This window comes from Pseudomonas cichorii, from assembly GCF_015471405.1.
Lineage (GTDB): Bacteria > Pseudomonadota > Gammaproteobacteria > Pseudomonadales > Pseudomonadaceae > Aquipseudomonas > Aquipseudomonas serbiensis.
Genome location: NZ_BLVZ01000009.1, coordinates 1 through 115,343, shown reverse-complemented (window position 1 = coordinate 115,343; position 115,343 = coordinate 1). Strand labels below are relative to the sequence as shown.

Annotated in this window: 99 protein-coding genes, 1 tRNA gene and 2 pseudogenes (1 of these 102 running past the window's edge); 37 read left to right on the top strand and 65 right to left on the bottom strand. The window is 57.6% G+C overall.

Features of this window, described 5'->3' with window-relative positions; genetic code table 11:
* From JL015_RS15800 to JL015_RS15775, 6 genes are all read right to left on the bottom strand, one after another.
* Window positions 1-2,745: the 5' portion of a toll/interleukin-1 receptor domain-containing protein gene (locus tag JL015_RS15800; protein WP_201019102.1), read on the bottom strand. The gene continues 309 nt to the left of window position 1, outside the view; 2,745 of the gene's 3,054 nt are visible here — the first part of the coding sequence; its start codon is at window positions 2,743-2,745; its stop codon lies off the left edge, out of view.
* A gap of 315 nt (window positions 2,746-3,060) precedes the next feature.
* Window positions 3,061-3,603 (bottom strand): 3'-5' exonuclease, encoded by a 543-nt coding sequence (locus JL015_RS15795; RefSeq protein WP_201019101.1) that lies wholly within the window; start codon window positions 3,601-3,603, stop codon window positions 3,061-3,063.
* Complete coding sequence (locus tag JL015_RS15790) at window positions 3,600-4,763, bottom strand: hypothetical protein (protein WP_201019100.1); 1,164 nt, start codon at window positions 4,761-4,763, stop codon at window positions 3,600-3,602. The genes JL015_RS15795 and JL015_RS15790 overlap by 4 nt, the downstream gene beginning before the upstream one ends.
* The gene (locus tag JL015_RS15785; RefSeq protein WP_201019099.1) at window positions 4,763-5,659 is read right to left on the bottom strand and encodes an AAA family ATPase; all 897 of its coding nucleotides are present in this window, start codon (window positions 5,657-5,659) and stop codon (window positions 4,763-4,765) included. The genes JL015_RS15790 and JL015_RS15785 overlap by 1 nt, the downstream gene beginning before the upstream one ends.
* Window positions 5,656-6,147, bottom strand: coding sequence for an HORMA-1 domain-containing protein (locus tag JL015_RS15780; RefSeq protein WP_201019098.1), 492 nt, complete (start codon window positions 6,145-6,147; stop codon window positions 5,656-5,658). Before JL015_RS15780 ends, JL015_RS15785 begins: the two co-directional genes overlap by 4 nt.
* Window positions 6,144-7,094, bottom strand: a complete 951-nt coding sequence (locus JL015_RS15775; RefSeq protein WP_201019097.1) for a CBASS oligonucleotide cyclase — start codon at window positions 7,092-7,094, stop codon at window positions 6,144-6,146. Before JL015_RS15775 ends, JL015_RS15780 begins: the two co-directional genes overlap by 4 nt.
* A gap of 168 nt (window positions 7,095-7,262) precedes the next feature.
* On the opposite strand from JL015_RS15775, the gene JL015_RS15770 reads away from it, so the two are divergent.
* From JL015_RS15770 to JL015_RS15760, 3 genes are all read left to right on the top strand, one after another.
* Window positions 7,263-8,165: a helix-turn-helix transcriptional regulator gene (locus JL015_RS15770; protein WP_236250222.1), complete on the top strand. Its 903-nt coding sequence runs from the start codon at window positions 7,263-7,265 to the stop codon at window positions 8,163-8,165.
* Between the two features lie 1,199 nt (window positions 8,166-9,364).
* Window positions 9,365-13,948, top strand: coding sequence for a DUF4062 domain-containing protein (locus JL015_RS15765; RefSeq protein ID WP_201019095.1), 4,584 nt, complete (start codon window positions 9,365-9,367; stop codon window positions 13,946-13,948).
* A 988-nt stretch (window positions 13,949-14,936) separates the two neighbouring features.
* Window positions 14,937-15,089, top strand: coding sequence for a hypothetical protein (locus tag JL015_RS15760; protein ID WP_201019094.1), 153 nt, complete (start codon window positions 14,937-14,939; stop codon window positions 15,087-15,089).
* A 100-nt stretch (window positions 15,090-15,189) separates the two neighbouring features.
* Here the strand turns inward: JL015_RS15760 and JL015_RS15755 are convergent, their stop codons facing one another.
* Window positions 15,190-16,242: a hypothetical protein gene (locus JL015_RS15755; RefSeq protein WP_201019093.1), complete on the bottom strand. Its 1,053-nt coding sequence runs from the start codon at window positions 16,240-16,242 to the stop codon at window positions 15,190-15,192.
* Window positions 16,243-16,498: 256 nt separating this feature from the next.
* On the opposite strand from JL015_RS15755, the pseudogene JL015_RS27715 reads away from it, so the two are divergent.
* Window positions 16,499-16,636 (top strand): annotated as a pseudogene (locus JL015_RS27715) (integrase); the annotation flags it as partial.
* 25 nt (window positions 16,637-16,661) lie between these two features.
* Here the strand turns inward: JL015_RS27715 and JL015_RS15750 are convergent.
* Window positions 16,662-20,054, bottom strand: a complete 3,393-nt coding sequence (locus tag JL015_RS15750) for a TM0106 family RecB-like putative nuclease (RefSeq protein ID WP_201019092.1) — start codon at window positions 20,052-20,054, stop codon at window positions 16,662-16,664.
* Window positions 20,055-20,268: 214 nt separating this feature from the next.
* Between JL015_RS15750 and JL015_RS15745 the strand changes: the two genes are divergently transcribed.
* Complete coding sequence (locus tag JL015_RS15745) at window positions 20,269-21,174, top strand: hypothetical protein (protein ID WP_201019091.1); 906 nt, start codon at window positions 20,269-20,271, stop codon at window positions 21,172-21,174.
* Window positions 21,175-21,430: 256 nt separating this feature from the next.
* On the opposite strand, the gene JL015_RS15740 is transcribed toward JL015_RS15745, so the two are convergent.
* The 9 genes from JL015_RS15740 to thrS all read right to left on the bottom strand — a co-directional run bounded on the left by JL015_RS15740 (window position 21,431) and on the right by thrS (window position 28,886).
* Window positions 21,431-21,507, bottom strand: a tRNA-Pro gene (locus tag JL015_RS15740).
* Between the two features lie 87 nt (window positions 21,508-21,594).
* The gene (locus JL015_RS15735) at window positions 21,595-21,951 is read right to left on the bottom strand and encodes a MerR family transcriptional regulator (protein ID WP_025260457.1); all 357 of its coding nucleotides are present in this window, start codon (window positions 21,949-21,951) and stop codon (window positions 21,595-21,597) included.
* Window positions 21,932-22,234, bottom strand: coding sequence for an integration host factor subunit alpha (gene ihfA / locus JL015_RS15730; protein ID WP_002553164.1), 303 nt, complete (start codon window positions 22,232-22,234; stop codon window positions 21,932-21,934). Before ihfA ends, JL015_RS15735 begins: the two co-directional genes overlap by 20 nt.
* 3 nt (window positions 22,235-22,237) lie before the next feature.
* Window positions 22,238-24,616 carry a phenylalanine--tRNA ligase subunit beta gene (gene pheT / locus JL015_RS15725; protein ID WP_201006943.1) on the bottom strand — a complete coding sequence of 793 codons (2,379 nt, stop codon included), beginning with the start codon at window positions 24,614-24,616 and terminating at the stop codon, window positions 22,238-22,240.
* Between the two features lie 36 nt (window positions 24,617-24,652).
* Complete coding sequence (gene pheS / locus JL015_RS15720) at window positions 24,653-25,669, bottom strand: phenylalanine--tRNA ligase subunit alpha (protein WP_024685429.1); 1,017 nt, start codon at window positions 25,667-25,669, stop codon at window positions 24,653-24,655.
* A gap of 103 nt (window positions 25,670-25,772) precedes the next feature.
* Complete coding sequence (gene rplT / locus JL015_RS15715; RefSeq protein ID WP_016963673.1) at window positions 25,773-26,129, bottom strand: 50S ribosomal protein L20; 357 nt, start codon at window positions 26,127-26,129, stop codon at window positions 25,773-25,775.
* A 28-nt stretch (window positions 26,130-26,157) separates the two neighbouring features.
* Complete coding sequence (rpmI, locus tag JL015_RS15710; RefSeq protein WP_002553160.1) at window positions 26,158-26,352, bottom strand: 50S ribosomal protein L35; 195 nt, start codon at window positions 26,350-26,352, stop codon at window positions 26,158-26,160.
* A gap of 60 nt (window positions 26,353-26,412) precedes the next feature.
* Window positions 26,413-26,964: a translation initiation factor IF-3 gene (gene infC, locus JL015_RS15705; RefSeq protein WP_170929410.1), complete on the bottom strand. Its 552-nt coding sequence runs from the start codon at window positions 26,962-26,964 to the stop codon at window positions 26,413-26,415.
* On the bottom strand, window positions 26,964-28,886 hold the full coding sequence (thrS, locus tag JL015_RS15700; protein ID WP_201006940.1) for a threonine--tRNA ligase: 1,923 nt from the start codon (window positions 28,884-28,886) through the stop codon (window positions 26,964-26,966). Before thrS ends, infC begins: the two co-directional genes overlap by 1 nt.
* A 357-nt stretch (window positions 28,887-29,243) precedes the next feature.
* Between thrS and JL015_RS15695 the strand changes: the two genes are divergently transcribed.
* Window positions 29,244-29,552: a hypothetical protein gene (locus JL015_RS15695; RefSeq protein WP_201006938.1), complete on the top strand. Its 309-nt coding sequence runs from the start codon at window positions 29,244-29,246 to the stop codon at window positions 29,550-29,552.
* A 295-nt stretch (window positions 29,553-29,847) separates the two neighbouring features.
* Complete coding sequence (locus tag JL015_RS15690) at window positions 29,848-30,060, top strand: cold-shock protein (RefSeq protein WP_024685433.1); 213 nt, start codon at window positions 29,848-29,850, stop codon at window positions 30,058-30,060.
* Window positions 30,061-30,127: 67 nt separating this feature from the next.
* Here JL015_RS15690 and JL015_RS15685 read toward each other — a convergent pair whose 3' ends face one another.
* The gene (locus tag JL015_RS15685) at window positions 30,128-30,451 is read right to left on the bottom strand and encodes an I78 family peptidase inhibitor (protein WP_201019090.1); all 324 of its coding nucleotides are present in this window, start codon (window positions 30,449-30,451) and stop codon (window positions 30,128-30,130) included.
* A 283-nt stretch (window positions 30,452-30,734) separates the two neighbouring features.
* Here JL015_RS15685 and JL015_RS15680 point away from each other — a divergent pair, with 283 nt between their 5' ends.
* Window positions 30,735-30,929, top strand: a complete 195-nt coding sequence (locus JL015_RS15680) for a hypothetical protein (protein WP_025260463.1) — start codon at window positions 30,735-30,737, stop codon at window positions 30,927-30,929.
* Between the two features lie 11 nt (window positions 30,930-30,940).
* Here the strand turns inward: JL015_RS15680 and JL015_RS15675 are convergent, their stop codons facing one another.
* Genes JL015_RS15675 through JL015_RS15645 form a run of 7 tightly spaced genes read right to left on the bottom strand, consistent with a single transcriptional unit; the run spans window position 30,941 to window position 37,905 of the window.
* Window positions 30,941-31,966: a nucleoside hydrolase gene (locus JL015_RS15675; protein ID WP_201019089.1), complete on the bottom strand. Its 1,026-nt coding sequence runs from the start codon at window positions 31,964-31,966 to the stop codon at window positions 30,941-30,943.
* Between the two features lie 25 nt (window positions 31,967-31,991).
* Window positions 31,992-32,396 carry a D-ribose pyranase gene (rbsD, locus tag JL015_RS15670; RefSeq protein ID WP_201006935.1) on the bottom strand — a complete coding sequence of 135 codons (405 nt, stop codon included), beginning with the start codon at window positions 32,394-32,396 and terminating at the stop codon, window positions 31,992-31,994.
* Window positions 32,393-33,313 carry a ribokinase gene (gene rbsK, locus JL015_RS15665; RefSeq protein ID WP_201019088.1) on the bottom strand — a complete coding sequence of 307 codons (921 nt, stop codon included), beginning with the start codon at window positions 33,311-33,313 and terminating at the stop codon, window positions 32,393-32,395. The genes rbsD and rbsK overlap by 4 nt, the downstream gene beginning before the upstream one ends.
* Before the next feature lie 24 nt (window positions 33,314-33,337).
* A complete protein-coding gene (locus tag JL015_RS15660; RefSeq protein WP_201019087.1) occupies window positions 33,338-34,360 on the bottom strand; it encodes a LacI family DNA-binding transcriptional regulator in 1,023 nt (340 codons plus the stop codon).
* A 1-nt stretch (window position 34,361) separates the two neighbouring features.
* Window positions 34,362-35,345, bottom strand: a complete 984-nt coding sequence (locus JL015_RS15655; protein WP_201019086.1) for an ABC transporter permease — start codon at window positions 35,343-35,345, stop codon at window positions 34,362-34,364.
* Window positions 35,342-36,895, bottom strand: a complete 1,554-nt coding sequence (locus JL015_RS15650; RefSeq protein ID WP_201019085.1) for a sugar ABC transporter ATP-binding protein — start codon at window positions 36,893-36,895, stop codon at window positions 35,342-35,344. The genes JL015_RS15655 and JL015_RS15650 overlap by 4 nt, the downstream gene beginning before the upstream one ends.
* Window positions 36,896-36,948: 53 nt before the next feature.
* Window positions 36,949-37,905 (bottom strand): sugar ABC transporter substrate-binding protein, encoded by a 957-nt coding sequence (locus JL015_RS15645; protein WP_201019084.1) that lies wholly within the window; start codon window positions 37,903-37,905, stop codon window positions 36,949-36,951.
* A 305-nt stretch (window positions 37,906-38,210) separates the two neighbouring features.
* Between JL015_RS15645 and JL015_RS15640 the strand changes: the two genes are divergently transcribed.
* The 3 genes from JL015_RS15640 (at window position 38,211) to JL015_RS15630 (ending at window position 39,774) form a co-directional block, all read left to right on the top strand.
* A complete protein-coding gene (locus JL015_RS15640; RefSeq protein WP_201006928.1) occupies window positions 38,211-38,465 on the top strand; it encodes a DUF1654 domain-containing protein in 255 nt (84 codons plus the stop codon).
* 4 nt (window positions 38,466-38,469) lie between these two features.
* Complete coding sequence (locus tag JL015_RS15635) at window positions 38,470-39,171, top strand: endonuclease (RefSeq protein WP_201019083.1); 702 nt, start codon at window positions 38,470-38,472, stop codon at window positions 39,169-39,171.
* A 354-nt stretch (window positions 39,172-39,525) separates the two neighbouring features.
* Window positions 39,526-39,774, top strand: coding sequence for a DUF6555 family protein (locus JL015_RS15630; RefSeq protein ID WP_201019082.1), 249 nt, complete (start codon window positions 39,526-39,528; stop codon window positions 39,772-39,774).
* A 38-nt stretch (window positions 39,775-39,812) separates the two neighbouring features.
* Here the strand turns inward: JL015_RS15630 and map are convergent, their stop codons facing one another.
* From map to JL015_RS15610, 4 genes are all read right to left on the bottom strand, one after another.
* Window positions 39,813-40,604, bottom strand: coding sequence for a type I methionyl aminopeptidase (gene map / locus JL015_RS15625; RefSeq protein WP_201006922.1), 792 nt, complete (start codon window positions 40,602-40,604; stop codon window positions 39,813-39,815).
* Window positions 40,601-40,843 (bottom strand): ParD-like family protein, encoded by a 243-nt coding sequence (locus JL015_RS15620; RefSeq protein ID WP_201006920.1) that lies wholly within the window; start codon window positions 40,841-40,843, stop codon window positions 40,601-40,603. Before JL015_RS15620 ends, map begins: the two co-directional genes overlap by 4 nt.
* Before the next feature lie 64 nt (window positions 40,844-40,907).
* Window positions 40,908-41,102 (bottom strand): hypothetical protein, encoded by a 195-nt coding sequence (locus JL015_RS15615; protein ID WP_201019081.1) that lies wholly within the window; start codon window positions 41,100-41,102, stop codon window positions 40,908-40,910.
* Window positions 41,103-41,203: 101 nt separating this feature from the next.
* Entirely contained in the window at window positions 41,204-42,235 is a 1,032-nt protein-coding gene (locus JL015_RS15610) for an Ldh family oxidoreductase (protein ID WP_201019080.1), read from the bottom strand.
* Window positions 42,236-42,452: 217 nt separating this feature from the next.
* On the opposite strand from JL015_RS15610, the gene JL015_RS15605 reads away from it, so the two are divergent.
* Window positions 42,453-43,478 (top strand): FecR family protein, encoded by a 1,026-nt coding sequence (locus JL015_RS15605; protein ID WP_201019079.1) that lies wholly within the window; start codon window positions 42,453-42,455, stop codon window positions 43,476-43,478.
* 266 nt (window positions 43,479-43,744) lie between these two features.
* Window positions 43,745-44,137: a Fe2+/Zn2+ uptake regulation protein gene (locus tag JL015_RS15600; RefSeq protein WP_201019078.1), complete on the top strand. Its 393-nt coding sequence runs from the start codon at window positions 43,745-43,747 to the stop codon at window positions 44,135-44,137.
* A gap of 25 nt (window positions 44,138-44,162) precedes the next feature.
* Here JL015_RS15600 and JL015_RS15595 read toward each other — a convergent pair whose 3' ends face one another.
* On the bottom strand, window positions 44,163-44,351 hold the full coding sequence (locus JL015_RS15595; protein WP_201019077.1) for a hypothetical protein: 189 nt from the start codon (window positions 44,349-44,351) through the stop codon (window positions 44,163-44,165).
* A 217-nt stretch (window positions 44,352-44,568) separates the two neighbouring features.
* Between JL015_RS15595 and JL015_RS15590 the strand changes: the two genes are divergently transcribed.
* Window positions 44,569-46,383 (top strand): monovalent cation:proton antiporter-2 (CPA2) family protein, encoded by a 1,815-nt coding sequence (locus JL015_RS15590; protein WP_201006911.1) that lies wholly within the window; start codon window positions 44,569-44,571, stop codon window positions 46,381-46,383.
* A gap of 75 nt (window positions 46,384-46,458) precedes the next feature.
* Here JL015_RS15590 and JL015_RS15585 read toward each other — a convergent pair whose 3' ends face one another.
* From JL015_RS15585 to moaB, 3 genes are all read right to left on the bottom strand, one after another.
* Complete coding sequence (locus tag JL015_RS15585; RefSeq protein ID WP_201006910.1) at window positions 46,459-47,388, bottom strand: glycosyltransferase; 930 nt, start codon at window positions 47,386-47,388, stop codon at window positions 46,459-46,461.
* Between the two features lie 89 nt (window positions 47,389-47,477).
* Window positions 47,478-48,686, bottom strand: coding sequence for a molybdopterin molybdotransferase MoeA (locus JL015_RS15580; protein ID WP_201019076.1), 1,209 nt, complete (start codon window positions 48,684-48,686; stop codon window positions 47,478-47,480).
* Window positions 48,687-48,692: 6 nt separating this feature from the next.
* Entirely contained in the window at window positions 48,693-49,232 is a 540-nt protein-coding gene (gene moaB, locus JL015_RS15575; RefSeq protein ID WP_201006908.1) for a molybdenum cofactor biosynthesis protein B, read from the bottom strand.
* Between the two features lie 76 nt (window positions 49,233-49,308).
* On the opposite strand from moaB, the gene mobA reads away from it, so the two are divergent.
* On the top strand, window positions 49,309-49,911 hold the full coding sequence (mobA, locus tag JL015_RS15570) for a molybdenum cofactor guanylyltransferase MobA (RefSeq protein ID WP_201019075.1): 603 nt from the start codon (window positions 49,309-49,311) through the stop codon (window positions 49,909-49,911).
* Between the two features lie 92 nt (window positions 49,912-50,003).
* Window positions 50,004-50,228 (top strand): YgdI/YgdR family lipoprotein, encoded by a 225-nt coding sequence (locus JL015_RS15565; RefSeq protein WP_201006906.1) that lies wholly within the window; start codon window positions 50,004-50,006, stop codon window positions 50,226-50,228.
* A gap of 176 nt (window positions 50,229-50,404) precedes the next feature.
* Here JL015_RS15565 and JL015_RS15560 read toward each other — a convergent pair whose 3' ends face one another.
* Complete coding sequence (locus JL015_RS15560) at window positions 50,405-51,295, bottom strand: pseudouridine synthase (RefSeq protein ID WP_201006905.1); 891 nt, start codon at window positions 51,293-51,295, stop codon at window positions 50,405-50,407.
* 205 nt (window positions 51,296-51,500) lie between these two features.
* On the opposite strand from JL015_RS15560, the gene JL015_RS15555 reads away from it, so the two are divergent.
* Window positions 51,501-52,355 (top strand): shikimate dehydrogenase, encoded by an 855-nt coding sequence (locus JL015_RS15555; RefSeq protein ID WP_374063431.1) that lies wholly within the window; start codon window positions 51,501-51,503, stop codon window positions 52,353-52,355.
* A 3-nt stretch (window positions 52,356-52,358) separates the two neighbouring features.
* On the opposite strand, the gene JL015_RS15550 is transcribed toward JL015_RS15555, so the two are convergent.
* Window positions 52,359-53,030, bottom strand: coding sequence for a TetR family transcriptional regulator (locus tag JL015_RS15550; protein WP_201006904.1), 672 nt, complete (start codon window positions 53,028-53,030; stop codon window positions 52,359-52,361).
* A 100-nt stretch (window positions 53,031-53,130) separates the two neighbouring features.
* A complete protein-coding gene (gene quiC, locus JL015_RS15545) occupies window positions 53,131-55,038 on the bottom strand; it encodes a 3-dehydroshikimate dehydratase QuiC (RefSeq protein WP_201019074.1) in 1,908 nt (635 codons plus the stop codon).
* Window positions 55,039-55,649: 611 nt separating this feature from the next.
* On the opposite strand from quiC, the gene JL015_RS15540 reads away from it, so the two are divergent.
* Window positions 55,650-56,981: an MFS transporter gene (locus JL015_RS15540; protein ID WP_201019073.1), complete on the top strand. Its 1,332-nt coding sequence runs from the start codon at window positions 55,650-55,652 to the stop codon at window positions 56,979-56,981.
* Between the two features lie 140 nt (window positions 56,982-57,121).
* On the opposite strand, the gene JL015_RS15535 is transcribed toward JL015_RS15540, so the two are convergent.
* Entirely contained in the window at window positions 57,122-58,006 is an 885-nt protein-coding gene (locus tag JL015_RS15535) for a DMT family transporter (RefSeq protein WP_201019072.1), read from the bottom strand.
* A 240-nt stretch (window positions 58,007-58,246) separates the two neighbouring features.
* Between JL015_RS15535 and JL015_RS15530 the strand changes: the two genes are divergently transcribed.
* Window positions 58,247-59,503 (top strand): OprD family porin, encoded by a 1,257-nt coding sequence (locus JL015_RS15530; RefSeq protein ID WP_201006898.1) that lies wholly within the window; start codon window positions 58,247-58,249, stop codon window positions 59,501-59,503.
* Window positions 59,504-59,554: 51 nt separating this feature from the next.
* On the opposite strand, the gene pcaC is transcribed toward JL015_RS15530, so the two are convergent.
* The 9 genes from pcaC to JL015_RS15485 all read right to left on the bottom strand — a co-directional run bounded on the left by pcaC (window position 59,555) and on the right by JL015_RS15485 (window position 67,270).
* On the bottom strand, window positions 59,555-59,953 hold the full coding sequence (pcaC, locus tag JL015_RS15525; protein WP_201019071.1) for a 4-carboxymuconolactone decarboxylase: 399 nt from the start codon (window positions 59,951-59,953) through the stop codon (window positions 59,555-59,557).
* Complete coding sequence (locus tag JL015_RS15520; protein ID WP_201019070.1) at window positions 59,950-61,311, bottom strand: 3-carboxy-cis,cis-muconate cycloisomerase; 1,362 nt, start codon at window positions 61,309-61,311, stop codon at window positions 59,950-59,952. The genes pcaC and JL015_RS15520 overlap by 4 nt, the downstream gene beginning before the upstream one ends.
* 21 nt (window positions 61,312-61,332) lie before the next feature.
* Complete coding sequence (locus JL015_RS15515; protein WP_201019069.1) at window positions 61,333-62,682, bottom strand: MFS transporter; 1,350 nt, start codon at window positions 62,680-62,682, stop codon at window positions 61,333-61,335.
* A gap of 73 nt (window positions 62,683-62,755) precedes the next feature.
* Window positions 62,756-63,358 carry a protocatechuate 3,4-dioxygenase subunit alpha gene (pcaG, locus tag JL015_RS15510; protein ID WP_201019068.1) on the bottom strand — a complete coding sequence of 201 codons (603 nt, stop codon included), beginning with the start codon at window positions 63,356-63,358 and terminating at the stop codon, window positions 62,756-62,758.
* 12 nt (window positions 63,359-63,370) lie between these two features.
* A complete protein-coding gene (pcaH, locus tag JL015_RS15505) occupies window positions 63,371-64,090 on the bottom strand; it encodes a protocatechuate 3,4-dioxygenase subunit beta (RefSeq protein ID WP_025260530.1) in 720 nt (239 codons plus the stop codon).
* Between the two features lie 128 nt (window positions 64,091-64,218).
* The gene (gene pcaQ / locus JL015_RS15500; protein ID WP_201019067.1) at window positions 64,219-65,148 is read right to left on the bottom strand and encodes a pca operon transcription factor PcaQ; all 930 of its coding nucleotides are present in this window, start codon (window positions 65,146-65,148) and stop codon (window positions 64,219-64,221) included.
* Window positions 65,149-65,185: 37 nt separating this feature from the next.
* A complete protein-coding gene (locus tag JL015_RS15495; RefSeq protein WP_201019066.1) occupies window positions 65,186-65,425 on the bottom strand; it encodes a glutaredoxin family protein in 240 nt (79 codons plus the stop codon).
* Window positions 65,426-65,484: 59 nt separating this feature from the next.
* The gene (locus JL015_RS15490; protein ID WP_201019065.1) at window positions 65,485-66,108 is read right to left on the bottom strand and encodes a hypothetical protein; all 624 of its coding nucleotides are present in this window, start codon (window positions 66,106-66,108) and stop codon (window positions 65,485-65,487) included.
* Window positions 66,109-66,187: 79 nt separating this feature from the next.
* The gene (locus JL015_RS15485; protein WP_201019064.1) at window positions 66,188-67,270 is read right to left on the bottom strand and encodes an acyltransferase family protein; all 1,083 of its coding nucleotides are present in this window, start codon (window positions 67,268-67,270) and stop codon (window positions 66,188-66,190) included.
* Between the two features lie 385 nt (window positions 67,271-67,655).
* On the opposite strand from JL015_RS15485, the gene JL015_RS15480 reads away from it, so the two are divergent.
* From JL015_RS15480 to JL015_RS15440, 9 genes are all read left to right on the top strand, one after another.
* The gene (locus tag JL015_RS15480; protein ID WP_201019063.1) at window positions 67,656-67,970 is read left to right on the top strand and encodes a DUF883 family protein; all 315 of its coding nucleotides are present in this window, start codon (window positions 67,656-67,658) and stop codon (window positions 67,968-67,970) included.
* A gap of 4 nt (window positions 67,971-67,974) precedes the next feature.
* Window positions 67,975-68,367 carry a phage holin family protein gene (locus JL015_RS15475; RefSeq protein WP_117165662.1) on the top strand — a complete coding sequence of 131 codons (393 nt, stop codon included), beginning with the start codon at window positions 67,975-67,977 and terminating at the stop codon, window positions 68,365-68,367.
* On the top strand, window positions 68,364-68,705 hold the full coding sequence (locus JL015_RS15470) for a hypothetical protein (protein WP_201019062.1): 342 nt from the start codon (window positions 68,364-68,366) through the stop codon (window positions 68,703-68,705). The genes JL015_RS15475 and JL015_RS15470 overlap by 4 nt, the downstream gene beginning before the upstream one ends.
* Before the next feature lie 97 nt (window positions 68,706-68,802).
* Complete coding sequence (locus JL015_RS15465; RefSeq protein ID WP_201019061.1) at window positions 68,803-69,963, top strand: EAL domain-containing protein; 1,161 nt, start codon at window positions 68,803-68,805, stop codon at window positions 69,961-69,963.
* 67 nt (window positions 69,964-70,030) lie between these two features.
* Window positions 70,031-71,362: a deoxyguanosinetriphosphate triphosphohydrolase gene (locus tag JL015_RS15460; protein WP_201006883.1), complete on the top strand. Its 1,332-nt coding sequence runs from the start codon at window positions 70,031-70,033 to the stop codon at window positions 71,360-71,362.
* 195 nt (window positions 71,363-71,557) lie between these two features.
* Window positions 71,558-71,953 carry a response regulator gene (locus JL015_RS15455; protein ID WP_201019060.1) on the top strand — a complete coding sequence of 132 codons (396 nt, stop codon included), beginning with the start codon at window positions 71,558-71,560 and terminating at the stop codon, window positions 71,951-71,953.
* A gap of 328 nt (window positions 71,954-72,281) precedes the next feature.
* Complete coding sequence (locus JL015_RS15450; RefSeq protein ID WP_201006881.1) at window positions 72,282-72,908, top strand: response regulator transcription factor; 627 nt, start codon at window positions 72,282-72,284, stop codon at window positions 72,906-72,908.
* A gap of 8 nt (window positions 72,909-72,916) precedes the next feature.
* The gene (locus JL015_RS15445; RefSeq protein ID WP_201019059.1) at window positions 72,917-76,555 is read left to right on the top strand and encodes a transporter substrate-binding domain-containing protein; all 3,639 of its coding nucleotides are present in this window, start codon (window positions 72,917-72,919) and stop codon (window positions 76,553-76,555) included.
* A 95-nt stretch (window positions 76,556-76,650) separates the two neighbouring features.
* Window positions 76,651-76,995: a YggL family protein gene (locus JL015_RS15440; RefSeq protein WP_201006879.1), complete on the top strand. Its 345-nt coding sequence runs from the start codon at window positions 76,651-76,653 to the stop codon at window positions 76,993-76,995.
* 90 nt (window positions 76,996-77,085) lie between these two features.
* On the opposite strand, the gene JL015_RS15435 is transcribed toward JL015_RS15440, so the two are convergent.
* Entirely contained in the window at window positions 77,086-78,213 is a 1,128-nt protein-coding gene (locus tag JL015_RS15435) for an alkene reductase (RefSeq protein WP_201019058.1), read from the bottom strand.
* 171 nt (window positions 78,214-78,384) lie between these two features.
* The gene (locus JL015_RS15430) at window positions 78,385-78,978 is read right to left on the bottom strand and encodes a TetR/AcrR family transcriptional regulator (RefSeq protein WP_201019057.1); all 594 of its coding nucleotides are present in this window, start codon (window positions 78,976-78,978) and stop codon (window positions 78,385-78,387) included.
* Between the two features lie 184 nt (window positions 78,979-79,162).
* Between JL015_RS15430 and JL015_RS15425 the strand changes: the two genes are divergently transcribed.
* Together JL015_RS15425 and dacB are read left to right on the top strand one after the other, a co-directional pair.
* Complete coding sequence (locus JL015_RS15425) at window positions 79,163-80,131, top strand: GlxA family transcriptional regulator (protein WP_201019056.1); 969 nt, start codon at window positions 79,163-79,165, stop codon at window positions 80,129-80,131.
* Between the two features lie 250 nt (window positions 80,132-80,381).
* On the top strand, window positions 80,382-81,851 hold the full coding sequence (dacB, locus tag JL015_RS15420) for a D-alanyl-D-alanine carboxypeptidase/D-alanyl-D-alanine endopeptidase (RefSeq protein ID WP_201019055.1): 1,470 nt from the start codon (window positions 80,382-80,384) through the stop codon (window positions 81,849-81,851).
* Window positions 81,852-81,927: 76 nt separating this feature from the next.
* On the opposite strand, the gene JL015_RS15415 is transcribed toward dacB, so the two are convergent.
* A complete protein-coding gene (locus tag JL015_RS15415) occupies window positions 81,928-84,324 on the bottom strand; it encodes a sensor domain-containing diguanylate cyclase (RefSeq protein WP_201019054.1) in 2,397 nt (798 codons plus the stop codon).
* A gap of 76 nt (window positions 84,325-84,400) precedes the next feature.
* Window positions 84,401-86,665: a bifunctional 23S rRNA (guanine(2069)-N(7))-methyltransferase RlmK/23S rRNA (guanine(2445)-N(2))-methyltransferase RlmL gene (gene rlmKL / locus JL015_RS15410; RefSeq protein ID WP_201019053.1), complete on the bottom strand. Its 2,265-nt coding sequence runs from the start codon at window positions 86,663-86,665 to the stop codon at window positions 84,401-84,403.
* A 549-nt stretch (window positions 86,666-87,214) separates the two neighbouring features.
* Between rlmKL and rmf the strand changes: the two genes are divergently transcribed.
* Window positions 87,215-87,430: a ribosome modulation factor gene (gene rmf / locus JL015_RS15405; protein ID WP_074569014.1), complete on the top strand. Its 216-nt coding sequence runs from the start codon at window positions 87,215-87,217 to the stop codon at window positions 87,428-87,430.
* A 125-nt stretch (window positions 87,431-87,555) separates the two neighbouring features.
* On the opposite strand, the gene JL015_RS15400 is transcribed toward rmf, so the two are convergent.
* Complete coding sequence (locus JL015_RS15400; RefSeq protein WP_201019052.1) at window positions 87,556-88,581, bottom strand: quinone-dependent dihydroorotate dehydrogenase; 1,026 nt, start codon at window positions 88,579-88,581, stop codon at window positions 87,556-87,558.
* Window positions 88,582-88,959: 378 nt separating this feature from the next.
* On the opposite strand from JL015_RS15400, the pseudogene JL015_RS15395 reads away from it, so the two are divergent.
* Window positions 88,960-90,174: pseudogene (locus tag JL015_RS15395) on the top strand (NAD(P)/FAD-dependent oxidoreductase); the annotation flags it as partial.
* An 11-nt stretch (window positions 90,175-90,185) separates the two neighbouring features.
* On the top strand, window positions 90,186-92,900 hold the full coding sequence (locus JL015_RS15390; protein ID WP_374063429.1) for a nitrate reductase: 2,715 nt from the start codon (window positions 90,186-90,188) through the stop codon (window positions 92,898-92,900).
* A 70-nt stretch (window positions 92,901-92,970) separates the two neighbouring features.
* On the opposite strand, the gene JL015_RS15385 is transcribed toward JL015_RS15390, so the two are convergent.
* From JL015_RS15385 to ppsA, 8 genes are all read right to left on the bottom strand, one after another.
* A complete protein-coding gene (locus JL015_RS15385) occupies window positions 92,971-94,008 on the bottom strand; it encodes an OmpA family protein (RefSeq protein ID WP_201019049.1) in 1,038 nt (345 codons plus the stop codon).
* A gap of 106 nt (window positions 94,009-94,114) precedes the next feature.
* On the bottom strand, window positions 94,115-94,705 hold the full coding sequence (gene sigX, locus JL015_RS15380) for an RNA polymerase sigma factor SigX (protein WP_122317373.1): 591 nt from the start codon (window positions 94,703-94,705) through the stop codon (window positions 94,115-94,117).
* Between the two features lie 86 nt (window positions 94,706-94,791).
* A complete protein-coding gene (locus tag JL015_RS15375) occupies window positions 94,792-95,616 on the bottom strand; it encodes a mechanosensitive ion channel family protein (protein ID WP_201019048.1) in 825 nt (274 codons plus the stop codon).
* Window positions 95,617-95,618: 2 nt separating this feature from the next.
* Window positions 95,619-95,867 (bottom strand): CrfX protein, encoded by a 249-nt coding sequence (locus JL015_RS15370; protein ID WP_201006865.1) that lies wholly within the window; start codon window positions 95,865-95,867, stop codon window positions 95,619-95,621.
* A gap of 76 nt (window positions 95,868-95,943) precedes the next feature.
* Complete coding sequence (locus JL015_RS15365; RefSeq protein WP_201019047.1) at window positions 95,944-96,939, bottom strand: zinc transporter ZntB; 996 nt, start codon at window positions 96,937-96,939, stop codon at window positions 95,944-95,946.
* A gap of 11 nt (window positions 96,940-96,950) precedes the next feature.
* Window positions 96,951-97,439 carry a ribonuclease E activity regulator RraA gene (gene rraA / locus JL015_RS15360; RefSeq protein ID WP_201019046.1) on the bottom strand — a complete coding sequence of 163 codons (489 nt, stop codon included), beginning with the start codon at window positions 97,437-97,439 and terminating at the stop codon, window positions 96,951-96,953.
* A gap of 96 nt (window positions 97,440-97,535) precedes the next feature.
* The gene (locus JL015_RS15355; RefSeq protein WP_201019045.1) at window positions 97,536-98,525 is read right to left on the bottom strand and encodes an alpha/beta fold hydrolase; all 990 of its coding nucleotides are present in this window, start codon (window positions 98,523-98,525) and stop codon (window positions 97,536-97,538) included.
* Window positions 98,526-98,694: 169 nt separating this feature from the next.
* On the bottom strand, window positions 98,695-101,070 hold the full coding sequence (gene ppsA / locus JL015_RS15350) for a phosphoenolpyruvate synthase (RefSeq protein ID WP_201006859.1): 2,376 nt from the start codon (window positions 101,068-101,070) through the stop codon (window positions 98,695-98,697).
* A 205-nt stretch (window positions 101,071-101,275) separates the two neighbouring features.
* Here ppsA and ppsR point away from each other — a divergent pair, with 205 nt between their 5' ends.
* A complete protein-coding gene (gene ppsR, locus JL015_RS15345) occupies window positions 101,276-102,094 on the top strand; it encodes a posphoenolpyruvate synthetase regulatory kinase/phosphorylase PpsR (RefSeq protein WP_201019044.1) in 819 nt (272 codons plus the stop codon).
* Between the two features lie 148 nt (window positions 102,095-102,242).
* On the opposite strand, the gene prpF is transcribed toward ppsR, so the two are convergent.
* The 5 genes from prpF to JL015_RS15320 form a co-directional block, all read right to left on the bottom strand.
* The gene (prpF, locus tag JL015_RS15340) at window positions 102,243-103,433 is read right to left on the bottom strand and encodes a 2-methylaconitate cis-trans isomerase PrpF (protein WP_201019043.1); all 1,191 of its coding nucleotides are present in this window, start codon (window positions 103,431-103,433) and stop codon (window positions 102,243-102,245) included.
* Window positions 103,434-103,613: 180 nt separating this feature from the next.
* The gene (gene acnD, locus JL015_RS15335; protein ID WP_201019042.1) at window positions 103,614-106,196 is read right to left on the bottom strand and encodes a Fe/S-dependent 2-methylisocitrate dehydratase AcnD; all 2,583 of its coding nucleotides are present in this window, start codon (window positions 106,194-106,196) and stop codon (window positions 103,614-103,616) included.
* A gap of 69 nt (window positions 106,197-106,265) precedes the next feature.
* A complete protein-coding gene (prpC, locus tag JL015_RS15330) occupies window positions 106,266-107,393 on the bottom strand; it encodes a bifunctional 2-methylcitrate synthase/citrate synthase (protein ID WP_201019041.1) in 1,128 nt (375 codons plus the stop codon).
* 184 nt (window positions 107,394-107,577) lie between these two features.
* A complete protein-coding gene (prpB, locus tag JL015_RS15325) occupies window positions 107,578-108,471 on the bottom strand; it encodes a methylisocitrate lyase (protein WP_201019040.1) in 894 nt (297 codons plus the stop codon).
* Window positions 108,468-109,175: a GntR family transcriptional regulator gene (locus tag JL015_RS15320; protein ID WP_201019039.1), complete on the bottom strand. Its 708-nt coding sequence runs from the start codon at window positions 109,173-109,175 to the stop codon at window positions 108,468-108,470. Before JL015_RS15320 ends, prpB begins: the two co-directional genes overlap by 4 nt.
* Window positions 109,176-109,607: 432 nt before the next feature.
* Between JL015_RS15320 and rloA the strand changes: the two genes are divergently transcribed.
* From rloA to JL015_RS15305, 3 genes are read left to right on the top strand one after another with little or no spacing between them, the layout of a single operon-like run.
* A complete protein-coding gene (rloA, locus tag JL015_RS15315; RefSeq protein ID WP_201006848.1) occupies window positions 109,608-110,144 on the top strand; it encodes a retropepsin-like aspartic peptidase RloA in 537 nt (178 codons plus the stop codon).
* A gap of 4 nt (window positions 110,145-110,148) precedes the next feature.
* Window positions 110,149-111,687: an osmotic stress tolerance membrane protein RloB gene (rloB, locus tag JL015_RS15310; protein ID WP_201006847.1), complete on the top strand. Its 1,539-nt coding sequence runs from the start codon at window positions 110,149-110,151 to the stop codon at window positions 111,685-111,687.
* Window positions 111,687-112,685 (top strand): alpha-L-glutamate ligase-like protein, encoded by a 999-nt coding sequence (locus JL015_RS15305; protein WP_201006945.1) that lies wholly within the window; start codon window positions 111,687-111,689, stop codon window positions 112,683-112,685. The genes rloB and JL015_RS15305 overlap by 1 nt, the downstream gene beginning before the upstream one ends.
* 78 nt (window positions 112,686-112,763) lie before the next feature.
* On the opposite strand, the gene JL015_RS15300 is transcribed toward JL015_RS15305, so the two are convergent.
* On the bottom strand, window positions 112,764-115,343 hold a 2,580-nt coding region (locus JL015_RS15300; protein ID WP_307726269.1), incomplete at its 5' end, for an RHS repeat domain-containing protein.

The following is a 115,343-nucleotide window of genomic DNA, read 5'->3' as shown; positions in this document are numbered from 1 at the left end:
CAAAAGCGTATTGCCGTCGGTAGACATCCGCACCAAGCGATCATCGCGGGTTGTCATTAGCCAGCCTTGTGCCTGGAAAACCGCCGATTTTATTGCAAGGTCCCGAGTGGCCGGACTAACAGCCGGTTGCAATTGATGAGCGTCGATAATCGCCCATCGGCCGTCAGTGTTGAACACCAGCGTGTCGTGACCATCGGCCGAAAATACAAGACCGGATTGGCCGCGAAGACTGTGCCAAGGCGACTCACCCAGGCCCACGGAAAAATAGGCCGAGCTGCCTTCGATCTCCGTAGCGTTTTGGGCCTGCGGCGGCAGATAGGTCAACGAGTCCCCGTCCAGCGAACTTCGGGTCCACACCTCGCCAGTTGATTCGTTGACTGAATGACTGCCAGCGGGCGCAGGCAGTACCTGCAATTGGTTGGATTTTATATTGATGCGAGTCAGCACATTGAACGACTCACCGTAGATGTCGCCATTCCAGGCATGGTCGAGGATGGGCGAGTGCCAAAAAATGCCGTGTTCGCGAAAACTCTGAGCCAGCATGCGACTCATTCCATCACGGTTCGATGGCGAGTGCTGATTGAACGATTCGCGGCTGAGAATCGCGTCAATCGTTATCTCATCAATCACCGGATTGAGTTCCTTCAAAACTTCACCGTGCTGATTTGATAGCTGATAAGTCTTGCCTCTAAAGGAGCGCACCCAATGCGCTTCGGGCACGATGTCACTACCTGCCGCGATCGCGCGTATGCCATCGGTCGTAGCGAAGAACATTGAAGTCTTCCCAGACGCCCCATATTTCCCTTTCAACGATTCTCCAAAAAACCGGCCTTGAGGCCAGACTTTCAGCAGCTTTTCGTTGTGGACGGCATACCCCTCGCCCTTGGGTGTGATGGCAGCACGCGAATAAGGCAGCTGCGCAACCCGCTCGAAACCATCATCGGTGACCCTGACCCATTCACTGCCATTCGACTGCGTGAGAACCAATTGCCGCCACACAGGCACGTAATCGAACCATGTTGCAGCACTGGGATAGATGCCCACGACATGACAGTCCTGCTCGTCGCGGCGGTATAGCCACAGCATGGCGGGCGACTCGGTTTGCACCAGCAACTGATCAGCAGCGATAGGGTCGGCCTGAAGGACCTTCCCCGACACGATATGACAGCGCCACAGGGGCTTGAGTTTTTCAGTCTCAAGCATGATCACTGACGTGCCCGCTGTTGAAATGTCGATAACGCTCAACAAACCGTTTCGAGTTCCCAGGACAAAATCTCGATTCACATTGATGGGCAGACGCCCCTGCAGTTGAGCATCTCGATAGCGCTCAATGGCCCGCCCCTGATCATTCAGGTAAACGTCGCCGGTGTGATCGTCCCAATCAGAGACGCTACGACCCCTAATCACTTTCCAGCCGCCACCGGGAAGCCGAAAGGCAACGGAATTGGATTCTTGACCGAACTCGACAATCAACTGCGCACCGACCCAGTACAGGTGAAAGTCCGTTCGTTGATTCAGTGGAATACTCGAAAAGTCACGTTCCTGAACGAGGTCCAGCGAGTCCTGGAGTTTCCCGCTATCCATATTGAAGGTAAACAGCTGATTCTTGATCAGCAGGTACAACTTGCGGCCCTGCGTGTCGGCTTCGACTCTTTGTCCCTGCAGCGCCGTTTGCAGGTCCGTGGCGCTCATACCTTGCTGAAGGAAATGCTCGAGAACCGGTGCCATGTCGATGTAACTCAGCACACTCGGATCAGCATTATTGATCAGCGCGACACGTGCACCTTCTAACAGCACCAAAAATACGGAGCCTTGGGCCAGGCTCTGTAAATCGTACTTTGTCGTCACCTCGCTGAATGGCATGCTGACCCGCTTGTCCAGCAGTGTCCGGTAGATCAGTCCCAACTGTTCCGAGGACGGCGCCTGTCCCAGTCCCTGGCGTAACTTGATCGACGATTGCAGAAAGTCACTTCCGTCGTCGTAGTCAAGACGGCGAAAGCGCGCATCCGCAATGGACAGCAGCTCAAGCGACTGACGTTCGATCCCGGCCCTCCTGGCTTGATCTTTCGAATAAAGACTCCAGACCAGTAACATCAACCCGGCAAAAATCAGTACCGAGCAGGCGATCCACCAGTTTCGCTTACGGTTACGTTCGCGCCGTTTTAGCTGGTCAAAATCCACCCCCAAAATGCCGGCGATAACCTTGAGCAATACGTCCCGACGACTAATGCCGGAGCGTTCACGCATATCGATTGCAAGAGGCTCCTCACGCAGACTCACTTCAAGCTCGTCGTCTTGACCTAACGGATGGCGCAACGCCGGACAAAAGTACTCGTCACTCGGCGACGCATGATTCGTGCGCTTTGGGGCGCTATCGACCATGACGGTGATGATCTTCTCGCCTCGTCTGGTGCGCTTGAAATGCAGAACCTCTTCATTCACCCATCCGGACTCGGCCGATTTGGGTGAGCAAAGCACGATCAAGGCATCGGAATTGTCCAGTGCTTGCTTGAGCGCCTGCCGAAGACTGGGCGAACTTGACAACTCTCCGTGGTCGATAAAGACAGGAAAAAGACGAAGCAAATCCCCCCGTTGCTTGCGCACCAGCGCCCGTATGTCTGATGGCAGCTTCCATGTCTCAAGGGCGTTGTGTAACCATTTTGCGGCCTCGCCATCGTCGTGAGAATAGCTGATGAATGCCCGATACTTTTGAACATTAGTACAGGTGCTTCGTACTTCTTCCATGGCTTACTCAGATAGTTAATACTTGCATCTAACACGTCACCGAAGCTGTACTCCCTACTGGCTGCCGCGAGAAAATCCAGTACTGAGTTGGCTACAAACAACAATCTTTCCGCTCAAGGCAGTGACTTGACGATGCTATAGCAGTACCTAGCCATAGTTCGAGAGTACATGCACGAGGTTGCCGCGATATTCCAAAACAACGACGGCGCGAGTATTAAAATCATGGATAGAACCACCCAAATCAAGCGCAGGTGTTAACTATCGGGGCGTGTGGCTGCCCCGTGACTCTAAATAGTGGAACAAGCATTACTCGTCTTACATCAGCTTACGAGTAAGACGAAAAAGCTCGGCCTGGTAAAGGGCATCGTGTAGCGCGTCATGATCACCTTCTCGCTTCGGATTAAGTGCCTCTGCGATTCTACTGGAGCGAGTATCCGCCCATTTGCATCCTGTCGCGCCCATATACATAGACTTAATATCCAGCGCAGCGAAACCAAAAGGATTTTCTCCCAGATACCGATGGAAGTAATAGTTCACGAATGACCAATCAAACGGTGCGTTGAACCCCACAAAAACCGGTATTGAGTCTTCTCCTGTCATCTGCGCCACCCACTCCTTAAAAGCTCGCATACCTTGCTCTGGATCAAGCCCCTCCTTGGCAAGGCGCTCAAGCGAAAGCCCTGTGATTTCCAACGCCTTTGGGTCGGCATTGAGCGTCGTCGGTTTCAACTCGCAGGCAAAGGTCTGGTTCGGATCGTCGACGCCGCAGGCTCCGATGGTCAACAAGCTGTATTCACCCGGGATCGGACCTGCGGTCTCAACGTCAATTGAAATGAAAACTTCGCGTTTGCTGCTCATGGGATAAGAGGCTCTGTGGGAACAAGGGGGGGGCGCGTTTTAATGGCGTTCCAGTGGGTACGAAACTCGCGTTTGCGCTCCTCGCTACCGCCTGTGGTTTTCCAGTGATGTCCTGACAGCGAGTAGATGTCAAACGGATGCTCGGTACCTAACTTGGCCAACACCATGGTTGGCAAACCTCGACCTAGCGCGTAACCCAGTTCCAGAAAACAGTTAGGACGAAGCCCGGTTATGTCAGCGAGCACTACACTGCTGCGATGAAGTTTGGTGAAAATCTCCTGATCGATACGGGCGAAGTCATACGCTTGCTTGCCGTCGACGACTTCGAGTTTGTAACCAAGCTCACCCTCCATGACGGGTTGCACCACGTTGTCAAAAAAGGCTTGTACATCCTCGTACTCAGGATGGGAGCTGTTGAGCAACCGGACGACAAAGGCCTTGGGCGGGATAAGCGCCTCCAGCAGTTCCAGAATGTCACGCGCACCGTCCTGGACCGATTTGCGCGCCGGCATTTCGATCCGATTCAGCCAGCTCTGCGAAGATGTGCTGCTGTCCGCATGAAAAAGGCGCCGGGCGTGGTTGCCTGAAGTGCCTAACTCGAACAGCCTCAGTGCCCCGGTATTCGGCGCCACCAGTTTGAGGTTTATCGGAATGACCGGCTTTCCGGCATCGTGATAGAGATTGGCCAGGTACAAGACTCCCTCGCCGCCTCCCAGAGCGATCAGAATATCGCCGTGGCGAGCTTGGGTCTCCATCCGTTTGCTGTTCATGTTCCAGTGCGCCGCACTTTCGATCTGAACCAGCGAAGATCCTCTTAGCGCTTCCCAGAGTTCGATAAACTCGTCGGGGATCTGATCTTCGTTCTTGTGATGCTTAACCGCGACGATCAACGGGCTCGGGGCGTCGGAGGGCCTTAGGTGGATATTTTGGTGAATCGTTTCCCAGATGAGCCAATCAAAACAAATGGGTAAGCCGTCCGATCGCTTCTTTTCCGCGTCGACCGGGATGACGAATGTCGCTCCCTTGCGCATCAACTCCTTGACCAGCGCCACCACCGTCTCGCGGGCACGAGTGACTTCAGTTACCGAAGCTATCGCGGGATCATCGACAATACTGCCCGCCAAATGAATGCGTCGACCAAACAATGATGATAGCGCCATTACTTGTCCTCCAAAATCGGGGACGGTCGCAACAAGCTTGCCGCCTCCTGAAGGAGCTCATACGTCAGCGGCTTATCGGGAAAAGCCTTAGCCAACGCTGCTGGGTACAGGCGAGTGCGAATGTCAGAAAATGTCCAGCCGGGCTGCTTGTCGCGGGGACCTGTCGCTGCCACAAGCCCTTCGATTTGTCGAGCATTGAGGCTAAGACCATCCAAATCCATCTTGAGCAGGGCCCGTCGCTCATCGTCATCAGGTCGCAGAAACTCTTCCACCACTGCTGCACGACGCTGTAAGGCCGCGTCCAGTACCGACAGGCGATTGGTGCACAGGAATACGACGATCCGACCGCCATGGTTACGCAGGTCATCGATACACTGAATCAGTGTATTCACCGCCACTTTGTCCTCGTGATGACTGTGCTCTTGAGAGCGAGAAGCGGCCAGTGAGTCCCCCTCATCGATCACCAGAATCGCCCTCCGGGTCTTACCCGCCGACGCAATGACCTCAGCAAACGCCTGGGTCACTAGGGTCCCCATTTCTCCAACCTTACCGCTGCCACGGACGCGATTGCTAAGCTTGAACAGCAACGAGTCTTCTGTACGTGACTCCCGGGCCAACCGATTGGCAATGCATTCAGCCGTCGCGGTTTTGCCAGTGCCGACGTCTCCGTGGAAAATGACTAGTGGGTATTGCTCAGCCACAAGGTTGCACAGGGCAAGCGCAGTGCGGTGATGTTTCTGACTCCAAGTTGCCAGCTTATCGAGGTGCAATAACAAGCGCAGTTGTTCGTTGATTTTCTGATAACGCGCGTCGAATCCGAGCAGATTCTTTTCTCGAGCCTGCAGCGTGTCATCAGGCAGTGGTGTTTTACTGTCAAAAATATTGGGGTGGCTCATCGACTGAAGTCCTTTCTTTGCATGCCATATCCATTGCTAACGTAATCACGGCCGCTACCAGAAGTCAGGGTTGAGTGACTGGTATCCGCGCTAGTGGGGGTCCAGCCGATCAACAGTTTGCCACTCATCTTCTCCTTCGCCGCCGCATCGTAGGCTGCGGTATAGAAGAGAACGATACGCAGGTCTGGATTCGGCAGCCTCGGCCACAGCGCACCAGGCCGACTCATGGTGAGATCGCCTGACTCGGTATTGACCTTGAACTGAATAGCCTTGTGCTCCACGTTATTGCTGAACAAAGTAAGGTCGACCATCTTTAAATAACCATTCTTGGCCAACAGTTCGACGTCGTGAGCCCATTCCTTGGCCTTGTCCTCAGACACCGCACCGGTGCTGCTGGCAATCATGATCAGATCTGCTTTGACCCGGCGAGCTACCAGTTCCACGTCGACAACGGAATACGTTTCGGTTGAAGTGTAGGTCTGACTCATGCTGGCTCCTTGACTTTAAATCGCGGCCCGAAAAGCTCTTTCCAAAGCTCGAGGTCGTCTTCTGTTGATGCGAAATGAGCGGTTTGCCAGGCATTAAGAGCGGCTTCCACAATTTCCTTGCGCTCGCCCTCGGAAATCCGGCTGGCTACGTTGTTGGTGTTGCACACTGGATCAAGTATCACTACCGGATCGCTAAAGACCGAGGTCACGGTGCCGTTTTCCGGGAAGGTGATGACCTCCTTGAGTTCGGACTGGGCGATGTACTGCAGAAAGTCACGGAAGCGTTTTTCGATCGAACCTTCCTTGCCGTTGGTGGCAAGTACGTGAGCCATGATCAGTTCGATAACAAACGATTTTAAGGGCTTGAGTTCTATGCGATTGCGCCACTTTTTACCAAGCCGCACCAAGGTGCGAAAATCAGGGTCAATGTTCTTGCGATCACGCACGAACTTGATCTGGCAAGGTGCGCAAGTCTGTACCCGGGTTCCGTCATGGATATCGAACTGCCAGCCGTAATTGGCGTTTTGGGGATCTTCGATGACCGGGACGATGTCCACGCTCAACCCCGAACCGACAAAGGTCACGGTCGCCGCCTTACGCTGGATCTCGAAGTCTTCAACCGACTTGTTTGGGTACAAGGTGATCAATGCGTCGAAGATGAGCTGATTCAGGCTCGATAGCGTTTCGTGATCGACATTACGACCAGAGATGTAAAACACAACGTCGACATCCACCGGATCTTCAGTGGTTTGACGCAGGATGGTGAACTTGGCGAATGACCCAGCCTTCACGACCTTCGTGATGGTGATTTTGTTCTGATCCTTAAGTTTTTTGCTCAACTCAGAGATCAGTCGATCAACTTGCTGGTGATACGCCGTGCGCTTCTCAGCGGGAAGGCGCAACACGTTACCGTCGTAATAACGTATTTCGGTGTTGTTCAAAGACATGGGGAATACCCGTCATAGAGAGTTAAAACCCTGACCATCCGCTGGTTTGGGTACCCGTGAATGGCGAGTGCCCGTGACGATTTGCGCTCCAGCAGCCGATCGCGTAGCTTTACTATACGAATATTTTTTATACGCGTCTAGTTTTTAGACTGAAAGGAAATGGCCACCATGACAAATGACGTTGAGACAACGCCCAACACTCCCCCCCGGGCTGGCGCGCGTTGGGGTCAGGAACGACGGCTCGAATTCATCGACTATCGATTGCACTGGGACGGCCACCTCAACCGAAGCGACCTGACCAGCTTTTTTGGCATATCTGTCCCACAGTCTTCTCTGGATCTGGCCGAATACATCAAACGGGCACCCGGCAACCTGACGTACGACACGAGCACCAAGGTCTATCGAGCACCCTCTTCCTTTCGGGCGCTTTTTGCGTCCAGCTCACTTGAGCGTTACCTAGAGGATTTACTACGAGCGACCGTAAGCCCCGAAGGCTTACATGGCAGTTTTCTCGGATGGTATCCTCCCGTGGCCACTGTCCCTCGCCCTTGGCGGCGCCTGGACGTCACGGCGGTCATTGCCGTGGTCAAAGCCATCCGCCAGCACGAAGCTTTGACCATTCGATATCAGTCGTTTTCCTCAGCGACGCCCTCCGTACGAGTGGTGACCCCGCATGCACTAGTCAACAATGGTTTTCGTTGGCACATGCGTGCGTACTGTCATACCAATGATGATTTTCGAGACTTTTTGCTCTCGCGAGTGCTGGAAATCGAGAAAAGTAAAATCGACCAAGAACGCGCCAGCGCTGATCGTGCTTGGCACAATATGGTCCGCCTAGTACTCGCCCCACATCCGGAGCTGGAATCCGGGCATCGGAAGGTGATCGAACTCGACTTTGGCATGACCGAGGGAGAGTGCAGTTTTGAGTGCCGACAGGCGCTGTTGTTTTACGCCCTACAACAGCTAGGGCTGGACCAGGCCGATTCGGGCAAGTCCGCGAAGGCCCAGCAAATCATTTTGAACAACAGGGATGAACTCGCCGAATTCTTGCCCAAAACCAGCTACCGATAACGTGCTGAACATCAGGGACGATGTCACTGCTGGCAGATTTGCGCATAACTATTTCTGAGCCTAGGCGCAGCGCATCAAGCAGAAGATGACCCAATGATCATCCCAATAGCAGCGCCACTCTACATGCTCTGGCTCATCGCGACCGGCAGCTATCGGCTGAAGCGGACATTCACAAGCGGCCACTACCGGCCGAGGCTGTGTAAAAACGTTTTTTAGCGCGATTGGAGCCCAGTGTTGGACTGAAAATCGCGTTTTCTACGCAAAATCCAGTTCGGCTGACGTGCCGATAAATTTCAGATTTAACACAGATGCGCATACTTCAATTTTGTGAAGCGTTTTTACACACTCTGGGCCAAAAGCGGTCGGTCAGGCTTTCTTGGGCTACGTCAGCAAAAGACTGATTCAGGCCTGTTGGCAAATGCATGGCCAGCGGCCGGTTCACTCAGTATTCTGCCGCTCAGCCTTGAATTGGTCAGGTGGATCTTGCCGAACCATCAGCGACCTCCGCTGCCGTGAGCACGTCGCCACAAGGCAGCCGCTCGCGCGAGCCGAGCGGACAGTTGCAAAGCGACCCGAAGGTGGGCCCGCATCGTTGGGCTTACACTGGCAGCAGCACTCCGAGAGATAGAGTCGCAGCGCGCCATTTGAGACTACCCTCGGGAGCGTCACGTGCAAGCCATCGGCCGTCAGCCCCAGATGGGCGCCGGAGATGGCGTTTGCCGCTCTGTCTCACTACAGGTCAATGCCAGAAGCTTGTTACACTACCTCGACCCACAAGGTAACGCGCCAACTACTTCCAGGAGTTGGCGCACTAGGCGATTGATTGCGGGCCAATAACGCATCGCGGTCTAAGTGAGGCGCAGCTTTATTCGGCGGTGCTGTTGATGCGCCGCTTTGCGCGCTGCGGCCTCCGCGGCGAAGATCTCAGCGAGTAGCGCCTGCTGTTGGGAGAAATGGCCGAACGCCTAAGCGGTCGCCACGGGCAGGCGACACCTCCATTACGCTGTCATCGCTATGTGGCGCTCAAAGCAGTCGTTGCGCAAGTAAATATGCATGGTACGACCCGGCGTCGAACGCGGCGTGCTGCTCGAGCGACAGCCCACAAATTCTCCTTGAGGTCCTGGTTTACAAATCACCCAGCCAGATCGAAGATGCGGTTCTTGGATCTGCCTAATTGCAGTCGTTAGCGGTTGAAGACGATGAACAACTGTACGTCCGCTCCCTCAGCTCAAAGCCGATGGAAGACCGTTCGCGTCTTCATCTCGTCCACCTTTCGCGATATGCACGCGGAGCGCGACCTTCTAGTCAAGGTTACCTTCCCGCGCCTGCGCCAATGGTGCGAAGACCGGCGCCTGCATCTGATCGACGTGGACCTGCGCTGGGGCATTCCGCGCGAGGAGGCAGAGGATGGCAAGGTGCTTGAAGTCTGCCTGCAACACATTGACAGCTGCCGCCCGTTCTTCGTTTGCCTGCTCGGCGCGCAGTACGGCTCGCTTGCGCAGGATGCGTCCGCGGCGCTCGCGGGTGTGGAATCACAAGGACCGTACTCAGTGACTCATCTGGAAATCGAAACCGCCGCGCTGCGTCCGCAAGAGCAGGGGGCCGCGCCGGAGGCGTTTTTCTACATCCGTGACTCGACTTCGTTGCCGCCTCCAAGCGATCTCGATTGCGGTGAGGACGAGCGCGAGGCCTATGCGTCCACGTTCTTTCAATCTGCGCCCGCGTCCGGCCAAGTCGACTTGCAGCAGCGACTGGAAGCGTTGAAACAGCGCATTCGTGACGTCTTCGCACCACTGGACCGCGTGCGCACATACACCGGACGGTGGGACAGCCATACTATCGACCCCGCAACGCCTGGCGTGCCTGGGCGGCTTGTCTCGCTCGACGACTTTAGCGAGCAGTTTGAAGCAGATTTGAAGCGAGCCATCGAAGTGCGCTATGCCGATCACATAGCCCAGCAAGAGCGTCCGATGCATGCGGTCGCCGCGGAAGTCGACCGGCAGGACGCGTTCGTCGCGAGCCGGGTTGAGTTGCACGTTCCAGATCTTGAATTGCAAGAGAGAATCGATGACTACATCGCCGGCGATACACCCACAGCATGTTTCGTCTGGGGCACGGCGGGCAGTGGTAAGAGCGCGGCACTGTGCTATTGGTTTGCACGGCGCGACGATGCGCAAGCGCTTGTGGTGTTTCGCGCGGCAGGTGCCAGCCCATCGAGCACGCGCGTGCTCGACCTGCTCGCGAGCATGTGGTTCGAGTTGATCTCAAAGCTCGGTTCGGACGCAAGCGCCGCATTGCCGCCGGTGCCGCGCGACGCCGCAGACATCATGAAGGCGTGGCCCGCGTTCTTGCAGCAGGTCGCAGTGGCGGCGCAGCGTAGCGTCGTGGTGGTGGTCGACGGCATCGACCAACTTGAACGCACCGCATCGCCCGCGAACTGGATCCCACTGAAGCTGCCGCCTGGCGTGCGCATACTCGTCAGCACCGCGAGCGACGCAGTCGAACTGTTAACGGCGCTGCGCCAGCGCCACGCGCTCGAAATTGCCGTTCCGCTGATGGACGAAGCTCGTTGCCGTGCTCTAATTCGCTCGTTGCCCAACTTGTACGCGAAGTCGCTCGACGAGAGCCAGGTGGCGGTGCTGCTCGCTAACCCGGCCAGCCGCAACCCGCTGTTCCTGACGCTGGCGCTGCGCGAGCTGAAGCTGTTCGGCTCCTTCGACAAGCTGGACGACGCGATCGCTCGCTTGCCCAGGCCTGCGCAAGGCGAGTCGTCGCACGACGCGCTGCATCGCATGTTCGACGCGATACTGGCGAGGTTGGAGGCCGATGAGCCGTACGCCACTCGCGAGGTCGTTCGCACTACGTTCGCTGCAATCGGAGCTTCTCGACGCGGATTGAGCGAAACGGGCTTGTCGGAGTTCATTGCGCAGGCACACCCGGACATAGCCGCCGCCGCACGCAACGCGACGCTGCAAGTTGTGCTGCGGCAAATGCGGCCGTATCTGCAACGCCGCCAAGCGCCGGACGGGGCGCTCATCGGTTTTTTTCACCGCTCGCTTGCCGAGCAGGTCACCACACGCTACCTGCCCGATGCTGCCACGCGTGCCGCGCGCCGGAAGACGCTGGCGATATTCTTCGAGCACCGCGCGTGGTTTTTGGAAGATGGCCAACCCGATCTGGGCAAGGCCACTGAACTGCCTTTCCTGCGCGGATCCATCGCGGCCGACGAACCAACACTCGAGGCAAAATATGCGCTCGCGTCGCTGATGCTCGAGTGGGAGCTGTGGCACGCGAGGCATCGCGCCGGCATGCTCTACGAACTGGCCGGCGACCTCCAAGATGCGGGCGGCCTGTTCGGCAAGGACGACCCGTTGGGCTGGCAGCTTCGGCTGGCCGAGGAAGCCTTGCGTCGCGACATTGATTTCATCGACGCTCACCGCGACGACTATCCTCAAGCGCTGTTGCAATGCATGTGGAACAGCTGCTGGTGGTACGACCATCGCATTGCTGGCGCGCATTACGCAGATGGAGGCAGGCACCTACCGCGGGACAGCACCATGGCACGCTGGGCCGAGGCGGGCAGGCAGGTTGCGGAGCGCTTGTACCCCGGTGGTTTTTGGTTGCGTGAATTGCGCCCACCGCTGTTGCGTCTCGGCTCAACCGTCGACCGGCGCATCACCGGCTTCTCTCACGCCGTGGTCGATATTGCGTGGTCGCCCGATGGGCGCTTCTTTGTCGCGGTGTCGATAAATCCTGCCGTGCGCGTGTTCGACACTGCGAGCGGGCAGGAATGTTTGCGGCTGCACCGCATCGGCCACAAAATCTTATCAGTAACGATTTCGCCCGATTCGCAGCGGTTCGCCCTGGGGATGGCGCCCACCGTGACACAACAGACCATCATGGAATTCTCGCTGCTCACGGGCGAGCACATCGCTACGCACAAGGGGCACCGCTCAGGCGTTCACAAGCTGCAATACAGTAGTGACGGAAAGCTGCTCGTCGCATGCTCCGGGGATGGTTCGATCACCATCTGGTCCATACCGCAGGGTGAACTGTTGGACCGAATTGGTGACCCCGTGTCACAAGCTCACGCAACCTCCTCGAACGCGTACTTCGACTTCATTCCGGGTACGTCGCATTTCGCATGGTGCTCAAGGAGCGACGCCATCAACGTGTGGGATTGCGAGTCGAGGCGCGCAGTCAGGCAATTGCGCGTCAGCGCGCATGCAGTCGGCAGGTTGTTCGTTTCGCCAGATGGACTGTTGGTTGCCTTCCATTGCGGCTACGACAAAGGCCGCGGGCTGTGGATCTACCGATTGCTAGACGGAAACCCCGTGGCGTGGCTGGACAAGAACAACGGCTACGGCGGCCCCCTCGCGTGGTCGCCCGACAGTGAGTTGCTTGCGATGGCGGACAGCAACGCATTGAATGTGCGAATTTGGCACGCCACGAGTGGCCGGCACGTTGGCGACGTACGGGCACAGCTGAGCAAGATCAACACGATGGCGTTCTCGCCGGACGGATCGTTACTCGCGACTGCGTCGGGCAACGACCTCGGACTCGACAGCGAGCACGGCGAGAACCAGTTTGAAGTGCACTTCATTCGCGTTGACGAAGCACGCACAGAGGCTAGCCCCGTAGACCACGAGAACATGATTTCCGCGCTTGCCTACTCCGATGACGGAACGGTGCTGGTGTCGACGGCTAAGACGCCGACGATGTCGTACAAGAACGAGCCATGCGCGGTGCGCATTTGGGACGCGCACACGATGGTCTTGCGGGCAACACGCCAGATCACCGAGTCGATCGATCGGCTGATCCGTGTGCCTGAGCGGCCGCTTGCCATCACTTGGGGCGGATGTAACCTCGCCAACGAGCAGGATGCGACCGGCTTGCGCCTCTGGCATTGGCCGTGCATGCGTACCGTAGCAACGTACAGGTTCGCTGGCTGGGCTGGGGTGGACGTTGCGGCAGACAGCTGCAGCTTCTGGCTGCGGCATAACAGCAAATCGCAACTGTTCGGTCGCTACGAGCACGCCCTTCCCTCGGGTAAGCGGATGCGCGATGTTCCCGGCGAACCCCTGGCCTTCTCCCGCGACGGTCGAGTCGCAGTCGTATCGGACGGTAGTGGCAAGCTGTGTGTGTTGAACGCACAGACGCTCACTATGCTCGGAGAAACCGCATCGATTCATGAAAAGGGCCGATTTGAGCATGCGTGTTTTTCAGCGACAGGTGACGTACTGGTCCACAGTGACAACTCCGTCATCATGGTTCGCGACAGTGCGTCGTTGAAGGAACTGCGACGTCTTGGCGGCGACAAGCACGTTCGGTTCCTCGGTATCTCCGACGACGGGCAGTGGCTGACTTCGGCACACCGTGACGTCCTCCGTGTGTGGAATATTCAGACCGGCGAGTGCGTGCATGAATATCCCCGCATGACGGATCCTTCCGCTTTCGCGCGTAACCCGATGGCTATCGCGATGTTCGCCGTGGAAGTCAACGGGGAACTTAACATTCTGCACAGTCCCGGCGGCGCGTGCGTTGCGCGATTGCCGGGCAATTGGCGACACGTGTGCGCGCATCCGGACGGTAGGACTTGGTCAGCCGCGATTAACACGCATCTGACCGCGTGGCGACTGGAACGATTTGGAGACGAGCTTGTAGTGGACGAGCCGTCGTTCGGCGTACAGGTTGAGGAGTGCAGCGAACCGTTGGTCCCGTCAGGGCTGGTGACGACTCTGCTCGAATTAGCCCGGCGAAAGTTGCGGCGATGGTTCGGCTAACATGCGCCCGCCGAAGCGTTCTATATCGCCAAGTGTGGCGCACGATTCCGCGTACTTCCAGTGTCGCTAGGTTGAAACGTCTGCGCGGCCCGTCTTGCGCCACGAGGACGATGGGGTCTTCGACCTGAGGATCTGGTGTAGCAGTAGCGCCTCATCGCCTACCAGCACATGTTCCGCGGCGCCTTCACACAAATGTCGGCTCGCCCGTGCAAAGTGGCCAAGAAGGCGCGGCGTGCAACGCTGCGGCGGTTGCCCTGCACCACAACGGGGTTGCGCCCGCCGTGAAGCGCGCATCGCATTTCGCTCCTCAATGTGGTCTCCTTCGGGTAACAGCCTTACGGTTACCGAAGCGAGATTGGCAGAGAACCTTGCCTGCAAGCTGCCCTTCTCCAACGACCGTTGATGGCCAGGCCTCGAGCGCCATCTGAATCAAATTCTCCCAGCAGGAACGGCAGGTGAACTCAGTAAGCCGCCGCTCAGACCCCCTCCGTTTAAGCCGCGCCAGTGACTGCTCCCGCTGCATTGCTGACCTTGCGGCGAAAAATCTGAATGTCTCTTAGGGGGCGTCTACTGCCGGTCGCTACTGGCAGCAATTGGCCGGTTTCAGTCCTTCGCGACAGGCAGAAAACGGCCCAGAGTGTGTAAAAACGCTTCACAAAATTGAAGTATGCGCATCTGTGTTAAATCTGAAATTTATCGGCACGTCAGCAGATGTGGATTTCGCGTAGAAACGCGATTTCCAGTCCGATTTTGAGTACCTGTCGCGTTCAAAAACGTTTTTACACAGCCTCGGCCATAAGCGGCCCCTCCCTGGAACTGCGCGCAGCCTTCCGCAGATTGCGCTAGGTACAGATTAGGATTGGCCTGCCCGTTGTTCTGATGGGCAGGCTCCCCCTCCAATATCGATTTAGTAGAACCACAGTGTGCACGGACCACGCCTTATATTGATAAACGCAACACCGATGGATAAAAGGACGTCGAGAGCATCATGTCCACAGGGCGTGACTACGGGGCGGGCGACATCAAACAGGCCATTTATGACTTCCACGGCAGTGACAGCGCCTTGATGCAGGCCATCCTCAAGTCACTTCCACAACTCGGCACCTTGACGGCGCGGGTGCGGGAGTTGATCGAGTCGTGACTCTCTGGTGAAGTCGTCTGTGGCACTGCCGTGATATTGGCCGGCGCGTAGTTCATCAAACTAATTCCGGTCCTGAGCAATCAGGACCGGCGCTGGCAGTTCAGTCCAATCGGATGTCCAACCCAAGCCCCGGCAGGCACCATTCCTGCCAACTTTCGTCTACGGCCGCACGCTCTTCAGCGTTGGCACAAAAATCCTTGGACAACTCGAACAACGCCGCCACCCGCTGCCGGCGCTGCTCCATGGTCATCTCGTCTCTGATCCCAACGGTTTGTACAGTCTGGAGAATTTTCGTGTATTGGGCCTCATCCAATCCCTCAGGAAAGATGGAAAAGCATGTTTTCTGACTGACGTGCAGCTGTGGTGGCAGTACCCGCAGGATCAATCGGTGCAGTGCTTTATCGCCCGTGACTACCGCAGGTGTGCCAATAAATGAATAACCCTGCTGGCGTAGCGTCGGCAGTATCAACCATAGGTTCAAATCCCCCGCCCGGTTACGCAGGTACGGCACTGTGATGTGGCTGCCCTCAACCTTTTGTCCCGACTGGAAAGCCAGGAAGGAATCCAGATACGAGTAGGCAGGCTTCGTATCCCCGTCGAGTTTGAGCGCCTGCTTACTTTTCAGCACAACCCCTAAGGCAGTCAACATAAGGCTGGAAGTGAAGCGCGGAATATCAGCCTGGCCAATTCGATCAAGCTCAGCCAGCGCTGTCTCCACCGGCGTCTTCCTCGACAGCAATGATTTCATGATCACCACATAGGGAAAAATGAGGCTGAACTGCGTCTTCAGTGCCGCTTCATTCCTGCGTAAAAGGGCCACTTGTTGCTCGGCGAAATTCGCTCGAAAGTTAAAGCCCAAATCGCACAAGGTTTGGGTCATCGCGTCTATTCGGGTAATCGGGTCAGCGCGAAACTCTGGATTGGAAAACCACTGTTCCATCAGCGCCGGCAACGGATTCAGAATGGACTGGTGCCGGACGTGCTGTGGCAGCTGGCGCGCCCAATCCACTTTACTCAGGGCATTGGTGTCCAGAAATAGCTCATAGGGGCCATCGCCTTTCTTTGCATTCAGAAACGGCCACACCACTGCGTAACCACTTGGTGTGAGCACGCATCGTTCGCCATAAGGCACAGCGATATTAAGTTGCTGCATTGGAACACGAACCTCATCGCATTATAGTTTTTGAAGCCCTAAATCTTATAGGTGACAGGCTACCCTTGCATGGCATCGTTCAAACGCATCCGCTGATTGATGATTGCGTCTCACAACTGTATTCCGGCCGGCGTATTCATCCGCCCTGCACCGGCGGGGATACTGCCCCACTGGCGCCTTTCGGATAAACGCTCATGACGAAGTCTGATTTCGCCGCCTGGTCCTGGACCGCAGGGGCAGGCATCGACGCAGAGATCTGGCTCTCTTCGATCTGGCCATTGATAGCAAGCTTCGAGCCTGCGACTTAATGAAGCCCAAGGTCCGTGCGCGCGATGTCGCTCCTGGCGAGTACGTATCATCACGAGCCATGGTGATGCGGCAGAAAACGCAGCGGACGTCAGGATTACTAACTCCTTTTTCTATATTTTCGTCGCAAGTTCATCGTAACGGCAGAAAGCATTGGCAAGTTGCATCTGGCGGGGTGTTCGGCATTGAGCCTCAAACAAAGTAGGTGACGCAACGAGTACACAAACACATTTTGCACGTGATGTAGCGACATTCAGTCGGTTTAGGCTGTAGAGAAACTCCATTCCACGCGGTGCATCGACGTAGCTTGATGTTGTCATCGAGTAAATGACGATCGGCGCTTCCTGTCCTTGGAATTTGTCGACAGTTCCGATCCGAGCGCCCGAAATGCGGTCCTGCAACTCGAACACCTGCGCATTATAGGGAGCAATGATTAATATATCTTGAAGCAATATCAGTCGCTCAACACCATGCCTGTCGATCCAGGTAGTGCCTGACGCAAGGACTTCCTCCACGAGCGTTCGAACGCAATCAGCCTCTTCCGGCGATGAACTCTGATTGCCTTCAGAAACGACTGCCACATAGCGGAGGCCCGAACCATTGAGGCGTCCGGGTGAGCGAATTGCTTGAGCCTCCAATCCTGGGCGAGGATGAAGACGCCCCTCGTAGAATAGTTCGGACGTATAGGAGCAGATGTCCGGATGAAGACGCCATGTCTCCGCAAGAAAAAGTCCTCGGTCAGACGCAATCGTCTGCTCTTCACCAAGAATATGATGCAGAGCTGAAACATCAGTGCCTTCTGGATGACTACCCTGCATCGGCTGATCGAGTTGTTGCGGATCGCCTAGCAACACAACGCTATTCGCCGCTTGTGATACCGCAATTACATTCGCAAGCGCCATTTGCGCCGCTTCATCAATAAACAGCACATCTACGGAGTGCGCTGCATCAGGCAACGCCCACAGCCAAGCAGTCCCTCCTGCCACATTTGCTCTGCTGCCGATGGCGTTTAGCAAATCAGCATTACTTTTTACAAATCGCAATCGCTGCTGATCTGGTTCCATCTCCGAAGGTTTTTGAAAGCAGCAAACATCAATTCCCATTTCTTCAGAAGCCTTCACAACTCCATCGAGAAGGTTGCGGATGACCTTGTGACTATTGGCAGTTACTCCAACAGTCTTCCCGGTTTGTACGAGAGAACAGATCATGCGTGAGCCTGTGTGCGTCTTGCCGGCACCTGGCGGCCCTTGGATTGGAAGCAGTCCACTTTCGATATGTGCCGCAACACGGAGTGCGGCATCTAGGGCAGGCTCACCATCATGCTGGATCGGTTGATTGCCTATCCGAGGGGGCAGACGCATCAGAAGATCACGAGCGGCCTGAAAGGGTCCGTCCCCCTCCATTCCATGAGCAACGACATGTTCGCCGATGCGAACAAGCGCATTCGCAAGGACAGTAGTATTAATAACTGTGTGGGAAAAAACTGCCTCAGGATGAATATTTGCACTGTCCCCTCGTTTCTTAATATCGACCCAACGTTCATCCAGAGAAATTGCGTCGACGCTGCCTAGTTTCCTGCCTCCTAAAGTGTGCAAATCTTCACTGCCGCGCATCTCCGTTTCTTGAGGAGGGAAGCTGTAGCGATGAATGGGTGCCTTAGCTGTTCCCCCATTCACGCCCACAAATGTTAGACCTGAAAGTCCAGCTCGCTCGTCGAGCAAATCTTCTGCCATAAGGTCGGAAAGGCGGAAATACTCCCACCAAAGCGCCTTCTGTTCTCGCCGGTGCCAGTCGAGCGAATGCGCGAGAATCCATCGAGCATGCTCCTCGGCCGTGCGCTCCGCCGCATCAGTAGGAACCCCGTCCGTCAACCGTTCGATAAGCCCATTGATCTTCTCTTGCCATTCACCAAGTGCCTCGCTTGGCACGCTCTCAGGTACTTCCGGTCGAGGAATGATATTGCCAACATTGATCAAGTTGGTGCGCCGTATTTCTAACCAGTCCCGAAGGCGCCATGTAGATACGCAGTCATCTCGGTTGTATCCAGTCACAACATAACGATCAGCATCATTGATGAATGCTAAATCTCCCAGCTCAAGACATGCTTGAACCTTAGCAAGCGCCATGTTTGCTTCTGAAAGATCTGTATCTCGGATGAAATCGTATAAGGGCTCAAGCTTTTTGATCGAGTAACTTTCCACGCTCGCTCGCAGACCATTTCGTATCACGCTGTAAAGGTCAACAAAGCGTTTGGAGCGCAGAAGAGCATCAATCTCCTCTTCACGACTTGCATGCCGCCCCATCAACCGTTTTAGAGCAGCCGGCTCATAGGGTGCGAAATGGTAAATGTGCAGATCCGGGTATTGCTCCTGTCGAGCGACGACGAAATCGATGAAACGCTCGAAATTCAGTTTTTCCTCCTCACGAGATAGCGCCCAGTCAGCTGTGTAAGCGATGCCATTGCTACCATCAATAAAAGTATAACCAAACAAGTACTCAAGGCCGCCTTCCCCAGCAAATGGATCGCCCTCCAGATCGAAGAAGATATCCCCGACTGAGGGTTCGGGTAGGCTCGCTAAACCGAATCCTTCCGTCACAGGTAAAAGTTCGTGAAGCACGCTCCCAGCTTCGCGTCCCTCGATCTGAATGCGCGCCTGCTCTCGTACCCGCTCGTACGAATGTACTGCCCCGCGCGAGGGTCTCCATGCAAGCGGAACCGGCATTGCTGCTAGATCCGTCATGGTTTCTATGCCGTGCCGTCTTAACTCATCGATATGGACTTTGGTGATCCCGGCCACAAGCGAGAGATGGTCATCCTCTCGACGTTTCCGGTCGCAACGACTCTGCCAACGACAGATGTCGCAATGCTCCTTCGGTTCAGGATAGATCACCTCCCCCGCGTGCTCGATAGCAGCTACAAGGCTGCTTTTGACTCGTCGGAAGTACGCTGCGTAATCGTCCATTCGATACATCTGTGGCTCATACCCAGACCATGGGGCAACTACATAGCTATGCGTCGGGCAACCCCCTTGGATGGTGCCGACTAGATCCGCATACAAGCAAAGCTGCAAGACAGTTCCACCTTTGGTCTCACGAGCGAGCTTGGTATCGATCACCTCATAAGACCATGCTCCGAGATCGCTCTCGACCTCTATTCGCCTGAGGACATCCGTGCGACCCACCCAACCATTCGCGCGAAACGCGCCTTGTACTATGATCTCGTCCCCAGCGACCATGGCGCTCCTTGTGCGCTCGACCGATTCGTCATCAACTCCGACACCGTCAATGATTGTGACGGATAGACCTTGGGATCGTAGGTGCTCGACAAAGCCTTGTTCATGTCGCGCGCCACGCTCCCAAAGAATCTGCAGCAATGGGTCCCAGATAGCGGGGCGTTCTAGCTCGCCATTCGCCACCGCTAAGTCAAGGCTCGTTAAGTGCCGGCAGTTAAGATGTCCAACCAAGTCAGAAGCACTAAGAAAAATCGAATCGCCTAGCCTTTGCATTTGATTCCGACCTCATCAAAAGTCCATTCAGATGCTCTGTCGTCCAAATGCCAGCTCTAGTGACTTTTAGGATTAGCCAAAGCGAATGCCCGCTCGTCGAGTGTAGTCAATAGTGAAAGATCCACTGTGGATCGAAAAACAGGCACTCAAACATACCCCGTCGAGCTCTACCTTAGAGCTTCATCCTCATCACGACGCGACTAGGAACCATGGAATGAATCGCAAGCAGTTTCTCGAGCAACCGGACGTGCTCGGCCTTATCGAGTGGCTAATCGAAAACCTCCCCACTCTGCCAGTGCATCTGAAGGTCGCGCGCAGCAGGTTTGTGCGCAAAGCGATCGACTGCAAGGTTCAAGGTATCGAAGCGGTTCAGGCGGAATACCAGTGGGGCGGGAACTGGGAGACGGTTAAGGCGGAGCTGCGCCGGCTGCGTATTCGCTTGCGCCTGGCGGTTCGCGCCCGCGATGAGTTCGCCACGCATGGAGCCTGCGAAGCGATCCTAGCGTGGGGAAATGTCGATGGCGCCGTCGGATTCCTCAAGGAGCAAATGCACGATAAGAACTTGGTGAATTACCTAAAGCAGTGCCAGGCGCTTCTCGCGCTAGACCGCAAGCAGCAGCTCAACCACCTCACCAAGCAGAAGATCCTAAGATTCGACTCGGGCATGACTAAGATCCATGCCCTGCTTGACACCACAGGCTCTCCCATCTATGACGGCCGGGTCGGTGCCGCCATCGCGCTGCTCTACCACCTGTACCGCCAAGGCACCGGCACCACTGCGTCGCAGGCACTGGACTTCGCCTGGGGGCCAGGGATTGGCGACCAGATTCGAAACCCACAAGACTTAAAGCTTGGCTACAACGGTACACCGCGACTCTCCACCACCAGTCGCCACCTTTGGGCACGGCGCCAGCTCCAATTAGGTTGGATCATTCGCGCGGTGCTAGAAGGGTCCGAACTATTCGCCAAGCAGCCTCACCTGGTAGACCGCTGCCACGCCTTTGAAGCTGGATTGTTCATGATGGGCTACGACCTACGCAGTTTAGTCCCCGACGGCTATACGATCCCGGTGCCGCCCAAGCCTAACTACCGAGTACGCAGGATGACCCGAGCGACCTGAGATAAACAAGCTGCTGGTTGACCTGTATGTAGTTCTCAATAAGCAAGAAAATAGTCTAAAACACTCAAAAACATCAGGACCTGAAGAGAAAGACCAAACAACATTGGTAAAGAGACCACGCGTGAGCGCCAAAGACTGCGTCCGCCCACGCGGAAGCCGCGAGAATTCCACCCAGAGCCAGTGGTTTTGTGGGGGTAAAAACGACAAAAAATAAAAAAGGGTCGCGAGATAAAATCTCGCAACCCCTTGAATTATATGGTCGGGACGGAGTGATTCGAACACTCGACCCCTAGCACCCCATGCTAGTGCGCTACCGGACTGCGCTACGCCCCGACTAGGCGTGAAACTGTTTCGCAACTTGCTAAAGCGGTGAGGAATATACCCTAAGCTTTTGAATTATGGAAGTATCTTGCTCATTCATCATGCACGGAGAATGACCAGTACATCTTCCAGCTCGGCAATCATCTGCCGGATCATCTGCTTGTTGGGTTGGGTATCGTCCTTCGCTTCGCCACTGGAAAGACGCAACCGGGCTCCACCAATGGTGAAGCCCTGGTCGTAGAGCAAGGCGCGGATCTGACGGATCATCAGCACGTCCAGTCGCTGATAATACCGACGGTTCCCGCGTCGCTTGACGGGGTTGAGTTGAGGAAACTCCTGCTCCCAATAGCGCAGAACGTGCGGTTTGACCGCGCAGAGCTCGCTGACTTCACCAATGGTGAAGTAGCGTTTGCCTGGGATAGGCGGTAGCTCGTCGTTATGACTTGGTTCCAGCATAAGCCTCAACTCGGGCCTTCAACTTCTGCCCTGGACGAAAGGTGACCACACGGCGAGCAGTGATCGGAATCTCCTCGCCGGTCTTTGGATTTCTACCAGGCCGCTGGCGTTTGTCTCGCAGGTCGAAATTGCCGAATCCGGACAATTTCACCTGTTCGTTGTCTTCCAGAGCGTGCCTGATTTCCTCAAAGAACAGCTCAACCAATTCCTTGGCTTCTCGTTTATTCAGGCCCAGCTCTTCGTACAGACGTTCGGCCATCTCAGCTTTCGTCAGAGCCCCCATACGCTACTTCCTTAACGTGACGTTTAACCGTTCCTCAAGTGAATTGAGGATAGCAAGTGTCGTTGCGTTTACCTCATCGTCATTAAGAGTGCGCGATGGATGCTGCCAGGTCAAGCCAACTGCAAGGCTTTTTCTATGCGGATCAATGCCTTTACCCTGATAAACGTCAAATAGCCTGAGGTCCGTGAGCCATTCGCCTGCATTTTCACGAATAACGTCAAGAACTGCACTTGCATTGACGTCCCGATCAGCCAGCAGAGCCAGGTCGCGACGCACTTCCGGGAAGCGGGAAAGCTCGTGGAATTTCGGCAGACGGCCTGTGGAAACTTCGCCCAGAACCAGCTCGAACACGAACACCGGGCGATCAAGACCCAGCGTTTTTGCCAGTTCCGGATGAATGGCGCCCAGGAAACCGACTTCACGACCATCGCGCTCGATGCGAGCGGTCTGGCCAGGATGCAAGGCTGGGTGCTGACCCGCAGAGAAGGTGAACTCACCCAATGCGCCGGCAAAACCAAGCACTGCTTCCACGTCCGCTTTCACGTCGAAGAAGTCGACGGCATCACGGCCTTGTGCCCAGCCTTCAGGCAGACGGCTGCCGCAGACCACACCAGCCAGCATCGGCTCTTGCTTGAGACCATCAAGCTGGCCGACGAAACGCAGCCCGCTTTCGAACATGCGAACCCGGTCCTGCTGACGGTTGAGGTTATGTTGCAGAGCCTTGACCAGGCCCGGCCACAGGGAAGAACGCATGGCAGCCATGTCGTTGGAGATCGGGTTGGCCAGCAACAGCGGCTCGACGCCCGGATTGAACAGCTCGAAAGCCTTCGGATCGATGAAGCTGTAAGTGATGGCTTCCTGATAACCGCGAGCAACCAGCAGGCGACGCAGCTCTGGCAGGTCACCACGCGCTTCGGCCTTGGCCTGAGGTGCCAGACGGGCTTGCGGGTAGCGAACAGGCAGATGGTTGTAACCGTACAGACGCGCCAGCTCTTCGATCAGGTCGACTTCCAGACTGATGTCGAAGCGATGACTTGGTACTTCAACGCGCCACTGGCCAGCAGCCTCGTTGCTCAGCTTCAAGCCCAGAGCCGTCAGAAGGCGTTCGATTTCGGCGTTTTCAATGACCAGACCGAGCATTTGCTCGACGCGGCTTGCACGCAGGGTAACCGAAGCAATCGAAGGCAGGTGCTGTTCGCTGACCGCCTCAATGATCGGGCCGGCTTCGCCACCAGTGATTTCCAGCAGCAGGCCAGTGGCACGCTCCATGGCTTCACGGGCAAGCTGCCAGTCCACGCCACGCTCGTAACGGTGCGAGGCATCGGTGTGCAGGCCGTAGGAACGGGCCTTGCCAGCCACCGAGATGGTGTCGAAGAAAGCGCTTTCCAGGAAAATATCCCGGGTCTTGGTGGTCACGCCACTGTGCTCGCCACCCATGATGCCAGCGATAGCCAGAGCGCGCTGGTGGTCGGCAATGACCAGGGTGTCGGCACGCAGGCTGACTTCCTGACCATCGAGCAGGACAAGCTTCTCGCCCTCCTCGGCCATGCGCACGCGAATCCCGCCATTGATTTCGGCCAGATCGAATGCATGCAGCGGCTGACCCAGCTCCAGCATGACGTAGTTGGTGATATCCACGGCTGCATCGATGCTGCGCACGTCCGAACGACGCAGGCGCTCCACCATCCACAGCGGTGTAGGACGCGACAGATCGACGTTACGGATCACTCGACCCAGGTAGCGTGGGCAGGCAGCAGGTGCCAGCAATTCGACAGGACGGACTTCGTCATGCACGGCAGCAACAGGCGCTACTTGCGGACGAGTGACCTCGGCGGCATAGAGCGCGCCGACTTCACGAGCCAGACCGGCAACCGACAGGCAATCGCCACGGTTCGGCGTCAGGTCGACTTCGATGCTGGCATCGTCCAGCTCCAGGTAAACACGAATGTCCTGACCCACAGGCGCATCGGCAGCCAGCTCCATCAGGCCATCGTTGCCCTCGCCCAGTTGCAGCTCGGCAGCGGAGCACAGCATGCCGTTGGACTCGACGCCACGCAGCTTGGCTTTCTTGATCTTGAAGTCGCCCGGAAGCTCGGCGCCGATCATTGCGAAAGGAATCTTCAGACCCGGACGCACGTTTGGCGCGCCACATACAACTTGCAGAGTCTCGGTACCGTTGCTGACCTGACAAACGCGCAGCTTGTCAGCATCAGGGTGTTGCTCGGTGCTCAGGACTTCGCCTACGACTACACCCGTGAAGATGCCGGCGGCCAGCGTGACGCTGTCAACCTCAAGACCGGCCATCGACAGACGAGCAACCAGCTCGTCACGGGAAACTTGCGGGCTTACCCAGCCACGCAACCATTGTTCACTGAATTTCATCCTGCTCTCCTAATAGATTCGTTACGGGCATGCGTTCTAGCGAAATTGCGCCAGGAACCGCAGGTCGTTGTCGAAGAACAGGCGCAAATCATTGACGCCGTAACGCAGCATTGCCAGACGCTCGACACCCATGCCGAAAGCAAAGCCCTGGAACTCTTCAGGGTCGATGCCGGACATGCGCAGCACGTTCGGGTGGACCATTCCGCAACCCATGACTTCCAGCCAGCCGGTCTGCTTGCAGACGCGGCAGCCCTTGCCGCTGCACATCACGCATTCCATGTCGACTTCAGCGGAAGGCTCGGTGAACGGGAAGAACGAAGGCCGGAAACGCACGGCCAGTTCCTTCTCGAAGAACACTCGCAGGAACTCTTCGATGGTGCCCTTGAGGTCCGCGAAATTGATGTCGCGGTCGACCAGCAGGCCTTCGATCTGGTGGAACATCGGCGAGTGGGTGATATCCGAGTCACAGCGGTATACACGACCCGGACATACGATACGGATCGGCGGCTGTTGCGACTCCATGGTCCGCACCTGCACCGGCGAGGTGTGGGTACGAAGCAGCATGTTCGCATTGAAATAGAAGGTGTCATGCATCGCCCGCGCCGGGTGGTGGCCAGGGATGTTGAGCGCCTCGAAGTTATGGTAATCGTCTTCGACCTCAGGGCCTTCGGCAATGCCGTAACCGATGTGGGTGAAGAATTGTTCGATACGTTCCAGAGTTCGGGTGATCGGGTGCAGACCACCAGAGGTCTGACCGCGTCCCGGCAAGGTCACGTCAATGCACTCGGCCGCGAGCCTGGCAGTCAGTTCTGCCTGCTCAAACGACGCCTTGCGGGCATTGAGAACCTCTGTGACACGCTCCTTGGCAACGTTGATCAGCGCGCCGACTTGCGGACGCTCTTCAGCAGGCAGGTTCCCCAGGGTCTTCATCACCTGAGTCAACTCGCCTTTCTTGCCGAGGTAGTGAACCCGGATTTGCTCCAGGGCATTGATATCTTCGGCGCTTTGCACAGCCTCAAGAGCTTGCGAGACCAGCGCGTCCAGGTTTTCCATGTACAGACTCCAGATACGAAATAGGGGAAGAGCCAAAGGCTCTTCCCCTATTTATGACGTTCAAAACCGATTCCGGAACCCGGAACCGGTGATTGTCGGGGACTTAGGCCAAAGTGGCTTTAGCTTTCTCGACAATCGCAGCAAACGCCGCTTTTTCGTTCACTGCCAGATCAGCCAGAACCTTACGGTCGATCTCGATGGACGCCTTTTTCAGACCGGCGATCAAACGGCTGTAAGACAGACCGTTGGTACGAGCACCAGCATTGATACGAGCGATCCACAGAGCGCGGAACTGACGTTTTTTCTGACGACGGTCACGGTAGGCGTATTGGCCTGCCTTGATTACCGCTTGCTTGGCAACACGGAATACGCGCGAACGCGCGCCGTAGTAGCCTTTAGCAAGTTTCAGAATTTTTTTGTGACGCTTACGGGCAATGACGCCACGCTTTACACGAGCCATGAGTTACTTCCTCTATTCTTGATCAAAATTAACGAAGGCGCAGCATGCGCTCGACTTTTGCCACGTCAGACGGATGCAGCAAGCTGCTACCGCGCAGTTGACGCTTACGCTTGGTCGACATTTTGGTCAGGATGTGGCTCTTGAAAGCGTGTTTGTGCTTGATGCCGTTAGCAGTTTTCAAAAACCGCTTAGCTGCACCACTTTTAGTCTTCATCTTTGGCATGTTCGGATACTCCGCATTCAGTTGATAAACATAACCGCAAGGCCTGCCGTGCCCTGGTGGTTATTTCTTCTTTTTCGGGGCGATGACCATGATCAGCTGGCGTCCTTCCATCTTAGGATGCTGTTCGACGGAACCGTATTCGAGCAGGTCAGCTTCAACCCGCTTCAACAATTCCATACCCAGCTCCTGGTGGGCCATCTCACGACCGCGGAATCTCAACGATACCTTGGCCCTGTCCCCGTCACTCAGGAAACGTACCAGGTTGCGTAGTTTTACCTGGTAATCCCCTTCCTCCGTCCCTGGACGAAACTTGATTTCTTTAACCTGGATCTGCTTCTGGTTTTTCTTCGCCGCAGCAATCTGCTTCTTCTTCTCGAAGATCGATTTGCCGTAGTCCATGACACGGCAGACCGGAGGTACTGCGTCGGCAGAAATCTCTACCAGATCCAGCTTCGCCTCTTCGGCTATACGAAGCGCTTCATCAATCGAGACGATGCCAATCTGCTCGCCGTCAGCGCCAATTAACCGAACCTCGCGGGCCGAGATATTCTCATTGATCGGGGCCTTGGGTGCAGCTCGTTTATCTTGTCTCATTTCACGCTTAATAATAATTACTCCGAATCTTGGCGACCACGCCGGGAAACCGCTTGTGCGAGGAATTCAGCGAATTGGGCGACCGGCATTGAACCGAGGTCAGCGCCTTCGCGTGTACGCACAGCGACAGTTTGCGTTTCAACTTCCCGATCTCCGATTACGAGGAGATAAGGGACCTTGAGCAAAGTATGCTCGCGGATTTTAAAGCCGATCTTTTCATTTCTCAAGTCAGACTTGGCACGAAATCCGCTTTGAGCCAGAGTTTTTTCGACTTCGAGAGCAAAATCTGCCTGTTTATCAGTGATATTCATGATCACTGCCTGCGTCGGAGCAAGCCAGGCCGGGAATGCACCTTCGTAATGTTCGATCAGAATACCGATGAAACGCTCGAAGGACCCGAGGATGGCACGGTGCAACATGACCGGATGCTTGCGACCGTTGTCTTCCGAGACGTACTCGGCGCTCAGACGGATAGGCAGGTTGAAATCGAGCTGCAGGGTACCACACTGCCAGACGCGACCGAGGCAATCCTTCAGGGAAAACTCGATTTTCGGACCATAGAATGCGCCCTCGCCCGGCTGCAGATCGTATGGCAGGCCAGCGCTGTCCAGCGCAGAAGCCAGTGCCGATTCGGCGCGATCCCACAATTCGTCGGAACCGACACGCTTTTCAGGACGGGTCGACAGCTTGAGCTCGATGTCCTTGAAGCCGAAATCGGCATACACATCCAGGGTCAGCTTGATGAAAGCGGCCGACTCGGACTGCATCTGCTCTTCAGTGCAGAAAATGTGTGCATCGTCCTGAGTGAAGCCACGCACGCGCATGATGCCGTGCAGCGCACCCGACGGCTCGTTACGGTGGCAGGCACCGAACTCGGCCAGACGCAATGGCAACTCGCGGTAGCTCTTCAGGCCCTGATTGAACACCTGCACGTGGCATGGGCAGTTCATCGGTTTGATCGCGTAGTCGCGGCTCTCGGACTCAGTGGTGAACATGTTGTCGGCGTAGTTGGCCCAGTGCCCGGATTTCTCCCAGAGCGAGCGATCAACCACCTGTGGAGTCTTGATCTCCAGATAGCCGTTCTCGCGCTGCACTTTGCGCATGTACTGCTCAAGCACCTGATACAGGGTCCAGCCCTGCGGATGCCAGAACACCATGCCCGGCGCTTCTTCCTGGGTATGGAACAACCCGAGGCGCTTGCCGATCTTGCGATGGTCACGCTTTTCGGCTTCTTCGATGCGCTGGATATAAGCAGCCAGTTGTTTCTTGTCCGCCCAGGCCGTGCCGTAGACGCGCTGCAACTGCTCGTTCTTGGCATCGCCGCGCCAGTAGGCACCGGACAGCTTGGTCAGCTTGAAAGACTTGAGGAAACGGGTGTTCGGCACGTGCGGACCGCGGCACATGTCGACGTATTCTTCGTGGTAGTACAAGCCCATGGTCTGCTGATCGGGCATGTCCTCGACCAGGCGCAGCTTGTAGTCTTCGTTGCGGGCAGTGAACACTTCGATCACTTGCGCGCGCGGCGTCACCTTCTTGATGACGTCGTAGTCCTTTTCGATCAGTTGCTGCATGCGCTGTTCAATGGCCGCCATGTCATCTGGCGTAAACGGGCGCTCGTAGGCAATATCGTAATAGAAGCCATCATCGATCACCGGACCGATAACCATCTTCGCCGTCGGATACAACTGCTTGACGGCATGGCCTACCAGGTGAGCGCAGGAGTGACGGATGATTTCCAGTCCTTCCTGATCCTTGGGGGTGATGATCTGCAGGCTGGCATCGCCTTCGATGAGATCGCTGGCATCGACCAGCTTGCCGTCGACTTTACCGGCTACGGTGGCCTTGGCCAGACCTGCACCAATGGAAAGCGCGACATCGGCTACGGAAACCGGATGATCGAAGGAACGTTGACTGCCGTCGGGAAGAGTAATAGTGGGCATGGCGCCTCCTCTCCTAGTGGTGACCCCTACCAAAGGTCACGTGGGTTGGGATGAGCCAGTACGTGATTCGGTGGTATGCCTGCCTCACAGTGGCAGGAGCCTTCAGGCCAACCTTGAACCGAACCAGATGACTGGATTGTGCGAAAAAACCTGTATGTGCCACACCGATAACCATTCAGTCACGGGGCCGGAAATCTACAGGACGCGCATCCTAGCACAGCTGCATCGATTCACACGCACAACCTGCCCGATGAGTATGGAAATAGAGCGTTTTTGCATATTGCCTGAACTGGAGCCCTTCAAGACCGTCTGAATAAGTCGAGTTCCTGTATGACTCTTCCAGTAAAGGAGAACACCATGAAGCGCTTACACCTTATGCCTGCCCTGCTTGCCTGTGCCGCCCTGGCCGGACCGCTGACCGCTCAAGCGGCGATGGACAGCGCGACTCGCTCAGCCTTCACTCAAGAATGTGTCAACGCCGCGAAACAGCACAAGCTGGACGACAAGACAGCCAAGGCCCATTGCGATTGCGGCGCCAAGCAGGTCGACAGCCATTTCTCGGACAAGGAAATCGCCAGCCTCAGCACCGACGCCGCTCAAAACCCGGCCCTGGCCTCGAAACTGCAAAAACTGGTCGCCGAAAACTGCAGCGCGGCAAAAAAATAATTTCCCGCGACACCTGAAGCAACTCACCAGCAATGGCTGTTGAAGCTCCCGGAAAATATGCCCGAAAGCCGCGTAAAACGTGGCTTTCGGCGTAACAGAATCGACCCTCGATCTTCGCAAACTGTCACACCGAATTCACACAACGGTAATATGACGCCCTGCATCTTCTCGACTTTGATTCAAAGTTCCTACCTAAATGACTCTCTTTTCTTACATTTCGACTATTATGGCTCGGTGTGCCCAGTTGGCCTGAGCAGCACGTTCTACTGAAAAATTATGTTCTTGGAGATACACCATGTCTAATCGCCAAACCGGCACCGTAAAATGGTTCAACGATGAAAAAGGCTTCGGCTTTATCACTCCACAAGGTGGCGGTGACGATCTGTTCGTCCACTTCAAAGCAATCCAGAGCGACGGTTTCAAAAGCCTGAAAGAAGGCCAGACCGTTTCTTTCGTTGCTGCTAAAGGCCAGAAAGGCATGCAAGCAGAAGAAGTCACTGTGGTCTGATCCACCTGACTTGAAAAAAACCCGTCTCATCGACGGGTTTTTTTATCGAAAAGGGAAAATGCAGTCATCAACCGCAGTTGACGCGAGTCACCTTACCGCTGGCATCTGTGTTGATATTCACGCGATCGGATCGATACTCCAGCGTGACCATATCGTTAGGGCTGAGAACACGCGCTTCATTCGACCCGGACTGAGTGCGCACCTGAGCCAGCAATGCGGCTGACGCCTGCTGCCCCAGCACGGACTGAGCCTGCGCAGCATCGCAGCGACCATGTCCGGCATGAGACGCTGGAGCCTGAGCGGTTTCGGGGGCTGACCCTGATGTGGCACTGCACCCTGCCAACAACGCCGTTAAAACGAAAAAACCTGATGCTGCAAATTTCCGGGGCATACACCCTCCTCTTCCAATGAACATGATCAGACCTTGTGCGACCGCACCCGGGCGCATTGGTTGCAGGCACAAGCTCACACGCTGCAAAAGTCTGCCCCAGAGGGGCAGTGCATGCGCAACCAAAAATCGTCACAAAACGTTTATTCGCATAGGCTATTAATAAACCGGGATGATGCCTAAGTAGAAGTGTCACCATGGACCTGTAATGATCTACTACAGGCGACGCTCAGGCATTGGGCAACGCTCAGGACGATGCGTTGCTTTCACACAAGACGAGACAGACATGACAATCATATCCATCGATGCGGACATCAAGGCCAAATGGCCTCAGGGACATTGCTCGCACAGCCCCGGCACTGCCGAAGAGCTTACGATCATTGCCGTCGACCTGCTGGTCAAGGAACTGGGCACCGAGGGTGCCCGAACCTTTCTCAGTCAGGTGCTAAGCAGATACTCGCCAGCCGAACTGCCCGCCTGACACGCGACGACTCATTTCAAGCGCGCCAGCCGGCTGGTCAACAGGTCGAAAAAGCCCTGAGCGTCACCATTCTCGACCCAGAACACATTCTGCGGCTGCTTCAGCGTGCCGTACCAGTCTGCGACGGTCTGACCAAAACCGATGCCGTCACGACTATCGATGGCAAGGTTGATCTGCCGACCTGAAAACAGCTCAGGCTGGAGCAACCAGGCAATCACGCTGGCATCATGGACAGGCCCGCCAGGCAGTCCGTAATGTTCCATATCCAGCTTGACGTATTCATCGAGAATTCCGCCAACCAGCTTGCCCGCCTGATTACCCAATGCGGCGATCTTCTGGAGACGCTGCTCGCTGGTCAGAATCTTGTGGGTCACGTCCAGTGGCACGTAGGTCAGCTTGACGCCACTGGCCAGTACGATCTGCGCGGCATGGGGATCGGCGAACAGGTTGAATTCGGCAGTCGGCGTGATATTGCCGCCATTGAAGTGCGCACCACCCATGACCACGACTTCCTTGATCCCCTGAGTGATTTCGGGAGCCTGTACCAGTGCCAGCGCCAGATTGGTCTGCGGGCCAAGCATCGCGATGGTGATGCTGTGCGGCTCGGCTTTTTTCAGGGTATCGATCAGGTAATTGACTGCATTACCTTCGGCCAGGCCTTTTGCCGGCTCATGGATCGGCACACCCGGCAGACCTTCCTGACCATGCACGTTTTCGGCATAGATCGGCGTACGTACCAGAGGCTTTGGAGCACCGGCATAGACTGGCACCTCTTCACGCCCTGCCCACTCACGGGCAAGCCTGGCATTGCGCGAAGTCTTGTCCAGACGCACATTGCCGGCAACCGTGGTAATCGCCAGTACGTTCAGTTCTTCCGGAGAGGCCAGCGCCAGCAGCAGTGCGACCACATCGTCGGCCCCCGGATCGGTATCGATGATCAGGTTGCGCTTTTCAGCCGCCTGAGCGGCACTCATACCGAGAATGGACAAAAGCGATAGGCTCCACAGTAGTTGTCTGGAAAGTTTAAATAATTGCATGGTTTACTCCCTGTTCAAGTTGTCCTTAAAAAACCACACCAGCCACCAATGCAACATTGCTATACGGCTGGCATTCCCCGCTACGCACGATAGCCTTTGCGCTACGGCTCAAGACTTTCAATTCTTCATGACTCACCCAGCGCTGCTGGCCCAATTGCTCATCAAGCGCCAAGGCTTCGATCACCCGCAGCCCCGGTGGCTGTACGTTCACCATCTCGCTGGCCAGCACGTGGCTTTCGACCTGCATTTCCGTCAGCACGACATCCAGCACACTGGCGAAATCCGGCACACCATGGGTCAACGCCAGATCGATCAGTTCGACACCCGCAGGCACGGGCATGCCAGCATCGACAATCATGAGGATATCGCCGTGCCCCAGTGAGGCAATCACGCGGGACAAGGCAATATTGAGAAGAGGTGTCTTTTTCATGAGGCTTTGAATTCCTGCACTTCATCGAACGTCGGTATCGAAGGTTGCGCACCGGCACGGGTGACAGACAGTGCCGCCGCAACCTGAGCAAAGCGGATCGCTTCGGTCTCACTCTTGCCTTGCGAAAGAGCCGAAGCGAAACCACCGACAAAGGTATCACCTGCCGCTGTCGTATCAACCGCCTTCACTCTCAGCGCAGGCACATGTTCAAAACCCTGGGCATTGGCCAGCAGGCTGCCCTGCTCTCCCAGCGTGATGATGACATTCCGCGCCCCGGCAGCCAGCAGCGCTGTCGCCGCCTGTTGCGCCGCAGCGGGCGAGTCCACCACGACTCCCGTAAGAGCCTGCGCCTCGCTTTCATTGGGGATCAGATAATCAATCAACCCATACCACTCCTGCGGCAAGGGGTCGGCAGCCGGTGCCGGGTTGAGAATGACGGTCTTGCCCAGCTCACGGGCTCGGGACAAGGTGTGACGGACCGTTTCCAGTGGCACTTCGAGCTGGCAGATGACAACGTCGGCAGCAACCAGCAGCGTATCGAACACCCCGATCAGAGACGGCGTCAGTTGAGCATTGCCTCCGGCGACGACAATGATCGCGTTTTGACTGTTGTCATCCACCACAATCGACGCAATGCCGGTGGACACCCCGGCCACCGAAGTGACCGCCCGGCAATCGATGCCCTCAGCCAGCAACGCCTCACGCAACTGCTCGCCATAGGCATCTTCGCCCACACAACCGATCATCGCCACGCTGCCACCCAGACGCGCAGCCGCCACAGCCTGATTGGCCCCCTTGCCGCCGGGCACCGTCATGAAGGTGTTTCCCGAAAGCGTCTCACCGGGCCGCGGCAAGCGCTGGGCGCGAATCACCAGGTCCATGTTCAGGCTGCCTACTATCACTATTTTTGCTTGCATGGCTCATTCGCTCGGCACTGTGTTTCAGCGCAATTCATTGAAAGCATTGTTCGGCGGCGCAGTGGATTCACGAACCACAACGCTGGGGGTTACAAGACGCTTGCGGGTCGTCTCGGTCGAGGGCTCGACAATCCTGGAGAGCAGCATTTCAGCCGCCGTCTCACCCAACTGCATGATCGACTGCCCGACAGTGGTCAACGCGGGATAGACATAGCGACTCATCTGGATATCGTCGAAACCGATCACCGAAAGGTCACGGGGCACCCGGATATTGCGCTCGGCCGCCGCTCGCAGCACACCAATGGCAATCACGTCGTTACCGGCAAAAATGGCGGTCGGCCGATGATGGCCCAACAGACTGACCGCGGCCTCATGACCGGCAGAACTGGTGAAGTCACTGTGGACTGCCCACTCTGGCACGACCTCGATACCCGCTTCCTGCAGGGCGCGCCGATAACCGACAAAACGCATCTCGGCCACCGCGGTATCGGCCGGCCCGCCGATACAGGCAATATCGCGGTGCCCAAGGTCGAGCAAGTGGCGGGTCGCCAGATACGCACCGTGCTCGTGATCGATGCGCACCATATCGGCATCAATCCCCTCAAGCTCACGGTCGACGATCACCATGGGCGTGCGAACCTCGGCCAGACCGCCCGCGATACTCACATCGCCACCGACCGAGGAGACGATCAGACCGTCGACACGCTTCTCCAGCAGGACGCGCAGGTAATTGCGCTGTTTTTCCGGATTGTCGTCGGAGTTGCAAAGGATCACACAAAAGCCATTACGCTCGCAGTGATCCTCGATCCCTCGCGCCAGTTCGGCGAAATAGGGGTTGATGCCGTTGGGGATCAACAATCCGATAGTGGATGTAGTCTTGGCCTTGAGCGAACGGGCGACTGCACTGGGCACATAATCGAGCTGCGCAATCGCCGCCTCGACCTTGATCCGGACCGGCTCGCTCACGGGCCGGGTCTTGTTCAGCACATGGGACACCGTGGTGTAGGAAATCCCTGCCAGCGCCGCGACGTCTTTGATGGTTGCCATATCAGACCTGCCGCCGTGCCCGGTGGCTACGATAGGTGTCCAGTACCACCGCAATCACGATCACGGCACCGGTGATGATGCGTTTGGTGGGCTCCGACGCACCGATCTGCGCCAGACCTGCGGCCAGAACGGAAATGATCAACACCCCAAAGAAGGTGCTGATGATCGAACCACGTCCGCCCATCAGGCTGGTGCCGCCGATCACCACCGCCGCGATGACCTGCAACTCCATGCCCGCACCGGCATTGGGATCAGCCGCTTCCAGGCGCGATATCTGGAACAAGGCCGCCACACCGGCCAGCAGGCCCATCAGCGAAAACACCAGAATCTTGTAAGGCTTGGGATTGATCCCTGCCAGACGCACAGCCTCTTCGTTGGTGCCGATACCGATCAGGTAACGACCGAAGACCGTGCGCGTCAGCACTGCCTGGGCAATGAAGATCACCAGCAGCGCGATAAGGAACGAGGGCGAAATCCCAAAGGCAATGGGATTGGAAAGCCAGGCAAAGGAGTCACCGATGTAGGCCGTGCGCGAATCCGTCATCTGATACGCCACACCTCGCGCCATTTCCAGCACACCCAACGACACGATAAAGGACGGGATACGCCACGCGACAGTGATCGAGCCGGTAATGGTGCCTGCCAGAGTCGCGCAGCCGATGCCCAGCAAAGCGGCGGGAAACACGCTCCAGCCCCAGCCCAGAATCGCCACACTTACCGCCGAAGCAGCCAATGCCAGAACCGAACCCACCGACAGATCAATGCCGCCGATGATCAGCACCAGGGTCATGCCCACGGCCAGCACCATCAGGTCCGGGATCTGATTGGCCAGGGTGCTGAAGGTCTGATACGACAGGAAGTGATCGCTCAATAACGAGAACAGCACAATCATCGCCAGCAAGGCGCCTGCCAGCCCAAGGTAAGTGCCAAGGCCAAAATAGTTCCGGGCAGCTGAAGGCTGCGTCTGGGAAACAGGGTTTTTCATGAGTCATTCCTGGGCGCTGCTTCGCTAAGCAACGCATCACGTTTTTGATAGCCGGCAAAAGCAGCGGCGAGCAGTTGATCCTGAGTCCAGCTGTCGCGCTCGAAGGTATCGATCAGACGACCCGCCGACAGCACACCGATGCGATCACAAATCAGCATGAGTTCCCGAAGGTCACTGGATACCACGACCAGCGCCCGCCCCTGCCGGGTCAGCTCGCCCAATAGCGCGTAGATATCGAACTTGGCCCCCACATCGATACCCCGCGTGGGCTCATCGAACAGCATCACCGGGCAGTCACGCTCCAGCCAGCGACCGATCACCACCTTCTGCTGATTGCCGCCGGAAAGCTCCGAGACCAGTTGTGCCGGGCTGGAGCTGCGGATACGCATGGCCGCGACCTGCCGCTGCGCCAAGGCCAGCTCATCGCGGGCACTGACCACACCGCCGCGAGAGATGGCCGGCATATTGCCCAGCGCGACGTTGGCACTGATCGACTGCGACATCAGCAGGCCCTCGCCCTTGCGGTCTTCGGTGATCAGCGCAATGCCATGCTCTACGGCATCGGCTGGTGAGCGAATGATCGCCTCGCGTAATGGCTGACCCACTTCGATGCTGCCGCTATCGGCCTTGTCTGCGCCGTAGATCAAACGCAAAAGCTCTGTTCGCCCCGCACCGATCAGGCCGGAAATACCGAAGATCTCGCCACGGCGCACCTGAAACGAAACGTCCTTTACCTTATCCGAGCGTCCCAGTCCCTTGACCGACAGCGCGACCTCACCAATCTGTCGAGCACCCATGTCCATATGTTCGCCAAGCTCGCGCCCGACCATCAACGTAACCAGTTGCTCGCTGTCATAACGGGCAATCGGCTCGACACAGACCAGCTTGCCGTCACGCAGTACGGCAATGCGCTGGGAAACCCTGGCCAGTTCTTCCAGGCGATGGGAGATGTAAATGATCGAGACGCCACGCGCCTGCAAGCGGCTGACCTGCTCGAACAGCATTTCGACCTCTCGCGATGTCAGCATCGCGGTAGGTTCATCGAGAATCAGCACATGGCAATCGCCGGTCAGGTTACGGGCGATTTCAACCATCTGCTGATGACCGATCCCCAGATCGCCGACCAAGGTGTCAGGGTCGATGGCCTCAAGGCCCACCTGGGCCATGGCCTTGATGGCGTTTTCACGCAGGCGCTTGCGGTCGATCCAGCCCATGCGGCGCGGCATGTCATCCAGAAACAGGTTTTCGGCCACCGTCAGGGTCGGCAGCAGATTCAACTCCTGCATGACCATGCGTACGCCCAGCTTTTCAGCTTGCGTACGGTTGGCTGGCTGATAAGGCTGCCCCTGAAAATGCATCACACCGGCATCAGGCACAACCAGCCCGCCAATGATCTTCGACAAGGTGCTTTTGCCTGCGCCGTTTTCGCCGGTCAAGGCCAGCACTTCGCCGCGCATCAGCGTCAGCTCGATATCGCCAAGAACCGGTTGTGCGTAGGTCTTGCCGATTCCGCTGATGGACAGAACAGCATCCTGGACAGGTGCTGACATAAGCTTCTCCCGGTGCCTGCCCGGTTAGGGCAGGCACCATTACCAGACAGATATCAAGGTTTGGTGACGAGTTCGACAGGGGTTTCGATCACGCCATTGACGCTATCGACCGGCTGCTTCTTGACCAGCTTCAAGGCTGCCTCGATCCCGAAAACCGCCTGTTTGGCAGCGAACTGGTCAGCAGTGGCCAGCACTCGACCATCCTTGAGCATCGGCTTGATGGCGTTGATATTGTCGTAACCGACCACCGCCACCTTACCCGCCTTGCCTGCGGCACGAACCGCCGACACCGCGCCCAGCGCCATACTGTCGTTGCCCGCCAGCAGCGCCTTGAGGTTCGGGTACTCATTGAGCATGGCCGAGGCAACGGCGTTGCCCTTGTCGATTTCCCAGTTACCGGACTGCACGGAAACAACCTTCAATTGCGCAGTACCCATGGCGTCCTTGAAACCGGCGGTACGTTGCTGGGCATTGGTGGTGGTTGGCACGCCTTCAATGATGCCGACTTCATCACCCGCCTTCAGCCCTTTGGCCAGGTACTCACCAACCAGACGAGCGCCCTTGCGGTTATCCGGGCCTACAAAAGGCACTTCGATGTTTTTGCTTTTCAGCACGGTGGCATCCAGCTGGTTATCAATGTTGACGACCTGGATACCGGCGTCCATCGCCTTCTTGATCACCGGCACCAGCGCCTTGGAATCGGCAGGCGCGATGACCAGAGCATCGACTCTGGAGACGATCATCTGCTCTACGATACGGATCTGACTGGCTGTGTCGGACTCATCCTTGATGCCGTTGGAAATCAGGTCGAAGTCGTTGGAATGCTCTTTCTGATAGGCCTTGGCACCATCTTCCATGGTCCGGAAGAACTCGTTGGCCAGTGATTTCATGACCAGAGCGACCTTGGGCTTTTCAGCATCCTGAGCGTGGGCGAGCGAGAGGGGAGTGACTGCCGTTACGGCAGAGAAAATAGCGGCAGCGAGAAGACGTCCAGCGAATGGCAGCTTCATGAGTTCATCTCCGATGTTGTGATTATTTTTCGGGCGAACGACGCAGGGTCGAACATGGGCTCGACACGCAAACGTTTGCGAGTGAGAACTATGAGAAAGCTTGCGGGTTTTGTCAATCAACAGAAAGCCGTCTACTGCCCTCCCCGACAAAGAGAAAATGCCATCGAAAAGACGGAAACCAGACGGGTAAATCAATAAGCAGCGATATGCTCCTGAATACAGGCGCTTGATCCTACATAAAAGTTGCGAAAGATCCGACAGTGAAATACTGTATGCCCGTACAGCAAAATCAAGGGACCTTTTTCGTGGCAAAACAAAGCGCAGCAGCAACCCCCTCCCTTCCCGGCTCTTATGAACGCCTTGGCATACGGGTGCAAAAAATCATCAACTCGCCTACCGCCCAGAAAGCCAAAGCCGCTTTGATATTCCGCCTGCCTGACGAGACGGAAGACGACTGGGCTCAGTTGCTGGAAGAAATAGCCGAGAACGATAACGTCACCCTCGCCTGGCGCGATGACGGCGGCGTACAGATTTTCTGGACATTGCCTAAGGAAGACTGACGGCATGACGGTTAGATTTTCTGCCCTGCTCTGCACCACCCTGCTCCTCATTGCTCCACTGACCGTACAAGCCGATGCTCCCCGCACCTTCAGCGAAGCGAAAAAAGTCGCCTGGCGACTGTATGCGACGCAAGCGACCGAGTTCTATTGCGGCTGCAAATACACCGGCAATCAGGTTGACCTTGCTGCATGCGGCTACGTACCACGCAAGAACGCCAACCGCGCCAAACGCATCGAATGGGAACATATCGTGCCCGCCTGGCAGATTGGCCATCAACGCCAGTGCTGGCAGGATGGCGGACGAAAGAACTGCTCAAAAAATGACGACGTCTACAAACGTGCCGAGGCCGACCTGCACAACCTGGTGCCAAGCATCGGTGAGGTAAACGGCGACCGCAGCAACTTCAGTTTTGGCTGGTTGCCCGAGCAGAAAGGCCAATACGGCTCCTGCCTGACTCAAGTGGATTTCAAGGCGAAAAAAGTCATGCCGCGCCCTTCGATACGCGGCATGATCGCGCGCACTTATTTCTACATGAGCAAGCAGTACAACTTGCGCCTGTCACGTCAGGACCAACAACTTTATCAGGCCTGGAACAAGACTTACCCGGTTCAGGACTGGGAACGCCAGCGCAATCAGCGGGTCGCCTGCGTGATGGGCCGAGGTAACGAGTTCGTCGGGCCGGTCAATCTCAAATCCTGTTCCTGACTAACTGGATTCACCCATTTGAACAGTTTCCGACGCCCGCTTCATGCGTCTGGATAAAGCCTTTCGCCACTCGTCGGACAACTGTTCAGTTGGATCCAAAACGATGTAATTTCCCTGTTCGCGTCCTGTTTGAATAATGGCTGCACCTGCCTGAGCACGCTGTAAAAGCGGGCAGCACCTTGAGCAGGACGCTAGAGACCGCAGTCCGATCAGAACCGCCTGAATTAATTGCAGCCCTGTATCGATCTCGAAATGAAGTAGCAATGCCACGTGCATGACGCACGCCCAGCTACCCGTACTCGTATGTACTCATTTTCAGATGGCGTAACCCTTACGCCCAACAGGCAGGCATGAATGACTATTCAAACGGAATTTGAAATCCACTATCAATTCAAGGGCGAAGCTCGCCACTTTCTGCATCAGGCCCTGCTCCTCAGCCAAAGCGACGCCCTGCATATGGCTACGCTGCATGCCGGAGTAGGAACCGTCAGTGACAATGTATCCGCAGGCCCCATACGCTTGGCAATTTTGCAGGCGCAGGGGTTTGGCGTGACGCAGGTGCATTGGAAGAAGTGCTCTGCAAACGTCCAGCTACCTGAATAATGAAACCGGCCCATCAGGGCCGGTCTTCATCAAGGCTGTCAGATCGGGGCATATTCGCCCGTGCCCTCAGGCCAGGGTGTCAGCAACTCGAACCCCGTCTGAGTCACGGCAACCATATGCTCCCACTGAGCAGACAAGGACAGGTCCCGTGTCAGTACTGTCCAGCCGTCCGCCAGCGCCTTGGTCTCCGGCCTGCCGGCGTTGATCATCGGCTCGATGGTAAACACCATTCCAGGCTTGAGCTTGAGGCCCTTGCCAGCAGTGCCGTAGTGCAGAACCTGTGGCTCTTCGTGGTAAGTACGGCCAATGCCATGCCCGCAATACTCGCGCACGACGCTGAAGCCTTCACGGTGAGCAACCGTCTGGATGGCATGGCCGATATCACCCAGCGTGGCCCCCGGACGCACGGCATGGATACCGGCGCGGGTGGCTTCATAGGTGGTTTCCACCAGCCGTTTGGCCAGCGGGCTGACTTCACCGACCAGATACATGCGACTGGTGTCGCCGTACCAGCCATCCTTGATCACCGCCACATCGATATTGACGATATCGCCGTCCTTGAGGATGTCGGTCGGCGAAGGAATGCCATGACAGACCACGGCATTGGGTGAAATGCAGGTGGTCTTGGTGAAACCGTGATAGCCCACGTTCGCCGGGATGACTTTCAGCTCCTTGACGATGTATTCGTTGCAGATGTCATCGAGGGCTTCGGTGCTGACACCGGCTTTCACATGGGGGGCGATCATTGCCAGTACATCGGCAGCCAGCCTGCCCGCAATGCGCAACTGGACAAGATCCTGTTCGGTCTTGAGCGTAATACCGCGACTCATGAGGCCACCTTGGTAACCGAAGAAGTACCGAAAGCCTGAGTAGTCAGTACGGTGCCACCTGCATCCTCGGCACGAATCAGCATCTGACAGATCTCGCTGTAGTTGAGTGTCGGATGGAGTTCGGCAAGCATGCCAATCCGCATCCAGTGCTCAGCCTGAGCGTTGATTGAGCGACTCAATGCCACGCTGGCCGAGCGCAGATTGGCATGCATGTGTTCAGAAATCTTTACCAGCCCCATGGCTCACCTCATATGGAATATACGAAGCATATATGTTTCGTATATCCACAGGCAAGAGACTGCTTCAGGCTACAGCGGCTACGCAACGCTCCTCGCCATAGGGAGCGTCGGTGACAGGCATCGAGCCTTGTGGCTCATCGAAGTTGAACTGGCGCAACGCAGTTGCCAAGGCAAGGAAGTCTTCGCGCTGCATCTCGTTGACCAGAACAGCGCAAAAGGATGGGTGAGTGATAGAACCTTGCAATGCATTCAGGGACATGACAACCTCTTACTGGATACTGTTGTTATATACAGTATTCATGTAACCGATCCGGCACAAGCCTGCTTGCGACGAATGGTCATTCTCTGTCCCCGGCAGAATCAAAGCCCGGCCAGTACTCGCAGGCGCTCCCAGTCACTACGGTCGATAGCGATGCCGTCAACCAGCGATCGGGCTCGCTGGACATAGCGGCGGTCACCGGGAATACGCTCCTGTCCTACTCCCTGCATCTGACGGACAAGCTCCTCGCTACGCTGCGCGAACTGCTGGCCACTGCCTCTGTCCGGATCGATGACAATCAGCAACTGCCCTGTCCAGGGTGTCTGCGCGCCGGGGTGTTTCGACCAGTCGAACCCGAACGAAAAATTCCCGCCTGTCAGCCCTGCCGCCAGCAGTTCCACCATCATGGACAGTGCTGAGCCCTTGTAGCCGCCAAACGGCAACAGCGCTCCACCATCGAGAATGGCCTTGGGGTCTTCGGTTGGCTGCCCGTTGCGATCCACGCCCATGCCCGGTGGCAGCATCCGCCCTTCCCGCGCAGCAATCTGGACATCGCCGTGGGCAATGGCGCTGGTGGCGAGATCGAACACTATGGGCTCGCCATCCACACGGGGAGCCGCGAAGGCAATCGGATTGGTGCCAAACAGTGGTTTTTGCGCGCCATGGGGTACAACGCAGGTCATGCTGTTGACCACACTCAGCGCGACAAGGCCTTGCTGGGCAAAAGGCTCGACATCCGGCCATAGCGCCGCAAAATGATGGGAGTTGCGGATGGCCAGAATCGCAATCCCCGCACTCCTGACCTTTTCAATCAGCAATGAACGGGCAGCCTCCAGGGCGGGCTGGGCAAAACCATTGGCGGCATCGACTCTTACGAAGGCAGCCGCGACATCTTCGACAACAGGCACGGCCTGACCATCGACCCAGCCACTGGCCAGCGACGACAAGTAGCCCGGAATACGAAAGATGCCATGGCTGTGAGAACCGTCACGCTGCGCACTGGCACAGTTTTCGGACAACACATGAGCGACCTGCGGCGAAGTGCCGTGAGCCAGAAATATCTGGAAAAGCAGGTCGGCCAACTGCGAATACGAAACCGCCTGAACCTGATCATTGTCACGAATTGCGGGCATCTGAAACTCCGGCGTCGGTTGAAAGAACAAGTATCAGTGCATGTAAAAATACTGCCTGGCGCCACGCGAAAAAACTTTCAACAGCATTTTTACATCAATGAGAGCCGATCACATTCACGATGAAATAATCCTCCGCCTGATACTCAATAGCCATACATTGTTCTCTCCAATGGAGATCAAGAGGTAGAATGCGTCAACGGTACAGACCGGAGAGCCAATGAGCGCCCCCATCCTCAGCGAAGCAGAATATGACGCAATAACCGATGCCGCCGCGCATTGGTGTATGCGCCTGCATGCTGACGACTGCACGGATGCCGAGCGAAAGGTTTTCAACCAGTGGTTCAATGCCCATCCACAGCATGCGATCGAATACGAAGCGATGCTGGAGATATGGGATATCTCCGAGCAGGTCACGCCTGCCAATCCGGCCCCGGTGGTCGAGCTGAAACCTCAAGCGCCCAGGGCAACGCCTTATCGCAATCGCTTTCGCCGCCATTACGCTGCTGCCGCCACCATCGCGGCCCTGGCAATTCCTCTGGCGGGCATTACCGGCTGGAATCAAGGCTGGCTCCCAAACGCTTACGACACCTATGAAGCACAGGATGCTACTCGGGTCGTCACCATGGCCGATGGCAGCCGCGTCGAGCTGAACCTGGGTACGCAACTGACTTACGCCAACTACAAGGACCGTCGCAGTGTCACCCTGCAAAAGGGCGAGGCGTTCTTCGAAGTCAGCCATGACAGCACTCACCCCTTCGTGGTCAGCGCCGGGCAAGGCAGCGTCAAGGTGACGGGGACCCGCTTCAATGTCTGGATGTATCAGGAGCAGGTGCGGGTCACTCTGGTGGATGGTTCGGTACAGGTCAGCAGTGACCGTTCGCAACCGGGCACCGGTTACCGTCTGGACCCCGGCATGCAGGCCAGTTACAAACCGGGTGATTTCCAGCCAAAAGTCAGCGACACCCTTGCAGGCGATACCAGCCTTGCGTGGCGCAATGGCAAGCTGATCTTCAATGACATGCCGTTGAGCCAGGCCTTGCCGTTGATAAACCGCTACCTTCCTACGCCAATCCTGCTGGCCGATAACGCCACTGGCGCAATTCGCCTGGGTGGCAGCTACAACACTCATGACATGTCGAGCCTGCTGGCATCACTGCCCAAGGTACTGCCGGTATTCATCACCCAGAATCAGGAAGGCAACCCGGTCCTCAACAAGCGCTCGCCGGTAACACCGAAGAGCTGATCTTCATATCCCCGCAAAATTTCCTACGCAACAGATGTAAATGCGAAGCATTTTCACGTATTTTTGAATAATACCCCGGTATGATTTCGGTCCGATCAGGATGTGCAGGCTGTTTTTTCGACGGCCCCTACCCTGTCCAAATGACGTTTTTATGTTTTTTTTGCATTCAAAGATGAGTTTTTCAGGCGCTCGTTCGTCTTAGTAAATGAGTTTCGTTTACACAACCCAATGAGCCGCACTGAAAAAGCCTGAAAAGGAGTTTGCGCATGTTCAATCGTCAAGGAATTACAACCCGCACGATGCTCCGGCAGACGGCCCTCTCTGCCCAGTCAGAGTCACCCGCCGCAGAAACCGATCGCCCGGGCAACGAACATATAAGGCTGCTGCTGAAAAGTTTTGGCCTGCGCACAAGCCTGGTCAGGCTGAAGGTTCTGGACGCACTGCTGGCCGCCAATGACGAAGGTCAGCCGCTGGGTGTGCGGGGTGTGCACAGCCAGCTGCTGCGGCTCGATGTGCCGTTGTCCTTTCTCAGTGTGCGCGAAGTGCTCAAGCGCCTGTGCGATGAAGGCGTGATCAATCTAAATGCGGACAAGACCTACAGCCTTCATCCTCGCGCCTGGGAATGGCTCAACGAATCGAACAAGAATTGCACCCCGTAATGTGTAGATGCGAGGGCAGCGAGTCTCAGTTCCTGACCTTGCGCCGCATGATGCCGTTCAGAATGACCACCACGACAGCCACGCTTATTGCAATGTATTGAAAGGCCTTCTCGCTGAGCACCCCACTGTTCTGCAGATGCGACAGGCCCAGCATGATCGCCAGCACGGACAGGGCAATCAGAATGGAGTAAATCAAACGCTGCTTGTTGGTCATAACGGCTTCCTGAGTTCTCTGAATAGCATTGGCTCTGCGCAAATGCCCGCATATGGTACGCCGATGTGCCGTTTCTGGCACGGCTCCCCCCGCCTCATCACCGCCTCTTTGACAGTCACAGAGCACAATTGAACATTGCCGTGTGAATCACGCATGGTTTAATGCCGCCCTTCAATGTCGTTTATCGACTGTTCATGACTTGCCAAGGAGTTTCAACATGCCCCATGAAGGCAGCCTGCTACAGGCCGCAGTCGTGTTCCTGCTCGCCGCTGTATTGACTGTTCCGCTGGCCAAGCGCCTGCAACTGGGCGCCGTGCTGGGCTATTTATTCGCGGGCGTCATCATCGGCCCTTCGGTGCTCAAACTGATCGGCAATCCGGAAAGCGTCAGCCACATTTCCGAACTCGGGGTGGTGTTGCTGCTGTTCATCATCGGCCTGGAACTGTCGCCCAAACGTTTATGGGTGATGCGCAAGGCAGTCTTCGGGGTCGGCATGGCACAAGTTCTGCTGACCGGCCTGGTGATTGGCTGCGTTGCCCTGCTGGCTTTCGAGCAACCCATCAATACGGCTGTGGTGCTGGGTCTGGGGCTTGCGTTGTCCTCGACCGCCTTTGGCCTGCAAAGCCTGGCCGAGCGCAAGGAACTGAACAGTCCCCATGGGCGACTGGCGTTTGCCATTCTGCTGTTTCAGGACATCGCTGCCATCCCGTTGATTGCCATGGTCCCACTGCTGGCCGGTACCAGCCATGAGCACGACTTGAGCCCCCATGAAAGCCTGCGTCACAGCCTGCAAGTCCTGGGCAGCATCGCAATTGTGGTGGTCGGCGGACGTTATCTGCTGCGCCCGGTGTTTCGCATCGTGGCCAAGACCAAAATCCAGGAAGTATCGACTGCCACTGCCTTGCTGGTGGTGATTGGCACTGCCTGGCTGATGGAGCTGGTAGGCGTGTCCATGGCGCTGGGCGCATTCCTGGCCGGCCTGCTGCTGGCCGACTCCGAATACCGGCACGAACTGGAAGCTCAGATCGAGCCTTTCAAAGGCCTGTTGCTGGGGCTGTTTTTCATCAGTGTCGGGATGGGCGCCAATATCAGCCTGTTGTTCAGTTCACCCGTGACGGTACTGGGGCTGACATTTCTGCTGATTGCCCTGAAATTTCCGCTGCTGTTTTTCATCGGGCGTCTGGCAGGCGGGCTGAGCAAGCAGAATGCTCTGAGCCTGGGGCTGGTGCTGGCCGCAGGTGGCGAGTTCGCTTTCGTCGTCTTCAAGATCGGCAACCAGCAAGGCCTGTTCGAACCCGCGCTGTACGACATTCTGATCCTGGCCATTACTCTCTCCATGGCCATGACGCCGCTGCTGTTCATGGCCATGGCTCGCTGGATCAAGCCCAAGGCAAAACCTGTGGAAGTGCCGGACGAGTATCGCGATATCAATACCGACAGCCCTCGCGTGGTGATTGCCGGCATGGGCCGTATGGGCCAGATCGTGGCGCGTATTCTGCGTGCGCAGAATATCCCTTTCGTGGCGCTGGATACTGCCGTGGAATCCATTGAGTTTTCGCGCAGCTTCGGCAATGTGCCGGTGTTCTACGGTGACCCGCTGAAACCGGAAATCCTGCGTGCGGCCAAGGTGCATGAAGCAGAGTTCTTTATCATCGCCACCGACGATCCCGACACCAACATCAAGACCGCCGAGCTGATCCGCAAGCTGTACCCGGACATGAAGATCATTGCCCGCGCCCGTAACCGTCAGCACGTTCATCGCCTGATCGACGTGGGCGCACAGGCGGTACGTGAAACCTTCTACTCCAGCCTGGAAATGAGCCGTCAGACCCTGCTCGGCCTTGGTTTGAGCCAGGCTCAGGCCGATGCACGGATCAGCCGCTTCAAGCGCCACGACGAACAGGTGCTGGCTGCGCAACATCTGGTGTATGACGACGAAGCCAAACTTCTGCAAACCGCACGGGAAGCCCGGAAGGAACTGGCGCAGTTGTTTGAAGCGGATCGTCAGGAAGAAGAGTCGGGCAAGTCCTGATTCGCGACTGAAGTCGCTCCTACGCAATTGTGTGGGAGCGAATCGGGCGGCGCTCCGCTCAGTCGCGAAAACCTCCTACTCGGCATACGGGCTGTCCCAATACCGCTTGTGCATGCCGAGCTTTTTCTTCAAGCCCCTGGGCAAACGCTTTTCCTGTTTGCTCAATTTATAGGCCAGCAGCTTGAGGGCGTTGCGCACGAAAGACAGTGGCCAGAGTAGAAAACGGCGCTTGCCCAGAAAGGCAAGCTCCGACTTCACGTAGCGCATCCCCTCGCCCGCAACGCCACCAAAGGTTTCATAGATCCAGGACTCGCGGGACTGGAACACGCCAATATCGAAGTAACGGCAAAACTCCTCGCGCAAGCTGTAGTTGTGCGAATGCCTGCACACCGCCGAACCTTCGTAGGCGATTTTCCAGCCGTCGAGCAGCATCTTGGCCGTGACGTACATGTCTTCGGACAGGATCACATGCCGTGGGAAACCACCAATCGCCAGCAACGCCTCACGACGATATGCCGCGAATGAGTTCGACATGAACGGTGTCTTGATGCCCAGGGTTCCGGCATCTTCGAGGGTCTTGATCCGGGAAGTCGCAGGGTAATTGAATAATCGTGCATGCTGCGCCAGCAGGTTGGCATCCTTGTGGGGCAATTGCCGCCCGCACACTGCGCCTACCCTGGGATCAGCGAATGGCAGCACGATATTGGCGATGGCATTGATGTCTTCAACATAGGCATCCTGGGTCATGTAGACGTAGATGTCGTAGTCGGGGTTGAGCTCGACCATCATCTGCCGGGTGCCGCCGTGATTGAAATCCTTGCTATCGATACGGATCACATTGGCGCAACGTGAACGCGCCAGTTCCAGGGTGCCATCCGAAGAGCTGGAATCCACGATCAGGGTGTCGAACGTGGCGGTCTGGGTCGCCAGTGAATCCAGCAGGCGCTCCAGATCCTTGCGCCCGTTATAGGTCGGAATGACACAAGCCACTCTCAAAGACGGCATAACAATACTCCAGAGCAAAATCCTGATGCCCAATCTGTCAGCGTGTTTGAGGGTAGCTCATGCCTCGCCGGACGACCATTCGAATGCAGTCAGCCCAATACCTCGCTCAAGGGAATGAAGTTGATCCAGTCCCCTTCAGCGACCGTGGTGCCTTCGCGAACCTCGATCAGCCCGTCTGCCCATGCCGCACTGCGCAGCACGCCCGAGCTTTGGTTGCTGTAGGCCACGGCACGCCCTTGCTCAAGACGACCGCGCAGGTATTCGCGACGATTGCCCGCCTTGCGCCAGACGAACCCGGCCGGTACCGGAAACTGCATGGGCGTGACATCTGCCACTCCCATGCGACGCAACAGATAGGCTCGGGCCAGTAGCGCGAAAGTGACCAGCGTGGAGGCCGGGTTGCCCGGCAGGCCGATTACCGGCACGCCACGAAAATGGCCGAAGGTCAGTGGTTTGCCCGGCTTGATGGCCAGTTTCCACAGTGACAGCTCACCCTCTTCACGCAATGCATGGCCAAGGAAGTCAGCCTCCCCGACAGAAACACCGCCCGTGGACAGGATCAGATCGACCCCATCAAGCCCGGCCAATGCGGCACGGGTCTTTTCCAGATCGTCCGGCAGGATACCCGCATCCAGAACCTCGCATTCAAGGCGCTTCAACCAACTGCACAGCAACACGCGATTACTGTTGTAGATCTGCCCTGGCCCCAACGGCTGGCCTGGCTCGATCAACTCATCGCCGGTGGACAGCACGGCAACCCGGACACGGCGTATGACATCCAGTCCAGCCAGCCCCAGGGACGCCGCGAGCCCGAGTTCTATAGGCCCCAGGCGAGTACCGGCCGCCAGCACCTTGTCACCGATCGTGGTTTCCTGCCCTTGAGGACGGATGTTCTGTCCGGGCTTCAGCGGCTCGGTAAAGCGCACGCGCTGGTCTTGCAGGACTTCGGCGTTTTCCTGCATTTCAACGCAATCGGCACCTTGCGGCATGGGAGCGCCGGTAAAGATGCGCGCGCAGGTACCGGCAGCCAGCGGTTCGGGCGCCTGCCCGGCGAAGATACGCTGGCTGACCGGCAGCGGTTCGCCGGTCCAGTCAGCCAGACGCAAGGCGTAACCATCCATGGCGCTGTTGGGCCAGGGTGGCAGGTCGAGGGTGGATATCAGATCCACCGCCAATACACGCCCTTGAGCTTCAGCCAGAGAAACCCGCTCGTGCTCGGTGATGGGCGAGGCTTCGGCCATTTCCATCAGGCGCGCAAGGGCTTGTTCGACAGGCATCAAGGCCTGAGGTGCGTTCATGCTCGATCAACCACGAGTGGCGCAGGGCTCGGCCTGCTTGAGGTGTGGCACGAAATTGCACGGGCGGAAACGCGAATCCAGTTGTTGGGACAGAATACCGTCCCAGGCAGTACGCACTGCATTGGTGGAGCCCGGCAGGCAGCAGACCAGCGTACCGTTGGCCAGACCGGCCAAGGCGCGGGACTGGATGGTCGAGGTGCCGATGTCCGGTACGGAAATCTGCCGGAACAGCTCACCGAAGCCATCGACCTGTTTGTCCAGCAGGCAGCTCACGGCTTCCGGCGTGCTGTCACGCCCGGTAAACCCGGTGCCACCGGTGATCAGCACCACCTGGACCTGCTCATCGGCAATCCAGGTCGCGACCTGCGCACGAATCCTGTACAGGTCATCCTTGAGCAGCACACGCTCGATCAAGCCGTGACCGGCTTCGGTCAGACGATCGACGAACATCTGTCCCGACGTGTCGGTCTCGAAGGTGCGGGTATCGCTGACGGTCAGAACAGCGATATTCAAAGGTACAAAAGGTGTGTCAGCCTTGGCTTTCATGGCCTAGATCCGGTTGTTAAGGAAACAGGCCGGTGTTATATCACAGCACTCCTTTTGACTGCCCGGTGAGTCTTTGATGAATGTTGGTACTGCCCTGCCATCCTGCTCGATCCTGTTGCTGGCCGGAGGTCAGGGACAACGCATGGGCGGGCGCGACAAAGGCCTGGTCGAGTGGCAAGGCGAGCCCTTGATTCAACATCTGCATCGCCTGACACGCCCCTTGACCGATGACTTGATCGTATCCTGCAACCGCAACCTTGAGCGTTATGCCGCTTACGCCGATCAACTGGTTCAGGACGATAACACCGACTTTTCGGGGCCACTGGCCGGTATCCGCGCCGCCCTGCCCCTTGCACGACATGAATACCTGCTGGTATTGCCCTGCGACGTGCCGCTGATCGACAGCTCGCTATTGCAGGCACTGCGCAAGACCGCGTTCGAGCACCCCGGCCATCCGGTCATGGTCCGCGAAGGCGAACACTGGCAACCCCTGCTCTGCATCATCCCGACCGCCCATGCCGCAGCCCTTGAAAACGCCTGGCAAAGTGGTGAACGCAGCCCGCGCCGGGCCATGGCACACTTGCAGCCTGTGGCCCTGCAACTTGAGGCTGGCGACCCGCGTCTGGCCAATTTCAATACGCCAGACCTGCTGAGCCAGATCAATGATCAGGCTCTGTGAACTTTTCACGGAACTTGCAAAGGGTGTATACGTCTGAGAGTCACTAGCTTGCAAAACAAGCCATTACCAAGAGTCCATCCGGAGACACTGTCATGAAACAACACACTCTTCCTGCCGCCTTTTTGCTGGCACTGGGCATTGCCTCCCTCGCGGGCTGTGCATCCCCAACTGTAATCACCTTGAATGATGGCCGTGAAATCCAGTCTGTCGATACACCTCACTACGATGAAGACTCAGGCTTCTACGAGTTCAAGCAACTCGATGGCAAGCAGACTCGTGTCAACAAGGATCAGGTACGTACCGTCAAGGATCTGTAATCCGGACGTGATGTAGAAAAAACCCGCCAATCGCATCGATGGCGGGTTTTTTATTGGCTCCCACAATTCCACACCCTTCCCTGTAGGACCGACTTCAGTCGGGAAGGCGGTAGTGAACTGGCAATAAGGGCTGAATGTACAAGCCTCTTCCCGGCTGAAGCCGGTCCTGCCTGTGCTTACCAATCAAGTTTCAGCAGGCTCTCGAACTCGCGAGGCTCTCCGCTTACCGGATCGATAAAACGCAACCCCTGGGCCAGAAGCTTCAATGGCCGATCATGATCATCGACTGCATCCTTGATGACCTCGGGATAGAACGGATCATTGCAGATCGCCGCACCCAGCGCCGCCATATGCACACGCAACTGGTGCTTCTTGCCGGTCACCGGATAAAGCCCATAGCGCCATAACTCCCCGTTGCGCTCGCGGACTTCGATGCGGGTCTGGGTATTGCTTGCGCCAGGCCCTTCCTGCATGCGGAAAAACGGCTCGCCATCCACCAGCCGGCTCTCATGTACCCGAGGAAACTCAAGTTCGGGCAGCGCAGGTGCGATAGCTTCATAACGCTTGTCGATCTTTCGGGTGGGAAACAACGCCTGATAGGCCGAGCGGCTTTGCTTGTTGGCCGAAAACAGCACCAGCCCGCTGGTATGCCGGTCGATGCGGTGCAGCGGAACCAGATCCGGGTTATCCAGCCGATGGATCAACCTTCGCAGCAGGGTTTGCTCGACATATTCGCCAGCAGGCGTAACCGGTAGAAACGGGGGCTTGTCGGCCACCACCAGATGCTCGTCGGCGTACAGGATCGTTTCCACGACCGGGATCGGCGTTTCGTTCGGGACTTCGCGAAAGTAGTGAATCTTCAGGCCTTCGCGATACGCCAGATCGGACGACACAGGCATGCCATTGGCATCCAGCACCCTGCCGCGGGCGATGCGGTCCAGCCATTGCTCACGACTGATGGCAGTGAATCGCGCACACAGGCAGTCGAGTACCGTCACCCATGGGCCGGGCGGCAGATACAGGGTACTGGCTTGGTTATGTGCGGCAACGAAGACGGACTCGGACATGCGAGGGTATGACTCTTGAGAAAGCTGGAACGACTGGCCCGGCATTATCCCTCAAGGGCTTGGATCCCCGCTATCCGGGCGATAACCGAACGAAATCACCACAGGCCCCGAGATAGAAACTGCGGCACTTTGAACCATCTGGTACATTTTGCTGGAATCTTTGCCCGACACCGGGCAGTGACGCCAAAACAAGAGACAGAAAGTCATGACCCAGATTGAAAAACCGTCCATTCTCGCAGGCTTGATCGGCTCGGGTATCCAGGCCTCACGGACCCCGTCGATGCATGAGCATGAAGGCGATGCGCAGGGCTTTCGCTATCTGTATCGACTGATCGATATCGACACTCTCAAGCTGGACATCAACGCGCTGCCGCGCTTGCTGGAAGGTGCCCAGAACAGCGGCTTCACGGGCCTGAACATCACCTTCCCCTGCAAGCAGGCGGTCATCCCGTTACTGGACGAACTCTCCGATGAAGCTCGCGGCATAGGCGCGGTCAACACCGTAGTGTTCAAGGATGGCAAGCGCATCGGCCACAACACCGATTGCCTGGGTTTTGCCGAAGGGTTGCAGCGCGGTCTGGCTGAGGCACCGCGTCAGCATGTGGTGCAGATGGGCGCTGGAGGTGCGGGTGCAGCCGTGGCCCATGCGCTGCTCAGTGCAGGCGTGCAACGTTTGAGTGTGTTCGAGGTAGAGCCTGAACGCGCCCGAGGCCTGGTCGATAACCTCAATACGTTTTTCGGCGCAGGCCGGGCTCAGGTGGGCCTCGATCTGCCTGGCGCAATGGCCGAAGCCGACGGGCTGGTCAACACCACGCCCGTGGGCATGGCCAAGTTGCCTGGTACGCCATTGCCGGTAGAACTGCTGCGCGCCGAATTGTGGGTCGCGGAAATCATTTACTTCCCGCTGGAAACCGAACTGCTCAAACACGCACGCGCCCTGGGTTGCCGCACGCTCGACGGCTCGACCATGGCCGTGTTTCAAGCGGTGAAGGCCTTCGAGCTGTTCAGTGGCCACCCCGCCGATGCAGAACGCATGATGAGCCACTTTCACAGCCTGTAAGGCTCAGCGCTTGAGATAACTCAGGACAGCGTCACAGATCATGGTTTTGTGACGCTGCCTGACTTCATCGCTCCACAGTTCGATCTGGAATATCTCGCTGAACGTGTGGCGGTTGGAAATGCGATAGAAGCAGAACGAACTGATCATCAGGTGCAGGTCCACCGGATGGACACCTTCGCGGAACAACCCCAGCGACTCCCCACGCCGCAGAATATCGTCCAGCGCCCGGATGATGTTCTGGCTCTTGGCCTGGATCGAATCGGATTGTTTGACGTTCTCGCCGTTGTGGATGTTTTCGATGCACACGATCCGCACAAAATCGACATTGCGGTCATGGTGATCGAAGGTGAACTCAACAACCCGGTGGATGGCCTCTACCGGTTCGAGTTCGCCCAGATTCAACTGGCTTTCGGTGGTGCGGATATCGCCGTAGAGTTTTTCCAGCACTTCAACGTACAGCTGCTCCTTGCTACCGAAGTAGTAATAGATCATCCGTTTCGACGTCTTGGTGCGCTCGGCGATGGCATCGACCCGTGCCCCGGTCAACCCATAGGCAACGAACTCGACGATGGCCGCCTGCAGGATATCCTCGCGGGTTTTCTCCGGATTGTTCTTGCGGCTCTTGCGCAGCACATCGACTGGCTCGATGGCCGCGGAGTCGGCAGTTTTTTTCATTATTCGCTCACGACCACGGTTGAATCCCGGATTATGAAGCTCGTAATGGATGGAGGGAAGCTGCGAAGCACTCCTGTGCTGCGCAGCCCGGTATCAAGGGTCAGAGACGTGCCTGGCGCGCCGCCACATTACGGGCCTTGGCCATGGCCGCCAGCCGTACCGGAACATTGGCCGCGCCATAACCGACATAATCGTTCTTGCGTTGCAGAATCTCGAAGAAGAAACGCCCGTCGAAGGCATCGGTGTAGACATGGAACAGTTCGCCGCCCTGTGCATCGCGGTCGTACAGCACGTTGTAATAGGCCAGCTCGCTGAGAAACTCGTCATCAAAGTCGAAGCGTGCGGCCAGGTCATCGTAATAGTTGAGCGGGATGTCCAGCAAAGGTACGCCTGCCTCCTTGGCACGACGGACTTCGGCAAAGATGTCTTCGCACGAGAACGCGATGTGATGCACGCCGGAGCCACGATAACTCGACAAGGCATGGGAAATCGCGGTGTTGCGATTTTCCGAAATGTTCAGCGGCAAGCGGATCGTGCTGCAACGGCTGCGCAATGCACGGCTTTTGACCAGCCCGTAAGGATCGGGAAGCACCACTTCGTCATCGGCCTCGAAATCCAGCAGGCTCTTGTAGAACAGCACCCAGCTATCGAGACTGTCTGCCGGTAGTGCCATGGCCATGTGGTCAATGCGCTGCAAGCCGCCCTGATCTCTGGTTTTGGGATCGACGACAAAATCGATGTCATAGATCGACTGGCCAGGCTCCGCGCCCTGGACCAGATAGATCAGGCTGCCATCGGGCGCACGCACTGAAGGGATTTCCCGCTCGTTCGGCCCGACCAACCCACGGTAGGGTTGGCCCTTGAACGCTCGCGCACGCTCCAGCGCCCTGTTGCCATCATCCACTCGCAAGGCAGTGGCGCACAACGAAGGGCCATGGGCCTCGAAAAAGCTGTGGGCAAAGGAATAGGGTTCAGCATTGAGCACAATCTTGATATCGCCCTGCCCCAGCAGGCTCACAGCCTTGGAGCGGTGCTGCCCCAAGCGCGCAAAACCGAGGCGCTCCAGCCAGCCGGACAAGCGCGCGCCCTGCGTTTCATCAACCGCGAACTCAAGAAACTCGACGCCACTGTAGGTGCTGGCAGGCGGTGGGTTGAAGAGGATTTCGGAAGCAACCGGTTCGGCCTCCCGGGCCAGGAGTTGGCGGGTTTTTTCTTCCAGGTAGAGCAAGGAGCGAAAACCGTCAGCTGCGTTGGCACGTGTCGGTGCAGCCCGAAAACCGTCGTTGAAGACTTCCAGCGACAGAGGGCCGGTGTAACCACTGCGCAGGATCGGGGCCAGAAAGCCCGGCAGGTCGAACTCGCCTTGCCCGGGGAAGCAGCGAAAATGCCGGCTCCACTCCAGCACGTCCATGGCCAGGATCGGCGCATCGGCCATTTGCACGAAAAAGATCTTGTCGCCGGGAATCTGTGCAATGGCACTTGGATCGCCCTTGAGTGACAAGGTGTGGAAGCTGTCGAGCAATACGCCCAGCGCCGGGTGATCAACCTGACGTACGAGATTCCAGACCTGTTGCCAGGTATTTACATGGCGACCCCAGGCCAGGGCTTCATAGCCCACCCGCAGGTTACGCGCACCGGCACGCTCGGCCAGCAGGCTCAGGTCATCCAGCAGGATATTTTCATCGCCCACCGAATCGGCGGCGGCATTGCTGCAGACCAGCACCAGGTCGGTGCCCAGTTCCTGCATCAGATCGAACTTGCGTTCGGCACGATCGACATTACGCTGAAGGCGGTCACGACGGCAGCCTTCAAAATCACGAAACGGCTGGAACAAGGTGATGGCGATGCCCAGGTCGGCGCAGATCTGCCTGACGTTGCGCGGGCTGCCGTCGTAATACAAAAGGTCGTTCTCGAAAATCTCTACCCCATCGAAACCCGCTGCAGCAACGGCTTCGAGCTTTTCCGGCAGAGTACCGCTCAGGGATACGGTGGCAATAGAACGCTGCATGCTTTGAGCTCCTGGATGAGCACAACCTCTTCGGGTCGTGACTGGACAGCACCGCATTCTAGGCCTGACTCGGCCTCATTCAGGGGTGCGAGTAAAGTATTTCCCTGTCAAAATGCCAGATCAACAGAAAGTGTACGAACCGGTTAGTTTTGCGTTCGATTATCGAACAAAAGCCATTTTCCTCGATTGACGCTGTTTCGATCAGTCCTCACCATCTGCCACACATTACAGGATCACCTCGTGTCTGTTTTCCGCTTCACGGCAACAACCCCATAACAATTTCAAAAAACAGGAATATTGCTCATGTCGACCCTCCTTGCGCCGTCCGCCCCCATCTCGATACGCCATACCCGGTCACTGGACCGACGATACCTGTCGGTCGTTCCCACGACCCGACCCATCGACGCCTGAATCAACCCAGCGCACTCGAAGGGTTCAACCTGTAAGATGCTGGCCCGTCAAATCGTCCAGAAGATGCCCGTGCGTAAATGGCCACTGGCATAACGATTCAACGACGTCACTTTTTTACATGTACAGCGCCTGAGTCGAGTGGACTTCTCAAGTCCGACTGTAGCGAACTGCACAGTCTTGGAACGGATGGTTAGAACATCATGATCAACACCCAAACCAACCCCGTCGCCCGGGCTGCCCGGGCGGGCATCGGCGAAAAGATTCGTGGTGCCATGGCTGTAGGCAAGACCCGCTGGGGCATGCTTGCCCTGGTGTTCTTCGCCACCACCCTGAACTACATCGACCGTGCAGCCCTTGGTGTCATGCAGCCAATCCTGGCCAAGGAAATGAGCTGGACGGCGATGGACTACGCCAATATCAACTTCTGGTTCCAGGTCGGCTATGCGGTGGGCTTCGTGCTGCAAGGCCGGTTCATTGACCGGGTCGGCGTCAAGCGCGCCTTTTTCCTGGCCGTGCTGCTGTGGAGCCTGGCAACCGGTGCCCACGGCCTGGCAACTTCGGCTGTCGGTTTCATGGTCTGCCGCTTCATTCTGGGCCTGACCGAAGCCGCCAACTACCCGGCCTGCGTCAAGACCACACGCCTGTGGTTCCCGGCAGGTGAACGCGCAGTGGCCACCGGCATCTTCAACGCCGGGACCAACGTCGGCGCCATGCTGACGCCTGCTCTGTTGCCATTGATCCTGACTGTCTGGGGCTGGCAGGCTGCATTCGTGGCCATGGGCTCGCTCGGTCTGTTCTGGGTCATCATCTGGCGCCTGAAGTATTACAACCCGGAAGAACACCCGACCCTGCGCAAGAGCGAACTGGACTACATCAATCAGGAAGTCGAACCTGAGCCGGTCAAGGTGCCCTTCTCGCAGATCCTGAAAATGCGCGGCACCTGGGCGTTCGCAGTGGCCTACTCGCTGACTGCGCCTGTGTTCTGGTTCTACCTGTACTGGCTGCCGCCGTTTCTCAACCAGCAATACAACCTGGGTATCAGCGTCACGCAAATGGGTATTCCGCTGATCCTGATCTGGCTGACTGCCGACGTCGGCAGCATCGGTGGTGGCATCCTGTCTTCCTGGCTGATCGGACGTGGCGTACGGGCAACCACCGCACGCCTGATATCGATGCTGATCTTCGCCATCACCATCTGTAGCGTGATCTTCGCCGCCAATGCCAGCGGATTGTGGATCGCCGTACTGGCCATCTCGGTGGCAGTGGGTGCGCATCAGGCGTGGACAGCGAATATCTGGAGCCTGGTGATGGACTACACGCCCAAGCACATGATGAGCACTGTATTCGGCTTCGGCGGGATGTGTGCGGCTATCGGCGGGATGTTCATGACCCAGTTGGTCGGCGCGGTACTGACTGCCACCAACAACAATTACAACGTGCTGTTCACCATGATCCCGGCGATGTACTTCATTGCCCTGACCTGGATGTTCTTCATGGCACCACGCAAGGTGCCGAAGATCAGCGAGCAATAAAAATCAGTTTTAAGGCTGGGGTCACAATCCGTGGGAGTGGCCTTGGCCGCGACAGCCCGGTTTCAGGCGCTGAAAATGTGTTGCCTGTAAGCTGGTCGTCGCGGCCAAGGCCACTCCCACAAGTGCCTGTCTGCCTTGAATCACCCCTTGCTACGCTGCTGCCACGCTGCCGCAAGCCCGCTCAGACAGATGATCACGATACCGACCTGTGCAATGGGTGACGGCATGTGGTCGAAAACCATAAACCCCAGCAAGCCTGCAAAGACAATCTGGCAGTAACTGAACGGCGCCAGGATCGCCGGGGCGGTGAAGCGGAACGCCTGGGTCAGCAGCAAATGAGCGGACATCCCGCACGCCCCCAACGCCAATAGAAACGGCCAGTGCTTGAGTTCAGGCGTCTGCCAGAAAAACGGCACCAGCGCGCTCATCAGCAAAGTGTTGAACAGGCCGGCAAAGAAATTGCTGGTGGTCGGGCTGTCGTATGGGCTGACCAGTCGGGTCAACAACTGGTACACCGCAAAACACAAGGCCGAAGACAGCGGCAGCAGAATCGCTGGCGTAAACAGTTCACCGCCCGGGTGAATGATCACGATGACCCCCGAGAACCCCACCACGACCGCAACCCACTGACCGCGGGTGACACGCTCCTTCAACAGCGGCACCGACAATGCCGTGACCAGCAACGGCGCAAGGAAGTTGACCGCCGTGGCTTCGGCCTGCGGGATGAACATCAGGCTGCTGGTAAACAACAGGCTGGTGCCCAGCAGGGCCAACGCACGCAAGACCTGAAAACCCGGTCGCTTGGTACGTAACACACGCAGCCCTGCCGACGGCACGAAGATGAACGCCATGAGCAGCGTATGGACCAGATAGCGGGCCCAGACCACCAGAATGATCGGATAGAAGCCGGAAAGGTACTTGGAAAGCGTGTCATGGCTGGCGAACAGAAAAGTCGCCAGCAGGATCAGGCCAATCCCCTTGAGGGGTTGATTGACACCGGATAGCGGCGTGCTGGTAGTGCTCATCGGGCTTCCTTGTTCAGGCATGCAACTGAATATTCACGCGCCTCGGTCAGAGGGCTCGCAACCGTTTTTTGAGTGAGCATCGCAGGCGCAAACCGGGACGTCTTGTTAAAATGTTCTAACCAGTTAATTTTTGGTCGATAATCGCACAGAATAGAGTTTTTCCAATTGCAGCCACTTCTTTGGTCTTTACTATCAGAGCCAGTTGTACTGCCCACATAATGATAAGAAGGCTCCTACCTCATGCGCTTGAAATCCAACTGCAAAATCCTTTGCGGCTTTTCTGCGGCTATCACAGCCAGTCTCGCTCCCACCCTCACCCAGGCCGCAGGCTTCGTCGACGACGCCAAGGTGGGCTTGAACCTACGCAACTTCTTTATCAACCGCAACTTCGTCGACCCGGACAACGCCCAGAACGGCGCCCAGGAATGGACCCAGAACTTCATTCTCGACGCCCGCTCCGGCTTCACTCAAGGCACCGTCGGATTTGGTGTCGATGTACTGGGGATCTACTCCCTCAAGCTTGACGGCGGCAAAGGTTCGGGCGGTACACAACTGCTGCCGATTCATGATGACGGACGCCCCGCCGATGATTTCGGACGACTGGGCGTCGCGGCCAAGGCGCGTTTCTCCAAGACCGAACTGAAAGTCGGCGAATGGATGCCGGTGCTGCCCATCCTGCGCTCCGACGATGGCCGCTCGCTGCCTCAGACCTTCCGTGGCGGCCAGATCACCTCGAAGGAAATCGACGGCCTGACACTCTACGGCGGCCAGTTCCGCGCCAATAGCCCACGCAACGACGCGAGCATGGAAGACATGTCGATGCAGGGTCGCGGAGCGTTCACCTCCGACCGCTTCAACTTTGGTGGCGGCGAATATACCTTCAACGAAAAACGCACCCTGGTCGGGCTCTGGTATGCCCAGCTTGAAGACATCTACCAGCAACAATATCTCAACGTGGTCCATAGCCAGCCGCTGGGCAGTTGGGTGCTGGGTGCCAACCTCGGCTACTTCAACGGCAAGGATGACGGTCGGTCACTGGCCGGCGACATGGACAACAAGACCTGGTCGGCCATGCTCTCGGCCCGCCATGGCAGCAACACCTTCTACATCGGCTTGCAAAAAGTCAGCGGTGACAGCGCCTGGATGCGGGTCAATGGCACCAGTGGCGGCACCCTGGCCAACGACAGCTACAACTCCAGCTTCGAAAACGCCAAGGAAAGATCCTGGCAACTGCGCCATGACTACGATTTCGCCGCACTCGGCCTGCCCGGCCTGACCCTGATGAACCGCTATATCAGTGGCGAGAACGTGCACACCGGCACCATCACCAATGGCGAAGAATGGGCTCGGGAATCGGAACTGGCCTATGTCTTCCAGAGCGGTTCGCTCAAGAACCTGTCCTTCAAGTGGCGCAACTCCAGCATGCGCCGTGATTACAGCACCAACCAGTTCGATGAGAACCGTCTGATCATCAGCTATCCGTTGTCGCTGCTCTGATAGAAAAAGGCCGCCAGGGAAAAACCTGGCGGCCTTTTCATGAGCCCGACATCACTCCTTGTTCAACGACTCCACACCCATCTCGTCCCACACTTCTTCAGCAAGGTGGAACGTCGCATTGGCTGCCGGAATCCCACAGTAGATCGCACTCTGCATCAGCACTTCCTTGATCTCGTCACGGGTCACGCCATTGTTTTTGGCGGCCTTGAGATGCAGACGCAATTCCCCTTCGCGATTCATGCCGATCAGCATGGCGATGGTGACAAGGCTGCGGGTATGACGCGGCAAACCAGGGCGAGTCCAGATATCACCCCAGGCATGGCGGGTGATCATCTCCTGAAACTCCTCGTTGAACGGGGTCAGTTTTTTCAGGCTGTTATCGACATGAGTATCGCCGAGCACCGCACGACGAACCTGCATGCCGGCCTGATAGCGTTCTTCTTCGTTCATTGCTTGATCCTTGTGTATTCGGCCACGGCACGTTCGACCCAGAGTCGGGCCTGACCAAGGTAATGGGCCGGATCGAGCAGGCGATCCAGCTCGTGGGATGACAATTGGGCAGAGACTTGCGGATCCTCGCCCAGCACCTGACGCAGATGCACGCCCTGCTGGACTGCCCGACGACAGTTCTGCTCGACCAGATGATGCGCAGCGTCACGACCAATACGCTGAGCCAGAGCAATGCTGACGGCTTCAGCCAGCACCAGCCCGCGAGTGGAATCCAGATTGGCCAGCATGCGCGGCTCATCGACTTCAAGCCCGGGCACGACCTGCAAAGCCTGTTGCAACGAACCGGACACCAGGCAGCAGAGTTCCGGCAAGGTTTCCCATTCGGCATGCCACAGGCCAAGGCTGCGTTCGTGTTCCTGAGGCATGGCCGCGAACATCGTGGCAACCAGCCCCGGCGCGCGGGTTGCCGCGCCGATCATCACCGCGGCACCCACCGGATTGCGCTTGTGGGGCATGGTCGAAGAGCCGCCCTTGCCTGCCGCAGCGGGCTCGAACACTTCGCCCACTTCAGTCTGCATCAACAGGCTGATGTCCCGGCCAACCTTGCCCAGGCTGCCGGCGATCATTCCCAACAGGCTGGCGAACTCCACCAGACGGTCACGCTGGGTATGCCAGGGTTGCTCGGGCACACTCAACTGCAACTCGCCCGCCAAAGCCTCGGCCACCGCAAAAGCTCGATCACCCAAGGCCGCCAGACTGCCGGAAGCGCCACCGAATTGCAGACACAGCAGGCGTGGTTTGATTTCGTCCAGGCGCTGGCGATGCCGGGTCACCGCCCCCAACCAGCCAGCGATCTTCATGCCCAGCGTCACAGGGGTCGCCTGTTGCAGCCAGGTGCGCCCGGCCAGTGGCGTCTGTGCATGACGCTTGGCCTGCTCGGCAAGAGCGTCGGCCAGTTGCTCCAGATCACGCTCCAACAGGTCAATGGCACGGCGCACTTGCAGGACCAGCCCGGTATCCATCACATCCTGACTGGTGGCGCCCATATGCACGTAACGTTCGGCTTCAGGGTTACGCAGGGCAATCTGCTTGCCCAAGGCCTTGACCAGCGGAATCGCCGAGTTGCCCGCATTACCGATGGCAATCGCCAGCGCATCGAAATCGAACAACTCGGCTCGGCAGCTTTCACCAATATCGGCCACGACTTCACCGGGAATCAGGCCAACCTGCGCCTGAGCCCTGGCCAGTGCGGCCTCGAAATCCAGCATGCCCTGCACTCGCCCGGCGTCGGAGAAAACCTCGCGCATTCGAGACTGAGTGAAATAGGCATCGAAAAGTTGATTGCTCGGTCTGTTCACATCACCGCTCCAGGTAAAAAATCAGGTGGCGTCCGCATGGCTGACCCAGCCCTTGATCAGGATCGCCAACGCCGCCAGCGCGGCCGGGATCACCAGCGCGGTCAGGACCTGCTCGAAACTCCAGCCCAACCCCAGCAAGGTCGCACCGGCCCAGGCACCAAGAATGGCACCAAAGCGACCGATGCCCAGCATCCATGAAACGCCCGTGGCGCGGCCCTGAGTCGGATAGAACCGGGCAGCCAGCGAAGGCATCGCCGACTGCGCGCCATTGATACACATGCCCGCCATCAGAACGAGCGTCGCCAGCAGCGCGACATTGTGCAGGCTCTGCCCGACCAGCCAGGCGAAGACACCGGCCAGCGCATAGGCCACACCAATGACCTTGTGCGGATTGAAACGGTCCATGGCCCAACCGACACCCACAGCACTGAGCACACCGCCAAACTGGAACAAGGCACCAATGAATGCCGACTGCTCCATGCTCGCGCCGCTGTCACGCATCAAGGTCGGCAACCAGCTGGTCAACAGATAAACGATCACCAGCCCCATGAAATAGGTCAGCCACAACAACAGGGTGCCGGCGCTGTAAGTGCCGGAAAAAATCACTTTCAGCACATTGCGGCTGCTGACGGTCTTTTGTTCCGGAACGCTGAACTCACTGGCTTCGGCCACCTCATGCGGCGCAATAGGCGACAGAACCTTGCGAACCCTCTCGGCACCACGATTGCGTACCACCAGAAAACGCGCAGATTCCGGCAGCCAGACCATCAGCACCACCGCCAACAGCAACGGCAGAATACCGCCGAGCATCAACAGGCTATGCCATCCCAGGCTGGGAATCATTTTGGCCGAGACAAAACCGCCGCACGCCATGCCCAGATTGAAACCACAGAACATGCTGGTGACCAGCAGAGACTTGAGGCGTTCCGGGGTGTATTCAGACAGCAATGTAGTGGCGTTGGGCATTGCCGCACCCAGCCCCAGGCCGGTCAGCAGACGCAGCACCAACAACTGATCGATATTGCTGCTGTAGGCCGAGGCCAGGCTGAACAGCCCGAATACAAACACCGCGACAACCAGCACAACCTTGCGCCCGAAACGGTCAGCCAGCGGCCCCGACCCCAGTGCGCCAAACACCATGCCGATCAGGGCAGCACTCATGACCGGCCCCAGACTGGAGCGGTCAATGCCCCAGTCCTGACTCAACGCCGGGGCGATAAACCCCATGGCCGCCGTATCCAGACCGTCGAGAAAAACAATCAGAAAGCACAACGCAACAATGCGCCACTGATACCTGGACAGTGGCTGACTGTTGATGAAGACCTGCACGTCGAGCGTGCCCTTGGCGGGCTCGCGAGCTGAAAGCGTCATGGATGTTTCCTTTTATTTTTATAAGGTCGCCAGCCAATGCTGGCGCCGTACAACGCACGCAGTGACGCTTTGTTCAAAAGTCGAAAAACACCGTTTCGTTCGCGCCCTGAATATAAATATCGAAACGGTAGGCCAGCTGGCCATCGACGCTGCAACGCCGGGCAACGAGGGTTTCGCGGCGTGGCGGCTGCTCGATCAGGTTCAGCACCGGGTCGACCGCGTTGGCCTGAGGCTCATCGTCGAAATACAGCCGCGTCTGCAAGTGAATATTGATCCCCCTGGCAAACAGCGAAACATTGATATGGGCCGCCATCGGCACCCCGGCGGCGTTACGCACCACACCAGGCTTGATGGTCTTGAGAGTCCACAGGCCATCATCCCCCGTCGCGGTGCGACCAAAGCCGTTGAAGGGCTTGTCCGCTGCGTAGACGTTGTCATAGACGCCATTGTGATCGGCCTGCCAGAACTCCAGAAACGCATCGCGAATCAAGTGGCCGTTGCCATCGTAGACATTCCCCAGCAACAGGATGTGCTCACCCGCTGCACCGGGCTTGGCCATCTCGTTCCAGATTTCCAGCTCGCGGGTCGGGTTACCGGCTATTTCCAGCGCCAGACCGATATGCACATAAGGGCCAGCGGTTTGCGAAGGCGTTTCCTGCAACAGTTGAACGGGCATGTCGAAACCTCCTCAGCAGTTTTCAAAGTGAGTCTTGCGCTGGCCGCGCAGAACGATATCAAAGCGATAAGCCAGGCAATCCATCGGATTGCCCATGCCGAGGTCAAGCCTGGCGATCAGGCTCTGGACCGCATCGGGGTTGGTAATCGACTTCACGATCGGGCAGATCGGAATCAACGGATCGCCCTCGAAATACAGCTGGGTGATCAGCCGCGTGGCAATCGAAGGGCCGCTGACCGAAACATGGATATGCGCAGGACGCCAGTCATTGGGACCGTTGCGCCATGGGTACGGACCGGGTTTGACGGTGCGGAAGCTGTAGTTGCCTTCACTGTCGGTCAGGGTCCGGCCGACACCGCCGAAATTGGGGTCGATGGGTGCCAGATAGCTGTCGCGCTTGTGACGATAGCGGCCACCGGCATTGGCCTGCCAGATTTCCACCAGCGTGTGCGGAACCGGCTTGCCGTACTGATCGCAGACCCGACCGGCGACGATGATGCGCTCACCGATGGGCAAGCCACCATTGTTGAAGTTGAGCAACAGATCGTTGTCATGCTGACCGAACTTCAGGTGTGAAAAATCCGGGCCACTGGCTTCGGAAACGGACTGCGGAATGCTGACCAGCGCCTGGCGCGGCGAGCGCAGGATCGAGGTCTTGTAATCGGGTGTCAGTGCTTTGGGATGCCAGTTACGATCCCGAATGACGAAGCGGCTATTGTCCGCGACAGACATGGCGTTCTCCTTGTTCTTTTTATGGAGAGCGCAAGTGTCCATCACTTGCGCTGCAGGCTGCGGCGAAGTGTCGCGTGATAGTACTTAATCGAAAATTGAAAATATTTGCAGCATCCATAACCAAATGGTTATGTATATCGCCCGTCACGATACGCCTCGCCCACCCCGCGCAATTCGTCCACGCACCACTGGGCAGCCCGCGATAACGGCAAGGCGGGATTACTGCACAGGCCCACGGAGCCACCCGGCTCGCGAATCCCCATGTCCAGTTCCACCAGGGTGCCGCTCTGCAATTCCTGAAGCACGGCATCCAGCGGCGCAATCCATATCGCATTGCTGCACTGCACATAACGCCGACTCAGGGTAAGCGACAGGGTTTCCAGACGCTGGCGTGGCGGCTGAATGCCGTATTGCACGAACAGACTGTCGGCGAACTTGCGGATGGTGGTGCCTGCCAGCGGCAGGACCAGAGGGAAACTCTCCAGGCTTTCGCGCTTGAGCGGTGCAGCCAGCAACGGATGATCGTTGCGCACCACCAGCGTCATCGACTCGTTGTACAGATGCTCGAAAGTCAGGCCCTGAATCTGCGGACTATCGGTCATGCGCCCTACGACCAGATCCAGTTCCCCGACCCGCAACTGCGACAGCAGGTAGGCGCTGGGGCCGGTCATCACGCTGACGACCAGAGCCGGATGCCGCTCGTGCAGCCTGGTGATGACTTCAGGCACCAGCAGGCTTTCAGCGGTAGACAGCACGCCCAGCCGGGCCGTGACCGTTTCATGCTCCCCCGAACGCAGGCTACTGACGCCTTCACGCAACGCCTGCACACTCGGCCCGGCAAAACGCATGAACGCCACGCCCGCCTCAGTCAGGGCAGCGCCGCTTTTGCTACGCACGAAAAGCGTGGTTGCCAGCAGGGTTTCCAGCTCCTTGAGGCTCTTGGACAGCGCGGGCTGACTGATTGCCAGTGCATCGCAAGCCCGAGCCAGACTGCCCTGGCGTGCCACTTCAAGAAAGCACACCAGATGACGAAACTTGATTCGGGTATCGATATTCAATGCGCATCGGGCCTTTTGAAGTGAGGAGTGAAGCTGCTTATCTGCTGAGGAAAAACGCTACCTGTTCGCTATCGAAGGGCCAATCCAGTTCGGCCCCGGTATCGACGCGCCGCAACACAGGAATCCGCAGGCCATAATCTTCAAAAAAAGCCTCGTTTTCGGCGATATCCACCAACTCGACCAGCAGGCCATGCTCGACCAATGGAAGCAGAATCGCTTCAGCGACCTCACACAGATGGCAACCCAAGGTACCGAACAATTGGCATTCGGGAGGCATGGAAAACATCCTCTGGGATAGAAATGACGTAGGCCGACCATTCTAGGACTGTTGATGTTTCAACGCGAGTTGTCTTGCGGGTCTCGCCATTCCGGTTGCCTGAAAGCCTCCTCGGAGCCGGACATCCTCGTTGAGATCCGGTCGAGCAGTTTTTCGGCGTTGTACTTGGTGGTCGTGCTGCTGATAGCAATGACCAACAGCCCGGCAAAAACGGCGCTTGAAGGAATCCGTGTGCCGGAATGGTTTTCCAGACAGGCCAGGAATGCGCAAGCGGCCAGAGAACCCAACAAGGCACCGGCGACCGCTTCGGGCAGTGGATGAATGAAGGGTGCCACGCAATAGACGCTGAACAACCAGCCCAGCAGCAATCCCATGGCCGCTGCTGGCCAGCGCAACCGGTGACGAATCTGCCGGGCCAACAGGCTCAAGCCGACCGTCAACACCAGACAGGTATTCATGGCATGACCGCTGAGGACATAGACTCCCAGACTGTCCAGCGCCACGCCCCAGCCCTTGAACAGGATCTTGCTGGCAACCACGGTCGAGTACGCCACCAGCAAGGTCAGGCCCCACAACAGCGCCGCCGGTCTGGATCGGGTTGCCCAGAGCCAGCCTCCAATGACCAGAGCGGCCGGAAGCATGATCGTGATGCCGCCGTAGGGCGTAAGTGTCTGCAAGCCCATCGGCAAGGTTCCTGATCATGGCGTCTCAATGACCGCGCATCACAGCAGAAACCCATGGCTCCTCGCCAGACATGATTTTCTATGAGCCCACCATCCGGGCGTCATTTCTAAAGCGCCGTTTACAGAATTCGTTGGCACGGTCGAGGACCGGCTTCTCGAAGCAGCGATAGCCCACCCAGCCATAACACACCACGGCAGCCATCATCAGCACCGCAAAGAACAGGTTGTCCAGATAGCTTTGCGGCCATGCGCCCACCCAATGCCAGACCCGACCTATCACGCCCAGCACCAGCAGATGCGACAGATAAACCGTATAGGACATATCGCCTACGGCAATCAGAAACCGGGGCATTGCGATTTTCTTGCGTCGTTCCAGCAATGCAAGGCTCAACACCAGTCCGCCGAATGTCGCCCCGACGGCCAGCATGCGTAACAAACCCTGGCTGTCGTAGAGACGATAGACACCGATCAGGGGCATGCCCACCAACGCAATGACCAGCAACAGCCAGAGCGCCGCAGTCGGCACACGCGAGCTGTGTGGCCCATAGAAGAACAGCGCCAGCGCCACACCGATGATGAATTCCAGCGAATAGGGATGCAGGATGATCTTCAGCGCCGGTGAGTAGTCTTCCCAGTTCTCCAGGGCATTGAACACCACGATGACCAAGGCCCAGATCGCCAGCAACACTGGCAGGCTTCGCTCCCGGAACCACAGGAAGCCGGAAAACATCAGGTAAAACCACAGCTCGAACACCAGCGACCAGGCCACCATCACCAGCAGGACTTTATCGTTGGGCAGCAACAGAAAGGACATCAGCAGATTGGATGAACCATGGCCGCTGTTGACCAGACCGGGCATGGCCAGATACACCCCGAGGGTGATGAAGAAATACAGCCAGTAGGTCGGGTAGATTCGCGAAACACGGTTGAAGAGAAAGCGCTGAGCCTCGACGCTGTTCTGGAAACGCCCGCGACTGACAATCACCATCACAAAGCCGCTGATCACAAAGAACAGATCGACGCCCAACTGGAAAAATTCGAGAAAAGGCGGCAGAAGAATATCGCCCCCGGAAAACTTTTCCTCCAATGACATCATATGGAACAGCACGACGCCCAACACCGCCACGCCCCTGAGCCCTTGCAGGGAATACAGCCGCTCCATGCCTTTCTCCATTACTGACCACCGTTGCTCCATGGCAACGCAGTACTCGATTACCGACCCCACAATTCGATAGAGAGCATAGCCAAGCGTGGAAATTATGAAACCCCGGGCTCATGCCGTTCAGTTGCACCTGTAGGGAAGCAATCCGACAGGGGCAAGGCACAATCACGCAAAATCTTCGACAATGCATTACCTTTGTTCTGGTCAGTTGCATCGACGCCCGCCTGCATCCCGGGCAGCACACGCCAAATTAGCGCGCTCGCCCCCGATGGCGCACCAACATAAGTCAAAAGCTGCTGCGCCCGGACTGGACGCGGCAATTGAAATGAACCTTCACGAATCCGCTGCACTCGAAACATCCATACGCCACCTGACGGAGAAAAACATGGCTCGCCAAACAGCACAGAATGCTCAAGAGATATTGATGGCAGATTTTCAGACTCTGGTCGCCGACACCGAAAAACTGCTTGAGCACACCGCCACACTCGCCGGTGATCAGGCAGACGAGCTACGCAATCAGATCCACGAGAGCCTGTTGCGTGCCCGCGAAACCCTGAAGCTGACCGAAGAATCCCTGCGCGAACGCGGTCAGGCAGCCGTTACCGCCACGGAAGATTATGTCCAGAACAATCCATGGCAATCGGTGGGTATCGCTGCCGGTGTCGGGTTCATCCTGGGCCTGCTGGCCACGAGGCGCTGATCCCATGAGCCTCGGAACTGAATCAGGGTCGCCCAAGGCTGACCAGGGCTCTTCACCGCGGCGCCTGGGCGCTGCATTTCTTGGCTTGCTGCACAGCCATGTCGAACTGTTCGGGATCGAGTTGCAGGAACAGAAAGCCCGCACCTTGAGCCTGCTGCTGTTCGCCGGGCTGGCACTGGTGTTTGCCCTGTTGCTGTTGACCGGACTATCGGCACTGCTCCTGATCATTCTGTGGGACAGCTATCGTCTGGCCGGCATCATTGGCCTGTGCTCGTTCTATTTCCTGGCAGCGGTGTTCTGTGGATTGCGCCTGAAAGAGGCAATCTTCGACGAGTCTTCGCCCTTCAGTGCGACCCTCGAAGAACTGGCCAACGACCGTGAGCGATTGATGCCATGAATGAACCGAAGTCGCACAGCGGCAATACCAGGCGTGAACTGCGCAAGGCGCTGATTCGCCTGCGCATGGAAATGCATCGCCAGGAAATACGTCACGAGTCGGCACACCTGCTACAGCCCTTGCAACGGGTGCGCGGCCTGAAAAACGACTGGCAAGGCGCCCTGGGCATCAAGCATGCGCCCCTGTGGGGAATGGGTGCCGTCGCCCTGTTGGGTTTCTTCAGTGGACGAGGGGCCAAAAGCGGACAGACCAGCGCCCTGAGCCGCATGGTCAAACTGGGGGTCACCTTGTTGCCCCTGCTCAAGGTCGCACTGCAAAACCGTACGGGCAAACACTGACCTGCGTTTGGCTACATTCTTGCAACATATGTAACAAGTGCCCGCCCCGAATCTGATTCGGGGCGCGTCTTGGTGCTGTGTAAGTAAGGAGAAATATGTGAAAGGGCAACCCCTTGCCTGCTTTCAGCCATTCATCGATACCGCTACCGGCCGCATTGCCGGTGTTGAAGCTCTGGGAAGAATTCGTAAGGAAAACGGCCAGCTGGAATCGGTCGGCCCGTTGTTCTCTGACCCGAAAGTGCCTGCCGCCGACCTGCGTCACCTTGACCGGATGATCAGGGACAATGCCCTGAGCCGTTTGCATGAAGCGCCCGATGACTGGTTTCTGAGCCTGAATATCTCGCCCCGCTGGATCAGCCGTCTTCGACCCGGACAAGCCCTCCCCAGCCTTGAGCAGTTGTATCGACACAACGTTCCTCCTGAACGCATCGTGTTTGAAATAACCGAACTGGGCGGTGACAGCCAGCGGCTGACCGATGTTGTCGCACGCTATCGCGAGGCCGGAGCCCGTATCGCCATTGACGACTTCGGTGCCGGTTACTCGCAACTGGACCGCGTGCTGGCCCTGCAACCGGACATTCTCAAGCTCGACATGCGCCTGTTCCAGGCCGCAGCACGGGGCGGCCCCAGCAGTGATGTGGTCAAGGCTCTGGCCCTGATGGCAGAAAAGACCGGTTGCTGGATCATTGCAGAAGGCGTGGAAACCGAGGCCGAACTGAATTTCGCCCTGGAATGCGGCTCGCGCTATGTTCAGGGGTATCTGTTCGCCAGGGGTGAGCTGGACTTTTTTGCCGCCGATGCCTTCGTCAGGCAATTTGCAGAACTGCGAGATCGTTACGTCCTGCAAAAGGTCGCAGAGCGTGCCCGACTGATGGGGCTGCGCCAGCAACTGACACAACTGATGCAGCTCCTGCAACGCTGGGCAGAAAAGAAACTGCCGGTCAGCGATTTGCCACAAGTACAGAACTATCCGTGGCTGCTGCGTTTCTATCAATGCGACCGGCATGGCACCCAACTCACGCCAAACCTGGAATGGCTCGATGGTGCCTGGCACGCCGATGCACGATATCTGGGGCATAACTGGTCCTGGCGACCCTATTTCTATCACCTTCTGGCCGAAGGCTGGGACGAGCGCAGGCTGACCCTGTCCAACACCTACCGTGATGCGACAAGCAATCAGTATTGCCTGACCGCCGGGCAGTTCTTCGACAATGGCAACCGCCTGCTGCTGATCGATATCGACGCCGCCGGGATGTGACAGGCCTTGCGGTCCGACGACTGAACCGGGAAGCTAGGCCCGTCTCGAAAATAACGGAGTGAAAGCCTTGGATTGGCAGACCCTGCTTAACCGCGAACGACTCGGCAAGCCGCTGCATAGCCCTGAAGAACTGGGGCGCAGCCCTTTCCACAAAGACCATGACCGCATCATCTTCTCGGGTGCCTTCCGGCGTCTGGGGCGCAAGACACAAGTCCATCCGGTTTCGAGCAACGACCACATCCACACACGCCTGACCCACTCGCTGGAAGTCAGTTGCGTCGGGCGTTCGCTGGGTATGCGCGTTGGTGAAACCCTGCGCGGCGCCCTGCCCGACTGGTGCGACCCCAGCGACCTGGGCATGGTGGTGCAATCGGCTTGCCTGGCCCATGACATCGGCAATCCGCCGTTCGGCCATTCGGGTGAAGACGCGATCCGCAACTGGTTCAACCAGGCTGCCAGACGCGGCTGGCTCGATGCGATGAGCGAAACCGAGCGCAACGACTTCCTCAACTTCGAAGGCAACGCCCAGGGCTTTCGTGTCCTGACCCAACTGGAATATCACCAGTTCGACGGCGGCACCCGCCTGACCTACGCCACTCTGGGCACCTACCTCAAATACCCGTGGACCGCCCGGCACGCCGACTCACTGGGCTACAAGAAGCACAAGTTCGGCTGCTATCAGAGCGAATTGCCGATCCTTGAACAGATCGCCCATAAACTGGGCCTGCCACAACTGGAAGATCAGCGCTGGGCGCGCCACCCTCTGGTTTACCTGATGGAGGCCGCCGATGACATCTGCTACGCCCTGATCGACCTGGAAGACGGGCTGGAAATGGAGCTGCTGGACTACGCAGAAGTCGAGTCACTGCTGCTGGGGCTGGTAGGCGATGACCTGCCCGAAACCTATCGCCAACTGGGTCCCGGTGACTCGCGCCGCCGCAAACTGGCCATATTGCGCGGCAAGGCCATCGAGCACCTGACCAATGCCGCCGCCCGCGCCTTCGTTGAGCAGCAGGATGCCTTGCTGGCCGGTACGCTTCCCGGCGATCTGGTCGAGCACATGCATGGTCCGGCCAAGCGTTGCGTGCTGAACGCCAAAGACATCGCGCGCAAGAAGATTTTCCAGGACAAGCGCAAGACCCTGCATGAGATCGGTGCCTATACCACCCTTGAAATCCTGCTCAATGCCTTCTGCGGCGCGGCTGTCGAGCAATTCGGAGGACGTGCGCCATCGTTCAAGAACAGGCGCATCCTTGACCTGCTGGGCAATAACGCACCCGACCCCAAGGCACCCTTGCACACGTCATTCCTGCGCATGATCGACTTCATCGCCGGCATGACCGACAGCTATGCCACCGAAATGGCCAGGGAAATGACCGGACGCTCCGGGCAGATATGAAGTACCGACTGGCCGGACACACTCGATTCATGTGTCCGGTCATCACGGCCATGCACAACAACTTCAGAAAAGGCCTACACACAGGCCAAAAACGTCCTATCGCCTCCCCTTCACAGCTCCCCCAATAATCCAGCCACTTTAACTGCCGGACTGGCAAACGCCAGCGAGGCACTCTGCCGCCTTGCCGGAAACCCCATGTTTAAAAACGACTTGCGAATCCTGCTGGTAGAGGATCACCCCTTTCAACTGATCGCCACCCAGATCCTGCTGAACAACCAAGGATATTTCCTGCTGACTCCGGCCCTCAATGCCCTGGAGGCCATGGCCGCCATGGAGCGCAGCACGGAACCCTACGACCTTCTGCTGTGCGACCAGTGCCTGCCCGAGCACATGGGGTTCGACCTGATCGACGAGGCCTACAAGAAGGGTTTCATACGACAGGCCATCGTTCTGAGCGGCCTGGACCCGTCACATCTTCAAGAGCTGGAGCAACAGGCCATTGAGCGCGGGATTCCGCTGCTGGGTTGCCTGAGCAAGCCTCTGCACGGCCCAGACCTCTCCCGCCTGCTGGCCAGACTGCCCGGCCGCTGACTCCCGGGTTTTCAATATTCCGGCTCCAGCGTATCAAGACTGGCACTACGCCAGTGAATACACCTTTGCACTGTAGGCAACCGACGATTCCTGTGAAGGGTAATTCCCAAACGCAATAAACAAGATGAAACTCAATAACTGATCCGCACACTAGAACAGACTGTTTTTTTTAAAAACTTAAATCCCGACGTGGGCTTTTACGTACTCCGATACTCTAATTACTGTAGGAACTTTCCTATATACACCTGCCGAGCGGGTCCATTCATGTGCCTGCCCGAACATCTGAGCTAAGGTGCGCGCTTTCTTCGCTGCTTGTATGGATTGAATTATGAACTCAGTTTTTATCATCGACGATCATCCCGTTATTCGCCTGGCCGTCAGGATGCTGCTGGAAAACGAAAACTATGAAGTGGTCGGCGAAACCGATAACGGCGTGGACGCCATGCAAATGGTCCGCGAATGCATGCCTGACCTGATCATCCTTGACATCAGTATCCCCAAGCTCGATGGCCTGGAAGTACTGGCCCGCTTCAACAGCATGGGACTGTCATCGAAAATCCTCGTGCTGACTTCGCAAACACCCACTATTTTCGCCATTCGCTGCATGCAATCCGGAGCAGCCGGTTATGTGTGTAAACAGGAAGACCTGAGCGAACTCCTGAGTTCTGTTAAAGCGGTATTATCCGGCTACAATTACTTTCCCAGTCAGGCATTGACCCCGGCCGTTCGCGAAGATGGCCAGCCCAGCGAAATAGAACTGTTCAAACTGGTGAATGATCGCGAATTGATGGTACTGCAATTATTTGCCCAGGGGCGCTCCAACAAGGAAATCGCCAAGGGCATGTTCCTCAGCAACAAGACCGTCAGCACTTACAAGACCCGACTCATGCAAAAGCTGAAAACAAAAACCTTGGTAGAACTTATCGAGATGGCAAAACGCAACGCGCTAGTGTGAGAACCCGGATGCCCAAGTGCTTTAAACATTTTCTGATACTGGCAACGAGCATATGCCTAGGCTGGAGCATACCTACCAACCTTGAGGCGGCGGACCACTACACCCTGCTCGGCCGTTCAAGCCCGGCTCACATGGATGTGAAGCTGGACAGCGCCCAGTGGCAATGGGTACGTAGCAAGCGTGAACTGACTCTTGGCACATCGGCACCGGACTACCCGCCATTCGATATCACCATTTCCGGCAATGACTACGAAGGCATCACGGCCGATTACGCCAGCATCCTCTCGCGGGCACTGGACCTCCCCGTCAGGGTCCAGCGCTTTGAAAACCGTGAAGCCGCGATGAACGCGCTCATAACCGGCCAGATAGACCTCCTGGGAAGCGCCAATGGCTTTGAAGCCGTGGACCGCAACATCAGACTCTCAATACCCTACGCAGTGGACCAGCCCGTTCTGCTCGTGCGCTCAGGCGATACACGTTCATTGACCGACGGCCTGAAGGGCATGCGTCTGAGCATGGTCTATCACTACCTGCCCCTGGCCGAGGTTCAGGCGCTCTATCCCGATGCAATCCTGCAAACCTACCCCTCTTTTCAGAACGCCATCAATGCTGTGGCTTTCAATCAGGCCGATGTCTTTCTCGGCGACACCATTTCCACGCAATACATCATCAACAAGGGCTATCTGAACAATGTAAAAATGGCCAGTTTCGGCAAGCACGAAGCCAACGGCTTCAGCTTTGCCATCAGCAATGAAAACTCACCGCTACTGGGCATCGTCAATCAGACACTCAAGGCCATTCCGGTCGACGAGCGCATCGACATTTCCAAACGCTGGGGCGCCAGCATCGATATGCTGCTGACCGACCAGAAACTGCAACTGACCCAACGCGAAGAGCGCTGGATTGCCCGCCACCCGACAGTGCGCGTGGCCGTCAACGAAACCTATGCTCCCTTGACCTTTTACGACGCCAACGGCAATTTCCGGGGCATTACCGCAGACCTGCTTGAACTCGTACGCCTGCGTACCGGCCTGAAGTTCGAGGTGATACGCGCATCAAGCTCAAGCGACATGATGAACCAGGTGATTCAGGGGCAGGCAGACATGATCGGTGCCATGGCTTCAAGCGATGAGCGCGCAGACCTGTTCAGCTTCAGCCGTCCCTATATCGACAACTCCTTCGTCCTGATAACCCGCAAGGACCCGGACGCTCCGTCCTATCTGGAACAGATGGGCAAGATGCGTCTTGCAATCATCCAGGGCAGCCCGATACTGCCCTGGTTGCGACGCGAATACCCCGATGTTGTCGCGGTAGAAATCGATAACCCGTTCCAGGCGCTGGACATGCTTGCCACTGGCAAGGTCGAGGGCGCGATCACGTCTCTGCTCAGCGCAAACTACTTCCTGTCCTCAGGTGTATTCGAGGAACGGCTACAGATCACGGCCACCGTTGGCGAGGACCCGGCGCTTATTTCCATGGCCACCTCACGCAACGCCCTCGAACTCACCTCGATTCTCGACAAGGCCCTGACCAGCATTGCGCCACAGGACCTGGCAACCATCAATAACCGCTGGCGCTCGTATACGCCAGTCGGCGTCACATGGCACAACTACCAGCGCCTCATCTATCAGATCCTCACCGGCGCCGGCCTGCTGCTGCTCGGCCTGCTGGTCTGGAATGCCTACATGCGCCGCCAGATAAAACAGCGTGAGGCAGCAGAACGGGCGCTGGGCGATCAACTGGAATTCATGAGCGCGCTGGTCAACGGCACACCGCACCCGATCTACGTCCGTGACCGCGAAGGCTTGCTGCGCATGTGCAACGACAGCTACCTCAATGTATTCGAGGCCCGCCGTGAAAACATCATCGGCAAGAGCGCTACCGAAGGCGTGCTGAGCAATGCATTCGAGGCCAGTGAATACGCCGCCGACTACCAGCGCGTCATGGCCAGCGGCACGCCCTTGATTCTCGATCGGACCCTGCATATCGGCGAACGCCAGCTGACCATCTACCACTGGATATTGCCGTTTCGCGATTCCCTCGCCGAAGTGCAAGGCATCATCGGTGGCTGGATCGATATCAGCGAACGCCGTCAGTTGATCGAAGAACTGCAAGCAGCCAAGGAACTGGCCGACAATGCCAACCGGGCAAAGAGCACCTTTCTTGCGACCATGAGCCACGAAATCCGCACGCCCATGAACGCGGTCATCGGCATGCTGGAGCTGGCCCTCAAGCGTGCAGACCAGGGTGTGCTGGAACGCTCCGCCATCGAAGTCGCCTACAACTCGGCCACGGACATGCTGGAACTCATCGGCGACATCCTCGATATCGCCCGCATCGAATCCGGACGCCTGACCCTCAGCCCCGAACGGGCCAACCTGCGCCAACTGGTGGAGTCGGTCACCCGCGTGTTCGACAGTCTGGCCCGGCAAAAGAAACTGGCTTTGCTGCTGGAGCTCGACAGCCGGACCAACACCGATGTCCTGATCGACCCCATGCGCTTCAAGCAGATTCTGTCCAACCTGATCAGCAACGCGATCAAGTTCACCCAGCAGGGTCAGGTCAGCGTCACGCTGCAAGCCGAAAACAGCTCCAGCGAGCAGCAACTGCACTTGAGCGTCACCGTTCAAGACAGCGGGATAGGCATCAGCGCCGAAGATCAGCAACGCCTGTTCGAGCCTTTCAGCCAGGCCGACAATCAGGCACGGATGGCCCGCACCGGCGCCGGGCTGGGGCTGGTCATCTGTCGCAGCCTCTGCAAGATGATGGGCGGCACACTGACCCTGCATAGCGAACCGGGTCACGGGACACGGGTACACATGACACTGGAACTGACCACGCTTGAACCGCTGGCCACCCCCTCAAAGCCCGAAACAGTCTCGCTCCAGCCTCGCCCGCCCTTGAATATCCTGATCGTCGACGACCATCCCGCCAACAGGCTGCTGCTTTGCCAGCAACTGGGCTTTCTCGGCCATCGTTGCGAAGTGGCTGAAGACGGGGCACAAGGGCTTGAGCGCTGGCTGGCCGAACCGTTCGATCTGGTGGTAGCAGACTGCAACATGCCCGTCATGAATGGCTATGACCTCACCCGCGCAATCAGGGCTCATGAACAGGCCGAACACCTTTTGCCGTGCATTGTCTGGGGCTTCACGGCCAATGCATTGCCCGAGGAGATCCAGCGCTGTCTGCAGGCGGGAATGGACGACTGCCTGTTCAAGCCCATCGGCCTGACAACCCTCAGCGAGCTACTGGCCAAGGTCCCGAGCCGCTCGGACCTGTCCGTGGCCCCTGCAATACCTGCCCTCAACCTGGACAGCCTGGACAACCTGACCGCAGGCCGACCGGAAATGATCCAGCGCCTGCTCGCGCAACTGCTGCGCAGCAGCCAGGAAGACCGCCAGGCACTCAACGACCTGATGGCCCGGAACAGGCACGAAAGTATTGGCGAGATGGCTCACCGCATCAAAGGCGCAGCACGAATCATTGGCGCAGCGCGGGTAATCGAAAGCTGTGAAGCCCTGGAAGAGGCATGCAAGCCTGGCACGCCCCCCGACGTCCTCAAAGCCTGTCATCAGGAAGTAGACGCCGCGATGCTTGCACTGGAAGAAGCATTGATCGAGCAACAGGCAGGAAACAACGGGCAGTAACAAGGCAGGAACAGAAAGTGAAACAACAGTGAAGCAGGCACCGTCACCGCTTAACTGATAGACTGCGCCCCGAAATTACCTAAGAGGATCGCTTCATGGCCACTAACCGCTCCCGTCGTCTGCGCAAAAAGCTCTGTGTAGACGAGTTCCAGGAATTGGGCTTCGAGCTCAATCTGGAATTCAAAGAGGATCTGGATGACGAGGCAGTTGATGCCTTCCTGGACGCTTTCCTGACAGAAGCCATGGACGCGAACGGTCTGGACTACGTTGGCGGCGATGACTACGGTCTGGTTTGCCTGGCTGATCGTGGTTCGGTCAGCGAAGAGCAACGCGCTGCAGTAGAAGCCTGGCTCAAAGGCCGCAGCGAAGTGGTCAAGGTTGAAGTCAGCCCGCTGCTGGACGCCTGGTACCCGGAAAAGCCGATCAATCCGGCTAACTGAGTGACTGCATATCGGGCCATCCATTGTGATGGCCCGATTTGTTTTCAATGAAGCATCACCTCGTATGCCCCTCGCAACAAACGACGAAGATTACTCTGCGGCATAGGTGGGGTAGCTGGTAAACCCTTTCTCTGCGCCCCCATACATGTTGGCAGTATCCAGTTCGTTAAGCGGCCAGCCATTTGCAATTCTGGCCGGTAGATCCGGGTTGGCGATAAAGGGGCGACCGAAAGCGATCAGGTCGGCCAGACCTTCCTCGATGAGCCGTACTCCACGTTCCGGCGTATAACGCCCGGCATACATGATCCGGCCACTGAACGTGTCACGCACATCGCGACGAAACTGCTCAGGCAGATCGGGAGCATTGTCCCAGTCGGCTTCGGCAAGGGAAACATAAGCCACTCCAGCGTCTTCCAGAACCTTGATAGCCTCGATGTAGGTCGCGTGCGGGTCCTCCTCGACCAGACCGATGTAGACACGATCCTGATCGGTGCTGGTGAACAGAGGCGTGAAACGGACACCCAGACGCTGCGGGCCAACAGCGTCAGCCACCGCCTGTACGATCTCTCGCAAAAAGCGCAGGCGATTGTCGAGAGAACCACCGTACTCGTCATCACGCTGATTGGAGTGCGCCGAGATGAACTGATTGACCAGATAGCCATTGGCAGAATGGATCTCTACGCCATCAAAACCCGCAGAAATCGCATTGCGTGCAGCCTGTACATACAAGGCCACCAGTTCATGGATCTCCGTACGACTCAGTTCACGCGGAGTAGAAGGCGGAACCAGAATACCGGCACCCGGCCCGGTCTCGATGAACGCCTTGACCTTCTCGGCAGCGATGGCCGAGGGCGCAACAGGAGCTTCTGCGCCCGGCTGCAACTGCGCATGGGAAACCCGACCGACATGCCATAGCTGTGCGAAGATCACACCGCCTTCGGCATGTACCGCATCGGTGACCTTGCGCCAGCCATCGACCTGCTCCTGGCTGTAGATACCCGGCGTCCATGCATATCCTTGCCCACGAGGCTCGATCTGGGTGCCCTCACTGACCATGAACCCTGCACTGGCACGCTGACGGTAATAGAGAGCCATCAAATCCGTAGGTACATCTCCAGGCTGAGCACTGCGCTGGCGGGTCAACGGAGGCAGGACAATACGGTTCCTGAGAGAGTGGCTACCCAATCTGACAGGGGAAAAAAGCTGCGGGTGATTCACGATATACGCTCCTGTGGATGCTGATGATTTCTCAAGGACGAACGAGCCCATGCTCCGGGCTGTTGTCCGAAAACAAATGATTGAGTGTCGATAGAGGTTGCCTTGACTACGAGTCTCGGCGCCGAACGAAAAACAGGTACTCACTCGCCACGGTCATGGGGGCGGGATGCGTCATCCCTCTGCAAATACACGTCGGGTTTCAAGCATCGCCTGATCGAAAGGCATTGCCGTTCGGGTGATCTTGACCATGACACTGGCTCCGAGCCACAACTCGTACAGTCTGTAAGCAACGCTTGCAGCAGGCTCCCGGATAGAGACAGAACGGTCCTCGACAGCCTCTTCAATCGCAAGGGTCAGCCGTGCAATGGTCACTGACGTGCCGCGCTCAAGCTCCAGCCTCATCAACTCGGACAAGTCCGCGACCTCAGCACCAAGCTTTACGGCCAGGCATTTCCTGCAATCGGTGGTGCCGGTCTGGTTTGCTGCCCAATACTCCCAGTACCTCAATAACCGCTCTCTTCCCGACAGGCCAGGGTCCCGGAAAATGGCGTCCATATCGCTGTGGTACAGCTCGAAATAGCGCTCCAGCAAGGCCTTTCCGAAAACGTCCTTGGAGTCAAAGTAGTGATAGAACGAGCCCTTTGGGACATGGGCAGCGTTGAGCACTTCGTTCAGGCCGACAGCCGAAAAGCCTTTGTGCCCCACGATGGTCAGCGCCGAATCCAGAATCCGCTGTCTTGTAGTGTTGCATCCAGTCGTCTTCATAGCTCCAAACCTGAATTAGACCAGTCGTCTAGGCCGTTGAAGAGAATGCTACGAGACTGAAGCGGTACGAACAATGTCATATCTGCAAGGATTTCGGACACGACTCCCGCACCAGGAAAGATCGTTGCCAACGGGCGGGCTTCTAACGACAATCCCCGCTGAAAAACACTTTGGAAGAGGCCTGATGCATACCGTTGCGCTGGTGGTATACCCCAAATTCCAAGCGCTGAGCCTGTCTCTGGGGTCAGTATTCGAGTGCGCCAATCTGCTTCGTGGTGAAGCCGTCTATGACTTTCAAGTGATTTCGGAGACTGGGGGCGCAGTCATGTCATCCCAGGGCTTCTCGGTGAACACCGCCGCATTTGATCCGGCCGGTTACCACACCGTCATAGTGAGTGGGTTCCTTGAAGTGGGTGTCCCCTCCTCGTCACTGCTGGATTGCGTACGGAGCGTCTCCTCACAATCGCGTCGGGTCGCATCACTTTGCACAGGCATTTTTGTGCTCGCAGAAGCAGGCTTGCTTGAGGGAAAACGCGCGACGACACACTGGATGCATGTACCAGCCTTCAAGAAACGATTCCCCGATATCCAGCTCGAAGAGGATCGTCTGTTCGTCGTGGATGGCCAAGCCTGGACAGGGGCTGGCATGAGCGCTGGCATTGACCTGGCACTTGCCATGGTCGAAAACGACTTTGGCAGTGACCTTGCGCGGCAAGTCGCTCGTAAACTGGTCATTCCTCAGCGACGCAGCAGCGAACAATCTCAATTGTCGACACTCCTTGAACTGGCCCCCAAGTCCGACAGAGTGCAGTTGGTGCTGGCCTATGCCCGGGAAAACTTGCGCAGCGACCTTTCAGTGGAAGCGCTCGCTGAGGTCGCAAGGCTCAGCCCCCGGCAGTTCAGCCGTGTGTTTCGCGAAGAAACAGGGGAAACACCCGCTAAAGCAGTGGAGCGACTGCGGGTTGAGTCGGCACGGATCATGATGGAAACCAGTCGCCATCCGGTCGAAGTGGTAGCTCGCGAAGCCGGATTCGGGGATAGGGAGCGGATGCGCCAGGCTTTCTTGCGTGCGTTTGGACAGTCCCCCCAGATGATGCAGAAACTCCTCTGCGATGCTGACTCCAGATTCAGGAATTGCGCAAACCTCCAATAATCTAACGGCTGCGAGAAGCACCCGACACCGGTGGCCCGAAGCGCAGTCGACCAGATGCTCTCCCATACAAAAAAATCCTGTTACAACACCATGCTACAGCCCACGCAGGTCCGGCTTGGGGCATAATGCCGTTCTGTTACAGCGCTGGCCTTGTGTTATTACCCTTGGGCCTCAGGCGTCTATTATTGTTACCGAGGGAATTCATCCATGCCCTCTTTTTGTTCCCCTTCTTTGCTGTAGGGTTTTTTTGATGATCAAATCTTTGCGTCCATTGCTTCTTGCCTCATTTCTCCTGCCACTGGCACTTCCTGTTCATGCTGCCGTCATCAACACCACTCTTCCCGCCAAGGTCCAGCAAGCCCTCAAGGCCAGCAAGCTGAATGACAACGCGCTGTCAGTGGTCATGCTGCCCCTCACCGGCCCTGGCACCCCGACAGTCTTCAATGCCGACGTGTCCGTGAACCCGGCATCGACCATGAAGCTGATCACCACTTACGCCGCGCTGGAAATCCTCGGCCCGACTCACCAGTGGAAAACCGAATTCTTTACCGATGGCACCCTGAGCAATGGCGTTCTGCAAGGCAACCTGTACCTGAAGGGCGGCGGCGATCCCAAGCTCAATATGGAAAAGCTCTGGTTGCTGATGCGCGACCTGCGCGCCAACGGCGTACAGCAGGTGACGGGCGATCTGGTGCTGGACCGCAGCCATTTCGTGCAGCCCCAGTTGCCCGAGTTCAATGATGACGGCAATGACGACAACAAGCCGTTCCTGGTCAAGCCCGACTCGCTGATGGTCAACCTGAAAGCCTTGCGCTTCGTCACCCGCAACGATGACGGCAAGATCCGGGTTTCGGTCGAGCCGCCCATTGCGACCATCCGTATCGACAATCAGGTCAAAGCGCTGCCGTCCAAACAATGCACGGGCGATGTACGCTACAACCCGGTTCCGCAGCCTGATGGCAGCGTCAACGTGACGGTCAGTGGCCAGCTGGGCAATGGCTGCAACTCCCAGACCTACCTTTCGCTGCTGGACCACCCGACCTACGCCGCTGGCGCAGTACGGGCCATCTGGCAGGAACTGGGCGGCAGCATTCTGGGCAGGGATCGTGTCGATGTCGTGCCCGGCAGCGCAAAGCTGCTGGCAAAGGCCTTCTCGCCAGACCTGGTTGAAGTGATCCGCGACATCAACAAATACAGCAACAACACCATGGCTCAACAACTGTTCCTCAGCCTGGGACAGGAGTTTCGCAATGACGCCGACGGCGATGATGCACGGGCAGCACAGCGGGTAATCCGCCAGTGGCTGGCGAAGAAAGGCATCACTGCACCGCATCTGGTCATGGAAAACGGTTCAGGCCTGTCACGCGCAGAACGTGTCAGCGCACGGGAAATGGCAATCATCCTGCAAGCGGCATGGCGCAGCCCCTATGCCGCTGAATTCATGAGCTCCATGCCTCTGGTCGGTATGGACGGCACCATGCGCAAGCGTCTGAAGCGCACCCCACTGCTGGGCGAGGCTCATATCAAGACAGGTACGCTGAACACCGTCAGGGCAATTGCAGGTTTCAGTCGTGACAGCAATGGCAATACCTGGGCGGTCGTGGCCATCCTCAATGATCCACGTCCGTTTGGCGCGTCATCGATTCTGGACGAAGTACTGGTCGATCTTTATCGCCAACCGAAACTGACCAACAGCACGGTCTCCATTCTGCAGCCCTGAGCTGCCGCGCAACCGGTAGGAACGAATTCATTCGCGAGACGTCATGGAAGGCGGCCCCTTCGCGAATGAATTCGTATCAGTCGAGCTCCGGTTCGACCCTGTCCCTGCCCGCCATCTTGGCGGCATAGACGCCTGAGTCGGCCCGCAGCAGCAATGCATCAACGCCCTCTCCCGGCCGCCAGCTGGCGATGCCGAAACTGGCAGTGACCTGCCCGACCGTATCCAGCGGCTGGTTGCGCAAGGCCTCGCGCAGACCAAGGGCCAGTTGATAGGCCTGAGGCCCTTGGGTTCCGGGGCACAACACGACGAACTCCTCCCCTCCGATACGACAGAACACATCATCACAGCGCAGCCGCTGGCTGATCTTTCGGGAAATGGCCTGAAGCACCGAGTCCCCGACAGCATGCCCGTATTTGTCGTTGATGCGCTTGAAGTGGTCGATGTCCAGCATGATGACCGACAGATAACCACCGTGCCGATCGATACGCGCCAGCTCGGACTGCAACCTCTCCTGGAAGTAACGGCGGTTATAGGCACCGGTCAGTACATCGGTCACCGACAGCGCTCGCAGCTCCTGCTCGACCCTCTTGAGATCGGATATATCCGAGATGAATCCATGCCAGAGCACGCCACCATCGGGCAGGCGCTCCAGAGTGGCGGCCCCTCGCACCCAGCGCAGTCCTTTGTGCGGCAGCTCGATACGGTACTCCTCGCTCCAGGGCAAGGACAGCTCGGCACTGATACGGATGGAGTCGCGAAGGCGCATGATGTCAGCCGGATGAGTACGCCGAAGCAGAGTCTCGGCATTCTCCAGCAACTCCTCCTCGCTCAGTTCAAACAACTCACACATGCCGACACTGGCGTAGGTAAAGCGTGAACGGCCATCGGCATCCTGCCGGTACTGGTAGATACCGCCCGGCACTTGAGAGCTGAGCTTTTTCAGCAACTGATCACGCGCCTCAAGCGCCTCATAAACACGCTTGTGCTCGGTGATATCAATGCATACCGCCAGATAACCGATCCACTGATCCTGATCGTCACGCACCGCCGTAATCAGCATATTGACCATCAGCGTGCTGCCATCGCGACGCAGAAAGGTCCATTCCCGGGATGTATGGCTGCCCTCTTCGCTGGCATCGACGAACATGGCCTGCGCCGCCGTGATCGGACGCCCCTGGGCTTCACTCAACTCCTTGGCATGAGCCTCAAGCTCCGACAGCCTATGCATGTCCTTGAGCATGAACTTGCCAAGCACCTCATCGTCCGAGTAACCCAGCATTTTCTGCGCGCCGACATTGAAGGTCGTGATCACACCATTGAGATCGGTAGCAATGATCGCCACTTCAGTCGCAGAGTTGAGCACATTGCGCAATTGCCCGTGGGTAACCCGCAATTGCTGCTCGCGCTGACGCAACTCGCGGGTGCGCTGCTCAACCATGTACAAGGCACGCTGGCGCTGGCTGACCAGGCTGTAAAGCAAAGCACTGAGCATCAGGCTCAAGAGCCCGCCGAGCAATGCCACACTGCCGGCCATCGACTGATTGCTCAGCAGAAAGGCTTCGGTAGGACGGACTTCGAGCAAATAGTCGCGATCCCCCATGTTCAGCAAGGTACTGACATGCAGGTCACTCTCGGCTGCCACAGTGGCAGAGCGATATAAAACCTCGGAGTCATCGGGCGAACTCAAATCGAGCATGCTCATTGCCAGGTTGTCCTGACTCGGCAATCCCTCGTTCATCATTTGGTCGAGGCTGATTATCGCCATCACAAAGCCGCGCAAGACAGGCGTCGGCGAATCGAGGGCCGCGACAGGCGAGAACACCGGCGCCATCAGCAGAATGCCACGGGTATCGGACTTGCTCAGACTGACCAGATCGATACGCGGCGTCGCTACGATTCTGCCCAGCGTGCGAGAACGCTCGACGGCGAGATGCCGGATCCGTTCGGAATACACATCAAAGCCCAGGGGCGGAGGCTTCTTGCTGAGCGTCTGGATAAACACGACCGGAAAGTACTCGTCGCGCACGGCTGCTGCTTTCAATGCGCCGCTCTGATCGAGTTCTCGTATGGAGAAATCCTTTACGCCCGCCTGACGAACGCTCTCTTCAAAAGCTTCACGCTGGTCACGGGTAACGCGGGGCGTCCATGTATAGGCCTGGGTACCGACCAGCATAGGCCCGACAAAACCCTCGTACTCTGCACGAGTGATCTCTTCGGAATAGAGAAAGAAGCGGCGCAGGGTATCAAGCCTTTTGACCTGCCCATCCAGCCGCTCCTGAATGCGGCTGAAACGCTCGCCGGCCAGAAGATCGAAGCGTTGACGCAACTGACGCTGATACAGTTCAAAATTGGCTAACGCCAGCATGACGGTCAGTGCAGCTCCGGCGGCAAAAGCCAGCGCCGCAACCAACCATGCAGAGGCCTGTTCACTGATGAATCCCAGAATTCTGGGCCGGAACTGTTTCGACGCCATATAGAGAACCCGCGACGCTGGCCGTGGTTCTCTTATAGCTATTCGCCAGTAATTTGCCTAGCCCGAATAACGAGAATCAGTTCACGCGCGTCATGATCTTCCAGGCGCGATGGATCTTGCTGTTGCGAGCAAAATCCTGATCGATGGTCTGGGCGGTGATTTCCTCGACGGCGTAACGTTGGCCAAGGTTCTCGTCCAGCACAAACTTGCGGAAGTTGTTCGAGAAGTACAACACGCCACCAGGAGCCAGACGCGCCATGGCCAGATCTATCAACTCGACCTGATCACGCTGTACATCGAAGATCCCTTCCATGCGCTTGGAGTTCGAGAACGTCGGCGGATCGATAAAGATCAGGTCGTACTCCTCACGGCATGCCTGCAACCAGGCCATGACATCGCCCTGCTCCAGACGGTTCTTGTCGGAGAAGCCGTTGAGCGACAGATTGCGCCGCGCCCAGTCCAGATAAGTCCGGGAAAGGTCGACACTGGTAGTGCTGCGCGCCCCGCCCTTGGCCGCGTGAACGCTGGCAGTGGCGGTATAGGAAAACAGGTTGAGGAAGCGCTTGCCTGCCGCCTCACGCTGAATGCGCATACGCATCGGGCGGTGATCGAGAAACAGACCGGTATCCAGATAATCGGTCAGGTTCACCAGCAGCTTGACCCCGCCTTCGTTGACTTCCTGGAACTGCCCTTGAGCACTTTGACGCTCATATTGTTTCGTGCCGCTCTGACGCTCGCGACGCTTGATCACCACACGGCTCTTGTCGATGTTCAAGGCCTGAGGGATAGCCGCCAGCGCGTCGAACAGACGTGCCGAGGCTTTCTCTGGATCGACGGATTTAGGCGCAGCATATTCCTGAACGTGAACCCAGTCATGGTACAGATCGATGGCCAGGGAATACTCCGGCATATCGGCGTCGTACACGCGATAGCAGTCGATGCCCTCGCGGCGAACCCACTTGCTCATCTGCTTGAGGTTCTTTTGCAGACGATTGGCGAACATCTGCCCGCCTTCGCTCAAACGAGCCTGTTCGACCACAACCGGAGCCGGCTTGATCGGATTGCCATTCTTGTTGAGCTTCTTCTCGTGGTTCGTGCTGACCGGCTCTTCAACCTGCGTCTCGCGCTCGATCTGGCGCTGCTCGGGGGTACGGCGCTCGCCGGTGACGAACTGGTCCGGCAGGACCTTGATGAGCAACAGCTTGCAGGGCAAGGCGCCGTTCCAGAAGGAGTACTGCTTGTGGCTGCGAATCCCCATGCGCTTGCCCAGATCCGGCGCGCCGGTGAACACAGCAGCTTCCCAGTTGAGACAAGCCTGACGCAGACGCTCGCCCAGATTCTGGTAGAGATACAGCAGGCTCGCTTCGTCACCCAGGCGCTCGCCATAGGGAGGGTTACAGATCACCAGACCTTTCTGGTTCTGATCCGGGCGCGGCTCGAAAGTCGCCACTTCGCCCTGATAGACCTTGATCCAGTCGCTCAGGCCTGCACGCTCGATGTTGTTGCGACCCGGCTGGATAAGACGCGGATCGGCCTCATAGCCACGAATCCACAGCGGTGGCCTGGCAAGCCCTGCGGCTGCACGCTCCAGAGCTTCATCATGCAACTTGCGCCACAAGGCCGGGACGTGGCCGAGCCAGGCCGAAAAGCCCCAACGCTCGCGCTTGAGGTTGGGCGCAATATCCGCGGCAATCATGCCGGCTTCCACCAGGAAAGTACCGACACCGCACATCGGGTCAGCCAGAGCGCCACCCTCGGCGGCGATACGCGGCCAACCGGAGCGGATCAGGATTGCCGCCGCCAGGTTTTCCTTGAGCGGCGCCGCGCCCTGCTGCAAGCGATAGCCGCGCTGGTGCAGGCTGTGACCGGAAAGGTCCAGAGACAGGATAGCTTCACCACGGTCCAGGCGCAGATGCACGCGCAGGTCAGGGTTGATCTTGTCCACCGAAGGACGCAGGCCATCGGAGGTACGCAGCTTGTCGACAATCGCGTCCTTGACCTTCAACGCACCGAAATGGGTGTTGTCGATACCCGAACCATGGCCACTGAACTCGACCGCCACCGTGCCATCGGCTTCCAGGTGGTCCTGCCAGTCCACATGCAGTACACCTTCGTAAAGATCGTCGGCGTTTTTCATCGGAAAACGCTTGAGCACCAGCAGCACCCGGTTCGCCAGGCGTGACCACAGGCAAAGCCGATAGGCGGTTTCCATGTCGGCCGTGCCGCGAATGGCTGATGTGTGTTCGCGTGTTTCCTGAAGACCAAGCGCAGTGGCTTCCTCAGCAAGCAGGCCTTCCAGGCCTTTGGGGCAAGTGAGGAAAAGTTCGTAGCGATCCGACATGAGTATTCCAGGGCCTGAGCCGTCAGCGGCGGGCAACGCATTGCCCGACCAGATTTAAAACAGGCGTCTTTCATGGAGAGCGCCTGCGTGGCACACAATTTGTGCCGATCCACCGTATGAACCTGTCATGTCATTACGGCAGTCTTGTATCAGTAAAAAAGTGAATATTGGAACCTATGACGTAGGTAATAAAAAGTCACATAGTGACCCTTCGTCGAATAGACCCTGTTTGCATTACGCCATCACTCGCATTTGCAAGCCCGTCTCACTTCCGCCTGAAACCCGCGGGTCAGTAGGGTTACGAGGAGAATCAAATTTGAAACACCCTCCCTCTTATCGCTCTACAGACCTAAATGTGACGTGCTTATGACAAAACGATCATTCACACCGTCTCAAGCTTTGGTTAGAACTCATCTCAGGTCATCACCGCAACGGTAATGACACTAAGGCCCGCGACGCCGGCAGCGGGCACCAACGGCAGATAATTCTGCCCGACCTCGACATGAGGTCTTCAGGGATATAACAGTCAACAGACGAGGGCAATACCCTATGAGAAGACTCAAGCGTGATCCGTTGGAAAGAGCATTTTTGCGCGGATATCAATACGGCGTTACTGGTAAATCCCGTGAGCTTTGCCCTTTTACTCTACCGTCAGTACGCCAGGCATGGATAAATGGTTGGCGAGAAGGACGTGGCGACAACTGGGACGGTATGACCGGCACTGCGGGAATCCACAGACTCAACGAACTTCACGCGGTCGGATAAGGTAGTCTCCGACCAGTCCATCAAATTTTCTACTGACTTTTACACCCAATACCATGCACGCCCCATCCGGGCGGCGGGCTACGGCCCAGGGGCTCCTTCGAGGAGCCCCTTTTTTTCGCCGCAAATCAGCCGCGAGGCATGGCCGCAATAGCATCCACCGACTGACGGATAAGCGCCGGCCCCTTGTAGATGAACCCGGAATACACCTGCACCAGACTCGCACCGGCAGCGATCTTCTCGGCTGCGTGCCGGCCTTCGGTGATGCCACCGGCAGCAATGATCGGCATGCGTCCTGCCAGTTCGGCAGCCAGCACCTTGACGGTATGCGTGCTCTTTTCCCGAACGGGAGCACCGGACAGCCCGCCCGCTTCGTCAGCATGGGACAGGCCTTCGACACCTTCACGGCTGAGCGTGGTGTTGGTGGCAATGACCGCATCCATGCCGGACTCGATCAGGGCCGTGGCGACCAGCACGGTTTCTTCATCGGTCATGTCTGGCGCGATCTTGATCGCCAGCGGCACACGCTTGCCATGCAATTGCGTCAGCTCCTGCTGACGCAGGCTCAGCGCCTCAAGCAATTGCTTGAGGGAGTCGCCAAACTGCAGGCTGCGCAGGCCCGGAGTATTGGGTGAGCTGACATTGACGGTGACATAGCTGGCGTGGGCGTAGACCTTGTCCAGACAGATCAGGTAGTCATCGACAGCGCGCTCGACAGGCGTATCGAAGTTCTTGCCGATGTTGATGCCCAGAATGCCCTTGTATTTCGCGGCCTGAACCCGGGAGACAAGGTTATCCACGCCCAGGTTGTTGAAGCCCATGCGGTTGATGATCGCTTCGGCTTCGGGCAGACGGAAAATGCGAGGCTTGGGGTTGCCCGGCTGCGGACGTGGCGTCACGGTGCCGATCTCGACAAAACCAAAACCCAGCTGCGCAAAGCCGTCGATGGCCGCACCATTCTTGTCCAGCCCGGCCGCCAGACCTACAGGGTTCGGGAAATCCAGGCCCATGACCTTGACCGGCAACTGCGCAGGCGCCTTGCTCAGCAGGCCATTGAGCCCCAGCCGGCCACCGGCGCCGATCAAGTCCAGCGACAGGTCGTGGGAGGTTTCCGGGGAAAGTTTGAAGAGTAACTGGCGGGCCAGGTTATACATGGGCGGGCAAGGCTCGTTGGAAGCTGAATTCAGGGCGCCGATTATAGACATGTGCCGGCCCGGGTGCGAGGCAAGCTTGCATTTACAGGGCAAACCACTCAGTTGCGCCCTCCATCTGTGCGCAACGCTTCACGGCAGTGCACAAACCGGGTGCGTTCGACCGCCAGAAGCCCGGTAAACAGGTTGTTTGCGACTTGGCACAAGCGCTGCATGAGCAGCTCCATGTAATTCACAAGTCTGCAACCTTCAACGATGAGGGCTGCATTTCCCGAAAGAACGGGACCGGACAAAGGCGTCCTCGTCAGGCAACTGGCGGGACGCCTTTTTTGTTTGCGCAGAATTTATCGAGCACGACCCTGTCGTTCACTCGGAGGCAACATGGCGAAACTCAAACTGGTGATGATCGGCAACGGAATGGCCGGGGTCCGCACCCTTGAAGAACTGTTGAAGCTGAACGAAGAGCTTTACGAGATCACCGTCTTCGGCGCCGAACCGCACCCCAATTACAACCGGATCCTGCTCTCCCCGGTGCTGGCTGGCGAGCAGACCTTCGACGACATCGTGCTCAACGACCTGGGCTGGTACAGAGAGCACAACATTCAGTTGCTGCTCAACCGCCGCGTGGTAAAGATCGACCGCTCCAAACGGATCGTCATCGCAGACGATGGCACCCAGGCCAGATATGACCGCCTGCTGATCGCCACCGGCTCACGCCCTTTCGTGCTGCCGGTTCCCGGCAATACGCTCAAGGGCGTAATCGGCTATCGCGACATCGCTGATACGCAACTGATGATCGATACTGCAACCACCCACCGCCGCGCCGTGGTCATCGGTGGCGGCCTGCTGGGGCTGGAAGCAGCCAACGGCCTCAAGTTGCGGGGCATGGATGTGACAGTGATCCACAACGGCCAATCGCTGCTGGAACGGCAACTGGACAGGACCAGCGGCCAGATGCTGCAAGCGGCCCTGGAGCAGCGCGGCCTGAAATTCCGCCTCAATGAACAGACCGAAGCCTTTATCGGCGATGAGCAGGGTCAGGTTCAAGCCGTGCAATTCAAAAGCGGCGCTGTGATTGACGCCGATCTGGTGGTCATGGCCGCGGGCATTCGCCCCAATATGGAACTGGCCGCGCAGTCAGGCCTGCCCTGTGACCGTGGCATTCTGGTCAACGACACCCTGCAAACCTACGACCCACGGGTCTATGCCATCGGCGAATGCGTCAGCCATCGCGGCATCGCCTATGGCCTGGTCGCGCCGCTGTTCGAGCAAGCCCGAGTCTGCGCCAATCATCTCGCACAACTGGGTTTCGCCCGCTATCCGGGCTCGGTCACGTCAACAAAATTGAAGGTCACCGGTATCGACCTGTTTTCTGCCGGCGACTTTCTGGGCGGGGAAGGCACTGAAAGCATCACTCTTTCGGACCCTATAGGCGGCATATACAAAAAACTGGTCATCAAGAATGACGTACTGGTCGGAGCCTGCCTGTATGGCGACACCGCCGACGGCAGTTGGTACTTGCAGCAGATCCGGGAAAACCGAGGGATCGATGCCATTCGCAATCACCTGATGTTTGGCGAACAGACTACCGGCGAGGCAGCATGCGCATGACCGAGCCCTCGACCACTCAAATCACCGCCTCGACCTGCTGCTACTGCGGCGTTGGCTGCGGCGTCCTGATCGAACATGACGGACAGAACATTCTCGGCGTCAGTGGCGACCCACAGCACCCGGCCAACTTCGGCAAGCTGTGCAGCAAAGGCTCAAGCCTGCACCTGACTGGCGACCTGTCGGCGCGAGCGCTCGACCCGCAACTGCGCCTGAGCAAAGACCTGGCACGCAGCGTCACCGACTGGAACACCGCGCTGGAACATGCCGCCAATATCTTTGCCGACACCATCAAGGAACACGGCCCCGACAGCGTAGCGTTCTATATCTCGGGGCAATTGCTGACCGAGGATTACTACGCCTTCAACAAGCTGGCCCGGGCACTGGTGGGCACCAACAACATCGACAGCAACTCCCGGCTGTGCATGTCTTCGGCAGTGGTTGGCTACAAGCGCAGTCTGGGCGCCGACGCGCCACCGTGCGGCTATGAAGACATCGAGCTGAGCGATTGCATGATGATCGTCGGCAGCAACATGGCTTACGCTCACCCCATCCTGTTTCGTCGTCTGGAAGAAGCCAGAAGCCGTCGACCCGAGATGAAAATCATCGTGATCGACCCCAGGCGCACAGACACCTGCGAGCTGGCGGACCTGCACCTGGCAATCCTGCCGGGAACGGACGTGGCGTTGTTTCACGGCATTCTGCATTTGCTGATATGGGAAGGCCTGGTTGATGACGACTTCATCGACGCGCACACCCAAGGTTATGCAGACCTGAAAAACCTGGTGCGCGACTACACACCACAATACGTCGCACACACCTGCGGCATTGCGGTCGAGCAACTGCAAACCTGCGCCCGATGGATTGGCCAGGCTCCCAGCTTTCTATCGCTCTGGTGCATGGGCCTGAACCAGTCCACGGCCGGGAGCGCCAAGAACAGCGCCCTGATCAACCTGCATCTGGCCACCGGCCAGATCGGCCGACCCGGCGCAGGCCCCTTCTCTCTTACCGGCCAGCCCAATGCGATGGGTGGCCGCGAAACCGGCAGCCTGTCCAATCTGCTGCCAGGCCATCGTGAAGCAGGTAATCCCCAGCATCGTGCCGAAGTCGCCGAATATTGGGGTGTCGACACGCTACCGGCAACCACCGGCCTGCCCGCCATCGAACTGTTCGAGCAGTTGCAGTCCGGCAAGATCAAAGCGTTATGGATCGCCTGCACCAACCCGGCCCAATCGCTGCCTGATCAGCAAAAGGTCAAACAGGCACTGAGCACATGCCCGTTCGTTGTCTTGCAGGAAGCCTTCCAGACCACCGAAACCGCACGCTTCGCCGACCTGCTGCTGCCCGCCGCCAGTTGGGGTGAAAAGGAAGGCACGGTCACCAACTCCGAGCGACGCATCTCCAACGTACGCAAGGCCATTCCCGCTCCGGGTCAGGCACGTCCCGACTGGGCGATTACCGTGGATTTCGCGCAACGTCTGGAGCGCAGGCTGCGCCCCGATATGCCAGCCCTCTTCGACTTCACCAGTCCACGGCAGCTATTTGATGAATATAAAGTCCTGACTCAAGGCCGTGATCTGGACATGTCCGGTATCGACCGCGACCTCATCGACCGCTGCGGCCCGCAGCAATGGCCTTTTCCTCAGGGAGCCCGCACAGGCACCACTCGCTTGTACAGCGATGGCGTATTCCCGACGGCTTCGGGGCGGGCACAGTTCGTCTGCGATGCCTATGTCGCCGCCAAAGAGCTGCGCGATGCGCGCTATCCGCTGACACTCAATACCGGGCGATTGCGCGATCAATGGCACGGCATGAGCCGCACGGGTACGGCGGCACGCTTGTTTGGTCACGCCAGCGAGGCAGTGTTGGGGTTGCACCCGGAGGAAATGGACCGTTACCGGTTGCAGCCAGGCGACCTGGTCCATTTGAAAAGCCGCCGCGGCGATCTGGTCGTGCCCGTCAGCAGCGATGATGCTGTTCGCCCAGGCCAGGCATTCCTGCCGATGCACTGGGGCGATCGTTTTCTCAAGGGCGGCGTCAATGTGCTGACCCAACCCGCCTTCGACCCTCTGTCCAAACAACCGGAACTCAAACACTCGGGGGTGCGGATTGAAAAAGCCCACCTGCCCTGGCAATTCTTCGCGCTGATCGAAGGCGACGTTCAAAGCCACCTGACAGCGCTGCGCCCGCTGTGTGAAGCATTTGCCTATGTCAGCCTGGGATTGATCGGCCGCGAACGCCCTGCCCTTGTGATACGGGCAGCCAATGACGTAGCACCCGAGCACTCGCTGCTGGAAACCATCGATCATCTGTTGGGGCTGGATGAAGGGGCAGTAATGGCCTATGACGACCCCAAGCGCTCTATCGGTAAACGCATTCGTCTCGACAACGGCCGCATCATCGCCTTGCGCCTGGCCGGAGAAACCCTGGCTCAGCACTGGCTACAGAGTCTATGGCTGCAAGGTCAGGTGGACGAGCAGTTGCGTCGCTGGATGCTGGCCCCCATCAGCACTGAGCCAGGCAAGAATGCCTCTCTGGCCCGCGACAAGATTCTCTGCAACTGCAAGAACGTCAGCCAGAGTGCAATCATGAAGGAAATCGACAATGGCCTGGACTTGAATCAGTTGAAAACAAAACTGGGCTGCGGAACCCAGTGCGGTTCCTGTGTACCGGAAATAAAAAGGTTGATCAGCGCGGTGGTGCTGGCTGATTAAGCATCGATTTACCGAATCGCACGCAAAGAAAAGCCCGGCCTGAGCCGGGCTTTTCATTAAAGCAGGCTAATTACTTAGCTTGTGCTTCAACTTCTGCTTCTACGCGACGGTTTACTGCACGGCCAGCTTCAGTTGCGTTGTCAGCAACTGGACGGGTTTCGCCGTAACCAACCGAGTTTACGCGGTTAGCGCCAACACCGTACTGGTTGACCAGAACTTGTTTAACGGCGCTTGCGCGACGCTCGGACAGTTTCTGGTTGTAAGCATCAGGACCGACGGAGTCAGTGTGACCTTCAACAGTGGTGGTGGTTTGTGGGTATTGCTGCATGAAGTCAGCGAGGTTCTTGATGTCGCCGTAGCTGTTAGGCTTGACCACAGCTTTGTCGAAGTCGAACTTGACGTCCAGCTCAACACGAACAACTTCAGCAACTGCCGGGCAGCCATCAGCGTCAACAGTTACGTTGGCTGGGGTGTTCGGGCACTTGTCGACGTTGTCGCACACGCCGTCGTTGTCGCTGTCGGAGCAGACTTCAGCAACCGGAGCAACTGGAGCTGCTTCGGTTTTCTTGCTGCCGCCACCGAAGTTTACGCCGATACCGACGCTAGGAGCCCACTCGGTCTCGCCCTGGTCGATGTTGTACTGAGCTTCAACGCCAGCACGAGCATAGAAGTTTTCGGTGAAGTACAGCTTGGCACCGCCGCCGATGTTGGCGAAGGTGGAACCGTTACGACCGCCACGGCCAGTCTGACCGATGCTCTGATCGGAGAAACCTGCAGACACGTATGGACGCAGTGTGTCGCCTGGAGCGTTGAAGTGGTACAGAGCGTCCAGGGCAGTGTTGGAGCCCTTGATGTTCTTGCCATCATTGCCACGAGCGTTGTGGACTTCGTCGTAGCCCAGACGCAGTTCAACGTCGTCAGTCAGGAAGTAACCGATCGAACCGCCGAACAGGTTGCCGTCGTTTTTGAAGTCACGGGAGCTGTCGAAATATTGTTTCTTGGCGAAGCCCTCGATCTCGACTGCGCCTTGGCCTTGTGCCAGCACGCCGAACGAAGTCGCGGCAACGATAGTACCAATGGCCAAGCCCAAGGTGTTTTTCAGTTTCATCCGTTAAATCCCCATCTGGTGATTGTAAAGCAGCCCCTTGTAACCGGGGCAATTCGTCGGCAAGTCTAGCAGACCCTGCCAGTTCGTTAGAGATAATTGCTCCGAGTTAAGTTTCGGTGATGCCCGCAAATTTCTCACGTAATTTATCCAATGCCCGCTTATAGCGCATTTTCGTTGCGCTTAAGCCCATGTGCATTATGTCTGCGATCTCCTGAAATTCCAGCTCTGCGACAAATCGCAGCACCAGGATCTCCCGATCGATCGGGTTCACATGCACAAGCCAGCGATCGAGACCGCCCCTTTCTTCAGGTTTGGGCGTCTTCTCTTCAGACGCCTCCTCAAGCGGGTCCAGACTCAAAGCGTCCATCAAGCGACGCTTACGCCGTTCCTTTCTGTACTGAGTTATGCACTCGTTGTAGGTGATGCTGTAAAGCCAGGTTTTGAATTTCGATTTACCTTCGAAATTCTTCAATCCATACAAGACCTTAAGCATCACTTCCTGACAGACATCATCAGCATCGCGATCGTTCCCTAAATAACGTGCACAGACGTTAAAAAGTGTTCTCTGGTAACGTCGCATCAACTCTTCGTAGGCCCGCGTCACGTGAAAAAGCTCGACGTGGGCGCGCGCGACCAGCTCCTCGTCTGAGAGCTCGCGGGGGTCGTAGCGCGTCGAAAGCGGTAAGGGTTTATTCAAAACGAGTCGTGCCGACAGTCAGGTCAATGTCAGCCACTGCCCAGATTCCGGCAAATTGTGGCGGCATAGATTAGCAGATTCCCCGCTTAACGGCTGCTTACTCTCTGTTCGAGAAGAATTTTGTTGGAAAACGACACCAACTCCCCCTCGTCTGTCAGCAGTGTAGTCTTGACCGTACCGATTTCCTCGATTTGCCCCTCTACCTCGCCAACCTGCAAATGCTGGCCGACCTGATAAAGCTCTCGAACATAAATGCCGGCCAGAATCTGGCTGGCTATTTCACGACTCCCCAGACCCAATGCCAGCGCGACAGCCAGACCAACGGTCAGAAGGCCGATCACGATGACGTGGTTGAGCAGGTCTGTCTTGACCTCAAGCTGGCTGATCGCAACGGAAATACTGATGATGATGACCAGCCCCTGAGCGATTCGCCCAAGGCCCGGCGCATAATCGACACCCACACCCTCGGCAGCGCCACGCACCAGCCCGTTGACCAGTTGCGCAAGCAGCACACCGACAAGCAGCACCAGCGCAGCACCAAAGACCTTGGGCAGGTACAACGCCAGCATGTCCAGCGTCGACGAGACACGTTGCAGGCCAAGAGATTCAGCCGCGGAAACCAGGAAAATCAGCAGGACGAACCAGTAGACGATCTTGCCGATCAAGGTGGAGATCGGCACTTTCACGCCGGCACGGCTGATCAGCTTGGTCAGCCCGGTGCCGCCCATGAGACGATCGAGCCCGAGCTTGGCCAGCAATTTCGATAACAGGGCGTCGAGCAGCTTTGCGACCACGAAGCCCAGCAGCACCACCACAAGGGCGCCGAACAGGTTGGGGATGAAGTTTGCAACTTTGGTCCACAATGCAGTCATTGCAGCAACCAGACTCTGGGTCCAGAGATCCAATTCCATGTTCAATCAGCCTTATCGACAGGGCGAGCAGTAGGTTGTGTGCGACGGGAAACAGGTGAAACGTGCGCAGAACCGTTATTGAGGGCAATCATCATCGTCTGGCACCAGCGGCCAAGCAGCCCGAACAGTACACCGGCACCCACCTGACGGTTGGCGGTTTTCAGGACACGGCCAAGACAAGCGTCATCATCCCGGCTGGAGGATGACGATTTGAGCATGTCTCGCAAAGATTCTTCAAAGGGATCGTGCATCAGGCACCTCACGCAATGTCAGTGAGAGACGTGACCAGTTTCGGGCGAGTCACAAACGGCATTGAAAATTTATCCGTCACAACCAGCGCAAACGCCTGAAAAGCAGCCACTGCCCCACCGCCACCATGACAATCAAGGCACAGGCCAGAACAAATCCGTAAGGATTGTCGGAGCCGGGAATACCGCCGACGTTGATCCCCAGCAGCCCGGTCAGAAAACTCATGGGCAGAAAAATACCGGTGATGATCCCGAAACGGTACATGGTGTGATCCATGCGCTCACGCAGCCGCCGGTCTTCGGACTCCAGCAGCAACCCGACCCGCTCGCGGGTCAGCTCAAGTTCTTCAAGGTAACGGGTCAGGCTGTTGTTCAGTTCGTTCCAGTAATCGGCATCGTCATCGACGAACCAGCCAAGCTTGATACGCGATAGCTGGCCGAAGATATCCCGCTGGGGTGCAAGAAAGCGGCGCAACCCCGCTGCCCGCCGCCGAATCTGCAGCAGCTTGCCGTGTTCCGGGCTGTAACGCTCGTCGGCATCGGTCTTTTCTTCCTCGTCATCGACCGACTCGGTCAAATCGCCGAGCAGGTCCTGCACCTTTTCGGTCAGGTATTGAGCCAGATAAAGCGTCAGTTCAGAGGCTGTCTTCGGTCCTTTGCCTTCACTCAACTGCTCAATGAGTTCTTCGGTAGCCCGCAAAGGCCGCAGCCGCAAGGAAATCACTCGCTGGGCAGCCGCGAAGATCCGCACCGACACCATGTCTTCAGGCTCGGCTCCCGGATTGAGGTTCACACCTCGCAGGAACAGCAACAGCTCCTGATCAGGCAAGGGCAACAAACGCGGCCGGGTATTTTCTTCGAGCAGCAGCGTGCAGGCGAACTCGCTCAGGCCACTGGAATTGCGCAACCACGAATGAGTCTGCGGGTGACTACGGTCCCAATGCAGCCACAGACTTTCGTGGGGCTGCATCTGAAGACCATCGAGTTCGGTTCGAGCAATGAAACGCGCTCCGCCCTGACCATCCAATACGAGGGCATGAACCAGCCCCCACTGCGCATTTGCTTCGTCGAACATTCTTGCTTCGCTTATTCCGGCATTTTCAGAGGGGACGGAGAAATGATCACACCATTATTGTCGGCATACAGGTAATCGCCCGGCCGAAAAGTGACGCCGGCGAAGGTCACCGGGACATTCGAATCACCGATGCCGCGCTTGTCGGTCTTTTTCGGGTGGCTGGCCAGCGCCTGCACGCCCAGATCGGTTTGCGCCACAACGTCGACATCGCGGATGCAGCCATAGATCAACAAGCCTTCCCAGCCGCTTTTCGCAGCCTTGTCAGCCAGCAGATCGCCCAACAGCGCACAACGCAGAGAACCGCCACCATCGACGACCAGAACCTTGCCTTTGCCGTCGAGTGCTACCTGGTCTTTCACCAGTGAGTTGTCCTCAAAGCACTTGATGGTCACGATCTCGCCACCAAAGGAGTCACGGCCGCCGAAGCTGCTGAACATGGGTTCTACGACTTGCACCAGCTCCGGATAGGCATCACACAAGTCGGGGGTCGAATAATGCATGGCTAACTCCTGTCAGTGAGAGATGGGTTGCTCAGGGCAGCATAGTGGCTTTGGCCTCAACTTTCGCCCCTGTTCCCATACAAACACAAAACCGGACTATTGCCCTACCGCTTCCTGCAACCCGGGACTCTCGACAGAAGCAGAACGCTCCTGCAGCCAGCCGAGCACTCGCGGCCAGACCTGCTGCTGCGCACCCTTGCTGACCAGCATCCTTACATGATCGAAATCTTCGTTGAAACCATGCTCGCGACCCAGGCACAGGAACTCCCGCTGCTGCGAGCCAAACTGGTCGAACAGCATCTGACAGGCCCACACCGGGTCCTGATGATCGCCGACCGCAGCCACCGCCAGAACCGGCACTTCAACACTGGCCAGCCCCGTCCACCAGTTGCTGTCGCGATCACCGAAACGACCGAACAGACCGTGCCAGCGCATGCTTTCCAGGACAACGCCAATCGGCTCGTCTTCTGGCCCGCGCTTGAAGCGAGGCCCGGAAATATGCTCGAAAGACTTGAGCAGCAAGCGCCCGGACCACTGCACGGGCGGGATTTTCAGCGGCCAGTAGGTACGGCTGATCTGACTGCCAAACAACGCAACCGAAGCGGCACCCGCCGGCCCGAGATATTGGCCACCCAACGCTGCTGCCAGCGTGGTGCCACCCAGAGAGTGGCCGATCCAGTGCGGCACTTGCCCGTTCTGCTCGCGAACGAAGGCGGCAATGGCCGGCAGGTCGTAGCGGGCATAATCCGCCACGCGGTTGCGGCGATAGTCCTGATTGCGGGCCGAAAGCCCATGCCCGCGCATCTCGGCAATCCATACATCGTAACCGGCACGCGCCAGGAACGGCCCAAGGCCGATGCCTTTGGGCGAATACCAGAAACGGCGATTGGAAAAGCTGCCATGCAACAGAATGACCGGCACACCGCGCACATCAGGCTGATCCACCAGCCCGAGACGAGTAACAGCCAGCTCGACACTGGGATCAGGGCTGTTGGCAGGCTTCAAGCGATAGACGTCCTCGACCAGATCGCCACGACGCTCGGCACTGATCAAGGCAACGGGAAAAAGATTGCTGCTGCTTTGCATATTGCTCTTTATCTTTGGTTCAAAGGCATCGGGTCGCCTCTGACAGACTGGTGAAACTGCGGGTTTGGGGCCTCACATGAAAAAGGGCGGTTTCCGAAAAAACCGCCCTTTCCAAAACGCCTGAAACCCTAGACGATTCAAGACGCTATTGCATCACATCCGAAACATCTCAGGCCTGAGCCTGCCCTTCTGCAAGGAAGAACCAGGTTTCCAGTACCGAGTCAGGGTTCAGGGAAACACTTTCGATGCCCTGCTCCATCAGCCAGCGAGCCAGATCCGGGTGATCCGAAGGGCCCTGACCACAGATGCCGATGTATTTGCCCGCCTTGTTACAGGCCTGGATGGCATTGGACAGCAGCTTCTTGACCGCCGGATTACGCTCGTCGAACAGGTGCGCAATGACGCCCGAGTCGCGGTCCAGGCCCAACGTCAACTGGGTCAGGTCGTTGGAGCCGATGGAGAAGCCGTCGAAGTACTCCAGGAACTCTTCGGCCAGGATCGCGTTGGACGGCAACTCGCACATCATGATGATGCGCAGACCGTTCTCGCCACGCTTGAGGCCATTGGCCGCCAGCAGATCGATGACCTGACTCGCTTCACCCAGAGTGCGCACGAACGGCACCATGATTTCGACGTTGGTCAGGCCCATGTCCTCGCGCACACGCTTGAGGGCACGGCATTCAAGCTCGAAGCAGTCGCGGAAATTCTCGCTGATATAGCGCGAAGCACCACGGAAGCCCAGCATCGGGTTCTCTTCTTCCGGCTCGTACAGCTTGCCGCCGATCAGGTTGGCGTATTCGTTGGACTTGAAGTCCGACAGACGCACGATGACCTTCTTCGGTGTGAACGCTGCCGCCAGGGTGCTGATACCCTCGACCAGCTTGTCGACATAGAAACCGACCGGGTCGTTGTAACCGGCAATGCGCTTGTCGACGCTGTCCTTGATCTCGGGTGGCAGGCCGGCGTAGTTGAGCAAAGCCTTGGGGTGTACGCCGATCATGCGGTTGATGATGAATTCCAGGCGCGCCAGACCGACACCGGCGTTGGGCAGCTGGGCGAAATCGAACGCACGATCGGGGTTGCCGACGTTCATCATGATCTTGAACGGCAGCTCAGGCATGGCATCGACCGAGTTGGTCTTGATGTCAAAGCCCAGTTCACCCTCGAAGATATAACCGGTATCGCCTTCGGCACAGGACACGGTGACGCCCTGCCCGTCTTTCAGCAGTTGAGTCGCATTACCGCAACCCACAACAGCCGGGATACCCAGTTCGCGAGCAATGATCGCTGCGTGGCAGGTACGGCCACCACGGTTGGTAACGATAGCGCTGGCGCGCTTCATGACCGGCTCCCAGTCCGGGTCGGTCATGTCGGAAACCAGAACGTCGCCGGCCTGGACCTTGTCCATCTCGGACACGTCCTTGATGATCCGCACCTTGCCTGCGCCGATACGCTGGCCAATGGCACGACCTTCGACCAGAACGGTGCCGGTTTCCTTGAGCAGGTAGCGCTCCATGACATTGGCCGAGGAACGGCTTTTCACGGTTTCAGGACGCGCCTGAACGATGTAGAGCTTGCCATCGTCGCCGTCTTTGGCCCACTCGATATCCATCGGCGCCTTGTAGTGCTTCTCGATGATCATCGCCTGCTTGGCCAGCTCGCTGACTTCGGCATCGGTCAGGCAGAAACGCGCACGGTCGGCGACGTCGACATCAACGGTCTTCACCGAACGACCGGCCTTGGCCTCGTCGCCGTAGATCATCTTGATGGCCTTGCTGCCCAGATTGCGGCGCAGAATGGCCGGGCGGCCAGCTGTCAGGGTGTCCTTGTGGACATAGAACTCGTCCGGGTTGACCGCACCCTGCACCACCGTTTCGCCCAGGCCGTAGGCGCCGGTGATGAACACCACGTCACGGAAGCCGGACTCGGTATCAAGGGTGAACATCACCCCGGCAGTACCGGTCTCGGAACGAACCATGCGCTGAACGCCTGCCGACAGGGCCACCAGCTTGTGGTCGAAGCCCTGATGCACACGGTAGGAAATGGCGCGGTCATTGAAGAGGGAAGCAAACACTTCCTTGGCGGCACGAATGACGTTATCGACACCACGGATATTGAGGAAGGTTTCCTGCTGGCCAGCGAAGGAGGCATCGGGCAAGTCTTCTGCAGTTGCCGAAGAACGCACGGCTACGGCCAGGTTCGGATTGCCTGCCGACAAAGCGGCGAAAGCAGTGCGAATCTCGGCATTGAGCCTCTCGGGGAACTCGGCCTCCATGATCCACTGACGAATCTGCGCGCCGGTTCTGGCCAGAGCGTTGACGTCGTCGACATCCAGAGCGTCCAGGGCTGCATGGATCTGATCGTTCAGACCACTCTGCTCAAGGAAATCACGGTAGGCCTGGGCTGTCGTAGCGAAACCACCGGGCACCGAAACACCAGCGCCTGCCAGGTTGCTGATCATTTCGCCGAGGGATGCGTTCTTGCCTCCCACGTGCTCCACATCATGGACGCCGAGCTTATCGAGGGAAACTACGTACTCTACCAAGGTGATCTCTCCACTAACTGTGTTTGTTGTTGGGAAAAGCTCATGGACCCGAGCCACGCGCAGTGTGACAGCGGGCATTTCTCAGTCTGTTCTGGACTGACTTGAAGCAGCAACCTTGAAAAAAGGTGAGAATGCAGGCCATCAGGGCCTGCAAGCGCGCCTATGATATCCAAGAATCGTCACTAGCTTAAGGCCAAAGGCGCAAATGAAACGATCCGCTTTCTTCATCTCGGACGGCACAGGCATCACCGCTGAAACGTTGGGCCAGAGCCTGCTGGCACAATTTGAAAACATTACGTTCAACAAGTTCACGCGGCCCTACATCGACAGCGTCGAAAAGGCGCGGGCGATGGTACAACAAATCAACAATGCCGCCGACAAGGACGAGGTGCGGCCGATCATCTTCGATACCATCGTCAATCAGGAAATTCGCGAGATTCTGGCGACCTCCAACGGCTTCATGATCGATATTTTCTCGACCTTCCTCGCGCCGCTGGAGCAAGAGCTTAGTTCACACTCCTCCTACTCGGTGGGCAAATCTCATTCCATCGGTCATAACTCCAACTACATGGAGCGCATCGAGGCCGTGAACTTCGCCCTGGACAACGACGACGGAGCGCGAACCCATTATTACGACAAGGCCGACATCATCCTGGTGGGCGTCTCGCGCTGCGGCAAGACTCCGACCTGCCTGTACATGGCCATGCAGTTCGGCATCCGTGCCGCCAACTACCCGCTGACCGAAGACGACATGGAGCGCCTGCAACTGCCGGACGCACTCAAGGCCCACCGTAACAAACTGTTCGGCCTGACCATTGATCCAGATCGGTTGACCGCCATTCGCCATGAGCGAAAGCCCAACAGTCGCTATTCCAGCTATGCCCAGTGCGAGTTCGAAGTGCGTGAAGTGGAAAGCCTGTTTCGCCGGGAAAACATCCCGAACATCAATTCCACGCATTTTTCGGTGGAAGAGATTTCGGCCAAGGTGCTGGTGGAGAAAGGGGTTGAGCGGCGCTTCAAATAGCCCTTCCCACGCAGGAGTGCCTATTACTTTTTGGGAGGCAGCTTGCTGGCGACTTCAGCGTACAAACGCAGAATATATGCCGCTTCACAGGCCTTTTCGCCAGCAAGCTGCCCCCCACAAGTCTTGTTTATACCTTGACTGATCGGCATTACCAGGACGTACCCGGCACCCGCACCCAACCTTCCATCAACACCCTGGCGCTACGGCTCATGATGGCTTTGATGACCTTCCATTCGCCCTCTTCCTGCTGCGCCTGAGCCCCCACGCGCAAGGTGCCGGACGGGTGCCCGAAAGTTACAGCCTCTCGCTCGCCACCGCCTGCTGCAAGATTGACCAGCGTGCCCGGAATCGCCGCCGCGGTGCCGATGGCCACGGCCGCTGTGCCCATCATGGCGTGGTGCAGTTTGCCCATGGAGACAGCGCGCACCAGCAGGTCAATATCCTGTCTGTTGACCGGCTTGCCACTGGAGGACAGATAGTCGGCAGGTCCGGCAACGAAAGCGACCTTGGGGGTGTGCTGACGCAAAGAAGGATCATCAATGCTGTTGATCAGCCCCATGCGCAAAGCACCGTGAGCCCGAATGCTTTCCAGTTTCGCCAGCGCCTGGGCATCGCCATTGATATCGGTCTGCAACTCGGTACCGATATAGCCAATGTCGACTGCATTGACGAAGACCGTGGGAATACCGGCGTTGATCATGGTCGCCTTGAGGGTGCCGATACCCGGCACTTGCAACTCATCGATCAGGTTACCGGTGGGAAACATCGAACCACCCGCGCCCTCTTCATCGGCGGCCGGATTCAGGAACTCCAGTTGCACTTCGGCAGCCGGAAAGGTCACGCCATCCAACTCGAAGTCGCCGGTTTCCTGCACTTCACCGTCCGTGACGGGCACGTGGGCAATGATGGTCTTGCCGATATTGGCCTGCCAGATCCGTACGACAGCCACGCCGCTGGACGGGATACGAGCGGCATCAACCAGCCCCTGGCTGATGGCAAAAGAACCCACGGCAGCGGAAAGATTGCCGCAGTTGCCACTCCAGTCGACAAAAGGCTTGTCGATGGAAACCTGGCCGAACAGGTAATCGACATCGTGGTCGGCCTTGCTGCTGCGCGACAGGATGACCGTCTTGCTGGTACTGGACGTCGCACCGCCCATGCCATCAATCTGTTTTTCATAAGGATCGGGGCTGCCGATGACCCGCAGCAGCAATGCGTCACGGGCAGAGCCCGGAACCTGCGCGACTTCTGGCAGGTCCTTCAGATTGAAAAACACGCCTTTGCTGGTGCCGCCACGCATGTAAGTGGCCGGGATACGGATCTGGGGTTTGTGGGGCATGGAAACCTCAAGTGCATATGTAAGACTAATGCCGATCAGTCAGGGCATACATGTCACCTGTGGGAGGGGCCTTGGCCGCGACGACCTACTGACAGACAACACATTTTCAGTGCCTGAAACTGCGCTGTCGCGGCCAAGGGCCCCTCCCACGGATTATCGTCTTTCGCGGATGAATCGCTCCTACGCGGACTCCAGAAAATCCTGGGCGAAGCGTTGCAGCACACCGCCTGCTTCATAAATAGACACCTCTTCAGCGGTATCCAGACGGCAGGTCACCGGTACTTCCAGCCGCCCACCGTTCTTGCGCTGGATCACCAGCGTCAGGGTTGCCCGTGGCGTGCGCTTGCCGATCACGTCGAATGTCTCAGTGCCGTCGATCCCCAGCGTCAGGCGATTGGTGCCAGCCTGAAACTCCAGCGGCAAGACGCCCATGCCCACCAGATTGGTGCGGTGGATACGCTCGAAGCCTTCGGCAGCAATGGCTTCGACACCCGCCAGACGCACGCCTTTGGCCGCCCAGTCCCGGGACGAGCCCTGGCCGTAGTCAGCACCAGCGATGATGATCAGCGGCTGCTTGCGCTCCATGTAGGTTTCGATGGCTTCCCACATGCGGGTCACCTTGCCTTCCGGTTCGATACGGGTCAGCGAACCTTTCTTGACCTTGCCATCCACCAGCGCCATCTCGTTGAGCAATTGCGGGTTGGCGAAGGTGGCGCGCTGTGCGGTCAGGTGGTCGCCACGGTGAGTTGCATAGGAGTTGAAGTCCTCTTCCGGCAGGCCCATCTTCGCCAGGTACTCACCTGCCGCGCTGTCGAGCAGGATCGCGTTGGAAGGCGACAAGTGATCGGTGGTGATGTTGTCCGGCAGCACCGCCAGCGGGCGCATGCCCTTGAGTGTCCGCTCACCGGCCAGCGCGCCTTCCCAATAAGGCGGGCGGCGGATGTAGGTGCTCATCGGACGCCAGTCATAGAGCGGCTCGACTTTCGGACCGTGATCCTCTTCGAGGGCGAACATCGGGATGTAGACCTGACGAAACTGATCCGGCTTGACCGAGGCCTGGACCACGGCGTCGATTTCCTCGTCGCTCGGCCAGATATCCTTGAGGCGGATTTCCTTGCCGTCGGCAATACCCAGCACATCGTTTTCGATATCGAAACGAATGGTGCCAGCAATGGCATAAGCCACCACCAGCGGCGGCGAAGCCAGAAAAGCCTGCCGGGCATAAGGATGAATGCGCCCGTCAAAGTTGCGATTGCCGGACAACACCGCCGTGGCATACAGATCGCGCTCGATGATTTCCTGCTGAATCTTCGGCTCCAGCGCGCCAGACATGCCATTGCAGGTGGTGCAGGCAAATGCCACGACACCAAAGCCCAGTTGCTCAAGCTCCGGGGTCAGCCCGGCCTCGTCCAGGTACAACGCGACCGTTCTGGAACCGGGTGCCAGCGACGATTTAACCCAGGGCTTGCGAGTCAAGCCAAGACGATTGGCGTTGCGCGCCAGCAAGCCGGCCGCAATCACGTTGCGCGGGTTGCTGGTGTTGGTGCAACTGGTGATGGCAGCGATGATCACCGCGCCGTCAGGCATTTGCCCCGGCACATCCTGCCACTGCCCGGCAATGCCTTTGGCCGCAAGATCGGTGGTTGCGACACGGGCATGAGGGTTGGATGGCCCGGCCATGTTGCGCACTACGCTGGACAGATCGAAGCTCAATACCCGCTCGTATTCGACCTGCTGCAAACTGTCGGACCACAGCCCTGTGTGCCTGGCATACAACTCCACCAGACGCACCTGCTCATCCTCGCGACCGGTCAGGCGCAGGTAATCGATGGTTTGCTGATCGATGGAGAACATCGCGGCAGTGGCGCCGTATTCCGGGGCCATATTGGAAATCGTCGCCCGGTCCCCAAGGGTCAGGCTCGATGCACCTTCACCGTAGAACTCAAGATAGGCGCCGACGACTTTTTGCTTGCGCAGGTATTCAGTCAGAGCCAGCACCACGTCAGTGGCGGTAATGCCGGGCTCGCGGCGACCGGTCAGTTCGACACCGACGATATCCGGCAGACGCATCCAGGAGGCACGCCCGAGCATGACGTTCTCGGCTTCCAGGCCACCCACGCCAATGGCGATCACGCCCAGCGCATCGACATGGGGCGTGTGGCTGTCAGTGCCCACCAGCGTATCCGGGAAAGCCACGCCTTCGCGGACCTGCACCACCGGCGACATTTTCTCCAGGTTGATCTGGTGCATGATGCCGTTGCCCGGCGGGATCACCTCGACATTCTTGAAGGCCTTTTTGGTCCAGTCGATGAAGTGGAAACGATCCTCGTTGCGTCGGTCCTCGATGGCCCGATTCTTCTCGAAAGCCTGCGGGTCATTGCCGCCACACTCCACGGCCAGCGAGTGGTCGACGATCAACTGCACCGGCACCACCGGGTTGACCAGCGCCGGGTCGCCGCCCATAGAGGCAATGGCATCACGCAAGCCAGCCAGGTCCACCAGAGCGGTCTGGCCAAGAATGTCATGGCACACCACCCGCGCCGGAAACCAGGGAAAGTCCAGATCGCGCCTGCGCTCCACAAGCTGGCTCAGGGAAGCCTTCAACGTGGCAGGATCACAGCGACGCACCAGATTTTCAGCCAGCACACGAGAGGTGTAAGGCAACAGGTCGTAAGCACCCGGCCTGATAGCCTCGATAGCCCCTCGGGCGTCGAAGTAATCCAGCGAAGTGCCGGGAAGCGGCTTGCGGTATTCAGTGTTCATGGCACAGGACTCGATCACGGAGTTTGGGAGTAGAGAGGGGAACTCATGAGCGGCTCCCCTTCCCTTTTTTCAGCGCTGTTCGATGGGCACGAACTTGCGCTGCTCAACGCCGACATACTCGGCGCTCGGGCGAATGATGCGATTGTTGGAACGCTGCTCGAAGACGTGAGCGGCCCAGCCGGTCAGGCGCGAACAGACGAAAATCGGAGTGAACAGCTTGGTGGGAATCCCCATGAAGTGATACGCCGAGGCATGATAGAAATCCGCATTGGGAAACAGCTTCTTCTGTTCCCACATGGTCTTGTCGATGGCTTCGGAAACCGGGAACAACACCGTATCGCCCACTTCATCCGCAAGCTTCTTCGACCAGCCCTTGATGACCTCGTTGCGCGGGTCGGACTCCTTGTAGATCGCATGGCCGAAGCCCATGATCTTTTCCTTGCGCTCCAGCATGCCAAGAGTGCCTTTGGTGGCCTCTTCAGCCGAAGCAAAACGCTGGATCATCTCCATCGCCGCTTCGTTGGCGCCGCCATGCAGCGGGCCACGCAAGGTGCCGATGGCCGCCGTGACGCAGGAATACAGATCCGACAGAGTCGAAGCACAGACCCGTGCGGTAAAGGTCGAGGCGTTGAACTCATGCTCGGCGTAGAGGATCAGGGAGACATCCATGACCTTGCGATGCAGTTCGCTGGGGGATTTGTCGAGCAGCAGGTGCAGGAAGTGGCCGCCGATGGAGGTTTCATCCGTGACGCAATCGATGCGCTTGCCATCATGGGAGAAGCGATACCAGTAGCACATGATTGCCGGGAAAGCCGCCAGCAACCGGTCGGTCGCATCACGCTGCTGCTCGAAGCTCAGTTCCGGCTCAAGGGTGCCAAGCATCGAAGCGCCAGTACGCATCACATCCATCGGATGGGTGTCGGCGGGAATGCGCTCCAGCACTTCTTTCAGCGCCTGTGGCAGATCGCGCAGGTTCTTGAGGCGTTCCAGGTAGGCCGTCAGTTGCGCCTGGGTCGGCAATTCGCCGTACAGCAGCAGATAGGCCACCTCTTCAAAGCGGGCCTCGGCAGCCAGTTCGCGCACGTCATAACCACGATAGGTCAAGCCCGCGCCAGCCAGGCCGACGGTGGACAGGGCTGTCTGGCCGGCAACCTGACCCCGCAGGCCGGCACCACTCAATACTTTTGCTTCAGCCATTGCATTCTCCAGTTCTTGAAATTGTCGGGAATTGGCGATTCGTTTTTCTTGACGGATGAATTCCATGCATGCCGATTGGCACCTGTGGGAGGCAGCTTGCTGGCGAGGGGGCCAGCAAAACTGACGCATAGTCTGCATCTCTTCACACTGTCGCCAGCAAGCTGCCTCCCACAAAGTGTGTACATCACCCCTTCTTCTGAGCAAACAGCGCATCCAGCTTCTGCTCGAAAGTGTGGTAGTCGATGGCGTCATACAGCTCCATGCGCGTCTGCATGGTGTCGATCACATTCTTTTGCGTGCCATCGCGACGGATAGCGCCATAGACGTTTTCCGCCGCCTTGTTCATGGCGCGGAATGCCGATAAAGGATAGAGCACCAGCGAAACGTCAGCGGCCCGCAGCTCATCCACCGTGAACAACGGCGTGGCACCGAATTCGGTGATATTGGCCAGGATCGGAACGCCTGCGCGATTGGCAAACTGCTTGTACATGCTCAGTTCGGTAATGGCTTCGGGAAAGACCATGTCGGCGCCTGCCTCGATACAGGCTGCCGCCCGCTCCAGCGCCGACTCCAGCCCTTCGACTGCCAGAGCATCGGTGCGCGCCATGATCACGAAGCTGTCGTCGGTTCGTGCATCCACCGCAGCCTTGATGCGGTCGACCATTTCCTGCTGCGAAACGATTTCCTTGTTGGGGCGGTGCCCGCAACGCTTGGCGCCGACCTGATCCTCGATATGAATCGCCGCCGCGCCCGCCTTGATCATCGACCTGACAGTGCGCGCCACGTTGAACGCAGAAGAACCGAAACCAGTGTCCACATCCACCAGCAATGGCAAGTCGCAGACATCGGTAATGCGCCGCACATCGGTCAGCACATCATCCAGCCCGGTGATCCCCAGATCGGGAATCCCCAGGGAACCGGCCGCCACCCCGCCACCTGACAAATAGATCGCCTTGAACCCTGCGCGCCTGGCCAGCAGCGCATGGTTGGCATTGATCGCCCCCACCACCTGCAAAGGCTGCTCGCTGGCAACGGCATCACGGAAACGCTGGCCGGGAGTTTTATTGTTGTGACTCATTTTTCACCTCGGTCGGGAGCAGCCTGGTAATGGCGCTCGATGTTGCGTCTGGAAGCACCGATATGGCGGCGCATCAATAATTCGGCCAGCTCGCCATCGCGCTCGGCAATGGCGTCCAGAATGCGATGGTGTTCGGCAAAGGCCTGGCGCGGACGATTGGGGGTGGTGGAAAACTGGATGCGGTACATGCGCACCAGTTGATAAAGCTCGCCACAGAGCATCTGGCTGAGGGTCTTGTTACCGCTGCCCTGAATGATCCGGTAGTGGAAGTCGAAATCCCCTTCCTGCTGGTAGTAACCCACGCCGGCCTGAAACGCGGCATCGCGCTCATGGGTATCGAGCACATTGCGCAACTCATCGATCTGTTCGGTGGTCATGCGCTCGGCCGCCAGACGACAGGCCATGCCTTCAAGGGACTCACGAATTTCATACAGTTCGATCAGTTCGGCATGGCTGAGCGATACGACGCGCGCGCCCACATGCGGAACCCGGACCAGCAGTCGCTGACCTTCCAGCCGGTGAATGGCCTCACGCAACGGCCCGCGACTGATGCCGTAGGTGCGGGCCAGTTCCGGCTCGGAAATCTTGCTGCCGGGGGCGATCTCGCCTTTGACGATAGCCGCCTGAATACGCCTGAAGACATTTTCGGAAAGTGTTTCCGAGTCCTCGACAGCGACCGTGGAAGTCTCGACTGCATCCAACATATTGTCGACACCTTAAAAATTACATGTGGGTAAATCTAGTAAATACGGCACTTCTCGTCAAAATAATTCTCACGATTGTCGACAATCCATCAAAAAACGAGATTCCCCCAGCTACAGACCAATTCCAATCAATGAAAACACACACAAACTTGCAGGAGGCAGCTTGCTGGCGAAAAGGCCCGTGAAACCGACAGATATTCTGCGTCTGTACACCAAGTCGCCAGCAAGCTGCCTCTCACAAAGTTATTCATGCCTCTGACTGATCGGCACTACTACGACAGGCAGGGATAACTGGCATCACGAAACCTTCATGCTAGAATGGCCGCCGCATCTGCCGAGTGCAGCTCTTCAAAGGACACGGCCTGCCAGACACGCCAGGCTGAAAAACCTGCGCTGCGGCCCTGAAGCTTTCCGCCTGTCGCGCAAGGACCTATGAGACTCGAAACCCTCACCACGCTGCTCTGTCTGTTTTTTCTTCCTGCCATATGCGTTGCCGCCAACAAGACCGTCTATGGCCTGAACGAATACGCCAGACTCCTCAACATTGACCTTGAGGTCGCTGCCAAACTTGATACCGGTGCCAAGACCGCATCGTTGAGTGCGCGTGACATCAAGCATTTCAAGCGCAATGGCGAGAACTGGGTCAGGTTCTATCTGGCCATCGACAACAGCCACGCCCATCCCATCGAACAGCCACTGACGCGCATCAGCCAGATCAAGCGCCGGGCTGACGATGTCGACGCGGATGACGAAAAAAAATACAGCGCGCGCCCGGTTATCAACCTCGATATCTGCATGGGTGAAGTTTTACGCACCATAGAAGTGAACTTGACCGACCGAAGTGCTTTCCAATACCCGCTTTTGATTGGCTCCGATGCACTCAAACACTTCGATGCGCTGGTCGATCCAAGTCTTAAATTTGTGGCGGGCAAGCCCGCCTGTGCCTCCGTCGTTCAAAACGCAGAGTAAATAAATGCGCTCTCTTACACTTCATCTGAAAATCCTGATCACGTTTCTGGTGGCCCTGGGCATCGCGATCACGGCCTATCAGATCGTCATTCTCGGCATCCCGCTGACCGAGGACGAGACCGACAACCTGTGGAATATCGACGCCAAGGTAGAGTTCCAGGCCAACAGTAAAGAGTCGATCAAGATCCAGATGTTCGTCCCGCCCCTGACTACGGACTACATCAGCCTCAACGAAAGCTTCATTTCCAATAATTACGGTGTCAGCGTCAACCGTGTTGACGGCAACCGCAAGGTGACCTGGTCCTCACGGCGCGCCAACGGCAACCAGACGCTGTATTACCGACTGGTGCTGACCAAGCGCTATGGCGCAGACAAGCCCAAGAGCAAAGGCCCGATCTTTCGCGACAGCATCCCGGTAGAAGGCGCCGAGAAAATCGCCGCTGAAGCGTTGCTTGCCCCTATTCGTCGCCACTCTGCCGATGTCGAAACCTTCATCAGCGAAGCCATCAAGCGCGTCAACAACCTCAAGGATGACAACGCCAAGCTGCTGCTGGCGGGCGATACGTCGGCCGTCAAGAAAGCCCAGATCACCGAGCTTCTGCTGTCCATGGCCCACGTGCCGATGGAAAAGGTGCACACCCTGCGCCTGATCACCGACCAGCCGCAGACACCCGAGCTGTGGCTGCGCAGTTTCAATGGCAAGGAGTGGCTGTATTTCAACCCGGACACTGGCGAAGCCGGTCTGCCGGATGACCGGCTGCTGTGGTGGACGGGTGATGAAAACCTGATCAGCATCGATGGCGGCAGAAAGGCCACGGTCAGTTTCACCCTCAATAACAGCGAAATGAACGCCATGCGGCTGGCCAAGCTGACCGATGAAAGCACCGATACGGACTTCCTGTCCTATTCGCTGTACGGCCTGCCCCTGCAAACCCAGCAGACCTTCATGATCATGGTGATGATCCCGATTGGCGTACTGGTCATCCTGATCCTGCGCAATCTGGTCGGCTTGCAGACACTCGGAACCTTCACCCCGGTGCTGATCGCCCTCGCCTTCAGGGAAACCCAGCTGGGCTTCGGCATCGCGCTGTTTACCGTGATCACGGCTCTGGGCCTGTCGCTACGCTCCTATCTTGAACACCTGAAACTGCAAATGCTGCCGCGCTTGTCGGTGGTCCTGACCTTCGTCGTGGTGCTGATCGCGGCCATCAGCCTGTTCAGCCACAAACTGGGCCTGGAGCGCGGTTTGTCAGTGGCCCTGTTCCCGATGGTGATTCTGACCATGACCATCGAGCGCCTGTCGATCACCTGGGAAGAGCGCGGTGGCGGCCATGCCATGAAAGTGGCCATCGGCACCCTGTTCGCGGCCTCTCTGGCGCACCTGATCATGAGCGTGCCGGAATTGACCTACTTCGTCTTCACCTTCCCGGCCGTGCTGCTGATTCTGGTTGGCTTCATGCTGGCGATGGGCAGATACCGTGGCTACCGCCTGACCGAACTGCTGCGTTTCAAGGCATTCATCAAAGCAGAAGACGCCAAATGATCGGTTTGTGGAAGACCTGGAAAGCCCTGGAAGCCAAGGGCATCATGGGCATCAACCGGCGTAATGCCGACTACGTGCTCAAGTACAACAAGCGCAGCCTGTATCCGATTGTCGATGACAAGATCATCACCAAGGAACGGGCCATGCAGGCGGGTATCCAGGTCCCGGAAATGTATGGTGTCATTTCCACGGAAAAGGAAATCGACCGCCTCGGCGATATCCTCGGCCAGCATACCGACTTCGTCATCAAGCCCGCACAAGGCGCTGGCGGAGACGGAATTCTGGTGGTGGCCGACCGTTTCGAGGGGCATTACAAAACGGTCTCCGGGCGCATCATCACCCACTCGGACATCGAATATCAGGTGTCCAGCATCCTGACCGGGCTTTACTCGCTAGGCGGGCATCGTGACCGGGCGCTGATCGAATACCGGGTCATTCCGGACCAGATATTCAAGAGCATCAGCTACGAAGGCGTGCCCGATATCCGCATCATCGTGCTGATGGGCTACCCGGTCATGGCCATGCTGCGCCTGCCGACGCGCCAGTCCGGCGGCAAGGCCAACCTGCACCAGGGCGCCATCGGAGTCGGCGTGGGCCTGGCCAGCGGCGTGACCCTCGAAGGCACCTGGCTCAACAGCATCATCAACAAGCACCCCGACACCACCAATGCCGTGGACGGCGTACAACTGCCCTACTGGAACGGTTTCATGAAACTCGCCGCCGAGTGCTACGAGCTATGTGGCCTGGGCTATATCGGTGTGGATATGGTGCTGGACCAGGAAAAAGGCCCGCTGATTCTTGAGCTCAACGCCCGCCCCGGCCTGAATATCCAGATCGCCAACAACTGCGGGCTGACTCACCGGACCCAGGCGGTTGAGGCGCGTCTGGAAGAACTGGCACGCCAGGGGATAAAGGAGACGCCCGAACAGCGGGTGAGTTTCGTGCAGGAGGTGTTTGGGTGTGAGGGGGTCAAGTTACCTCGTCAACCCCCATATTGAATATTAAGCACGGGCGCACAATTGCTTTTCAATACCCAAACAAAGCCTTACTGAAACAGCAAACTGAATCGACTCCCGTCATGCATTAACTGCTCTTGTAAAGGTTTTTTTAAATCCTGCAAGTTTTGCAGGAAGAGCAGATCCGAGAGAAGCTCGAGCAGCAGCAGCAGCCTCAGCCTTAGCCTCAGCAGCAGCATCCAAAGCCTCCTGAACACCCCTAGCCCTCTCCGGGGCAAACGGATGACGATATTTAAAAATTGCAAAAAAATCGTCCTCAGAAGCCGGAAAGGCACCCCCCCTGCGATTAAGCTCCGTAACAGCGTCCAATGTCTCCAGTGCTTTAGAACTCTGCCAATTGATAAGGGACACCGCGCCTGAAAGTGCACTCACAACTCCCAACCCCGCCGAAACATACCCCAAAATCGCACCTGCATTAGAATCAGGAGTAACAACCGACGCCACACCACTGGCAATCCCTGTCACTCCAGATGCAATCCCAACCGCGATCGACACCTGAGTAGACGCACTCAACGTCGCCCAACCGGCAACCACAGTAGCTGCCGCAGCAGTCGCCGCGCCCAATGAGGCAACACTGGCAACAATGCCCACAATCGAAAGCCCAATCCCGATGACCGGCATCAACCATTTCGGCAAATGCCCGTCCGGATCCAGATAATTGACCGGATCCCCCAGGCAATACGCATAAGGGTTCACCCCTCCCCGATCAAACGGGCTCAGGTTGTCCGGGCTATGAAACCGCATCAGCACCGGGTTATAGGCGCGATACCCCTGACCGAGCAGGTACCAGCCCGTGGACGGCTCACGCAGTTCGCCGTTGAAGGCGCAGCGGCTGTCCACTGCCGGTGTGTCGCTGCGATGACCATAAGCGCTGTATTCGGCAGACGTGACGCTGCCTGCATCGGCCTCAGCCATTACCGTCTTTTTTGCATCGGTCGCCAGCAGCAAAGTCGCAGCCGTTGCTCCGCCCAGACGTTCGGCCAGCAAGGTATCACTGCTCCCGATAAAGGTTCGCTGCTGCGCGCCCTGCAACTGATTTGCCAGTTGCCCCTCCCGATAGAAACGCCGCTCATGAGCACCCGCTTCGCTGGAGCGGGTCAGGCTGTCCTGCGCATCATAGCCATAATCCACCACAGCAGACCCATCGTTTGCGGACACCGCAAGCAGGCGCCCCAAGGCGTCGTATTCCAATCCGCGTCCGGCTTCGTCAAGCGTCAGGTTGCCGTTGTCATCGTAATCCAGCTCGATATTGGCAGGATAATCGGCATGGCTGTTACGCACGGCGCTGAGCTGGGTCGGGTCGCGCCCGGTATATTCGTAATCGGCAACATTGCTGCCACCTGCGAAGACCGTCTCAACGCTCAGGATATTATCGAGCGCATCGAACTTGAACGTCTGGCTCTGGATCTGTTTGCCCTGCGGGTCCACCGGCGCATCAGGGCCGGAAGCGGTGTACAGCTCCAGCCGCCCCCTGGCATCGTAAACGAAGGTTTCATCACGCAGCACCGTACTGCCCTCTTTCAAGGTGCGCTGTTTCAGGTGATCGGCCGCGTCATAGGCCTGAACCAGTTGCTGTATCGTTCCTCCCGGCAGAGTAAAACTGCGCAAGACCTCACGACCTGCATCGTCATACTCCAGGCTGACACTCAGGCTCTGGCCGCTGTCCACGGTTGTGATGCTGTCGAGCAGACCCTGGGCGTTATAGCCAAAAGCCGAGACCAGCGCGCCAGCATCGAGCTGTTCGAGCCGACCGCTTTCGTCATAGCGATAAGTCTGGGTCTGGCCGAGTACATCGGTATATCTGAGCAAAAGCCCCTTTAAGCTGTAGCGATACTGCATGGCATAGGCTTCGCCGCCCTGAACCCTGCGCTCCTCCTTGATCTCGCCATTGCTGTAGTAATCGCGCTCCAGCTCCTGATCCTGTTCCTTGCTGCTCAGCAGCCGGGCACTCTGCAGGTCATAGGTGTAATCGGCCGTGCTGCTCAGCATCTTGCGCTGGACCGGTTGATCGCCCAATTGAGGCTGGTAGACATAATCAATGGCCTCGCCGCCTGGCGTATAGACCTTGCCGGGCTGTAGCTGAGCGCCTGGATACTCGAACCGGCTGACCCGGCCACCAATGGTGGAGTCGGTCATGCGCTTCAAACCATCGAATGTCTGTTCGCCTACTACCACGCCATCGACAGCAATCGATACAGGCAAGTCCTCACGGCTGTGCAAGGCGTAGGTCCGCTCTACCTGTGCTCTGTCAGGCAGTTGACTGATGCGCAGGCGGTCAAAGGCGTCATAACTGGATTCCCGGTAATTGCGCAACGCATCGAATTGCCCGAAGGTTCGCCCAAGGCCATCGTAAGTCGTGGTTTCGAGGCTGATACGCGACTCATCCAGCGCCAGCCGCTCGATAGAATCAGGCTTGTCGAACAGATTGTTCACGGTGACGGTCTTGCCCATCCCCGCCTGCCACTCGCTGGTGGTGCGCTTGATGGGGTCCTGGACCTTGTGCCGCTCGATCCCGTCCGGGCCGGTGATACTGCGCTGTTCACCCCAGTCATCGTATTGATAGGTATTGGTCAGGGGCAATTCACGCAATTGCAGCTCCGGCTCATCCTCGACTTCCACCAGCAGCCAGTCACTCTCGGT

Excerpts from the sequence above, each read along its gene's own strand:
- JL015_RS15795 (WP_201019101.1), bottom strand. The coding sequence starts at position 3,603 with ATGAGCAGCAAACGCGAAGTTTTCATTTCAATTGACGTTGAGACCGCA.
- JL015_RS15790 (WP_201019100.1), bottom strand. The coding sequence starts at position 4,763 with ATGGCGCTATCATCATTGTTTGGTCGACGCATTCATTTGGCGGGCAGT.
- JL015_RS15785 (WP_201019099.1), bottom strand. The coding sequence starts at position 5,659 with ATGAGCCACCCCAATATTTTTGACAGTAAAACACCACTGCCTGATGAC.
- JL015_RS15780 (WP_201019098.1), bottom strand. The coding sequence starts at position 6,147 with ATGAGTCAGACCTACACTTCAACCGAAACGTATTCCGTTGTCGACGTG.
- JL015_RS15775 (WP_201019097.1), bottom strand. The coding sequence starts at position 7,094 with ATGTCTTTGAACAACACCGAAATACGTTATTACGACGGTAACGTGTTG.
- JL015_RS15770 (WP_236250222.1), top strand. The coding sequence starts at position 7,263 with ATGACAAATGACGTTGAGACAACGCCCAACACTCCCCCCCGGGCTGGC.
- JL015_RS15765 (WP_201019095.1), top strand. The coding sequence starts at position 9,365 with ATGAACAACTGTACGTCCGCTCCCTCAGCTCAAAGCCGATGGAAGACC.
- JL015_RS15760 (WP_201019094.1), top strand. The coding sequence starts at position 14,937 with ATGTCCACAGGGCGTGACTACGGGGCGGGCGACATCAAACAGGCCATT.
- JL015_RS15755 (WP_201019093.1), bottom strand. The coding sequence starts at position 16,242 with ATGCAGCAACTTAATATCGCTGTGCCTTATGGCGAACGATGCGTGCTC.
- JL015_RS15750 (WP_201019092.1), bottom strand. The coding sequence starts at position 20,054 with ATGCAAAGGCTAGGCGATTCGATTTTTCTTAGTGCTTCTGACTTGGTT.
- JL015_RS15745 (WP_201019091.1), top strand. The coding sequence starts at position 20,269 with ATGAATCGCAAGCAGTTTCTCGAGCAACCGGACGTGCTCGGCCTTATC.
- JL015_RS15735 (WP_025260457.1), bottom strand. The coding sequence starts at position 21,951 with ATGCTGGAACCAAGTCATAACGACGAGCTACCGCCTATCCCAGGCAAA.
- ihfA (WP_002553164.1), bottom strand. The coding sequence starts at position 22,234 with ATGGGGGCTCTGACGAAAGCTGAGATGGCCGAACGTCTGTACGAAGAG.
- pheT (WP_201006943.1), bottom strand. The coding sequence starts at position 24,616 with ATGAAATTCAGTGAACAATGGTTGCGTGGCTGGGTAAGCCCGCAAGTT.
- pheS (WP_024685429.1), bottom strand. The coding sequence starts at position 25,669 with ATGGAAAACCTGGACGCGCTGGTCTCGCAAGCTCTTGAGGCTGTGCAA.
- rplT (WP_016963673.1), bottom strand. The coding sequence starts at position 26,129 with ATGGCTCGTGTAAAGCGTGGCGTCATTGCCCGTAAGCGTCACAAAAAA.
- rpmI (WP_002553160.1), bottom strand. The coding sequence starts at position 26,352 with ATGCCAAAGATGAAGACTAAAAGTGGTGCAGCTAAGCGGTTTTTGAAA.
- thrS (WP_201006940.1), bottom strand. The coding sequence starts at position 28,886 with ATGCCCACTATTACTCTTCCCGACGGCAGTCAACGTTCCTTCGATCAT.
- JL015_RS15695 (WP_201006938.1), top strand. The coding sequence starts at position 29,244 with ATGAAGCGCTTACACCTTATGCCTGCCCTGCTTGCCTGTGCCGCCCTG.
- JL015_RS15690 (WP_024685433.1), top strand. The coding sequence starts at position 29,848 with ATGTCTAATCGCCAAACCGGCACCGTAAAATGGTTCAACGATGAAAAA.
- JL015_RS15685 (WP_201019090.1), bottom strand. The coding sequence starts at position 30,451 with ATGCCCCGGAAATTTGCAGCATCAGGTTTTTTCGTTTTAACGGCGTTG.
- JL015_RS15680 (WP_025260463.1), top strand. The coding sequence starts at position 30,735 with ATGACAATCATATCCATCGATGCGGACATCAAGGCCAAATGGCCTCAG.
- JL015_RS15675 (WP_201019089.1), bottom strand. The coding sequence starts at position 31,966 with ATGCAATTATTTAAACTTTCCAGACAACTACTGTGGAGCCTATCGCTT.
- rbsD (WP_201006935.1), bottom strand. The coding sequence starts at position 32,396 with ATGAAAAAGACACCTCTTCTCAATATTGCCTTGTCCCGCGTGATTGCC.
- rbsK (WP_201019088.1), bottom strand. The coding sequence starts at position 33,313 with ATGCAAGCAAAAATAGTGATAGTAGGCAGCCTGAACATGGACCTGGTG.
- JL015_RS15660 (WP_201019087.1), bottom strand. The coding sequence starts at position 34,360 with ATGGCAACCATCAAAGACGTCGCGGCGCTGGCAGGGATTTCCTACACC.
- JL015_RS15655 (WP_201019086.1), bottom strand. The coding sequence starts at position 35,345 with ATGAAAAACCCTGTTTCCCAGACGCAGCCTTCAGCTGCCCGGAACTAT.
- JL015_RS15650 (WP_201019085.1), bottom strand. The coding sequence starts at position 36,895 with ATGTCAGCACCTGTCCAGGATGCTGTTCTGTCCATCAGCGGAATCGGC.
- JL015_RS15645 (WP_201019084.1), bottom strand. The coding sequence starts at position 37,905 with ATGAAGCTGCCATTCGCTGGACGTCTTCTCGCTGCCGCTATTTTCTCT.
- JL015_RS15635 (WP_201019083.1), top strand. The coding sequence starts at position 38,470 with ATGACGGTTAGATTTTCTGCCCTGCTCTGCACCACCCTGCTCCTCATT.
- JL015_RS15630 (WP_201019082.1), top strand. The coding sequence starts at position 39,526 with ATGACTATTCAAACGGAATTTGAAATCCACTATCAATTCAAGGGCGAA.
- map (WP_201006922.1), bottom strand. The coding sequence starts at position 40,604 with ATGAGTCGCGGTATTACGCTCAAGACCGAACAGGATCTTGTCCAGTTG.
- JL015_RS15620 (WP_201006920.1), bottom strand. The coding sequence starts at position 40,843 with ATGGGGCTGGTAAAGATTTCTGAACACATGCATGCCAATCTGCGCTCG.
- JL015_RS15615 (WP_201019081.1), bottom strand. The coding sequence starts at position 41,102 with ATGTCCCTGAATGCATTGCAAGGTTCTATCACTCACCCATCCTTTTGC.
- JL015_RS15610 (WP_201019080.1), bottom strand. The coding sequence starts at position 42,235 with ATGCCCGCAATTCGTGACAATGATCAGGTTCAGGCGGTTTCGTATTCG.
- JL015_RS15605 (WP_201019079.1), top strand. The coding sequence starts at position 42,453 with ATGAGCGCCCCCATCCTCAGCGAAGCAGAATATGACGCAATAACCGAT.
- JL015_RS15600 (WP_201019078.1), top strand. The coding sequence starts at position 43,745 with ATGTTCAATCGTCAAGGAATTACAACCCGCACGATGCTCCGGCAGACG.
- JL015_RS15595 (WP_201019077.1), bottom strand. The coding sequence starts at position 44,351 with ATGACCAACAAGCAGCGTTTGATTTACTCCATTCTGATTGCCCTGTCC.
- JL015_RS15590 (WP_201006911.1), top strand. The coding sequence starts at position 44,569 with ATGCCCCATGAAGGCAGCCTGCTACAGGCCGCAGTCGTGTTCCTGCTC.
- JL015_RS15585 (WP_201006910.1), bottom strand. The coding sequence starts at position 47,388 with ATGCCGTCTTTGAGAGTGGCTTGTGTCATTCCGACCTATAACGGGCGC.
- JL015_RS15580 (WP_201019076.1), bottom strand. The coding sequence starts at position 48,686 with ATGAACGCACCTCAGGCCTTGATGCCTGTCGAACAAGCCCTTGCGCGC.
- moaB (WP_201006908.1), bottom strand. The coding sequence starts at position 49,232 with ATGAAAGCCAAGGCTGACACACCTTTTGTACCTTTGAATATCGCTGTT.
- mobA (WP_201019075.1), top strand. The coding sequence starts at position 49,309 with ATGAATGTTGGTACTGCCCTGCCATCCTGCTCGATCCTGTTGCTGGCC.
- JL015_RS15565 (WP_201006906.1), top strand. The coding sequence starts at position 50,004 with ATGAAACAACACACTCTTCCTGCCGCCTTTTTGCTGGCACTGGGCATT.
- JL015_RS15560 (WP_201006905.1), bottom strand. The coding sequence starts at position 51,295 with ATGTCCGAGTCCGTCTTCGTTGCCGCACATAACCAAGCCAGTACCCTG.
- JL015_RS15555 (WP_374063431.1), top strand. The coding sequence starts at position 51,501 with ATGACCCAGATTGAAAAACCGTCCATTCTCGCAGGCTTGATCGGCTCG.
- JL015_RS15550 (WP_201006904.1), bottom strand. The coding sequence starts at position 53,030 with ATGAAAAAAACTGCCGACTCCGCGGCCATCGAGCCAGTCGATGTGCTG.
- quiC (WP_201019074.1), bottom strand. The coding sequence starts at position 55,038 with ATGCAGCGTTCTATTGCCACCGTATCCCTGAGCGGTACTCTGCCGGAA.
- JL015_RS15540 (WP_201019073.1), top strand. The coding sequence starts at position 55,650 with ATGATCAACACCCAAACCAACCCCGTCGCCCGGGCTGCCCGGGCGGGC.
- JL015_RS15535 (WP_201019072.1), bottom strand. The coding sequence starts at position 58,006 with ATGAGCACTACCAGCACGCCGCTATCCGGTGTCAATCAACCCCTCAAG.
- JL015_RS15530 (WP_201006898.1), top strand. The coding sequence starts at position 58,247 with ATGCGCTTGAAATCCAACTGCAAAATCCTTTGCGGCTTTTCTGCGGCT.
- pcaC (WP_201019071.1), bottom strand. The coding sequence starts at position 59,953 with ATGAACGAAGAAGAACGCTATCAGGCCGGCATGCAGGTTCGTCGTGCG.
- JL015_RS15515 (WP_201019069.1), bottom strand. The coding sequence starts at position 62,682 with ATGACGCTTTCAGCTCGCGAGCCCGCCAAGGGCACGCTCGACGTGCAG.
- pcaG (WP_201019068.1), bottom strand. The coding sequence starts at position 63,358 with ATGCCCGTTCAACTGTTGCAGGAAACGCCTTCGCAAACCGCTGGCCCT.
- pcaH (WP_025260530.1), bottom strand. The coding sequence starts at position 64,090 with ATGTCTGTCGCGGACAATAGCCGCTTCGTCATTCGGGATCGTAACTGG.
- JL015_RS15495 (WP_201019066.1), bottom strand. The coding sequence starts at position 65,425 with ATGCCTCCCGAATGCCAATTGTTCGGTACCTTGGGTTGCCATCTGTGT.
- JL015_RS15490 (WP_201019065.1), bottom strand. The coding sequence starts at position 66,108 with ATGGGCTTGCAGACACTTACGCCCTACGGCGGCATCACGATCATGCTT.
- JL015_RS15485 (WP_201019064.1), bottom strand. The coding sequence starts at position 67,270 with ATGGAGCGGCTGTATTCCCTGCAAGGGCTCAGGGGCGTGGCGGTGTTG.
- JL015_RS15480 (WP_201019063.1), top strand. The coding sequence starts at position 67,656 with ATGGCTCGCCAAACAGCACAGAATGCTCAAGAGATATTGATGGCAGAT.
- JL015_RS15475 (WP_117165662.1), top strand. The coding sequence starts at position 67,975 with ATGAGCCTCGGAACTGAATCAGGGTCGCCCAAGGCTGACCAGGGCTCT.
- JL015_RS15470 (WP_201019062.1), top strand. The coding sequence starts at position 68,364 with ATGAATGAACCGAAGTCGCACAGCGGCAATACCAGGCGTGAACTGCGC.
- JL015_RS15455 (WP_201019060.1), top strand. The coding sequence starts at position 71,558 with ATGTTTAAAAACGACTTGCGAATCCTGCTGGTAGAGGATCACCCCTTT.
- JL015_RS15450 (WP_201006881.1), top strand. The coding sequence starts at position 72,282 with ATGAACTCAGTTTTTATCATCGACGATCATCCCGTTATTCGCCTGGCC.
- JL015_RS15445 (WP_201019059.1), top strand. The coding sequence starts at position 72,917 with ATGCCCAAGTGCTTTAAACATTTTCTGATACTGGCAACGAGCATATGC.
- JL015_RS15440 (WP_201006879.1), top strand. The coding sequence starts at position 76,651 with ATGGCCACTAACCGCTCCCGTCGTCTGCGCAAAAAGCTCTGTGTAGAC.
- JL015_RS15430 (WP_201019057.1), bottom strand. The coding sequence starts at position 78,978 with ATGAAGACGACTGGATGCAACACTACAAGACAGCGGATTCTGGATTCG.
- JL015_RS15425 (WP_201019056.1), top strand. The coding sequence starts at position 79,163 with ATGCATACCGTTGCGCTGGTGGTATACCCCAAATTCCAAGCGCTGAGC.
- dacB (WP_201019055.1), top strand. The coding sequence starts at position 80,382 with ATGATCAAATCTTTGCGTCCATTGCTTCTTGCCTCATTTCTCCTGCCA.
- JL015_RS15415 (WP_201019054.1), bottom strand. The coding sequence starts at position 84,324 with ATGGCGTCGAAACAGTTCCGGCCCAGAATTCTGGGATTCATCAGTGAA.
- rlmKL (WP_201019053.1), bottom strand. The coding sequence starts at position 86,665 with ATGTCGGATCGCTACGAACTTTTCCTCACTTGCCCCAAAGGCCTGGAA.
- rmf (WP_074569014.1), top strand. The coding sequence starts at position 87,215 with ATGAGAAGACTCAAGCGTGATCCGTTGGAAAGAGCATTTTTGCGCGGA.
- JL015_RS15400 (WP_201019052.1), bottom strand. The coding sequence starts at position 88,581 with ATGTATAACCTGGCCCGCCAGTTACTCTTCAAACTTTCCCCGGAAACC.
- JL015_RS15390 (WP_374063429.1), top strand. The coding sequence starts at position 90,186 with ATGACCGAGCCCTCGACCACTCAAATCACCGCCTCGACCTGCTGCTAC.
- JL015_RS15385 (WP_201019049.1), bottom strand. The coding sequence starts at position 94,008 with ATGAAACTGAAAAACACCTTGGGCTTGGCCATTGGTACTATCGTTGCC.
- JL015_RS15375 (WP_201019048.1), bottom strand. The coding sequence starts at position 95,616 with ATGGAATTGGATCTCTGGACCCAGAGTCTGGTTGCTGCAATGACTGCA.
- JL015_RS15370 (WP_201006865.1), bottom strand. The coding sequence starts at position 95,867 with ATGCACGATCCCTTTGAAGAATCTTTGCGAGACATGCTCAAATCGTCA.
- JL015_RS15365 (WP_201019047.1), bottom strand. The coding sequence starts at position 96,939 with ATGTTCGACGAAGCAAATGCGCAGTGGGGGCTGGTTCATGCCCTCGTA.
- rraA (WP_201019046.1), bottom strand. The coding sequence starts at position 97,439 with ATGCATTATTCGACCCCCGACTTGTGTGATGCCTATCCGGAGCTGGTG.
- JL015_RS15355 (WP_201019045.1), bottom strand. The coding sequence starts at position 98,525 with ATGCAAAGCAGCAGCAATCTTTTTCCCGTTGCCTTGATCAGTGCCGAG.
- ppsR (WP_201019044.1), top strand. The coding sequence starts at position 101,276 with ATGAAACGATCCGCTTTCTTCATCTCGGACGGCACAGGCATCACCGCT.
- prpF (WP_201019043.1), bottom strand. The coding sequence starts at position 103,433 with ATGCCCCACAAACCCCAGATCCGTATCCCGGCCACTTACATGCGTGGC.
- acnD (WP_201019042.1), bottom strand. The coding sequence starts at position 106,196 with ATGAACACTGAATACCGCAAGCCGCTTCCCGGCACTTCGCTGGATTAC.
- prpC (WP_201019041.1), bottom strand. The coding sequence starts at position 107,393 with ATGGCTGAAGCAAAAGTATTGAGTGGTGCCGGCCTGCGGGGTCAGGTT.
- prpB (WP_201019040.1), bottom strand. The coding sequence starts at position 108,471 with ATGAGTCACAACAATAAAACTCCCGGCCAGCGTTTCCGTGATGCCGTT.
- JL015_RS15320 (WP_201019039.1), bottom strand. The coding sequence starts at position 109,175 with ATGTTGGATGCAGTCGAGACTTCCACGGTCGCTGTCGAGGACTCGGAA.
- rloA (WP_201006848.1), top strand. The coding sequence starts at position 109,608 with ATGAGACTCGAAACCCTCACCACGCTGCTCTGTCTGTTTTTTCTTCCT.
- rloB (WP_201006847.1), top strand. The coding sequence starts at position 110,149 with ATGCGCTCTCTTACACTTCATCTGAAAATCCTGATCACGTTTCTGGTG.